The sequence below is a fragment of the Ruegeria sp. THAF33 genome, assembly GCF_009363615.1.
Taxonomy (GTDB): domain Bacteria; phylum Pseudomonadota; class Alphaproteobacteria; order Rhodobacterales; family Rhodobacteraceae; genus Ruegeria.
Map to the genome: position 1 here is coordinate 402,688 of NZ_CP045385.1, position 115,343 is coordinate 518,030.

General features: G+C 58.1%; 102 protein-coding genes and 1 pseudogene (2 of these 103 only partly in view). 67 read left to right on the forward strand and 36 right to left on the reverse strand.

Annotated features, from left to right (window positions below; translation table 11 throughout):
- Positions 1 to 292: the end of a response regulator transcription factor gene (locus FIU92_RS19050; protein ID WP_152460292.1), read on the forward strand. 356 nt of this gene lie to the left of the window's left edge; 292 of the gene's 648 nt are visible here — the last part of the coding sequence; the start codon falls outside the window, past its left edge; its stop codon occupies positions 290 to 292.
- Between the two features lie 237 nt (positions 293 to 529).
- Here FIU92_RS19050 and FIU92_RS19055 read toward each other — a convergent pair whose 3' ends face one another.
- Positions 530 to 1,453: a LysR family transcriptional regulator gene (locus FIU92_RS19055; RefSeq protein WP_152460293.1), complete on the reverse strand. Its 924-nt coding sequence runs from the start codon at positions 1,451 to 1,453 to the stop codon at positions 530 to 532.
- A 117-nt stretch (positions 1,454 to 1,570) separates the two neighbouring features.
- Between FIU92_RS19055 and FIU92_RS19060 the strand changes: the two genes are divergently transcribed.
- From FIU92_RS19060 to FIU92_RS19070, 3 genes are read left to right on the forward strand one after another with little or no spacing between them, the layout of a single operon-like run.
- On the forward strand, positions 1,571 to 2,197 hold the full coding sequence (locus tag FIU92_RS19060) for a pyridoxamine 5'-phosphate oxidase family protein (protein WP_152460294.1): 627 nt from the start codon (positions 1,571 to 1,573) through the stop codon (positions 2,195 to 2,197).
- A 58-nt stretch (positions 2,198 to 2,255) separates the two neighbouring features.
- Positions 2,256 to 3,236, forward strand: coding sequence for an alpha/beta fold hydrolase (locus FIU92_RS19065; RefSeq protein WP_152460295.1), 981 nt, complete (start codon positions 2,256 to 2,258; stop codon positions 3,234 to 3,236).
- Between the two features lie 55 nt (positions 3,237 to 3,291).
- Complete coding sequence (locus FIU92_RS19070) at positions 3,292 to 4,200, forward strand: PhzF family phenazine biosynthesis protein (protein WP_152460296.1); 909 nt, start codon at positions 3,292 to 3,294, stop codon at positions 4,198 to 4,200.
- A gap of 177 nt (positions 4,201 to 4,377) precedes the next feature.
- On the opposite strand, the gene FIU92_RS19075 is transcribed toward FIU92_RS19070, so the two are convergent.
- Positions 4,378 to 5,598 carry an adenylate/guanylate cyclase domain-containing protein gene (locus FIU92_RS19075; RefSeq protein WP_152460297.1) on the reverse strand — a complete coding sequence of 407 codons (1,221 nt, stop codon included), beginning with the start codon at positions 5,596 to 5,598 and terminating at the stop codon, positions 4,378 to 4,380.
- A gap of 349 nt (positions 5,599 to 5,947) precedes the next feature.
- Here FIU92_RS19075 and FIU92_RS19080 point away from each other — a divergent pair, with 349 nt between their 5' ends.
- The 10 genes from FIU92_RS19080 to FIU92_RS19125 all read left to right on the forward strand — a co-directional run bounded on the left by FIU92_RS19080 (position 5,948) and on the right by FIU92_RS19125 (position 20,677).
- Positions 5,948 to 6,973, forward strand: a complete 1,026-nt coding sequence (locus FIU92_RS19080) for a LacI family DNA-binding transcriptional regulator (protein WP_152460298.1) — start codon at positions 5,948 to 5,950, stop codon at positions 6,971 to 6,973.
- Positions 6,974 to 7,068: 95 nt separating this feature from the next.
- Positions 7,069 to 8,373, forward strand: a complete 1,305-nt coding sequence (locus FIU92_RS19085; protein ID WP_152460299.1) for a sugar ABC transporter substrate-binding protein — start codon at positions 7,069 to 7,071, stop codon at positions 8,371 to 8,373.
- 109 nt (positions 8,374 to 8,482) lie between these two features.
- Entirely contained in the window at positions 8,483 to 9,349 is an 867-nt protein-coding gene (locus FIU92_RS19090) for a carbohydrate ABC transporter permease (protein WP_152460300.1), read from the forward strand.
- Between the two features lie 12 nt (positions 9,350 to 9,361).
- The gene (locus FIU92_RS19095) at positions 9,362 to 10,192 is read left to right on the forward strand and encodes a carbohydrate ABC transporter permease (RefSeq protein WP_152460301.1); all 831 of its coding nucleotides are present in this window, start codon (positions 9,362 to 9,364) and stop codon (positions 10,190 to 10,192) included.
- 12 nt (positions 10,193 to 10,204) lie between these two features.
- The gene (locus tag FIU92_RS19100; protein WP_152460302.1) at positions 10,205 to 11,209 is read left to right on the forward strand and encodes an ABC transporter ATP-binding protein; all 1,005 of its coding nucleotides are present in this window, start codon (positions 10,205 to 10,207) and stop codon (positions 11,207 to 11,209) included.
- A complete protein-coding gene (locus FIU92_RS19105) occupies positions 11,206 to 11,979 on the forward strand; it encodes an L-iditol 2-dehydrogenase (protein WP_152460303.1) in 774 nt (257 codons plus the stop codon). Before FIU92_RS19100 ends, FIU92_RS19105 begins: the two co-directional genes overlap by 4 nt.
- Complete coding sequence (locus FIU92_RS19110; RefSeq protein ID WP_152460304.1) at positions 11,979 to 13,484, forward strand: mannitol dehydrogenase family protein; 1,506 nt, start codon at positions 11,979 to 11,981, stop codon at positions 13,482 to 13,484. The genes FIU92_RS19105 and FIU92_RS19110 overlap by 1 nt, the downstream gene beginning before the upstream one ends.
- 473 nt (positions 13,485 to 13,957) lie before the next feature.
- Positions 13,958 to 16,876 (forward strand): M10 family metallopeptidase C-terminal domain-containing protein, encoded by a 2,919-nt coding sequence (locus FIU92_RS19115; RefSeq protein WP_152460305.1) that lies wholly within the window; start codon positions 13,958 to 13,960, stop codon positions 16,874 to 16,876.
- A gap of 745 nt (positions 16,877 to 17,621) precedes the next feature.
- Complete coding sequence (locus FIU92_RS19120; RefSeq protein ID WP_371419755.1) at positions 17,622 to 19,361, forward strand: type I secretion system permease/ATPase; 1,740 nt, start codon at positions 17,622 to 17,624, stop codon at positions 19,359 to 19,361.
- Complete coding sequence (locus FIU92_RS19125; RefSeq protein WP_152460306.1) at positions 19,361 to 20,677, forward strand: HlyD family type I secretion periplasmic adaptor subunit; 1,317 nt, start codon at positions 19,361 to 19,363, stop codon at positions 20,675 to 20,677. Before FIU92_RS19120 ends, FIU92_RS19125 begins: the two co-directional genes overlap by 1 nt.
- Before the next feature lie 11 nt (positions 20,678 to 20,688).
- Here FIU92_RS19125 and FIU92_RS19130 read toward each other — a convergent pair whose 3' ends face one another.
- Genes FIU92_RS19130 through FIU92_RS19140 form a run of 3 tightly spaced genes read right to left on the reverse strand, consistent with a single transcriptional unit; the run spans position 20,689 to position 23,712 of the window.
- Positions 20,689 to 21,696 carry an ABC transporter substrate-binding protein gene (locus FIU92_RS19130; protein ID WP_152460307.1) on the reverse strand — a complete coding sequence of 336 codons (1,008 nt, stop codon included), beginning with the start codon at positions 21,694 to 21,696 and terminating at the stop codon, positions 20,689 to 20,691.
- A complete protein-coding gene (locus tag FIU92_RS19135; protein WP_152460308.1) occupies positions 21,675 to 23,054 on the reverse strand; it encodes a sensor histidine kinase in 1,380 nt (459 codons plus the stop codon). The genes FIU92_RS19130 and FIU92_RS19135 overlap by 22 nt, the downstream gene beginning before the upstream one ends.
- Positions 23,044 to 23,712: a response regulator transcription factor gene (locus FIU92_RS19140; protein ID WP_152460309.1), complete on the reverse strand. Its 669-nt coding sequence runs from the start codon at positions 23,710 to 23,712 to the stop codon at positions 23,044 to 23,046. The genes FIU92_RS19135 and FIU92_RS19140 overlap by 11 nt, the downstream gene beginning before the upstream one ends.
- A 107-nt stretch (positions 23,713 to 23,819) precedes the next feature.
- Between FIU92_RS19140 and FIU92_RS19145 the strand changes: the two genes are divergently transcribed.
- The 5 genes from FIU92_RS19145 (at position 23,820) to FIU92_RS19165 (ending at position 28,806) form a co-directional block, all read left to right on the forward strand.
- Positions 23,820 to 24,803 (forward strand): tripartite tricarboxylate transporter substrate binding protein, encoded by a 984-nt coding sequence (locus FIU92_RS19145; RefSeq protein ID WP_152460310.1) that lies wholly within the window; start codon positions 23,820 to 23,822, stop codon positions 24,801 to 24,803.
- A 66-nt stretch (positions 24,804 to 24,869) separates the two neighbouring features.
- Complete coding sequence (locus FIU92_RS19150; RefSeq protein ID WP_152460311.1) at positions 24,870 to 25,352, forward strand: tripartite tricarboxylate transporter TctB family protein; 483 nt, start codon at positions 24,870 to 24,872, stop codon at positions 25,350 to 25,352.
- A gap of 1 nt (position 25,353) precedes the next feature.
- Positions 25,354 to 26,865, forward strand: coding sequence for a tripartite tricarboxylate transporter permease (locus FIU92_RS19155; protein ID WP_152460312.1), 1,512 nt, complete (start codon positions 25,354 to 25,356; stop codon positions 26,863 to 26,865).
- A complete protein-coding gene (locus FIU92_RS19160; RefSeq protein WP_152460313.1) occupies positions 26,858 to 28,042 on the forward strand; it encodes a CaiB/BaiF CoA-transferase family protein in 1,185 nt (394 codons plus the stop codon). The genes FIU92_RS19155 and FIU92_RS19160 overlap by 8 nt, the downstream gene beginning before the upstream one ends.
- A complete protein-coding gene (locus FIU92_RS19165; RefSeq protein ID WP_152460314.1) occupies positions 28,039 to 28,806 on the forward strand; it encodes a citryl-CoA lyase in 768 nt (255 codons plus the stop codon). Before FIU92_RS19160 ends, FIU92_RS19165 begins: the two co-directional genes overlap by 4 nt.
- A gap of 4 nt (positions 28,807 to 28,810) precedes the next feature.
- Here the strand turns inward: FIU92_RS19165 and FIU92_RS19170 are convergent, their stop codons facing one another.
- The 7 genes from FIU92_RS19170 to FIU92_RS19200 all read right to left on the reverse strand — a co-directional run bounded on the left by FIU92_RS19170 (position 28,811) and on the right by FIU92_RS19200 (position 39,235).
- Entirely contained in the window at positions 28,811 to 30,007 is a 1,197-nt protein-coding gene (locus tag FIU92_RS19170; RefSeq protein ID WP_152460315.1) for an acetate/propionate family kinase, read from the reverse strand.
- Positions 30,004 to 31,401 carry a bifunctional enoyl-CoA hydratase/phosphate acetyltransferase gene (locus FIU92_RS19175; protein ID WP_152460316.1) on the reverse strand — a complete coding sequence of 466 codons (1,398 nt, stop codon included), beginning with the start codon at positions 31,399 to 31,401 and terminating at the stop codon, positions 30,004 to 30,006. The genes FIU92_RS19170 and FIU92_RS19175 overlap by 4 nt, the downstream gene beginning before the upstream one ends.
- Positions 31,402 to 31,573: 172 nt before the next feature.
- Positions 31,574 to 33,751, reverse strand: coding sequence for a Tex family protein (locus tag FIU92_RS19180; RefSeq protein WP_152460317.1), 2,178 nt, complete (start codon positions 33,749 to 33,751; stop codon positions 31,574 to 31,576).
- 163 nt (positions 33,752 to 33,914) lie between these two features.
- Positions 33,915 to 34,655 (reverse strand): aspartate/glutamate racemase family protein, encoded by a 741-nt coding sequence (locus FIU92_RS19185; protein ID WP_152460318.1) that lies wholly within the window; start codon positions 34,653 to 34,655, stop codon positions 33,915 to 33,917.
- A 39-nt stretch (positions 34,656 to 34,694) separates the two neighbouring features.
- Complete coding sequence (locus tag FIU92_RS19190; RefSeq protein WP_152460319.1) at positions 34,695 to 35,933, reverse strand: FAD-binding oxidoreductase; 1,239 nt, start codon at positions 35,931 to 35,933, stop codon at positions 34,695 to 34,697.
- Between the two features lies 1 nt (position 35,934).
- Positions 35,935 to 38,148, reverse strand: coding sequence for a TRAP transporter fused permease subunit (locus FIU92_RS19195; RefSeq protein ID WP_152460320.1), 2,214 nt, complete (start codon positions 38,146 to 38,148; stop codon positions 35,935 to 35,937).
- Between the two features lie 79 nt (positions 38,149 to 38,227).
- Positions 38,228 to 39,235 carry a TAXI family TRAP transporter solute-binding subunit gene (locus tag FIU92_RS19200; RefSeq protein ID WP_152460321.1) on the reverse strand — a complete coding sequence of 336 codons (1,008 nt, stop codon included), beginning with the start codon at positions 39,233 to 39,235 and terminating at the stop codon, positions 38,228 to 38,230.
- A 129-nt stretch (positions 39,236 to 39,364) separates the two neighbouring features.
- Between FIU92_RS19200 and FIU92_RS19205 the strand changes: the two genes are divergently transcribed.
- Positions 39,365 to 40,309 carry a LysR family transcriptional regulator gene (locus FIU92_RS19205; RefSeq protein WP_152460322.1) on the forward strand — a complete coding sequence of 315 codons (945 nt, stop codon included), beginning with the start codon at positions 39,365 to 39,367 and terminating at the stop codon, positions 40,307 to 40,309.
- Positions 40,310 to 40,353: 44 nt separating this feature from the next.
- Here FIU92_RS19205 and FIU92_RS19210 read toward each other — a convergent pair whose 3' ends face one another.
- From FIU92_RS19210 to FIU92_RS19220, 3 genes are read right to left on the reverse strand one after another with little or no spacing between them, the layout of a single operon-like run.
- A complete protein-coding gene (locus FIU92_RS19210; RefSeq protein WP_152460323.1) occupies positions 40,354 to 42,567 on the reverse strand; it encodes a PAS-domain containing protein in 2,214 nt (737 codons plus the stop codon).
- A gap of 3 nt (positions 42,568 to 42,570) precedes the next feature.
- Positions 42,571 to 43,740: an FIST N-terminal domain-containing protein gene (locus tag FIU92_RS19215; protein WP_152460324.1), complete on the reverse strand. Its 1,170-nt coding sequence runs from the start codon at positions 43,738 to 43,740 to the stop codon at positions 42,571 to 42,573.
- A 46-nt stretch (positions 43,741 to 43,786) separates the two neighbouring features.
- Positions 43,787 to 44,470, reverse strand: coding sequence for a response regulator transcription factor (locus tag FIU92_RS19220; protein ID WP_152460325.1), 684 nt, complete (start codon positions 44,468 to 44,470; stop codon positions 43,787 to 43,789).
- Positions 44,471 to 44,670: 200 nt separating this feature from the next.
- Between FIU92_RS19220 and FIU92_RS19225 the strand changes: the two genes are divergently transcribed.
- The 5 genes from FIU92_RS19225 (at position 44,671) to FIU92_RS19245 (ending at position 49,380) form a co-directional block, all read left to right on the forward strand.
- A complete protein-coding gene (locus FIU92_RS19225; protein WP_152460326.1) occupies positions 44,671 to 44,907 on the forward strand; it encodes a hypothetical protein in 237 nt (78 codons plus the stop codon).
- Between the two features lie 72 nt (positions 44,908 to 44,979).
- The gene (locus FIU92_RS19230; protein ID WP_152460327.1) at positions 44,980 to 45,504 is read left to right on the forward strand and encodes a CoxG family protein; all 525 of its coding nucleotides are present in this window, start codon (positions 44,980 to 44,982) and stop codon (positions 45,502 to 45,504) included.
- Between the two features lie 28 nt (positions 45,505 to 45,532).
- Positions 45,533 to 46,015: a (2Fe-2S)-binding protein gene (locus FIU92_RS19235; protein WP_152460328.1), complete on the forward strand. Its 483-nt coding sequence runs from the start codon at positions 45,533 to 45,535 to the stop codon at positions 46,013 to 46,015.
- 80 nt (positions 46,016 to 46,095) lie between these two features.
- Positions 46,096 to 48,456: a xanthine dehydrogenase family protein molybdopterin-binding subunit gene (locus FIU92_RS19240; protein WP_152460329.1), complete on the forward strand. Its 2,361-nt coding sequence runs from the start codon at positions 46,096 to 46,098 to the stop codon at positions 48,454 to 48,456.
- A gap of 132 nt (positions 48,457 to 48,588) precedes the next feature.
- A complete protein-coding gene (locus FIU92_RS19245; RefSeq protein ID WP_152460330.1) occupies positions 48,589 to 49,380 on the forward strand; it encodes a xanthine dehydrogenase family protein subunit M in 792 nt (263 codons plus the stop codon).
- A 237-nt stretch (positions 49,381 to 49,617) separates the two neighbouring features.
- Here the strand turns inward: FIU92_RS19245 and FIU92_RS19250 are convergent.
- From FIU92_RS19250 to FIU92_RS19260, 3 genes and pseudogenes are all read right to left on the reverse strand, one after another.
- Positions 49,618 to 49,776, reverse strand: a pseudogene (locus FIU92_RS19250) (FAD:protein FMN transferase); the annotation flags it as partial.
- Positions 49,777 to 50,102: 326 nt separating this feature from the next.
- Positions 50,103 to 51,929, reverse strand: coding sequence for a BCCT family transporter (locus FIU92_RS19255; RefSeq protein ID WP_152460331.1), 1,827 nt, complete (start codon positions 51,927 to 51,929; stop codon positions 50,103 to 50,105).
- A gap of 423 nt (positions 51,930 to 52,352) precedes the next feature.
- On the reverse strand, positions 52,353 to 53,297 hold the full coding sequence (locus tag FIU92_RS19260) for a PDR/VanB family oxidoreductase (protein WP_152460332.1): 945 nt from the start codon (positions 53,295 to 53,297) through the stop codon (positions 52,353 to 52,355).
- A gap of 98 nt (positions 53,298 to 53,395) precedes the next feature.
- On the opposite strand from FIU92_RS19260, the gene FIU92_RS19265 reads away from it, so the two are divergent.
- From FIU92_RS19265 to FIU92_RS19280, 4 genes are all read left to right on the forward strand, one after another.
- Entirely contained in the window at positions 53,396 to 54,343 is a 948-nt protein-coding gene (locus FIU92_RS19265; protein WP_371419756.1) for a LysR substrate-binding domain-containing protein, read from the forward strand.
- Positions 54,344 to 54,446: 103 nt separating this feature from the next.
- Positions 54,447 to 55,604 (forward strand): aromatic ring-hydroxylating dioxygenase subunit alpha, encoded by a 1,158-nt coding sequence (locus FIU92_RS19270; protein WP_152460334.1) that lies wholly within the window; start codon positions 54,447 to 54,449, stop codon positions 55,602 to 55,604.
- A 256-nt stretch (positions 55,605 to 55,860) separates the two neighbouring features.
- Positions 55,861 to 56,100 carry a hypothetical protein gene (locus FIU92_RS19275; RefSeq protein WP_152460335.1) on the forward strand — a complete coding sequence of 80 codons (240 nt, stop codon included), beginning with the start codon at positions 55,861 to 55,863 and terminating at the stop codon, positions 56,098 to 56,100.
- 45 nt (positions 56,101 to 56,145) lie between these two features.
- Entirely contained in the window at positions 56,146 to 57,177 is a 1,032-nt protein-coding gene (locus FIU92_RS19280; protein WP_152460336.1) for a GlxA family transcriptional regulator, read from the forward strand.
- Here the strand turns inward: FIU92_RS19280 and FIU92_RS19285 are convergent.
- The 9 genes from FIU92_RS19285 to FIU92_RS19325 all read right to left on the reverse strand — a co-directional run bounded on the left by FIU92_RS19285 (position 57,136) and on the right by FIU92_RS19325 (position 67,576).
- Positions 57,136 to 57,699, reverse strand: a complete 564-nt coding sequence (locus tag FIU92_RS19285) for a sarcosine oxidase subunit gamma (protein ID WP_171232103.1) — start codon at positions 57,697 to 57,699, stop codon at positions 57,136 to 57,138. The two genes, FIU92_RS19280 and FIU92_RS19285, sit on opposite strands and share 42 nt — an antisense overlap.
- On the reverse strand, positions 57,692 to 60,646 hold the full coding sequence (locus FIU92_RS19290; protein WP_152460338.1) for a sarcosine oxidase subunit alpha family protein: 2,955 nt from the start codon (positions 60,644 to 60,646) through the stop codon (positions 57,692 to 57,694). The genes FIU92_RS19285 and FIU92_RS19290 overlap by 8 nt, the downstream gene beginning before the upstream one ends.
- Positions 60,643 to 60,930 (reverse strand): sarcosine oxidase subunit delta, encoded by a 288-nt coding sequence (locus tag FIU92_RS19295; RefSeq protein ID WP_152460339.1) that lies wholly within the window; start codon positions 60,928 to 60,930, stop codon positions 60,643 to 60,645. Before FIU92_RS19295 ends, FIU92_RS19290 begins: the two co-directional genes overlap by 4 nt.
- Before the next feature lie 12 nt (positions 60,931 to 60,942).
- On the reverse strand, positions 60,943 to 62,193 hold the full coding sequence (locus FIU92_RS19300; protein ID WP_152460340.1) for a sarcosine oxidase subunit beta family protein: 1,251 nt from the start codon (positions 62,191 to 62,193) through the stop codon (positions 60,943 to 60,945).
- A gap of 213 nt (positions 62,194 to 62,406) precedes the next feature.
- Positions 62,407 to 63,651 carry a gephyrin-like molybdotransferase Glp gene (gene glp, locus FIU92_RS19305; protein ID WP_152460341.1) on the reverse strand — a complete coding sequence of 415 codons (1,245 nt, stop codon included), beginning with the start codon at positions 63,649 to 63,651 and terminating at the stop codon, positions 62,407 to 62,409.
- On the reverse strand, positions 63,644 to 63,991 hold the full coding sequence (locus tag FIU92_RS19310) for a hypothetical protein (protein WP_152460342.1): 348 nt from the start codon (positions 63,989 to 63,991) through the stop codon (positions 63,644 to 63,646). The genes glp and FIU92_RS19310 overlap by 8 nt, the downstream gene beginning before the upstream one ends.
- Before the next feature lie 331 nt (positions 63,992 to 64,322).
- Positions 64,323 to 65,753: an NAD-dependent succinate-semialdehyde dehydrogenase gene (locus tag FIU92_RS19315; RefSeq protein ID WP_152460343.1), complete on the reverse strand. Its 1,431-nt coding sequence runs from the start codon at positions 65,751 to 65,753 to the stop codon at positions 64,323 to 64,325.
- 81 nt (positions 65,754 to 65,834) lie between these two features.
- Positions 65,835 to 66,800, reverse strand: coding sequence for a LysR substrate-binding domain-containing protein (locus FIU92_RS19320; RefSeq protein WP_152460344.1), 966 nt, complete (start codon positions 66,798 to 66,800; stop codon positions 65,835 to 65,837).
- A 2-nt stretch (positions 66,801 to 66,802) separates the two neighbouring features.
- Positions 66,803 to 67,576 carry an aspartate dehydrogenase gene (locus FIU92_RS19325; RefSeq protein ID WP_152460345.1) on the reverse strand — a complete coding sequence of 258 codons (774 nt, stop codon included), beginning with the start codon at positions 67,574 to 67,576 and terminating at the stop codon, positions 66,803 to 66,805.
- Between the two features lie 146 nt (positions 67,577 to 67,722).
- Here FIU92_RS19325 and FIU92_RS19330 point away from each other — a divergent pair, with 146 nt between their 5' ends.
- The 8 genes from FIU92_RS19330 (at position 67,723) to FIU92_RS19365 (ending at position 76,738) form a co-directional block, all read left to right on the forward strand.
- Positions 67,723 to 68,676, forward strand: a complete 954-nt coding sequence (locus FIU92_RS19330) for a dihydrodipicolinate synthase family protein (RefSeq protein ID WP_152460346.1) — start codon at positions 67,723 to 67,725, stop codon at positions 68,674 to 68,676.
- A 105-nt stretch (positions 68,677 to 68,781) separates the two neighbouring features.
- Positions 68,782 to 69,324: a 3-hydroxyanthranilate 3,4-dioxygenase gene (locus FIU92_RS19335; RefSeq protein WP_152460347.1), complete on the forward strand. Its 543-nt coding sequence runs from the start codon at positions 68,782 to 68,784 to the stop codon at positions 69,322 to 69,324.
- Between the two features lie 23 nt (positions 69,325 to 69,347).
- The gene (locus FIU92_RS19340; RefSeq protein ID WP_152460348.1) at positions 69,348 to 70,322 is read left to right on the forward strand and encodes a TRAP transporter substrate-binding protein; all 975 of its coding nucleotides are present in this window, start codon (positions 69,348 to 69,350) and stop codon (positions 70,320 to 70,322) included.
- Between the two features lie 63 nt (positions 70,323 to 70,385).
- Entirely contained in the window at positions 70,386 to 70,919 is a 534-nt protein-coding gene (locus FIU92_RS19345; RefSeq protein WP_152460349.1) for a TRAP transporter small permease, read from the forward strand.
- Positions 70,916 to 72,175: a TRAP transporter large permease gene (locus FIU92_RS19350; RefSeq protein ID WP_152460350.1), complete on the forward strand. Its 1,260-nt coding sequence runs from the start codon at positions 70,916 to 70,918 to the stop codon at positions 72,173 to 72,175. The genes FIU92_RS19345 and FIU92_RS19350 overlap by 4 nt, the downstream gene beginning before the upstream one ends.
- Positions 72,176 to 72,296: 121 nt before the next feature.
- Positions 72,297 to 72,845, forward strand: a complete 549-nt coding sequence (locus tag FIU92_RS19355; RefSeq protein ID WP_152460351.1) for a thioredoxin family protein — start codon at positions 72,297 to 72,299, stop codon at positions 72,843 to 72,845.
- Positions 72,846 to 72,848: 3 nt separating this feature from the next.
- Positions 72,849 to 73,226 carry a VOC family protein gene (locus FIU92_RS19360; protein WP_152460352.1) on the forward strand — a complete coding sequence of 126 codons (378 nt, stop codon included), beginning with the start codon at positions 72,849 to 72,851 and terminating at the stop codon, positions 73,224 to 73,226.
- A 143-nt stretch (positions 73,227 to 73,369) separates the two neighbouring features.
- Positions 73,370 to 76,738 (forward strand): AAA family ATPase, encoded by a 3,369-nt coding sequence (locus FIU92_RS19365; RefSeq protein WP_152460353.1) that lies wholly within the window; start codon positions 73,370 to 73,372, stop codon positions 76,736 to 76,738.
- Between the two features lie 85 nt (positions 76,739 to 76,823).
- Here the strand turns inward: FIU92_RS19365 and FIU92_RS19370 are convergent, their stop codons facing one another.
- Both FIU92_RS19370 and FIU92_RS19375 read right to left on the reverse strand, forming a co-directional pair.
- Positions 76,824 to 77,831, reverse strand: a complete 1,008-nt coding sequence (locus tag FIU92_RS19370; protein ID WP_152460354.1) for a D-cysteine desulfhydrase family protein — start codon at positions 77,829 to 77,831, stop codon at positions 76,824 to 76,826.
- Positions 77,832 to 78,036: 205 nt separating this feature from the next.
- Positions 78,037 to 78,729 (reverse strand): Crp/Fnr family transcriptional regulator, encoded by a 693-nt coding sequence (locus tag FIU92_RS19375; protein ID WP_152460355.1) that lies wholly within the window; start codon positions 78,727 to 78,729, stop codon positions 78,037 to 78,039.
- A gap of 187 nt (positions 78,730 to 78,916) precedes the next feature.
- Here FIU92_RS19375 and hemA point away from each other — a divergent pair, with 187 nt between their 5' ends.
- Positions 78,917 to 80,140: a 5-aminolevulinate synthase gene (gene hemA / locus FIU92_RS19380; protein ID WP_152460356.1), complete on the forward strand. Its 1,224-nt coding sequence runs from the start codon at positions 78,917 to 78,919 to the stop codon at positions 80,138 to 80,140.
- Positions 80,141 to 80,194: 54 nt separating this feature from the next.
- Here hemA and FIU92_RS19385 read toward each other — a convergent pair whose 3' ends face one another.
- Genes FIU92_RS19385 through FIU92_RS19410 form a run of 6 tightly spaced genes read right to left on the reverse strand, consistent with a single transcriptional unit; the run spans position 80,195 to position 85,614 of the window.
- Positions 80,195 to 80,485 (reverse strand): cytochrome C oxidase subunit IV family protein, encoded by a 291-nt coding sequence (locus FIU92_RS19385; RefSeq protein WP_152460357.1) that lies wholly within the window; start codon positions 80,483 to 80,485, stop codon positions 80,195 to 80,197.
- Positions 80,486 to 80,489: 4 nt separating this feature from the next.
- Positions 80,490 to 81,038 carry a cytochrome c oxidase subunit 3 gene (locus FIU92_RS19390; protein WP_152460358.1) on the reverse strand — a complete coding sequence of 183 codons (549 nt, stop codon included), beginning with the start codon at positions 81,036 to 81,038 and terminating at the stop codon, positions 80,490 to 80,492.
- Positions 81,035 to 82,957 (reverse strand): nitric oxide reductase activation protein NorD, encoded by a 1,923-nt coding sequence (locus tag FIU92_RS19395; RefSeq protein WP_152460359.1) that lies wholly within the window; start codon positions 82,955 to 82,957, stop codon positions 81,035 to 81,037. Before FIU92_RS19395 ends, FIU92_RS19390 begins: the two co-directional genes overlap by 4 nt.
- Positions 82,958 to 82,965: 8 nt before the next feature.
- Positions 82,966 to 83,775 carry a CbbQ/NirQ/NorQ/GpvN family protein gene (locus FIU92_RS19400; protein WP_371419757.1) on the reverse strand — a complete coding sequence of 270 codons (810 nt, stop codon included), beginning with the start codon at positions 83,773 to 83,775 and terminating at the stop codon, positions 82,966 to 82,968.
- A gap of 5 nt (positions 83,776 to 83,780) precedes the next feature.
- Positions 83,781 to 85,148 (reverse strand): cbb3-type cytochrome c oxidase subunit I, encoded by a 1,368-nt coding sequence (locus FIU92_RS19405; RefSeq protein WP_152460361.1) that lies wholly within the window; start codon positions 85,146 to 85,148, stop codon positions 83,781 to 83,783.
- A gap of 16 nt (positions 85,149 to 85,164) precedes the next feature.
- The gene (locus FIU92_RS19410; protein WP_152460362.1) at positions 85,165 to 85,614 is read right to left on the reverse strand and encodes a cytochrome c; all 450 of its coding nucleotides are present in this window, start codon (positions 85,612 to 85,614) and stop codon (positions 85,165 to 85,167) included.
- A 267-nt stretch (positions 85,615 to 85,881) separates the two neighbouring features.
- On the opposite strand from FIU92_RS19410, the gene FIU92_RS23055 reads away from it, so the two are divergent.
- On the forward strand, positions 85,882 to 86,994 hold the full coding sequence (locus tag FIU92_RS23055; protein ID WP_254705384.1) for a Hint domain-containing protein: 1,113 nt from the start codon (positions 85,882 to 85,884) through the stop codon (positions 86,992 to 86,994).
- 18 nt (positions 86,995 to 87,012) lie between these two features.
- On the opposite strand, the gene FIU92_RS19420 is transcribed toward FIU92_RS23055, so the two are convergent.
- Positions 87,013 to 88,209, reverse strand: coding sequence for an NnrS family protein (locus tag FIU92_RS19420; RefSeq protein ID WP_152460363.1), 1,197 nt, complete (start codon positions 88,207 to 88,209; stop codon positions 87,013 to 87,015).
- 245 nt (positions 88,210 to 88,454) lie between these two features.
- On the opposite strand from FIU92_RS19420, the gene FIU92_RS19425 reads away from it, so the two are divergent.
- From FIU92_RS19425 to FIU92_RS19560, 28 genes are all read left to right on the forward strand, one after another.
- A complete protein-coding gene (locus tag FIU92_RS19425; RefSeq protein ID WP_152460364.1) occupies positions 88,455 to 90,131 on the forward strand; it encodes a cytochrome D1 domain-containing protein in 1,677 nt (558 codons plus the stop codon).
- Positions 90,132 to 90,255: 124 nt separating this feature from the next.
- Positions 90,256 to 92,040 (forward strand): NapC/NirT family cytochrome c, encoded by a 1,785-nt coding sequence (locus tag FIU92_RS19430; protein WP_152460365.1) that lies wholly within the window; start codon positions 90,256 to 90,258, stop codon positions 92,038 to 92,040.
- 55 nt (positions 92,041 to 92,095) lie between these two features.
- Positions 92,096 to 92,497, forward strand: a complete 402-nt coding sequence (locus FIU92_RS19435; RefSeq protein ID WP_152460366.1) for a plastocyanin/azurin family copper-binding protein — start codon at positions 92,096 to 92,098, stop codon at positions 92,495 to 92,497.
- A 198-nt stretch (positions 92,498 to 92,695) separates the two neighbouring features.
- Positions 92,696 to 93,457: a uroporphyrinogen-III C-methyltransferase gene (gene cobA, locus FIU92_RS19440; protein WP_152460367.1), complete on the forward strand. Its 762-nt coding sequence runs from the start codon at positions 92,696 to 92,698 to the stop codon at positions 93,455 to 93,457.
- Positions 93,450 to 93,833: a cytochrome c gene (locus FIU92_RS19445; RefSeq protein WP_152460368.1), complete on the forward strand. Its 384-nt coding sequence runs from the start codon at positions 93,450 to 93,452 to the stop codon at positions 93,831 to 93,833. Before cobA ends, FIU92_RS19445 begins: the two co-directional genes overlap by 8 nt.
- Positions 93,830 to 94,975, forward strand: a complete 1,146-nt coding sequence (locus FIU92_RS19450; protein WP_152460369.1) for a cytochrome D1 domain-containing protein — start codon at positions 93,830 to 93,832, stop codon at positions 94,973 to 94,975. The genes FIU92_RS19445 and FIU92_RS19450 overlap by 4 nt, the downstream gene beginning before the upstream one ends.
- Before the next feature lie 3 nt (positions 94,976 to 94,978).
- Complete coding sequence (locus FIU92_RS19455) at positions 94,979 to 95,968, forward strand: AsnC family transcriptional regulator (protein WP_152460370.1); 990 nt, start codon at positions 94,979 to 94,981, stop codon at positions 95,966 to 95,968.
- Complete coding sequence (locus FIU92_RS19460; protein ID WP_152460371.1) at positions 95,965 to 96,414, forward strand: Lrp/AsnC family transcriptional regulator; 450 nt, start codon at positions 95,965 to 95,967, stop codon at positions 96,412 to 96,414. Before FIU92_RS19455 ends, FIU92_RS19460 begins: the two co-directional genes overlap by 4 nt.
- Positions 96,411 to 96,893 carry an AsnC family transcriptional regulator gene (locus FIU92_RS19465; RefSeq protein WP_152460372.1) on the forward strand — a complete coding sequence of 161 codons (483 nt, stop codon included), beginning with the start codon at positions 96,411 to 96,413 and terminating at the stop codon, positions 96,891 to 96,893. Before FIU92_RS19460 ends, FIU92_RS19465 begins: the two co-directional genes overlap by 4 nt.
- Positions 96,894 to 96,896: 3 nt before the next feature.
- Entirely contained in the window at positions 96,897 to 98,111 is a 1,215-nt protein-coding gene (gene nirJ, locus FIU92_RS19470) for a heme d1 biosynthesis radical SAM protein NirJ (protein WP_152460373.1), read from the forward strand.
- Positions 98,086 to 99,639, forward strand: a complete 1,554-nt coding sequence (locus tag FIU92_RS19475) for a nitrite reductase (protein WP_152460374.1) — start codon at positions 98,086 to 98,088, stop codon at positions 99,637 to 99,639. The genes nirJ and FIU92_RS19475 overlap by 26 nt, the downstream gene beginning before the upstream one ends.
- Positions 99,596 to 99,859 (forward strand): hypothetical protein, encoded by a 264-nt coding sequence (locus FIU92_RS19480; RefSeq protein WP_152460375.1) that lies wholly within the window; start codon positions 99,596 to 99,598, stop codon positions 99,857 to 99,859. The genes FIU92_RS19475 and FIU92_RS19480 overlap by 44 nt, the downstream gene beginning before the upstream one ends.
- A gap of 89 nt (positions 99,860 to 99,948) precedes the next feature.
- Positions 99,949 to 100,413, forward strand: coding sequence for a DUF2946 family protein (locus FIU92_RS19485; RefSeq protein ID WP_254705385.1), 465 nt, complete (start codon positions 99,949 to 99,951; stop codon positions 100,411 to 100,413).
- Positions 100,414 to 100,457: 44 nt separating this feature from the next.
- Positions 100,458 to 102,581 (forward strand): NosR/NirI family protein, encoded by a 2,124-nt coding sequence (locus FIU92_RS19490; RefSeq protein ID WP_254705413.1) that lies wholly within the window; start codon positions 100,458 to 100,460, stop codon positions 102,579 to 102,581.
- A 14-nt stretch (positions 102,582 to 102,595) separates the two neighbouring features.
- The gene (gene nosZ / locus FIU92_RS19495; protein ID WP_152460377.1) at positions 102,596 to 104,503 is read left to right on the forward strand and encodes a TAT-dependent nitrous-oxide reductase; all 1,908 of its coding nucleotides are present in this window, start codon (positions 102,596 to 102,598) and stop codon (positions 104,501 to 104,503) included.
- Positions 104,504 to 104,506: 3 nt separating this feature from the next.
- Positions 104,507 to 105,763: a nitrous oxide reductase family maturation protein NosD gene (locus tag FIU92_RS19500; protein WP_152460378.1), complete on the forward strand. Its 1,257-nt coding sequence runs from the start codon at positions 104,507 to 104,509 to the stop codon at positions 105,761 to 105,763.
- On the forward strand, positions 105,753 to 106,646 hold the full coding sequence (locus FIU92_RS19505; protein ID WP_152460379.1) for an ABC transporter ATP-binding protein: 894 nt from the start codon (positions 105,753 to 105,755) through the stop codon (positions 106,644 to 106,646). The genes FIU92_RS19500 and FIU92_RS19505 overlap by 11 nt, the downstream gene beginning before the upstream one ends.
- Positions 106,643 to 107,464, forward strand: coding sequence for an ABC transporter permease (locus tag FIU92_RS19510; protein ID WP_152460380.1), 822 nt, complete (start codon positions 106,643 to 106,645; stop codon positions 107,462 to 107,464). The genes FIU92_RS19505 and FIU92_RS19510 overlap by 4 nt, the downstream gene beginning before the upstream one ends.
- A complete protein-coding gene (locus tag FIU92_RS19515; protein ID WP_152460381.1) occupies positions 107,461 to 107,976 on the forward strand; it encodes a nitrous oxide reductase accessory protein NosL in 516 nt (171 codons plus the stop codon). Before FIU92_RS19510 ends, FIU92_RS19515 begins: the two co-directional genes overlap by 4 nt.
- Positions 107,973 to 108,869, forward strand: a complete 897-nt coding sequence (locus FIU92_RS19520; RefSeq protein ID WP_152460382.1) for an FAD:protein FMN transferase — start codon at positions 107,973 to 107,975, stop codon at positions 108,867 to 108,869. The genes FIU92_RS19515 and FIU92_RS19520 overlap by 4 nt, the downstream gene beginning before the upstream one ends.
- A 130-nt stretch (positions 108,870 to 108,999) precedes the next feature.
- The gene (gene napF, locus FIU92_RS19525; RefSeq protein WP_152460383.1) at positions 109,000 to 109,515 is read left to right on the forward strand and encodes a ferredoxin-type protein NapF; all 516 of its coding nucleotides are present in this window, start codon (positions 109,000 to 109,002) and stop codon (positions 109,513 to 109,515) included.
- Positions 109,512 to 109,805, forward strand: coding sequence for a chaperone NapD (locus FIU92_RS19530; protein WP_152460384.1), 294 nt, complete (start codon positions 109,512 to 109,514; stop codon positions 109,803 to 109,805). Before napF ends, FIU92_RS19530 begins: the two co-directional genes overlap by 4 nt.
- Positions 109,802 to 112,294, forward strand: a complete 2,493-nt coding sequence (gene napA, locus FIU92_RS19535; protein ID WP_152460385.1) for a nitrate reductase catalytic subunit NapA — start codon at positions 109,802 to 109,804, stop codon at positions 112,292 to 112,294. The genes FIU92_RS19530 and napA overlap by 4 nt, the downstream gene beginning before the upstream one ends.
- A 27-nt stretch (positions 112,295 to 112,321) precedes the next feature.
- Positions 112,322 to 113,140 (forward strand): ferredoxin-type protein NapG, encoded by an 819-nt coding sequence (gene napG, locus FIU92_RS19540; RefSeq protein ID WP_152460386.1) that lies wholly within the window; start codon positions 112,322 to 112,324, stop codon positions 113,138 to 113,140.
- Positions 113,137 to 114,054, forward strand: a complete 918-nt coding sequence (gene napH / locus FIU92_RS19545) for a quinol dehydrogenase ferredoxin subunit NapH (protein ID WP_152460387.1) — start codon at positions 113,137 to 113,139, stop codon at positions 114,052 to 114,054. The genes napG and napH overlap by 4 nt, the downstream gene beginning before the upstream one ends.
- An 11-nt stretch (positions 114,055 to 114,065) precedes the next feature.
- Complete coding sequence (locus FIU92_RS19550) at positions 114,066 to 114,503, forward strand: nitrate reductase cytochrome c-type subunit (protein WP_152460388.1); 438 nt, start codon at positions 114,066 to 114,068, stop codon at positions 114,501 to 114,503.
- A 29-nt stretch (positions 114,504 to 114,532) separates the two neighbouring features.
- Entirely contained in the window at positions 114,533 to 115,222 is a 690-nt protein-coding gene (locus FIU92_RS19555; protein ID WP_152460389.1) for a NapC/NirT family cytochrome c, read from the forward strand.
- Between the two features lie 13 nt (positions 115,223 to 115,235).
- A protein-coding gene (locus tag FIU92_RS19560) for a hypothetical protein (protein ID WP_152460390.1) crosses the window boundary here: on the forward strand, positions 115,236 to 115,343 show its 5' end (the start). The gene runs 150 nt beyond the window's last position; the window shows 108 of its 258 coding nt (coding positions 1-108); it begins with the start codon at positions 115,236 to 115,238; its stop codon lies beyond the right edge, outside the window.

Sequence of the window (115,343 nt, forward strand, 5' to 3'; positions counted from 1 at the left end):
CGCAGGTGAAGGATTCGTGTCACCCGGGTTGGCCTCGCGCGTGCTGCTTCAGATCAACAGAGAGGCAGAAGCTTCCAAAGACGGTGATGTTCTGGATGATCTCACGCATCGCGAGGAAGAAATACTTCGACGTGTGGCGAAGGGGATGAGCAATCGGGAGATCGCAGATCAACTGGATCTTCAGGAAAAAACCGTAAAGCACTATATGACGGCAATCCTGTCCAAGCTCCACGCCCGAAACCGGGTCGAGGCCGCGCTGATCGCGCACGATGCTTGGGGCAAGACCGACTAAACCATGGGTCAAACGTGATTGCATGCTCAATGCGGGCCCTATCACTTCGAAAAACGCGTGCACCCGGGATCTAAGATTTCAGTTTCGTGCCGGCAGATCCAGTTGGTGGCAAGCTTTGTTGCACATGTTCGCCCTTGCGCTGTACCACCTCAAAGCGCATGCCCAAAGTGATCTGTCGGTCAGGGCCCTGGCGACACTGGCCGCGACCGGATGGCGTGGTTCGGCGGATCTTTTGGCCTAACTCTCAGGCCTGTGTTGGAATCCATCCAAATAGGGGTCGGATTTGAGACGCTTGGCCGCAAAATCGACAAAGGCGCGCACTTTTGCAGACACGGTGCGGCCCTCTTGATGCACGAGATGGATGGGGATCTCGGGTGGTTCATACGAATTCAGAACGGTTCTGAGCCGCCCCTCCGCAACGTAGGGTGCAACCTGATAGGATAAAAGCCGCCCGATGCCATGCCCTTGCAGCGCCAGCTCGATCACCGCGTCATTGGTGTTCATGCTGATGCGCGGGTTCACGCGCTTTGTCACGACCGTTTCGCTTTTTTGAAAATGCCATTGGGCCGAGGCGTGCAGGGCAGTTGAGTTTATGATCGCATGATTGGCCAAGTCGTCGGGTGTGTCTGGTTCGCCGCGCGCATCGAGATATGCCGGAGCGGCAAACACGACCTGCCTCACCGCGCCGCATCTCACCGCCATCAGGCTTGAATCTGCAAGGTTTCCGATCCTGATGCCGACGTCGAGGCCCTCATCCACCAGATTGACCACGCGGTCCACATAGAGAGTGCGCGCGGAGAGCTTTGGATGCAGTTCCAGAAATTCACCCAGAATCGGAGTGACGAACATACGGCCGAACAACACCGATGCGGTCACGCTGAGTTCCCCGGTCGGTTCGGCATAGGATCCGACGGCGGCACGCTCTGCCTCCTCGAGATCCATCAAAATGCGTCTGGCATCTTCAAAAAACCTTCGCCCGCTGTCCGTCAGCATGACTGATCGCGTGGTGCGCACAAAAAGACGAAGCCCCAGGCTGTCCTCCAGCATGGAGACCAGTCGGGTTACCGTTGGTGGCGACATATTGAGGTGGCGCGCTGCGGCAGCAAAGCCATTCAGCTCGGCCACCTTCACAAAAACGCTCAGTGCGTGAAATCTATCCAAACAACTATTCCATATTTTGGAATAATATATTGCCAAATAGGGATATTCTGCAACACCAAGGCTTTGACTAGCTTCACCTCAACCCCAGGGCTCTGCCCGGTTGAGACGGAGAATTCAATGACACGCCCATTTGCAGAAATCAGTTTTACGCCTTCCGTACGTGCAACACAGGCCAAGAACGGATCGGCTGAAGGCTACGCAAAGTTTCTGGCCGGCGCCGTTCAGGAAGACCTCATCAGCCCGGTCGAAGCCAGCTTCATCGCACAAAGGGACGGCTTCTATCAGGCGACCGCCTCTGAAACCGGCTGGCCTTATGTTCAATTCCGCGGCGGACCGGCAGGCTTTCTGAAAGTGCTGGATGAACGGACGCTGGCCTACGCAGATTTTCGCGGCAACCGGCAATATCTGAGCGCAGGTAACCTGCTGAACAACGACCGCATTTCTCTGATCCTGATGGACTATCCCAACCGGAGACGCCTCAAGATCTGGGGCCGGGCGAAACTTGTTGATGGCGCGGATGATCCGGCCCTGATGCAACGTTTGCATGACCCGAATTACAGGGGCCACCCAGAGCGGGCCATTGTGATCAAGCTTGAAGCGATGGACTGGAACTGCCCGCAGCACATCCCCCAACGCCTGACCCTGGAAGAGTTTGAAGAGCACATGGCGCCGCTTCGCGATGAACTGGCGGAACTGAAAGCTCAAAACGCAGAGCGCAACGAAAAGCCCGGCCATAAACGCTGACCGATGCTGAACCCCGCGCGTTCAGACGCGCCCCAAAACCCCAAGAAAGGAAATACCCATGTCGCGCAATTTGAAATCCATCCTCAGCGCCAGTCTTCTCGCGCTTACCATCGCGGTGCCATTAACTCCGGCCCCTGCAATCGCAAGTGAGACCGGCATTGAAGCCACCCAAGCGGTCAGTTTCCGCGCAGAAAAAATCGGCGAGGTCAATATCGCCTATCGTGAGGCCGGAGACCCGAGCAGGCCAACCGTTCTGTTGCTTCATGGGTTTCCGACCTCGTCACATATGTTCCGCAACCTTATCCCCGAGCTGGCCAAGCACTATCACGTGATTGCGCCCGATTTCCCCGGATTTGGGGCGTCGGACATGCCGCAAGCCGAAGATTTCGAGTATTCCTTTGCGAATATCGCCGAAATCATGACCTCCCTGCTGGATCGGAAGGGTGTCGATCAATACGCGGTCTATCTGATGGACTATGGTGCCCCGGTTGGATTCCGGATGTTTGCCGAACAGCCCGAACGGGTCACCGGCTTCGTCATTCAGAACGGCAATGCGTATGAGGAAGGGCTGCGTGAATTCTGGGACCCGATCAAAGCCTATTGGGCCGACCCCTCGAAAGAGAATGGCGACCAGCTTCGTGGGTTTCTTACTCTGGATGCGACCAAGTGGCAGTTCACCCACGGTGTACAGAGGCCGGAACTGATCAGCCCGGACAACTATTGGCACGTCCAATACCTGCTTGATCGCGAAGGCAATCAGGAGGTGCAACTTGAACTGTTCCTGGACTACGGCACCAACGTTGCCGAGTACCCGAAATGGCAGGCGTTGTTTCGTGAACATCAACCACCTGCGCTGCTGATGTGGGGTAAGAACGATCACATCTTTCCGGCCGAAGGCGCCCTACCCTATCAACGCGACCTGAAGGATCTTAAGTTTCACCTGCTCGATACCGGACACTTCGCGCTGGAGGAATATGGGCCTGAAATTGCGGAACGGATGACCGCATTCCTGAATCGCATCACCGCCACCGGCAACTGATGCGCAACTGGCCGCGCCTCGATCAAGGGCGCGGCCTCATGTTTGGAGACGATCAATGAACACGCAAGCAAACACTGCCAAGGAAGTCACGGTTGAAATCGTGCACGGGTTTGTCGGCGGTGGCACCGGAGGAAATCCCGCAGGCGTCGTTCTGGACGCTGATGATCTGAGCGCGCAAGATATGCAAACCGTGGCGGCAAGAGTTGGATTGTCCGAGACGGCGTTTGTCTCGCGATCCGAGACGGAAGGCTTCAAGCTGGATTTCTTCACACCGAACCGGCGCATCGCTCGTTGCGGTCATGCACAATCGCCGCCTTCTCTCACCTTGATGCGCTTGGCCGGATCCCCAGCCGATACGTCAAAGGAAACTATTGATGGCCCCAGGTGCATACTCACGAAAGACGGCGCCGCCTATATGGAACAATTGGCCCCACGCTACTCGGGTGCTCAGGAATGGATCGAAAAGGGCGTGAAACTCGACGATGTGCTGAGCTCTCTCGGGGTCGACAAAACTGACCTGGATCAGAGGTTTGCTCCGGTTTTGGTCAACACCGGCAACAGCTTCATCCTCGTCGGTCTTTCGGATGCGGCGAGCCTTGCCAAAATCAGACCAGATTTGGCCAAAATCAAGCAAATCAGCGAGCAACTGGATCTGATTGGCTATTATGTATTAACGAAAGACCCTTCAATCACCAGCCGGAACGCCACAACCCGTATGTTCGCACCCAGATACGCGATAGATGAAGAAGCCGCCACGTGGATGGCAGCCGGGCCACTTGCATGCGTGTTGCATGATTTCGGCGGCACGTCTCAGCGATCATTTGAAATCGAACAAGGGGTGTTTATGAACCCGGCAAGCCCGAGCCTGATAAAGGTCGAACTTGACATCGAGAATGGTGCGATCACGGGCCTCATGGCGGGTGGTTACGGAAAAGCCATGACCTCGGCCCGGATTGCTTTGTGACGCGAAAAGGCCAGGTGTGTCCGCAGCACCAGCTTTGGATGCGCCCAGGTCCTTGAGCGCGAATACGTCTCGTCGAAGGGTCCAGCGACGGGACCTTAGTCAGCGCGGTGCGAGGCCCGGTCGCCCGCAGCCCAAATTGAAACCGGCCATTGCGGACAATGTAGAAGCTTGCGATTCTCAATCCATGTTGTCCGGATCAATGTGGCGATCCGGCATGGGGCTGGCTTGATGCTCCTTTTCGACGAGAGAATACAGCTCGATGGATCCGGCAAGCCCTCGAACTTCGTGAAACCCGCAAGCAGAGAACAGTTCAGGCGAAGCCGCGGCAACAGCTGACGTCGCCAGAACTCTGTGGCCCAGGGATTTCGTCAATACCTCAATACGGCTTGCGAGGTTGACTGCCTTACCCAGAACAGTGAAATCCAGCCTGCCAGGGCTGCCGATATTGCCATAGCTGACCTGCCCGACATTGATCCCGATGCCTATGTCCAACGGCGGCTTCCGAGCCTCTTCGCGGCGATGGTTGAGTGCGGCCAAACCGGTCAATACGCTTTGAGCGGACCGTGCTGCCCTTTTGCATTGGTCGTTCAAATCTTGCTGTGTCGCGACGGTGAATATCGACAGAATGCCGTCTCCCATAAACTTGAGAATGTCGCCGCTATTCTCTTCGACAGACTGCACGACTAGATCAAAATATCCACTCAGCATGTCGAAAACGTCCTCTTCGGATGCCCTGTCCGAAAGAGCGGTGAAACCGCGCAGGTCAGAGAACATGACAACTGCGTCAAGGGTCGTGCGTTCCCCTCGCTTGATCCGCCCGTTCCACACAGCATCAGAGGGCCCATCGCCAAGATAGGTTCTCAGAAGACCTTTGGACGACTTGCGCATTGTGACCGGTTCCAGAGCAGAGGACAAAGCGGGCAATGCATCCTCAATCATTTTCAGATGCCGGGGTGAGAACCCTTCTGGCGACCGGGTGACAAAAGTGCAGCCGTGCAGCGATCCGTCTCCGTAATATAGCAGCGTAGCATAGTAATCGGTGCCACCCAGCTCGGCGAAATCAAGATATGATGAGTGCTCGGTCTTGGGATCCAATTGCCGTAGACTTTTGTGAAGTGGCTTCCGGTGTTCTAGAATGTATTCGAATGAGCTGCCGACATACCCATCCGTCAGCATGGTCTCATGTGTTACGTCATAGCTTTCGGTGCCATCCGGTGTCCAAACGATCCCCCATGCAATCAGCAGCGGATTGGCGAAACGCTGACCGATATTGACCCGCCAGAGCGGCACACCCGCCTCGATCAGAGACGAACAGAAATATGACACCACTTTTTCCGGGTCATCCGAACGACGCCCCTCGGCAATCATCCAATTGGTCAGTTGGGCAATAGCATCCATTGTTTAAAACCAATCGCTTAGATAAGATCGTCAAGAATTTGGGTTCAGCGTTCGATCATATTATTCTAGACTTTTTCTTACCCCGTCCAAGCCTGCTGTTCGGTCCACAGTTATCGGCCGTAAGCGCCGGCCAAGCCACACGCAGACCTTCCTGGATACGTTTTGCCAGCCTTGTCATCAATTTGAATGAATCTTGGAAAAAGTCCGGCGTCACTTTCGAAATCCCTTTGAACGCCTTGTCGCGCGCTGGTTGCACGAGGCCGCTCTGGCTATTGATTTATTAGCGCGCGCAAAGAATATGTAAATCTATGATAAGTTCACGACGAACAAAACCAGCAGGCAGACTGGCATGACCAAGATAAAGAATATGGAAGAGTTTGCAGCGCTCAGCGGCATCTCGCGCCCGACGGTATCCAAATACTTTCACGATCCCGACAGCGTTCGCCCCACGACGCGGGCCCGAATCGAAGAGGCGCTGGAACGGTTCGACTATCGCCCCAACATTTACGCGGTGAACCAGAACCGGAAGCTTACCAAGAATATCGGTATCGTCGTACCGTATCTGGCCGATCCGTTCTTTGCTGAAATCGCACGCTATCTGGAACAAAGCTGTATCGCGGCCGGATACCGTCCGTTCCTGTTCAGCTCTCATGGTGAACAAAAGCTGGAAAACGAAATTCTGGACGGGTTGCAATCCATGAAGCCGGCAGGTGTACTTTTGGCGCCTCTCGGACGCGTTTCGGACAGATCAGCAATAGAGAAATTCTGCGCCAATGTTCCGACGATCTTATTTGACAGTAATCTCGATGGTTTGGGGGCTGCATTCGTTGGTTCTGATAACTTCAGTTTTGTTTCGCAAACCGTCGAATACATGACCCGCACTGGTGAACCGCCCTCGTTTTTTGAAATGCGCACACCTGCGAACCCAAACGCCAACAAGCGGAGGAAAGCCTATATCAAAGTGATGGAACGTCTTGGGCTCGAGCCGCATATAATCAAAGTTGAAGGCAAAGGCTGGGCGTTTGAAGAAATCGGCCAAAGAGGGGCGCTGAAAGTTCTGGAAGAACGCGGTTTGCGAACCGACTCGGTACTATGCAGCAATGATCGACTGGCCATTGGCTTTCTTGCAGCTTGCTACAAACAGGGGATTCGCGTCGGTCGTGATGACAGTTGCGCGCTGCGCGTGGCCTCAAATGATGACCATCCCTTCGCGCAGTTCACTTGCCCATCCCTTACAACGGCGGCTCATGACTATGACAATGTTGCCGGTCGCAGCGTCGAAACCCTGTTTCAACTCATTGAAAGTGGAGGGAAATTCAAGACGCGATCAGAAACGTTGTTTCCCGCAAGACTGGTTTTGAGGGATTCCGCGTAACCTACAACTTTTAACGCGCGTAAAGTTTTTATTGACGCCGCGACAATTTACACACTACTTTCTGTGTACGGCATCCAAGCTCAGGGAGGACAAGGATGTATTTGAAGAACGCACTTCGTGCGGCGACGGCATTAACCTTTGTCGCAACGGCCGCGGCCCATGCAGAAACGATCACGATCGCAACCGTCAATAATGGCGACATGATTCGGATGCAGGGCTATACCGACAACTTTACCGAGGCGACTGGTATCGACGTGGAATGGGTGACGCTGGAGGAGAACGTCTTGCGTCAGCGTGTTACCACCGACATCACCACCAAGGGCGGTCAGTTCGATATCATGACCATCGGCATGTACGAAACGCCGATCTGGGGCGCGAATGGCTGGTTGGTTCCTTTGGATGGACTGTCAGAGGAATATGATGTCGGCGATCTGCTTCCTGCGATGGCGGGTGGCCTGAGCCATGAAGGCACGCTGTATGCCGCTCCGTTCTATGGCGAAAGCTCGATGATCATGTATCGCACCGATCTGATGGAAAAGGCCGGGATGGAGATGCCTGAGGCGCCGACATGGCAGTTTATCCGCGAGGCGGCGGCTGCGATGACGGACCGTGACAACGACATCAACGGCATCTGCCTGCGTGGCAAGGCGGGTTGGGGTGAAGGCGGTGCCTTTATCACCGTGACTGCGAATTCCTTTGGTGCGCGATGGTTTGATGAAGACTGGAAACCTCAGTTTGATCAGCCCGAATGGAAAGAGGCGCTGACCTTTTTTGTCGACATGATGAATGAATCCGGCCCTGCCGGTTACGCGACCAACGGCTTCAACGAAAACCTGTCGCTGTTCCAGCAGGGCAAGTGCGGAATGTGGATCGACGCCACTGTTGCGGCGTCCTTCGTGACAAATCCGGATGATTCAACTGTCGCGGACAAGGTCGGGTTTGCTCTGGCACCAAATTCGGAAGGCGTCGACAAGCGCGCCAACTGGCTGTGGGCCTGGGCACTGGCCATTCCGGCGGGAACCCAGAAAGAGGATGCAGCCAAGCAGTTCATCGAATGGGCTACTTCGAAGGACTACATCGAACTGGTGGCGGAAAACGAAGGTTGGGCCAATGTCCCTCCGGGCGCGCGTACCTCGCTTTATGAGAACGCGAACTACAAGGACATTCCGTTCGCCAAGATGACGCTCGAGTCGATCCTGTTGGCCGACCCGCAGAACTGTTGCGCCAAGCCAACACCCTATACTGGCATCCAGTTCGTTGCGATCCCGGAATTCGCAGGCATTGCCACACAGGTCAGTCAGGAATTCTCGGCGGTTTATGCCGGACAGCAGACTGTAGATGAAGCGCTTGAAAAGGCGCAGGCCTTTACGGCTGAAGAAATGGAAGCCGCAGGGTACTGAGGCATCCCTCCCAGTAGGGGACAGGTGATCTGTCCCCTGCTCTCTCCACTTCCACAACTCGCGTTTTTCTCGCAGGCTGAGTTACGCCTGAACAGAGAGGGTTTGCGTAATGGCTACTCAACACTCCCGATCCGTTGCTCGCCTGATGATGGCACCCGCAGTTGTCCTGCTGCTTGGCTGGATGCTCGTGCCATTGACGATGACGCTGTACTTTTCTTTCAAGAAATATCTGCCTCTGCGCGGGGGTGATCTGGGTTGGGTCGGGTTCGACAACTATGTCCGCTTTGTCTCGTCCAGCACATTCTGGCCCGCAGTGCAGGCAACACTGGTCATTGTTGGCGGTGTTCTGATCATAACCGTCATTCTCGGAATTCTGCTTGCCATGCTGCTGGATCAGCCGATGTGGGGGCAAGGCATTGTCCGAATCCTTGTCATCGCGCCGTTCTTCGTCATGCCCACCGTGTCTGCGCTGGTGTGGAAGAACATGTTTATGGACCCGGTCAATGGTTTGCTGGCCCATCTGTGGCGTTTTTTCGGGGCCGAGCCGATCTCGTGGTTGTCCGAGGCGTCGATGACCTCGATCATCATGATCGTTTCGTGGCAATGGCTGCCCTTTGCAACGCTGATCCTGTTGACCGCCATTCAGTCGCTGGACAGCGAGCAACTGGAAGCAGCCGAGATGGATGGTGCACCGCCGTTGAAGCGCTTTTATCACATCATTCTGCCGCATCTGGGCCGTGCGATCACCATTGTGATCCTGATCCAAACAATCTTTCTCTTGTCGATTTTCGCCGAGATCTTCGTGACCACAGGCGGCGCTTTCGGCACCCGTACACTCACCTACCTGATCTTCCAGCGCGTGTTGGAAAGCCAGAATGTCGGCCTTGGATCAGCCGGAGGTGTCTACGCAATCATCCTTGCCAATATAGTTGCGATCTTCCTGATGCGCATCGTCGGCAAGAACCTGGACGCGTGAGGAGGAAAACCCATGGCCCGCGCTGTCACATCCCGACGCAAATCGCTGAACACCGCCCTTGCCTGGGCTGTTGGACTGCTGATTTTCTTCCCGATCCTCTGGACGATCCTGACCAGCTTCAAAACCGAAGCGCAGGCCATTGCCAGCCCGCCCCTGTTTTTGAACTTTGACTGGACGCTGGAAAACTACGCCATCGTGCAGGAACGCTCGGACTATATGCGCTTCCTGTGGAATTCGGTGATCATCGCCGGTGGATCGACCATGCTGGGTGTGATCATCGCCGTGCCCGCCGCCTGGGCGATGGCGTTTGTTCCGTCCAAACGAACCAAGGACATCCTGTTGTGGATGCTGTCCACCAAGATGCTGCCAGCCGTAGGTGTGTTGTACCCGATCTACTTGCTGTTCATCCAACTGGGCCTTCTGGATACGCGCGGAGGGTTGGTCGTGGTGCTGATGCTGATCAACCTGCCGATCATCGTCTGGATGCTTTACACTTATTTCCGCGAAATTCCGGGTGAAATTCTGGAAGCTGCACGGATGGATGGGGCGACGCTGAAAGAGGAAATTCTCTATGTCCTAACCCCTATGGCCATTCCCGGCATCGCTTCGACCGTGTTGCTGAACTTTATCCTTGCGTGGAACGAGGCGTTCTGGACCCTCAATCTGACGGCTGTTGATGCGGCGCCACTGACCGCCTTCATCGCCAGTTATTCCAGCCCCGAGGGCCTGTTCTTTGCCAAGCTCAGCGCGGCCTCGACCATGGCAATTGCACCCATCCTGATCCTTGGCTGGTTCAGCCAGAAACAACTTGTCCGCGGCCTGACCTTCGGCGCTGTGAAATAAGGAGCATTCCTCATGGGACGCATACAACTCAAGTCCGTGACCAAAAGCTTCGGCGACGTTCAGGTCATCCCTCCGCTGGATTTGACCATTGAAGATGGCGAGTTCACCGTTTTCGTCGGCCCTTCGGGCTGCGGAAAATCCACGCTGCTGCGCCTGATCGCAGGGCTGGAAGACATCACCAGTGGCCACATAGAAATCGATGGAGCAGACGCAACAGACGTGCCGCCCGCCAAACGGGGGCTGGCAATGGTGTTCCAATCTTATGCGCTTTACCCGCATATGACCGTTCGCAAGAACATCGCCTTTCCGCTGCGCATGGCGAAACTGGATCAGGCTGAAATCGATAAGCGGGTTGAGGGCGCGGCCAGTGTCCTGAACCTGACTGATTACCTGGATCGCCGCCCAGGCCAGTTGTCCGGTGGTCAACGCCAGCGCGTCGCCATTGGTCGGGCTATCGTTCGTGAACCGGCCGCGTTCCTGTTCGATGAACCGCTTTCAAACCTCGACGCAGCTTTGCGGGTGGGCATGCGGTTGGAGATCAGCGAGCTACATGAACGCCTCGCGACAACGATGATCTACGTCACCCACGATCAGGTCGAAGCCATGACAATGGCGGACAAGATCGTTGTGCTCCAAGCTGGCGTGATCGAACAGGTTGGCAGCCCGTTGGAACTGTACCGAACGCCACGCAACCTGTTTGTTGCGGGGTTTATTGGCTCGCCCAAGATGAATTTTATCGAAGGGCCCGAAGCGGCAAAGCATGGCGCACAAACGATCGGCATTCGACCGGAACACATCGCGGTGTCGGACTCCGAAGGAGAATGGTCCGGGCGCGTCAGCGTCTCTGAACATCTTGGTTCGGACACGTTTTTCCACGTCCACGACACCGGACTGGCCGAGACAATCACTGTTCGTGCCGATGGCGAGGTTGGTTTCCGCCATGGGGATCGCATTCATCTGACTCCACGCGCCGATGTGATCCACAGATTTGACGCAGACGGTCTGCGGATCGAATGAAACGTCTGACGGGCAAAACCGCCCTGATTACAGGGGCTGCGCGGGGAATTGGATTGGCATTTGCCAAGGCCTACGTGGCAGAGGGCGCGCGGGTCGCCGTCGCCGACATCGACATCCAGCGCGCGCAGGACGCGGCCGCTGGAATCGGCGCGGCAGCTTTCGCTGTCGAAATGGACGTGACCGACCAGCAGAGCATCGATCAGGCCATAGCCAAAACCGCGGCGCAATTCGGCCCAATCGACATTCTGATCAACAACGCGGCCATCTTCAGCGCCGCACCATTCGTCGAGATCGAGCGCGCCGACTACAATCGGGTGTTTGACATCAACGTCGCGGGCGCGCTGTTTACGATGCAGGCCGTCGCCAAACATATGATCGAGCACGGAACCAAAGGCCGAATTATCAATATGGCCTCGCAGGCCGGGCGAAGGGGTGAACCTTTGGTCGCTGTCTACTGCGCCAGCAAGGCGGCGATCATATCACTGACCCAATCGGCGGGGCTGAACCTGATTTCTCATGGGATCAATGTAAACGCGATTGCCCCCGGTGTCGTCGATGGCGAACACTGGGATGGCGTGGACGCCTTTTTTGCAAAACACGAAGGCAAACCCCTTGGCCAGAAGAAGCGCGAAGTGGCGGCAGCTGTTCCATATGGCCGCATGGGGCGCGCGGAAGACCTGACGGGCATGGCGGTTTTTCTAGCCTCTGACGAAGCCAGGTATGTCGTCGCGCAGACTTACAATGTCGACGGCGGAAATTGGATGAGCTGATGGACCCTGTGGCGAACGCAAAAACCCCTGCACGGCTGCGGCAAGAGAGCCTTTCCAAGCTGCCAACCACCGTGAAGACTCCGAAGTATGAACGTACGGATCTGACGCCGGGCATCGTTCATATAGGATTGGGTAACTTCCATCGCGCGCATCAGGCCTGGTATATCCATCGGCTCATGCAGCAGGGGTTGGCCTATGACTGGGCAATCGTCGGAGCGGGTGTGCGAAGCTATGACGCCGTCATGCGAGAACGATTGCTGGCGCAGGATTGCCTCACAACGCTGATCGAGTTGGGGCCAAACGGAATGTCCGCCGAGGTGATTGGCCCGATGATCGACTACCTGCCGATCGAAGAAAACAACGCTGCCCTCATCCACGCGATGGCCGACCCGGCCACCCGGATCGTTTCGCTGACTGTTACCGAAGGAGGGTATTTTCTGGAGGCCAACAGCGGCGCATTCGATTTCGATCACGCAGATATCCGTCATGACGCAGAAAACCCCAATCAGCCCCGTACGGCCTTTGGCGCAATGGTTGCGGCACTCAGACGACGGCGCGCCGAGGGGTTGACCCCGTTCACGGCGCTCAGCTGCGACAACCTTCAGGGTAACGGAACGATTTTGCGAAACTGTGTTGTGGGATTGGCGCGCATGTTCGACCCGGAACTGGCCGACTGGATCGACAGGCATGGCGCATTTCCGAACTCGATGGTGGATTGCATCGTACCTGCAACCACCGACCAATTGGTATCGCAATGCCGCGCCCTTGGCGTCGATGACAGAGCGCCCGTCTCGCATGAGAACTTTCGTCAATGGGTCATCGAGGATGCCTTCTGCGCCGGGCGCCCGCCCCTCGAAAACGTCGGCGCAATACTGACTAACAACGTCCATGGTTACGAGACCATGAAGTTGCGCATTTTGAACGGAGGTCATCAACTGTTGGCGAATGTCGGAGAAATACTGAGTGTTCCGACGATTGCCGACTGCATGAAGGACCCGGACATCGTGGCGTTTTTTCGAAAAGTGCAGGTCGAAGAAATCCTTCCGCATGTCGAAGCGGTTCCCGAAACCACTGCAAATGAGTACCTTGAGTTGATCGAAAGCCGATTTGCAAACACGGCGATTCACGACACCACACGCAGGGTTGCATTCGACGGATCGGCAAGACATCCCGGATTTTTGCTGCCGTCGCTGCGTGATGCACTTGCATTAGGGTCTTCTGCAAACGGGCTCGCTCTCGCCGAAGCATTCTGGTGCCGGATGTGCGCGGGTATTCGTGAGGATGGCTCCGAGATCACCCCCAATGATCCCCAATGGGAAAGCCTGAACAGCACTGCAAAGGCGTCCAAAGCTGATCCTGAGCTTTGGCTGGAACAGGGTTTCTACAGTGGTGATTTTGGAATCAGCACACAGTTTTCCAACGCCTTTGCCCGCTGGCTGACCCTGATATGGCAGCGTGGCAGCCGGGCCGCCATTGCTGAGTATGTCGCCAACGGTTCAACGTAGCAATTCAATCTCGGCGCTCGGTTCAATCGGGACCCATGCGGTGCGGTATCTGACCCTTGGAGCTTTGTCTGACATTGACGCAAATAGGGCTTGCAATCTGCCGAAAGTGGCTTGGATGTTAGCCTCGGCGGGCCTGACCGGTTCACCGCCTTGGGCAAATCCTCACTACAGAGTCCATGGAATAAGCGAAAGTTTGCCACCGGATCAAAAGCTCCGAGAACGGGTCCAAAAAAAATGAAAAAATACTTGGCTGAATGCCTAAACCCTAAACGGCCGCAGATGCCTGGTTCAGCCAAGGAACACGGGTTTCTGTTGCACTTATGAGACGGTTCTGCTGTTGAAAGAAAGTGTCATTTGAAACATGGTGTCACCTGCTGTTTCAAAAGGGTTGGTGCATAGTAGTTTGTCATAAAAAGAACAATTTAAGCGTGCATCCGAGTGCAATCTAATCTTCCGAGGTACAGGGCTGAGCAATGGCTACTACGACTATAATACCAAGACCTTCCGCTTCTTCTCCGCTCAGTCCAATACAAGGTTATGTTGCCTACGGTGACGGCAATCCTGCGACCACCACCGTAATTTCTTATCACTTCGAACAATACGCGGGTACACAAGCGTGGACTGCGGAATACAAAGCAGAATTCCGAGCGGCTCTCTCTGCAATTGAAGCAGTCGCAAATGTGACTTTTGTCGAATCCGGCAGTGCTTCTGCCGACTTGGTAGAGGTCATTGCGCCCACAAGCTTTTTTTCAAATCCCAGAACGCTTGGCTACCACTACACGCCATCGCGCAACCCCTCCGAAGGCGCCTTCAACACCGCTTACTGGACTGCCGGAACAAATGGAAACGGCGATCCGGGCGGGTTTTTCTTTACTACGTTGCTCCACGAACTGGGTCACGCGCTAGGGTTGGGTCATCCCCACGACACCGGTTTGGGTACAACCGTGATGAATGGCGTTACATCGCCATTTGACTCTTTCGGGACCGGCAGCCTGAATCAGGGTGTCTACACGGTGATGTCGTATAATGATGGCTGGACCGAAAAGAACGGAATTCTCTCTGTCAACGCGACTTATGGTGGTTCAACGGGTCTTGGCGCTTTGGACATTGCTGCGTTGCAGGCGATGTATGGCGCCAATACCAACCACAACTCTGCTAACAATACCTACACGCTTCCTTGGGCAAACGTTGCGGGTACCGGCTATCAGTCTATTTGGGATACTGGTGGAAACGATACCATCCAGCATGTCGGCAGTTCGAAGGCGCGGATCGACCTGCGGGCCGCAACACTGGATTATTCCGAGACCGGCGGCGGCGTAGTGTCTTACGCAGAGGGCATAAAGGGCGGCTTTACAATCGCGCATGGCGTTGTGATTGAAAACGCGATCGGCGGGACCGGTGACGACGTGATCGTCGGGAATACCGCTCAGAACGTTCTGAATGGCAACCATGGTCACGATAAGATCTATTCAGTGTCCGACGGAACCAACAACAACACCGTTTATGGCGGCTTGGGGAACGACACCATTTATCTGGCGAACGGTTCCGGCGCAGACCAGGTATTCGGCGGCCAGGGCGACGATTGGGCCATTGTGACCAACAATGCCGGCTCGTTTTCCGGAGGAAGCGGTACTGACACAGTCCGATTTGTCAGCGCCATCAGCAGCTATCTGTTCATTAAAAACGGCACGAAATACGAATTTATCGATGCCGTTTCACGTATCACTTTCACGGTGGAAGATGATGTCGAGGCCATACAGTTCCTGAATGGATCACAGGCGTATACTCGTTCGAATATCGAAGCTGCCATGCAGCTTTCGGATATCGAGACGACCGGCACCACACTGAAACATGCAAGTCAGGGCATTTACGTTCTGGATGCAGGCAGCTCGAACGTGACGCTGGTATTTAATGGTCAGGCTGTTGGTCAAAACACGATCGCCGGCTGGCAGGCCATTCAGGCCGAGGCTTCGGGCGGCGGTTACAAAGTGCTGTGGAAAAACGTGGATGGGACGTACGGGGAATGGACGGTAAATGCCAATGGTCAGTTCCTCAGCAGCAGTAGCATCGGCAACGTGGCTGATGTTGAGGCCTTCTATGGTGCTGATTTGAACAATGACGGGCTGACGGGTCATGGTACGGTCACGGTTGAAACCACTGGCTCCACGACACTCGTTTCGTCAAGCTTGGGTTCATACTTGATTAATGGCACCATTGAACTGACCCTAAACGGTGCCAAAGCCGGCTCGGGCAGTTTCCCTGGCTGGCAGGCCATTCACGCCGAGGCTTCGGGCGGCGGCTACAGGGTGCTTTGGAAGAATGCGAATGGCACGTTTGGGGAATGGGTGACGGATGCTAATGGTCGTTTTGTCAGCAGCAGCACCATAGACGACGTCAGGGATGTCGAGGTCTTTTATGGCGCAAATCTGAACAATGATGGGCAAATCGGCCATATCACGACCAGCATCGAATCCAACGGTTCCACGACGCTGGGATCGTCAACCAATGGCGCATATGTAATCGGCGGCAGCATCGACTTGAAGCTCAACCAGGCTAATGCCGGTCCTGGCAGCTTCCCGGGTTGGCAGGCCGTTCAGGCCGAGGCTTCAGGTGGCGGCTATCGGGTGTTGTGGAAGAACTCGGATGGGTCCTACGGTGAATGGACGACGAATGCGGCTGGTGAATTCCAAAGCAGTACAACAATCACCAATGTTGCGGATGTAGAGGTCTTCTATGGTGTAGACCTGAACAATGACGGGCTGACGGGGCATGGAACGATCAGTATTGAATCCAACGGCGCGACAACGCTGGGGGCGACAACCCAAGGTGAATATCTGATTGGCGGCACCACCAAGATGACATTCAACAACGCTACTGTCGGACCGAACAGTTTCCCCGGCTGGCAGGCCATTCACGCCGAGGCTTCAGGTGGCGGCTACCGGGTATTGTGGAAGAATTCGGACGGAACTTACGGTGAATGGGTCACGGATTCCAATGGTGTATATGTCAGTTCCAACACCGTCCCTGACGTGGTCGCGGTCGAAACTTTCTATGGCTTTGATATCGATGGCAGTGGGACAGTGGGATACGGATTGCCCAAACTCGCTCGGTTTACTGAAGGCGATCAGAAAATGCCGACGGGCGAAGAAGTTTTGGGTGTGTCCGATTGGGATGAAACGGTCGATATTCTAAAGTTCGTCCCTGACCTTGAGGCTCCTGAAGACGTAGAAGACGACTACATACTGGTGAACTTGCATCAGGCTCAGGACGGGGCGCTTAACGTTTCCGAAGACTCATTGGCCGCCGTATTGAGTGGGAACTTGGACGTCGAGGATGGCGAGGCCAGTCCGGCACTTACACCCCATTTGGACGAAGACAGCTTGTGGATTTAAAGATCCTTTGGCGCTGGAGGCGGCCCGTTCGGTTAAACTGACGGTGCCGTTTCTGGCGTAGTTCTCTGAGTACGTTTGTGATTTCAATCAGTGTCCCGGCCCTGCAGGCCCGCCTTGTCAGCTCTGTCAAACCTAACAGCAGGGTGAAAGCAAATCGCCAAGGTTTAAGCGGAGCCGTAGCAACATACCCTGCCACCAGCCAGCCACCACCGGTGTTTCAAGGCAGTTCTGGCAACATCTAAAACCCATAGTGTACCGCGCGAAGTACCGCGATCGATCACGGTGATACTCCAAACATCTTTGCGAGGAGGTATTATTCGTTTGTCCTATTGGCCCTGATAGTTTGTACGGTCGCGCTGCTGAAATGCGCGAACACGCATCTTCTGTGCAGCTTGAGTAGGCGCTCTTATTTTGATCTCGGGCGCTGACCCAGGCTTTGCAATCAGTCATCACCTGATGCGCATCGTGTGGGCCATCATTGGCGTATCCGTCGCCGACAACCTGACCTTGCGTTGGCCCAGACCTCGGAACTGGTCAGGTGCTTTTGGCCGCGACCGCATAGTTTCCGTGCGTCGGAACCACCGAGTTCAAACGTTGAGACAGTCTTTGCGACGTTGGCCAAAAAGTGCTTCTTCCAGCCTGCTGTCTGCGGTTTCTTGCTCAAAAAAACATGTGCAAACTTGGCAATGCTGAACTAACTTTCTAAATGCGGCGATGCCTGTCCGAATGATGTGGATTTTAAACTGTGAAACCTCAACACCGCCTGTCAGCGGCCCCTCGCCATGAATTGCGCAACGTGCGCAATCAGGGCATTGCCTTTCTGGCCTTGGCGTTTTTGTTCAGCATCTTCGTCAACCTGCTCATGCTGACAGGTCCGCTGTTCATGCTGCAAGTATATGATCGGGTTCTTGGTTCACGGGCAGTTGAAACTCTGACAGCACTGTTTTTGCTTGTTGCGTTGCTTTATGCGCTGATGGCTATGCTGGACTATGCACGCGGTCGCATCGTTGCCCGCTTTGGTGCACGGTTCCAGTCACAGCTGGATGAACGTGTGTTCGAAGCGACAATGCGTCGGTCTCTGGTGCCCCAGGTGCGATCGGCTCCGGCAACTGCACTGCGGGATCTCGAGGCCATTCGCACCTTGTGCTCTTCGCCCGTGTTGCTTGCAGTAATGGATATTCCGTGGACACCTGTCTTCCTGGGGGCGATATTCATTTTTCATCCACTTCTTGGCTGGTTGGCCGTTGCAAGTGGCGTGCTGCTTGTGGTGATCGCATTACTCAACCAGGCCCTGACCAGCCGTAAGGTGGCCGAGGCACAATCCGCGGCGGCTCGGGCGAATGCCTTTTCCGAACACGCAAGGCAAGCAGCTGAGGTTGTGCGCTCTCAGGGAATGCAGGCGGACGTGACCAGGCGGTGGTTGAACCAGCGTTCCGAAGCTTTGCGTCAAAGCATTTCCGCCAGTGACTGGACTGGTAGCTTCACGTCGCTGACGAAATCGCTTCGGCTTTTCCTGCAATCTGCCATGCTGGCTTTGGGCGCGTGGTTGGTACTGCAAAACGAAATGACGCCCGGGGCGATGATTGCGGGCTCGATTCTCTTGGGACGGGCCTTGGCCCCGGTGGAACAGGCTGTCGGCCAATGGAGTTTGGTCGAACGGGCACGCACGGCCTGGAGTTCGTTGAACCGGTTTCTGGACCAGACACCGCCAGAGGAACAGCGGATTCGTTTGCCGATCCCAAAATCCCAATTGGAAGCCAAATCCCTGACGGTAATCCCTCCGGGTGCCACTGCGCCAACATTGCGGAACGTTAACCTGAAACTGGAACCGGGAAAGGCGCTTGGTGTGATCGGGAAAAGTGGGTCGGGCAAGACGACCCTGGCCAAGGCTCTGCTTGGGCTTTGGAGACCGGCGGCTGGCGAGATCCGGTTGGGCGGGGCCACGTTGGACCAATATGATCCCAACGATCTGGGCAGCCATATCGGATACTTGCCGCAGCAGGTGACCCTGTTCAACGGAACCGTTGCTGAAAATATTGCACGGATGTCGGAAAACCCGGATTCAGAAGCGGTGGTTGCGGCGGCCAAGAAGGCCAAGGCACACGAACTGATTCTGTCATTGGAAAAGGGTTACGGCACCTTTCTTGAAGGCAATGACAGTCAGTTGTCGGGCGGTCAGAAACAGCGCATTGCGCTGGCCCGTGCGCTGTATGGCGACCCGGTCCTTCTTATTTTGGACGAACCGAACTCGGCCCTCGACGCAGATGGCACCGAAGCTTTGAATGCAGCCGTGCGCGGCCTCAAGGAAGCGGGAAAGGCCGCCATCATCATGACGCACCGCCCGCAGGCCATTTCGGAATGTGACGATCTTGCTGTTGTGGAAAAAGGCCAGGTGGTGAGGTTTGGCAGCCGCGACGAGGTTCTGAACGCAATGGTCCAGAATGCGGGCGCGATTAAGCGCAAGCTTAGCCCCGTAGGTGAATAATGGCGAAAAAATCAACCAAGACACCCGTCCCCGTCTGGGGCATCAAAATACCTGCGCTGGTGGGATTTCTTGCCCTTGGCATTCTGGTCGGCGGGTTGGGCCTTTGGGCCGTGAAAACGCGGCTGGCCGGGGCGATTGTATCTTCGGGCGTCATTGAAGTTCAAAGCAACCGTCAGGTCGTTGAACATCCTGACGGCGGCGTGGTCGGCGAGATTTTCGTGCGCGACGGTGATACGGTTGCCTCGGGCGATTTGCTTTTGCGGTTGGATGACACATTTCTGTCTTCAGAACAGACGATTGTAGAATCTCAACTCTTTGATCTGCTGGCCCGCCGCGCCCGGCTGGAGGCCGAGCGGGATGGCCTGACATCCGAAGAATTGGCCACGCGCCTGGCTGAGGTTCAAAAAGAATACGATATCGATCCGGACCTGATTGCAGGGCAACAGAACCTGTTCGATGCCCGGCTGGAAACGCTGTCCAAGCAGGACGAACAACTGCGCAAACAGTTGGTTCAGATAGAAAGCGAGATCGCAGGCACGCAGGCTCAGTTGGTCTCGTTGCGCCGCCAGACAGAGTTGATCGAGGCGGAGTTGAAGGATCAGCAAAGCCTGTTGAGCAGGGGTCTGACACAAAACAGCCGCGTGCTGGCGCTGCAACGCGAAGAAGCCAGCCTGACAGGCGAAATCGGCAAACTGGAAGCGTCCGTTGCGCGCCTCAAGGGACAGATTGCATCAACCGAGATCAAGATTGTCGAACTGACCGCGACCCGGCGGGAAGAAGCGATCACTACTTTGCGGGACGTTCAGGCGCAGGTGGCAGAGCTGTGGGAACGACGTTTGTCCCTGGCGGAACGTCTGGCCAGGCTTGAAATTCGCGCACCTGTCAGCGGTACGGTTTACGGCAGTCAAGTCTTTGCCCTGCAATCGGTCATTCAGCCGGGCGAACCCATGATGTATGTGGTTCCGCAGGACACGCCGCTGTTGGTGGCAGCGCGGGTGGATGCGATCCATGTGGATCAGTTGCATGTCGGGCAATCCGTTGCCCTGCGCTTTCCGGCGTTCAATCAACGCGAAACGCCCGAACTCGAAGGACAGGTCAACAACGTCTCGGCGGACACCTTCACGGATGAACAGTCCGGTTTCACCTTTTACCGCGCCGAAGTGGTGCTGAACGACGGTGAGATCGACCGGCTCAATGGTCAGGAACTTTTGCCGGGTATGCCGGTTGAGACACTGATCAAGACCGACGAACGCACGCCGTTGTCCTATCTTGTGAAACCGATGGCAGACTACTTCAACCGCGCGTTTCGCGAATGATGCGGACGCGGTTATCGCTGGATGACCGCGTTTTCCCATTCTGCCAGAAAACGGCGGCGTTTCAGCCTGTCCAGAAATGTCATGAGCCCCGGGTCCAGCCCTATCGTTTCGCGATCGGTGCCAGTTTCGTGTGGGGCCAAGGGCGGCAAGGTAACAGGGTCGCCTACCCGCTTGGTTTGGTTGGAAATCAGGTGTTTGAGAAAAGACGTGGCCGCGTCCGGTTGCGGGGTGCCATTCAACACCATGGCCGTGCGCATCATGGTCGTCTGAAAATCCGACGGCAGAATGATTTCCACCGTGTCCTTGCTTCCGGCGCGGGCTTCGGCGTAGCTGCCCAGAACGTTGTAAGCCACTGCAATCTCACCTTTGACGAGGTCATCGATCATATCCGCCGAACAACAGTACAGGCGTACGTCCAATCCACCCATCACCTCCATAAGCCGCCAATACGTCTCGGACGCGCGGGCATCCTGCGTTGCGAACAGATAACCCAGACCGGATTGACGGATGTCATAGGTGCCCACACGGCCCCTGAAATCATCGGGACGCAAACGAAGGATTTCGATTAGTTGTTGCCGGGTCTCGGGGATGGGGCCGCCGGCAAAGGCCGCGCGGTTAATCACGATTGTCGCCGGTTCCGATGTGAACGCGAACAGGCTTTGATGCCATTGGGCCCAGGATGGCAGCGGTATGTCGTCGATGATACGCCCGAAACCGTCGTTTGCCAGCTTCAGTTGCAGATCCATCGCGCTGGATATGACAACATCGAAGTCTTCCGGCGCGGCGCGGACTATTCGGTCGATATCTGCGGTGCCGGTCACCAGGTATTCGACAGAGATACCGGGGTTTTCTTCGATGAAACCCGCAATCAAGGGTTCGAACAGAAAGGTGTCCGTGCTTGAGATCACGCGTAGATGCGCCTCATTTGCCGAGGCGTTGAAAACCTGCCTGTCCTCCCAGGTTTGGGCGGCAACAACGACAGGAAGGCTGAAGAAAATCAAAGCGATAAGATAACGCACGCGCCGCCCCCCTGCCGATTGGTCAATTCCAGTGTGCCACCATGTGCAGATGCAACGTCCTGAACGATTGTAAGGCCCAATCCGGATCCGATGGTTCCGCTTGCGTTCTTCCCGCGCTCAAAACGGCGCGTCAAAGTGCCGATCTCGTCAGGAGGAAACCCCGGCCCACGGTCTTTGACAATTATCTGAATGCGTGGCTCCGAAACAACCTCGATGCGTACAAAACTGTCCGCAGGGGCATATTTCAGAGCGTTGTCGATCATGTTGCGCACAGCGTTTTGAATAAGAATCGGATCACCCGAGTAGGAAACCTTTGGATCGCCACTCAGGGAAAGCGACAAGTCCTTCATCTCGGCGATTGGCGTGAGACGCTGCACCAGATCACGGACCAAAGCATTGAGATCAATGTCTTCGCGCTCCAGATGATCGGCGCGGAACGTGATCATCGCATGATCCAGCAATTGCCCCGCCGCGCGCGAGCTTTCATCAATCGCCCGCACCATTGAGCGCAATGCTTCGCGATTTTCTTCCTTTTCAACCCTCTGCAATGTGGCATCGGCATAAGATCGAACGGTTGCCAAAGGGGTGCGCACCCGGTGGGCCGCCTCGGCGATGAAATCCTCCGATTGGCTCAATGACTGATCCAGTCGCCCCATCAAAGAGTTCAACGACGCCACCAAAGGCGCCATTTCGCGGGGTACGGGCTTTTTGAACGGGCTCAGGTCCTGCGGGCCGCGCCGGGTGACAGAGGTCGTAAGCCTGTTCAATTGGCCAATCGTGGACGAGGTGGCCCAGAACGACAGCGCAGCGGCAAGGGCAAAGAACCCGACGCCCAAAATCGCCGCGTTGCGTGAAATCTGGTCCAGAGTTTCCGCAAGCGCGTCCTGCGTTTGGCCCAACGCGACCTCGATGACGGTTTGTTTGTTCAGGCCCACCAGGGTTCGCCGAGCACTGACCTGACGTATGGTTTCACCCCTTATCCGACTGGTTTGAAAGCTCCACTTGCCGTCGAATTGCCCTGTGGCCTGCTGCAGATCTTCATATCCTGAAAGAAACGCGCCATCCTGAAAAATTGCGTAAAAAACCCGGTCGTCGGACGGTGTGCTGAGCATGGCGAAGGCTGCATAGGGAATATCAACCTCCAACTGACCGTCGCGCAAGGCAGCCGCGTCCAGAATTGAGGTGACCGACGCCCCAAGGATGTTGTCCTGCCCTTGTTGCGCGACCTGTGCGGCATAGTTGCGAACCGCGACAAACAGAAGAAACGCCAATATCGCGGCGCCACCGATCAAAGTCAGGACCAGCCTGTTCCGAAGCGATCCTGACACATAGGGATCAGGAGGGGGATCAGGAGGCATGATCCAGCCTGTATCCCAGTCCGCGAAGCGTGGTGATCTTCAAGTCCGACGGTTCAAGATGTTTGCGAAGGCGGCCAACGTAAACCTCGATTGCATTGTCCGAGACATCGTCATCATATGAAAAAAGCCGGTCGGTCAGTTTCTGTTTCGAAAAAACCTGACCAGGCGCGCTGATGAACAGTTCCAGAAGGCGCAGTTCCCGGTTGCGCAACGAAACAGTCTCATCCCCTACGGTCAGATGACCTGCCAATGGATCAAAGACTATTCCGCCCACTTCAATCGTTGTCCGTGAATTCCCGGATTTGCGACGCAGAACGGCGCGGCAGCGGGCCTCGAGTTCGGCGTGGTCGAACGGTTTGGTGACATAGTCGTCGGCCCCCAGATCCAGCGAACCGATTCGATCCGAAACCTGGCTGCGTGCGGTCAAAACGATCACGGGGGTGTCCAGGCGACCTGCGCGATGCCGTTTGAGAAAGTCGCGCCCATCCCCATCCGGCAACATGATATCCAACAGAATAAGGTCATATTCCTGAGTTTCGGTAAAGGCGGTCGCCTCGTCCAATTTAGACGCATGATCAACCACATGGCCGTCTAACCTCATGCGCGAACAGATGGCGTTCGCCAGATCAAGATTGTCTTCCACAAGGAGGAATTTCATGGGATTTTTGCTATTTTTCGTGCGTGACAGGTTGATGTCAGGTTGATGTGTTTTTGTTCCACCCAATCTGAGCCGCCATGCGGCTGGTTGTCAAATGGGAGGACATCATGACGACATTCACACTGGGCCGTCGCGCCCTGATCGCGGCTGTGGCCGCAATTGGCCTGGCAGGGCCGGCTTTGGCTGATGGCCATCAGGTCGTGGACAGCATTCACTTTCTGATCCCCGGTGGCGCCGGTGGCGGCTGGGACGGAACCGCGCGCGGCACAGGCGAAGCGCTGACAAAAGCTGGCCTTGTTGGCACGGCGTCATACGAAAACATGTCGGGCGGCGGTGGTGGCAAAGCCATTGGATATCTGATTGAAAATGCCGACAGCAACCATGGCACTCTGATGGTGAATTCGACGCCGATCGTGATCCGCTCATTGACCGGTGTATTTCCTCACAACTTCCGCGACCTGACGCTGGTTTCGGGCACTATCGGCGACTATGCCGCGATCGTTGTAGGCAAAGACAGCCCGATCAACTCGATGGCGGATCTGCTTGCCGCTTTTGATGCGGACCCAGGCGGCACAGCGATCGGTGGCGGCTCGGTTCCCGGCGGCATGGACCATCTGGTGGCGGCGATGGTGATGGAAGCAGCGGGCAAGGATGCGCTTGGCGTGAAATACATCCCCTATGATGCGGGCGGCAAAGCCATGGCGGCCCTGCTGTCGGGTGAAATCGCCGCCTTGTCCACCGGTTTCTCGGAAGCGGTCGATCTGGCGAATGCGGGTGAAGTCAAGATTATCGGCGTGACATCCGAAGAGCGCGTTGATGCGGCTCCTGACGCGATGACGATGAAGGAACAGGGTATTGACACCACTTTCGTGAACTGGCGCGGCTTCTTCGCGGCCCCCGGCCTGCCCGAAGAAAAACTGGCCGCCTACCAGGAAGCGATTGCCAAGATGTACGACACCCAGGAATGGGAAGAGGTTCGTGCACGCAACGGTTGGGTCAACATCCACAACTCGGGCGCAGATTTCCAGACCTTCCTGGAGCAGCAGGAACAGCAGATCGGCGATCTTATGAAAAAGCTGGGCTTCCTCTAAGTCCGTTTTCGGCAGAGCGGATCCGCCGCTCTGCCTTCCCACGAACAGGAACAGGGAGAGGCTCTCATGGCGCTGGATCGCTGGATCGCGCTCATTCTTCTGGGTGTGTGTTTGACATATGGCTACGCCGCCTGGTTCACGATGGACGGCAGCCTGCCCCCTTTCATGCAGCGAAATCCGATCTGGCCCAGCACCTTCCCCAAAGTGCTGTCGGTTCTGGGTGTCGTTACCACCACGATCATTTTGCTGGGTTTTGAAAAGGCGGAACCAAAGGAAGCCGATATCGATTACCGGCGACTGGGGGAATACCATCTTGATCAAGCGCTTATGTTGCTGGCCTTGATGGTGATTTACGCGCTTTGCCTGCGCCCTGTTGGGTTTCTGATCTCGACCTCGGCCTTTCTGATCCTCGGGTCTTTCATTCTGGGTGAGCGCAAATGGCACGTCATGCTACCCGTCGCGCTGATCGCCACAGGCGCGGTCTGGTATCTGGTTCAGGAAGTTCTTGGCATCTACATGCGCCCATTGCCGGGCATTTTCGGAGGCTGACATGCTCGAAGGACTTCTGATCGGTCTGCAAACGGCGTTTTCAATTCAAAACCTGCTGATGGTGATCGCAGGGTGCCTGATCGGCACGTTCATCGGCATGCTTCCGGGTCTTGGGCCGATGTCGATCATCGCCATCATGATCCCGGTCGCGATTTCCATGGGCGACCCGTCCGCAGCGCTGATCCTGCTGGCCGGAGTGTATTACGGCGCCATCTTTGGCGGTTCGACATCTTCGATCCTTCTCAACGCGCCGGGGGTCGCGGGCACTGTTGCGTCCAGTTTCGACGGCTATCCGATGGCCCGCCAGGGCAAAGCGGGCAAAGCATTGACTGTTGCAGCTATTGCAAGTTTTGCCGGCGGTACGATCGGGGCCATTTTGTTGATGGTCTTTGCCCCTGCTCTGTCTTCGGTGGCATTGCTGTTCCACTCGGCCGAGTATTTCGCGCTTATGGTCGTGGGCCTGTCCGCTATCGCTGCCTTCGCAGGCACCGGTCAAGTGGCCAAAGCCGTCATCATGACGCTACTTGGGTTGATCATGGCAACGGTCGGTGAAGGTGCATTGTTCAACCTGCCGCGTTTCACCATGGGTATCATGGACCTGCAATCGGGCTTTGGCTTCATCACGCTTGCCATGGCCATGTTCGCCCTGCCCGAAGCGCTGTTTCTGGTGCTCAAACCAAAGAACCTTCAGGGGGATGACGGCGAGATCAAGGACCTGCGCATCACAGGCAGTGAAGCCAAGGCCATCGCGCCGGTGATCGGCCGCCAATCTGTACAGGGCTTCTTCATCGGGGTTTTGCCCGGTGCAGGGGCAACGATTGCCAGCTTCCTGGGCTACGCGGTCGAACGCAACATTGCCCCGAAAGAGGAACAGGACGAATTCGGCAAAGGGTCAATAAAAGGTCTGGCTGCGCCCGAAACGGCGAACAACGCGGCATGCACCGGTTCTTTCGTGCCGCTGCTGACACTGGGCATTCCCGGGTCCGGCACCACCGCGATCCTGCTTGGCGCACTGATTGCCCTGAACGTGACACCCGGCCCACGGCTGATGCTGGACGAGCCGCAGATATTCTGGGCCGTCATCATGTCAATGTTCATTGGCAACCTTGTTCTGCTGATCCTGAACCTGCCGCTGATCCCATATATCGCAAAGGTACTCTCGGTTCCGCGCAATTACCTGATCCCCTTCATTTTGTTCTTCACTCTGATGGGGGCCTATATCGGGCAGAACAACGCGACCGAGCTTTTGATACTTGTTGGCTTCGGTGTTTGCGCCACGGCGTTGAAATTTGCCGACTACCCGCTTGCGCCGCTGCTGATCGGTTTCATCCTCGGGGGGATGATGGAGGACAACTTTGCCCGCTCGATGCAGCTCTATGACGGTATTGCTTTCATCTGGGAACGTCCAATGACGCTGGGTCTGCTTGTTGTCGCGGTGCTGCTGGTGCTGTTGCCCAGCTATCGCGCACGCCGCGCGCGTGCCCGGGCCGCAGGGGTTGCGGACGGTGACTGAGCCACTGGCAGGAATACGGGTTCTCGATCTGACGAATGTCCTCGCGGGTCCGTATTGCTGCTATCAACTGGCGCTCATGGGTGCCGAAGTGATCAAGGTCGAACGCCCTGACGGTGGCGACCTTGCCCGCGTTCTGGGTGCTGATCCTGCCAGAAACAAGGCCGGTATGGGCGTCAGCTTTCTGGCGCAGAATGCTGAAAAAAAGTCCATCACGCTCAACATGAAATCAGAACGGGGCAAGGCGCTTCTGAAACGCCTTGTACAGACGGCCGACGTACTGGTAGAGAACTTTCGCCCCGGTGTGATGGATCGGCTTGGACTTGGGTATGGCGTCTTGCGCGATGTGAACCCCAGCCTGATTTACTGTGCCATAAGCGGGTTCGGTCAGGACGGTCCGCGCCAGGGCGATCCGGCCTATGACCAGATCGTGCAGGGTATCAGTGGCGTGATGTCTGTCACCGGCGGTCCAGACACCGCACCCTATCGCGTTGGCTATCCTTTGGCGGACACGATCGGTGGAATGACAGCTGCTTTTGCAGTGTCCGCCGCCCTGAACGCGGATCCTCGCGGGGCCTATCTGGATGTGGCAATGTCCGAAGCCGTGATCTCGACAATGGGTTGGGTCGTGTCGAACTATCTGATCGCCGGCGCCATTCCCGGGGCCCATGGCAACGAAAACACGACGTCAGCGCCGTCAGGAACATTTGCAACTGCTGACGCGCCCATCAACATTGCCGCAAACCGCGACGAACAATGGCAGGCACTGGCCCGGCATCTGGGCCGGCAAGACCTGCTGGCCCACCCGGATTTTGACACGCGCGAAGACCGCAAGCGCAATCGCCATGCCCTGCGCGCGGCGCTGGAGGAGACCTTGCGGACCAGAGCGGCATCAGACTGGGTCAGCGAACTCAACGCAATCGGAGTGCCGACAGGGCAGGTATTGACCGTGCCCGAGGCGCTTGATGACGAACAGCTTGCCGGTCGTGGCCTGATCGGGTCTTTGCGGGTGCAGGGCGAAGACATGAAACTTGCAGGCAGCCCCATTGTCATGGACGGCGAACGGCAAATGCCCCAAACCGCGCCGCCTGAACTTGGGGCAGACAATAACGCGATCTGGTCTGAAATTGGGTTGTCCGGCGCGGAAATGGACGCTTTGAGCAAGGAAGGCATCATATGAGCGATGTGTCCGATTGGTGGACGACTTCCATCATCGATATGGAACCGGGCCGGATCGACCTGCGCGGAGAGCCGATCCAGAATCTGATCGGGCATCTCAGTTTCAGCGAGATGATCTGGTTCATGGTTCGTGGCGACCGACCATCCAGGGCGCAGGCCCGGTTGTTCGAGGCCGCGCTGGTCGCCGCCGTGGACCACGGACCTCAGGCCCCTTCCATCGCAACGGCGCGCATGGCCGTGACCTGCGGGCTGCCCCTGAACAACGCGATGGCGAGCGCTGTGAACATGTTAGGGGATATTCACGGCGGGGCTGGCGAGCAAGCGGTTATGCTGTACCATTTCGTGGCGCAACATCCTCGCCGGTTGGATCAAACGCTGGACGAGTGGATTGAGCGTGAAGGAAAGATATTGCCGGGTTTCGGCCATCGTTTCCACACGCCAACGGATCCGCGCGCACCACGTCTGATGGCGTTGGTCCGTGATGCTGTGACGGACGGGGCTTGTGATGGTCAGTTCCTACAGATCGGACAGGCGATCGAGGCAGAGTTGGCCCGGCGCAAGGGGAAACCCGTTCCAATGAACATAGATGGAGCCACCGCAGTGATCTATGCCGAGTTGGGCTTTGCGCCCCCACTGGCACGCGGTCTGTTTTGCCTATCCAGATCTGTTGGCATTCTGGCCCATGCGTGGGAACAGATGCAGCAAGGCGGCCGGAACAAGGGCCCGACCCCGCCTGCCTATCGCTGGACCTATGTCGAGACGTAGATCGCTAGGCAGTTCTGAGCCGAGGACGTTTGGCCAGCAGGTCGGCCGCCGCACGGGCAATGACCAGTTCTTCATTGGTCGGGATTGCCATCACCACGACGCGGGACAGATCGGTTGAAATGATCCGGTCATTGTCAGCATTTGCGTCAGGATTGAGCTCGATGCCCAGCCATCCCATCCCAGAGCATACCCGCTCACGCACCAGACGTGAGTTTTCTCCGATCCCACCGGTAAACACCAAGGCGTCGATACCGCCGAGAATGGCCGCCATCGCGCCAAGCTCGCGCCGGATACGGAAGGTGAAATAGCTGATCGCCTGTCGGCTTTCGCGTGTGTCCGCCTTTTCCAGGGTACGCATATCGTTGGACAGCCCGGACAGGCCCAACAGCCCAGATTTCCGGAACAACAGGTCTGAGATTTCGTCAGCGCTCAGCCCTTCCTGATCCATCAGGTACAGGACCACGCCGGGATCAAGTTGACCACAGCGCGACCCCATCGGCAGCCCGTCAAGGGCCGAAAACCCCATGGTCGATCCGACGGAACGCCCTCCGATCATCGCACACATCGATGCACCATTGCCCAGATGGGCCACCACCACGCGCCCTTCGTGCAAAAGCGGCGCTGTCTTAGCCATGTGATCCGAAATGAATTCATAGCTGAGCCCGTGAAAGCCATAACGCCGAACACCTTTGTCGTAATACTCTCGCGGCAAGGCAAAAACGTCATTCTCCCACGGATGATTGCGGTGAAAGGCGGTGTCGAAACAGGCGATCTGAACCGCATTCGGAAAACGTTCCATCGCGGCCCTCGCTCCGGCCAGATTGTGCGGCTGATGCAAAGGCGCAAACGGGGAAAGCTTGTCCAGCTCTTGAATGGACGCCTTGGTCAATGGCACCGGAGCGTCGATGTCAGGACCACCATGGACAACACGATGCCCGACCGCAGTCACGTCGCTGTTTGGAAACGAGCGCGCAAGCAGGTTCAAAACCCAGTCCAGCGCTGCGGCGTGATCGCGTATTTCTCCGGCGGTGCCGCTGGCAAGGACACTTCCGTCGGAAGACTTTGCCTTGACAAGCGGCTCTGGCTCTCCAATCCGCTCCACCGCGCCGGTGCACACCATGATCGGATCGTCATCGGTCAGCTCGAACAGACCAAATTTCATGGAAGACGATCCAGCGTTCAGTGTCACGATATGTGTCATGCGGGTGCTCCGGTGCGCGGTAAGGAAAAGGCTTCGTGCAGTGCCGCCACGGCACAGGACGCCAGCCGGGCTTTGTCGTCATCGGCGCGGCTGGTCAAAATGATCGGAGCTTTGGCCCCCATGACCAGACCGGCCCCTTCTGCATTGGCGATATAGGTCAGTTGCTTGGCCATCATGTTGCCGGCATCCAGATTTGGCACCACCAGAATATCGGTTTTGCCCGCGACATCCGACACAATCCCCTTGGAACGCGCAGCCGCAAGGCTAACGGCATTGTCCATGGCAAGCGGGCCGTCAACAAGCCCGCCCTTGATCTGACCGCGTTCCGCCATTTTCGACAGCAAAGCCGCATCAACCGAGGATCGGATCGCCGGATTGACGGTTTCGATGGCAGACAGAACACCCGCCCTGGGGTTTTCGATCCCCAGCGACAGGGCCAGGTCGATTGCGTTCTGGACAATATCAATCTTGGTTTCCAGGTCCGGCTCGATATTGATCGCCGCGTCCGTCACCAACAAAGGTCTGGGTTGTCCGGGCACGTCCATGACAAAGACATGGGTAAAGCGGCGGCCGGTGCGCAGGCCGTTTTCACGCCTGAGCGCAGCCTTCAGCAATTCATCCGTATGCAGATGCCCTTTCATCAGCGCTTTCGCTCGACCTTCTGCAACCAGATCGACCGCCGCATGGGCCGCATTGACGTGATCGCTCTGCGCAATGATTTCAATCCCATCCAACGACGCTCCGATTTCGGCGGCCGCGTGCGCGATTTTGTCCGAGTCACCGATCAGAATGGGTGTGATGATCGTCTCATGCGCGGCCAGCAGCGCCCCACCCAAGGCGTTGGGCTCTTCCGGGGCCACGACAGCGGTCGGCATGGGCGGCAGCGGGCGCACCTTTTCCAGCATGGCATCAAAGTGACGATGACGTTTCACCACCAGCCCGGGCAAATCCAACTCGGCGAACACCATCTCTTTCTCCGGCGCGATCACGACGGCCTGCCCGCTGACGATCACGGCACCGTCCGATGGGCGCGTAACGACCGTGTCAAAGACAACCTCCCGGTTTGGTCGCTTTTCCAGAACGGTGACTTTGGATACCAGCTCATCACCGGCATGCGCCCTTTCCACAAAATCAAATCGCTGCGATTTGTAGAGCGTCCCTGCCCCCGGCAAAACGTTCCCCAAAACGGCCGAGATCAGGGCCCCCACGAACATGGCAGGGGCAACCGCTTCGTTGATGTGGTCCCCGTCGCCGTCTTCGCTGGCCAGATGAAGCGGATTGTGGTTGCCGGAATTGTTGGCGAACACATAGAAATCATCGACCGAGCACGTGCGGGCCAGCTCGGCAGTATCACCGACCTGAAGCTTGTCGTAAGGCGTGTTGTGGTACTGCATGAACTGTCGTATCCATTTCGATCCGATTGGCGACGCTGAGAACTCTCTTGCTGATACCCAGTTCAGCGCGCAATGAAAACAACGCATGCCGGCTGCCCGTATCGGTCTGCACGCTATTTCCGGCGGGTAACGCCTTCATGTCGTTACGCCCGGATAATGTGCAGATTGCAGATCAGGCGCGCCGCTTTCCGCCGCCGCCCTGTTTGCGCATCGAAAGCCCGATCCGTTTTCTGGGTACATCCACCTCGACAACGCGCACTTTCACGACTTGCCCGGCCTTGACGACCTCGTGCGGGTCCTTGACGAAGCGGTCGGCCAACTGGCTGACGTGAACCAGACCGTCCTGATGAACGCCCACATCCACAAAGGCCCCAAAGGCCGCCACGTTTGTCACGGTGCCTTCAAGAACCATTCCGGGCTTCAGATCGGTTATCTCTTCGATGCCATCCGCGAAAGTGGCCGTGACAAAGCTGGGCCGGGGGTCTCGTCCGGGTTTCTCAAGCTCGGCAAAGATATCCAGAACCGTGGGCAGGCCGAAATCTTCGGTTACGAATTGTTGTGCCCGCAACCCTTTCAAGGCCCCCTCATGGCCCATGATGTGCCTGATATCCCGCCCGCAGGCCGACACGACGCGGCGGGCGACTTCATAGGCTTCGGGGTGCACCGACGACGCATCAAGCGGTTCGGCGCCGTCCCTTACGCGAAGAAACCCGGCGCATTGTTCAAAGGCACGCGGCCCCAGCCCGGCAACGGACAACAGGTCCTTGCGTGATTGGAACGGCCCGTTCAGATCGCGATGGGCGACGATGGCTTCGGCTTGCGCGGCGCCCAGCCCCGACACGCGCGCAAGCAAAGGTGCAGAGGCCGTGTTCAGGTCAACCCCGACCGCGTTCACGACATCCTCGATCGCGGAATCCAGGGATTGCGACAGGCGGTGCTGGTCAACGTCATGCTGATATTGCCCGACGCCGATGGATTTCGGTTCGATTTTGACCAGTTCTGCCAAAGGGTCCTGCAATCGCCGGGCGATGGACACCGCCCCACGCAGCGAAACGTCCAGATCGGGAAACTCTCGTGCTGCCAGCTCCGACGCGGAATAGACCGAAGCCCCCGCTTCGGACACTACCACCTTGGTTGGCGCTTTTACCGCCTTGGGGAGCAGAGCCAGCGTATCCGCAACCAACCGTTCGGTTTCGCGGCTCGCTGTTCCGTTTCCGATTGCGATCAGTTCGATCTGATGGGCCGAGATCAGATTCAGGATGGCAGCCTGCGCGCCACGCAAATCGTTTTTGGGTTGAAAGGGATACAGCGTGTTAGTGGCCACGACCTTGCCCGTTGCGTCAACCACCGCCGCTTTCACACCGGTGCGGATGCCGGGATCAAGACCCAAAGTGGCCTTGGCACCCGCCGGAGCAGAAAACAGCAAGTCCTTGAGGTTGCGTGAAAAAACCTGAATTGCATCGTCCTGTGCCCGACTGCGCAGTTCGGCCATCAGTTCGACCATCATGGACAGCGAAAGCTTGACCCGCCATGTCCACCCGGCAACCTTGCGCAACCAGGCATCACCCGGCCCTTGGCCACGGGTCTGCAAATGCGCGGCCACGATGGATTCGGCCCGGGCTGCCCCGAACTCTGGTTCCGGCGCGATATCAAGTGAAACAATGCCCTCTTTTGACGCCCGCAGCATTGCCAATGCCCTATGCGACGGAACATCCGCCCATCGTTCGGAATGGTCAAAATAATCACTGAACTTGGCGCCTTCCTTTTCTTTCCCGTCGACAACCCTTGCACTGAGCAGCGCCTCGCGCTGCATGAAGGCCCGCAACTCACCCAGCAGAGTCGCATTTTCCGTCAATCGTTCAGTCAGAATGTCCCGCGCGCCGTTCAGCGCGTCACGAGGGGTGGCAACGGCCTCGCTCAGGTATGCCCCGGCCAGTGTTTCCGGGTCCGCATCGCGATCGGCCAGAATGGCTTCGACCAGGGGTTCCAGCCCGTTTTCACGCGCGATCATCGCCTTGGTGCGCCGCTTGGGCTTGTAAGGCAGATAGATGTCTTCCAGCTGTGCCTTGGTTTCTGCCCGAGCTATCGATTTACTCAGATCTTCGGTCAGCTTCCCCTGTTCTTTTATCGACTTCAGGATGGTTTCCCGCCGTGCCTCAAGCTCACGCAGATAGGTCAAACGCTCGGACAGAAGGCGCAATTGGGTGTCGTCCAACCCACCGGTTGCTTCTTTCCGATAGCGGGCGACAAAGGGAACCGTCGCTCCGTCGTCCAATAGATTGATCGCAGCACCGACCTGATCGGGACGTGCATTAATCTCGGTGGCTATGGTGCGGGCGATACGGTCCAAGGGGGCCTCCTGAAACGGCAATGGAAGGGCTTCTTAACCAGCCGTTTCAGCAAGGGAAAGTCCCATGTGTCGGTCCGTCGAAAAGCATCGGCAAACAGCGACTGTTTTCGCGGCTATTCGACATGTCTGAGCCATTGAATGAAAACACCAGCCTGCAAAGGCCTCAGCCCCACGGCATCAGCCCGCAATACCCGGTGCGCGCGCCTACATTGTGCGCCATTTGCGCCAGCGTCGTCAGGTCAAAGACCGGCAGTTTCAGGTCTTCTTGAATGCGCTTTGCATAAGGCGGAAGATCTGTGCATTCCAACACCACAGAACGTATTTCGGGCGTTTCGCGCTTCAGCCTGCGTGCAGTGTCCAGCACTTCGGCCTCGATCAGATCTGTGTCCATTCGGTTGCGCGCGTTGCGCAGGATGACTTCGGCAAACTCACTGGTGTGTTCCAGACCCTGTACGGCCACCGGAACGCCCCCCGCTCCAACGCCTTCAAAATGGCGTTGCGTCAGCGCTGACGAATCCGCTGTAATCACCCCGACCGGTGCGCTGGCCCCGGTCATGTGAAAGGCCAACGGCACCTGTATCAGGCTCGAAGCGAAAACAGGCACCGATACGGCTGCGGCCAGTTCTTTTTGGAACAGAGCGAGAAACCCGCAGCTTCCGGTAATCGCGCGCACGCCTTCAGCCTCAAGCCGTTGCGCGCCTTTTATGAATGGGTTCAGCAGATCAGGCGTCGGATTGTTCAGCAGCTTTGGCACCGTGACGCCATCTATCATCTCGTACAGCACCGGGAATGGCAGGCTGGAAGGGTTCTTGATATGACCGGGAGGTTTGGGAAAATAGCTTTCCAGACACAAAACCCCGATAGAGGCTCCGCAGATATTCTGTCCACCCTGATAGATCGGCATGATGGGGTAATCCTTCTTCGAAACGGTGGTTGTTGCGCGTCAAAATCGCGACAAGGCGAATGAATCCAACGGGATGTTGAGGCGCTGCCCTGACACCAGGTCAGCCACCAGCTCACCTGTTTTGGGGGCCATCATCAAACCGTAATGGGAATGACCAAAGGCGGTGAACAGGCCCTTGTGTCCTTCAACCGGACCGATCGCAGGCAAACTGTCGGGAAAAGACGGGCGTCGGCCCATCCAGAACTGTGTATCCGCGGTGTTCAGATCCGGCATCATTGCGCGGGCCTGTGCGGTCAGAAGCGACTGTTTGCGTGGGTCTGGCGGCGCGTCGATGCTGCCGAATTCGGCCGTGCCCGCCACACGCAGACCGTCCTGCATCGAACTGGCCACCACCTTGGCGTCCACGTCCATCACCGAGTTTTCCAGGCTGGCAGAGGGGGTCGGGAATTGGACGTGGTATCCACGCTCGGCCACCAGTGGTACGGGCAAACCCAAAGGTTTCAGCAACCCGGCAGACCAAACCCCGGCCGCCAGCACGACAGTATCGGCGTGAAGCGCGCCGGCCGGTGACGTTAAGTGCCATTGTCCGTCTTCCGTGCGCTTTAATTCTTTGACATCTGTCCGCACGAACTCGGCGCCTTGTTGACGGGCCTTGTCGGCCAAAACCGCACCGACCCGGCCAGGAGACGTGACCCGCGCCTGTCCCTTGATCAGGATCGCAGCCTTGAAATCTCGGGACAACGCAGGTTCGATCCGGCGCAATTCCGGTCCGTCGATCCGTTCTAGATGTCCGCCTTTTTCCTGCCGGATCAGATATCCCAGTTCTTTCAGGTCAGCCTGATCGGGGTTGCGAAACGCGTGGATATAGTTGGAATCAACAATAAGGTCTTCGTGCCCGGTATTTTGCAGATGTCTTCGGTACAGATCTATCGACGGGCGGCACAGCACCTCCATTGCGTCCGAGATATTGCGTACGGATTTCACGCTTGAATTCTTCAGGAACCTCAGGCCCCAGGGTATCATCCTGGGCCAGTACGCAGGTCTGACCGTCAACGCGCTTTTCGGGTCCAACAGCATCCCGGGGATCGTTTTCCAGATACCCGGCGTGGCCTGTGGAATGACCGACCAGGGCGAGACGACACCGGCATTGCCGAACGATGTCTCCTGCCCCGGTTCTCCACGGTCGATCAGACGCACGGCAATACCGCGCTCCTGCAACGAGAGCGCACAGCACAGACCGACGATCCCGGCGCCGATGATGGTCACTTGTTCAGGCATGTCAGACCGTTGCTTGAATTCGGCTGCGGGCGATCACCTGAGTGACGATGACAGGAGACGCCACCACCAATGCGATCAGGTCAGCCGTCAGCGTGGGCGCCACGAAGATAATCCCGGCAATGGCCATCAGGATGCGCGACACGAGGTTGAGTGGCTGCAACCAATACCCCACGACCGCTGCCGAAAGGGCGATGACACCGGCGATACAGCTGGCGGCGGTATAGGTAAATTCCCAAAGATCGAACCCGGTGGAAGACACGAACAGCAAAACCGGCGCATAGACGAACGCCATTGGTGCGATGACCTTGCCCAGTCCCAGCGTAAAGGCGGACAGCCCGGTGCGGAACGGGTTGGAATTCGCAATCGCCGCCGCCGCATAGGCCGACGTACAGACCGGAGGTGTGATCTCGGAGACCACGCCGTAATACAACACGAACAGATGGCTGGCGATGGGTGGAACCCCCAACTGCGCCAGCGCCGGCTGCGCCACCGAGACGAGCATGATGTACAGCGCCGTGGTCGGGATGCCGGCACCCATCAGGATGCAAACGATGGCAATGAAGACCAGCGAGATAAACAATTGCAGGTCTTCCATCGCAAACAATTGCCAGCTGCCGAATGAAATCATGTTGTAAAGGTCCGCGGCGAGGTTTCCTGCGCCCTGAGTAACCATGAACCCGATGCGGAAACCGATACCGGTTGTGTTGATCACACCAACGACGATACCTACTGCAGCGGCTGCAGCGCCCACGGCCAGAGAGTATTTCACACCCAACTCAACCGCTTGCAGCATCTCGGGCACTTCGATCCGCTTCTGCGGGTTCAGCGTGGCGATTACCGACAATCCGCACAGAATCGCGGTCATGGACAGGTCGAACCCACCGTCGGAGAACTTCCAAAGCACGAAGGCCAAGAACGCCGCTGCGTAGATCAGTGTTGGCGGTTGCTTGATCCGCGACATGCCCGCGATCACCGCCAGCGATATGCCGCAGAAGGCCGACATGAAGGGCGTGTATCCAGTGAACAAAACCACCAGCAATCCGATCAAGGGCACGATATTGGCCCAACCCTCGGCCCAGACAGCCTTGAGCTGCGGCAATTGCTCTTTCGCCAGACCTTGCAGGTTCAGCTTGCGTGCCATCAGATGCACCACGGCAAAGACGCCGACATAGTGCAGGATCGCCGGAAAGATCGCTGCGATCACGATTGTGGTATAGGGCACCTCGAGGAACTCGGCCATGATGAAGGCCGCAGCACCCATGATGGGCGGAGTGATCTGACCACCGGCCGAAGACGCGGCCTCGACCCCGCCTGCAAAGTGACCGGGGTATCCAAGGCGCTTCATGTTGGGAATTGTCAGCGCGCCGGTCGAAACGGTGTTAGCCACCGAAGAGCCCGAGATCGTGCCGAAGAAGGCCGAGGATACCACCGACACTTTGGCCGGACCACCCGTATAGCGACCCGCCAAAATGGTTGCGTTATCAATGAACAATTGTCCAAGCCCCGTTCGCTGAGCGATCACACCGAACAGGACAAAGTGGAACACGATGGTCGAAACGACCCAAAGCGTCACGCCATAGATTCCTTCCTGCGGAAAGTACATTGACGATACGAAGGTTTTGAAGTTCACGCCCGGATGTTGCAGCAATCCGGGGAAATAGGGACCCATCAGCGCGTATGAGATGAATACGCAGATGATCAGCGGCAATACCCAACCCAGCGTGCGGCGCGCAATGTCCAATACCAGAAGGATGATGATGACGCCGAGGATCACATCATAGATGTTTGGGTTGCCCATGCGGAAGGTTTGTTCCTCGATACCCAGGAACGGGATGCCGCGCCAGGCGAAACCCACGTAAAGTGCGGCGATGATGCCAAGCGCCATGAACACCAGATCATAAAAAGGGACGTTGCCGATGCGGAAGCGACTGACTTTGAGAGCATAGAGGCTTTTGGCCCCGACAATCGGGATCGTGGCGTAGACCAGAATGAACAGCAGAGCCAGATAGATGCCCATATGCCAGTGGTCGGCAGGCAGACCGAACCCAGCCGTGAAGAATTCGTAGAATGCAAAGATCAGGGCGACGACACGCAACACCTTGCCTGCCGTGGGCGTGACCTGCCGGACAGCGGCGCCTTCGTCGAACTGTTCTTCGATGGCCGCCAGTTCCTCGGCCGTCAGTTCGTGGTCATCAAGTTTCTGGGTCTCGGACATGATGGCCCCCGATTTCGCATAATTCCAGAGTGCGGTGCCCCAAGAAGGGGCACCGACGACAGGTTTCAGTCAGGTGTGGTTATTGAAGAAGACCGGCTTCTTTATAGAATTTCTCGGCACCCGGATGCAGCGGAACACCCAGCGCCTCGACGCCGTCGAGCGCAGTATCAGGCGTGATCTGCTTGCCTTTTGCGTGGCCGTTGTCCAGCAGCTTGCGCGTGTTGTCGTTCCACAGGGCCTTGGTCAGCTGATAGACCAGATCTTCGGACAGATCCGATGACACAACCAGCATCGCGCTTACCGCGGGGGTCTTGGTTTCGGAATCGATGCCCTCATATACACCGCCCGGGATAGCGGACGGGATATAGGCAGGAATGATCTCGTTGATCTTTGCCAAATCTTCATCGCTGAAGGAATGCAGGTTCATGCCCTTGGTCGAAGACAGCTGCACCATTGCGGCAACCGGCCATCCTGCTGCGTAGAAATAGGCGTCCAGTTGGCCATCGGCCAGACGTTCGGCACTCTGACTGTTGTTCAACTCGGCCTCATCCATGTTGTCACGGTTGACGCCCCAAGCTTCCAGCATTTGCAACACAGCGACCTGCGTTCCCGAACCAGCTTGCGCGATACCAACCCGCTTGCCTTTGAGATCACTCAGATCGTTGATGGTCTGACCCGCGGGAAGAACCAGGTGCAGGTCTTCGGGGAACAGGTTTGCGACGATGCGCAGTTTCGGGTGGGGTTTGCCTTCAAACTTGCCCTCACCCAGATACATTGAACGGGTTACATCTGCCGCGGCCAGGCCGGCCTCTAGCTCGCCGTTTTGCACGGCGGCATTGTTGAAGACTGACGCAGTTGTCGATTGTGCAATTGCGATCAACCCGGGCACGCCGCATTGGCCGCCCTCTTCGCAGGGGCGTGAGCCCGGAGGGGCCGAAATTCCGTTGGCGATGGTCCCGCCGATCGGGAAATAAGTGCCGCCTGCACCGCCGGTGCCGATGCGGAAAAAGGTTGGGTCCTGTGCAAGCGCCGGTGCAGCCAATGCACCCGCAAAAGCCAAACCCGTCAGGCATTTCATCAATCTCATCGTAAGCTCCCAGTTGTGGATCATTGGATTCGGTTTGTCCGAATTCTGATCCGTTCAGCCTATGGAGTTTTAGCATAAATACAAATTTGTTATATTTAACTAAACGAAAGTTTCGCTTATATATTAAACATGAACCTTGCTCAATTGACCGTTTTTCGTGAGGTGATGGAAACCGGGTCCATCTCTCAAACCGCAAAGAAGCTGAACAGGACACAACCTGCTATCAGCCTAGCAATCAAGAACCTGGAAAGAAGTCTTGGACTGACCCTGTTCGAACGAAAAGGCCGGCGTCTGATCCCAGTGCCAGAGGCGCACTACCTGCTGGCCGAGACCACCGGAATACTGGACAGATTATCTACGGTTTCCAGCACGATGCACGGGCTTCTTAAAGGAAGTTCGGGCAACCTGAATATTGCAGCAATGCCGGGACCGTCCATTTTTGCCTTCCCGAATTTCATCAGCCGTTCAGTTGGCGGGAATCCGGACATCCGGGTTACGCTGTCGACCCGCAGTTCGCCACAGATAATGGAACTTGCAGGCACTCAGAACATTGATTTCGGGTTTGCAGATTTCGAACACCCGGTCGGAAAGAAACCGCAATTCACGGCAGAGATCATCAGCGGAGACTGCTTTTGCGCAATGGATCGGGACAACCCGTTGGCGCAAGAAAAGGCCGTTACGATTTCAGATCTCGATGATGTGCCAATGGGTGGACTGTATGACACCCACCCTTTTCAGAAGAAAGTGCAACGCGCTTTTCAGATGGTTGCCGCCACTTACAAACCAAGTGTGACGTGCCAGTATTTTCTTCCGCTCATTCCGTTTGTTGGATCGGGGCAGTGCTGCTCGATTGTCGATCCGTTGACTGTTGCGACGGAACGGAAGCTGAATATCTCGCATGGCCGTGTGGTATTCCTGCCTTTCAAGGACCCCCTCAGATACGAATACGCCATCCTGTCGCCGGATCATCGCCCCCCGTCGCAATTGGCGCTGAAAATAAAAGCGGGATGGAAGGCGGAAGTTGTGTCGATGCTGGATCAGACCAACGCCAACCCGCGGACTGAAGACTTCTGAAAGACACCCGGCCGCACTGCGACGCAGACGACAACCGGAAAAACTCAGATGCCGCGCGCAACAGAGGCCTCCAGCGTCGATTTGAGCAGTTGCGGATCTATCGGTTTGTAAAACAGCGGCAGCTTTGCTTGTTTGCATTGCTGGACAAGCTCTTGTGATCGATTGGCTGAGATAATACAGCCGGGCAAATGCCCGAATTCATCCGTCAGGGCGCGCATGGCGTCCGTGCCTGTTTTTCCGTTGTTCAATTGATAGTCGGCGACAACAAAGTCTGGCAGGATGCCTATTTCGCGCAGAAGGCCAATCGCTTCGCTTTCGCTTTCGCATTCCAGAACCTCGACGCCCCAGGATTCGATGGTCATGGTCAACGCGCCGCGCAGGTTTTCATCGTTTTCGATCAACAGGGCGACGGTGTTGCCCAGCACATTCGAGTTTGGTTTTTGCACCACTGAAGAGCAGAGAGAAACCTCTGGTTTCGCCCGGGCCAAAGGTATTTCGACCGAAAACCCCGTGCCCTTTCCAGCTTCGGAAAACAGGTGGATGGGGTGTTGAAGCAACCCGCAGGCCCGCTCGACAATCGCAAGACCCAACCCCATGCCTTCGGCGGCGCTGGCATCTGAATGCAAACGCTGAAATTCCTGAAACACGATATCTCTTTGATCTGATGCTATGCCGATGCCCGTGTCCCAGACTTCCAAAGCAATTGCGTTCTTGCGATGCCTGACACCAACAAGAACTTTCCCGGTCTCGGTATACCGGATCGCGTTTGACAGCAGATTCTGCAATATACGCCGAAGGTAACTGGCATCGCTTGTGACCAGAGCCTTTGTGTCAACAAAACGCAGTTTCAGACCTTTGGCCTGGGCGACGGGATTGAATGCGTCTTCCATCTGCAAGAAAAGCTCGCCCACCGACACCGTGGACAGATGCGCCTTGGCCCGCCCGGAATCCAGCTTTGAGATGTCCAGCAGGGCTTCGAGAATGTGTTCGACACTGTTCAGGGCGCTTTCTGCTTTTGCTGCAACGGTCTGCGCGGTGTCAGTGTCCAAACCGCTGCCCAGTGACGCAACATAGAGCTTTGCAGCAGACAGAGGTTGCAACAGGTCATGGCTGGCGGCGGCCACAAAACGCGATTTTGACGCGTTCGCCCGTTCAGCCTCGTTCAGCGCGTCCGCAAGTTCCATTGTGCGTGACGCCACACGTTGTTCCAAAAGTTCCTTGGCTTCATACAAGGCCTGCGCAGACCTCCGTTCCGCAGTTACATCGGTAAAGGAAATCACAAAGCCCCGATCGGGCATTTCCTGGGCAAAGACCGACAGGATTTTCGATCGCCCCCGATGCATCTGGAACTGAAGAGGGCGGCGATAGGTTGGTCGGCTGACCCAATCCAGCAGATCCGCCTCGGTTATGCCTTTCTGAAAGCTGATGTTGTCGCCCAAGCGATTAGACAGGGTTTCAAACCGCGTGCCCATCTGAAACTGAGTGATCGGTATTGCCAAAAGCTCGCTTGCGCGGGTGTTCCACCCGATCATGCGGTGCTTGTTGTCAAAGATGCAGACGCCCTGATCGATATGTTCAAGCGTAGCGCGGATCAGCCGCGCCTTATCGTCAAGAATGCGATCCCTTTCTTGCCGTTCGATCCGCATGATGTCTGTTACGTCAGTTTGCAGGATCACGGTGCCCCCGTCTGGGGTGCGGTGTTCTGACACTTGCGTCCACCGATTGCCCGAAAGACGAACATTGAACACCACGTGATCATCTGCGTGACGATCCAGGCGGCTTCTGGCCCAATCCTCTGGGGTCATTGTCTCCGGCAAGGACAGGAACCCGGATTGGCTGACCAGTTCCACGTAGTCGGCAAAGCGCAAGCCGGGGTTCAGCTGTTCCTGAATGTCGGGCATATGCATCCCGAACCTGCTGTTGCACAGGACCAGCTCTTCGTCTCGATTGAACAGGGCGAAGCCTTCCTGCACCGTTTCGATCGCATTTGCCAAATCTGCGCGTGCCGCTTCGGTTTCCTTGTTGGCCTGCGCCAACCTGGCGTTGGAGTCATTCAGAAGCTCAAGCGCGCGCTCAAGGTCATCCGTACGGGCGCGGACCTCTTGTTCAAGCACCGCCGCCCGTTGGAACTGAGCATAAGCCGCGCCAGAGGCATTGGTGGATTCTTCGACCCGCCGCATCAGTGCTTCTGCGATTTTCCTAAGCTTCTCGTTCTGACGATCAAGTGAGTCCGAGGGGTCTGTGAGATGCTCGATCATACCTTAATCTTTCTCGGGCGGGTATATCGCCACGCCGGTCAGAGTCTGGTTCACATGAATCGAATTGAATTGCTCTCCATAGGTCGAGAAACCGACCACGTGATGGCGGGACAGGATGTCCGAGATCGCGTGCGTCTTCTGCTTTTGCTGGGCCTCCAGCCGACGAAGGATGCAGTCACAACCCAAAATGGTGTCGGGTTGCTGCTTCTCGGTCAACAGGCTGATTTCTTCCTGTAGATGTTCAACCATGTCCCGAGGTTCTGCCAGCGTCAGGACCAAGCCTTCGTCAATCGCCGAAAAAAAGACGAGATCGCCATTTCCCGCCACCTGCTGGATCGCGCGGACATGGTGTTGCCCGCCTATTTGCACAACGACCGGATGGGCCGCGAATGTGAATGTGGTGAGCTGTTCGGGGTCTTTCCCGAGAATACGGGCGTATTCGCGGGCAGCGGGTTCGGCATTGATTTCCTGAACGATTCGTTTTGCCGGGTCTGCCTTGGTCACGACCATGCGATGGGCGGTGGGCAGAAGGTGATCGGTCTTGAACACCTTGATCGGACACCGCGTGCGAACCTGCGTGAGTACGGCTGCGTTGCTTCTTGCCTGCCCCTGATACAGAACATATGTGCGCCCGAATTTGGTTCCGTCCCCCGCCGAACCGCCGAACAATGGCACCGGTCCCAGCCCCACAGCCAACTCCGACGTCAGTTCATCTTCTTTTGTCGACAGCCCGTCGATCATCAGAAAAGTGAATTCATGGCTCCAGTCGGGTGCGTTCGCCATCATCGCATTTCTGTTGTGGATCATCTCTTTGATGATGCTGTCGGAATCGAATTCGTTCAGATCCGGAACAAGAACCGTGCGTATGTCAAAATGGGATTGCGGCAGGCCGATCGCGACGATCTGATCTTCGCAATACCCACTATCCGCCAGCTCTCCGGCGGTGGTGCAACCAACAATCGGGGTCGGCGCAAAGGCGCGTTCGGCATCCGCGATCACCACGGATGCATCGGCGTTCGGGCTGACAAAAAGAATGACAAGCGCAAGTGGGTCATCACCCAACTGGCGTCTGAGTGTCTCGATCGACTGCCCGGTGTCGTGTCGTGCAAAAGCCGTTTTGACGATGCCTGGCGTACGGGCCCGGGCTGTTGCCCACCCGACTGCTTGGTCCATCGTGCCTCCTCCCTAAAAGCGCGACAATGACGTGAGAGTATGACGCTTAGCCTTGGTCTTGCAAGACACTGGCAAAGGACGCTTTCTTGACGATCAGAACCGCCTGCGTACGGCTTTGGACACCCAGTTTTCGCATTATTGCTGTCACGTGCGCTTTGACCGTCGTTTCCGCAATCGACAAGTCATAGGCGATTTGCTTGTTCAGTTTGCCTTCGCAGATCAGTTGCAGGATGCGCGCCTGCTGATTTGTCAGTGTCGCCAGTCGTTTTACGGCTTCGCCGTGTTCGTCCTCTTCCTCTGCGTCAATCAAAACACAGCCCTCCGGCACGAAAACGTCACCGGCATGCACTGTCTCGAATGCAGTGCGGAACACGTCGCGTTGACTGTGCTTGGGGACATAGCCCGATGCGCCGGCCTGTATCACCTGGCTGACAACGCGGTTATCCGTCAGCGACGACACCACGATCACCGGTGCGTCCGTGGAAGCCTTCAAGCGGATCAGACCTTCCAGACCGTCCACATCCGGCAAATTGAGATCCAGCATGACCGCATCGGGCTTCAGCCCACTTGCCAGCAGATCCAAGGCGTCCTCCAGTCGGTCTGCCGTATGTATTTCCCGGATCTGAGCCACACTTTGCAGGGTCATCGACAAGGCGTCGCAAAACAACGGATGGTCATCAACGATCAGAACGTTATCGAAATCATTGCGCGCGGCGGATTCAGCAAACATCTGGTATAGCCTTTTGCATTCAAATGGTCTCCAGCCTAACCAATCCTAGCAACGAATGAAAACCACGCATACTGGCGGAAGGTCGTATTACAACGCGCACCCCGGATCAGGATCAGAAGCGTGTGACATGTTCTGTAACTGAACCGGATCAGCTCGCCGTTCTCTTGTCCGGGTTGCAGGCTGCCCGGCGATGCCCGAGCATGTCAGGAACGACCAAGTTTTCTACTCCGTCTTGGTCGCCCACCGCAGTGAATGCACTATTCGACGTCCAGGATATCAGAACTGCTGGCGACCTGAGCCAATATCAGTCGCGTTTCAAATTTTGGTTACACAGCTATGATGCTGGTGTTTCCAGATTAGCGATGTCGCAGGAAGGGCGTATCGCCGAAATCTTCAAACGTCACGGCCTTACACATTCGCCGCTCGCGCTGCGGTGACTACACCCAAGGTCTTATAGGCAAGGCTGCGAACACCGCGTAGCGTAACAAAAATATACTTGGAGAAGTGAAATGGAACTCAATGACAGCCGCGTCATCGCCGCGCCGCGATCCAAAGTCTGGGCCTCGCTCTTGTCGGCAGAAGTTCTGAAGGAATGCGTGCCGGGATGTCAGGAGATGACAGGCTCGATCGAAGACGGGTTCGAGGCCACCGTCGTGCAAAAAGTAGGCCCGGTCAAAGCGACGTTCAAAGGCTCTGTAACCCTTTCTGATCTCGTGGAGCTTGAAAGCGTGAAGTTATCGGGTGAAGGTAAGGGAGGAGCCGCCGGATTTGCCAAAGGCGTGGCCGACGTCACCTTGTCGGATGCCCCCGAAGGCACACTGCTGACCTACGCGGTCGATGCACGCGTCGGTGGCAAACTGGCTCAGTTGGGGGGGCGCGTGATCGATGGGGTTGCCAGAAAAATGGCCGACCAGTTCTTTGAGAACTTTCAGAATGCGGTCGAACCTCAGGATGCGCCCGAGCCCGAAACCTCGGAAGAAGGCGAGACCGGGGAAGAAAAGAAAGGTTGGATCAAGCGCGTGTTAGGCGGTTGATCCTTTGGAATTCAGGGAGGAGAAAGTCATGAAAATTTCCATGACCGTGAACGGCAAAGCCGTAAGCGGAGACGTCGAGGGCCGGACATTGCTGTCCGGTTTTCTGCGCGATCATCTGTCTTTGACTGGCACGCATGTGGGGTGCGACACTGCGCAATGCGGCGCTTGCGTGGTGCATGTGAATGGCGAAGCGGTGAAATCGTGCAACATGCTTGCCGCCGAAGCAGATGGGGCTGATGTCGGCACGATCGAAGGCCAGGCAACAGCGGATGGGTCGTTGAACGTGATACAGCAGGCGTTTCAGGATCACCACGGTCTGCAATGCGGATTCTGCACTCCGGGCATGGTGATGAGCGCCGCCGCGCTGCTGAAAGAGAACCCGCGCCCGACTGAGGCCGAAATCCGGAAGTATCTGGAGGGCAACCTGTGCCGCTGTACCGGGTATCACAACATCGTCAAAGCGATCATGGCCGCATCCGGCCAGGACGTGGGCAGCATCGCTGCGGAATGATGCCGCTGCGGGCGTCGGAAGCACGCCCGTGGGATGAGTGAGGGATGCAACAGCATCCGTTTATGGGAGGAGAACAAGCAATGCCCAAAGACAGTGGCATCGGAGCCAGTTCCAAGCGGCGCGAGGACGTGCGCTTTCTGACCGGAGCAGGCAATTATACCGACGACATCAACGTACATGGCCAGGCCTATGTGCATTTTCTGCGGTCCGACATCGCGCATGGTCGGATCAAGTCCGTGGACACTTCGGCGGCCGAAGGCATGCCGGGTGTGGTCAAGGTGTTTACCGGCAAGGATTTCGAAGGCGTGGGCGGCATGCCCTGCGGCTGGGAAGTCACCGACAAGCACGGCGCGCCGATGCAAGAGCCGCCGCACCCCATTCTGGCGCAAGGCAAAGTGCGTCATGTGGGCGACCCGATCGCAGCCGTTGTGGCCGACAGTCTTGAGCAGGCCCGCGACGCGGCTGAGGCCATCGAAGTGGATATCGAGGAACTGCCCGCGGTGATCGAAATGAAGGCAGCCGCGCAGGATGGCGCGACGTTGGTCCATGACGATCTGAAGAACAACATCTGCTATGACTGGCAACTGGGTGAGGCGGACGATGCCAAGGTGAACGAGGTGTTTGCCAACGCCGCGCATGTCACCACGCTGGAGCTTGTGAACAACCGTCTGGTCGCCAACCCGATGGAACCGCGCGTGGCCGTGGCGGAATACAGTCGGGGCACGGATGAATACACGCTCTATACTACGTCGCAGAACCCGCATGTGATCCGGCTGCTGATGTGCGCCTTTGTGCTCGGCCTGCCCGAGCACAAGGTCCGCGTCGTGGCGCCGGATGTGGGCGGCGGTTTCGGCACCAAGATTTTCCACTATGCGGAAGAGGCATTCTGCACCTTCGCCGCCAAGGCCTGCAACCGCCCGGTCAAGTGGACGGCCAGCCGGTCCGAGGCGTTCATGTCGGATGCACAGGGCCGCGACCATGTCAGCAAGATCGAGCTGGCGCTGGATGCCGACAACAATTTCGTCGGCCTGCGTACCAACACTTACGCCAATCTGGGCGCGTATCTATCCACCTTCTCCAGCTCGGTCCCGACCTGGCTGCACGGCACGCTGATGGCGGGCAACTACAAGACGCCGGTCATTCAGGTGAACGTGAAGGCAATGTTCACCAATACGGTGCCGGTGGACGCCTATCGCGGCGCAGGCCGCCCCGAGGCGACGTACCAGCTGGAACGTGTGATCGACAAAGCCGCGCGCGAACTGGGTGCCGATCCGATCGCCCTGCGTCGACAGAACTTCATCACGCAGTTCCCCTACGACACGCCGGTGGCGCTGACCTATGACACCGGGGACTACAACGGAACGATGGACAAGCTTGAGGCCGCCGCCGATCTGGCAGGTTTTGCAGCGCGGCGCGCGCAAAGTGAAGCCAACGGCAAGCTTCGGGGTTTGGGCATTAACTGCTATATTGAGGCCTGCGGCATCGCGCCTTCCAACATTGTCGGCATGCTCGGGGCCCGAGCGGGCCTCTATGATGCAGCAACTGTTCGGGTTAATGCGACAGGCTCCATCAGCGTCATGGTCGGCGCGCACAGCCATGGACAGGGACACGAGACGGCCTTTCCGCAGGTGGTGGCCGACATGATCGGTATCGACGAGTCGATGGTCGAGATCGTACATGGCGATACCTCGAAAATCCCGTTCGGTATGGGCACATACGGTTCGCGTTCGCTGGCGGTCTGTGGCTCGGCCATGGTCAAGGCGACCGAAAAGGTGATCGACAAGGCCAAGAAGATCGCCGCCCACCTGCTGGAGGCATCCGAGGCCGATATCGAGCTCAAGGACGGTCAGTTCAGCGTTGCGGGTACTGATAAGTCAGTGGCCTGGGGCGATGTGACCCTGACGGCCTATGTCCCGCACAACTATCCGCTGGAAGTGGAGCCCGGATTGGAGGAAACCGCTTTCTATGATCCGGCCAACTTTACCTTCCCGGCAGGCGCCTATGCCTGCGAGGTCGAGGTCGATCCGGAAACCGGTCAGGTCAGCATCGAGAAATTCACTGCGGCGGATGATTTCGGCAACATCATCAATCCAATGATCGTGGATGGTCAGGTCCATGGCGGTATCGGTCAGGGCATCGGGCAGGCGCTGCTTGAGAACTGTGCCTATGACGAAAACGGCCAGCTGCTGAGTGCGTCCTTCATGGACTATGCGATGCCGCGTGCGGATGACGTGCCATTCTACGGCGTAGATCATTCCAGCCAGACACCATGTACGCACAATCCCTTGGGCGTAAAGGGCTGTGGCGAAGCCGGTGCGATCGGGTCGCCACCTGCGGTCGTCAACGCGGTTCTTGACGCGCTGAATTCGGGCGGCAAGGCGGTGGACCATATCGACATGCCGGTCAGCCCCTCGCGCGTTTGGGCGGCGATGAACGGTTGAGTGGAGAGAGCGGACCGGGGGCCGGCCCGTCGCCATTGGTTTCTCGGACCAATGACGCAACCAATAACGACCCCCGGGATATTTACAGCCAGATGAAGGGCGGATCCGCGCCTTTCGGAAAGGAAAGACGAAATGTACAGTTTCGAGTTTGAGAAACCCTCGACCATTGCTGATGCGGTTGCTGCACTGGCCGCCGAGGATGCGCAGGCGTTGGGGGGCGGACAGACGCTGATCCCAACATTGAAGCAACGGTTGGCGGCCCCGTCCAAGTTGGTGTCGGTCAGCGGAATTCCCGAGATGCAAGGCGTTTGCATCGAGGATGACGGATCGGTGTCGATCGGTGGCGCGACGCCCCACGCTGTCGTCGCCCGCGAGGCCGCAGGGTCGTATCCAGCGCTTGCAGCGCTGGCCGGTCAGATTGGCGATCCGGCAGTCCGCAACCGCGGGACGATTGGCGGCTCGGTTGCCAACAATGACCCTGCGGCCTGCTATCCGGCAGGCGTATTGGGATCAGGGGCGACTATCGTGACCAATACGCGCCAGATTGCCGCCGATGACTTTTTCCAGGGAATGTTCACGACAGCTCTGGATGAGGGTGAAATCATCACATCAATCCGTTTCCCGGTACCGCAAGCCGCGAGCTACCGGAAATTCCTTCAGCCAGCGTCGCGTTTTGCGCTTGTCGGGGTTTACCTGGCTCGCTTTGCGGATGGCGTACGCGTCGCGGTTACCGGCGCGAGCGAGGACGGCGTTTTCCGGTGGTCCGAGGCTGAACAGGCGCTGAACAAAGAGTTTCGCCCTGATGCCCTTATGGACCTGCGTGTAAACCCGGCAAACATGATTGCGGATCTGCATGGGAGCAAGGAGTATCGGGCGCATCTTGTTTCGGTCATGACCAAACGCGCGGTTGAAGACTGCTTGTAAAGAATTGGTCGGTAAAATCGAAAAGTCCCGGTGTGATCCGGGGCTTTTTATCTTTGCAGTGTCACCACTTTTCCATTGGGGCGGACACAGATCGCGATGCACTCGCCGGTTGCCCGCGCAAGGGTCGCGGCTATTTCTGCCTCGGAAGCATGACAGAATGCCGTTGAAAGCGCGTCTGCCGTCGTAGCGTCCGGTGCCTGGACCAGACGTAGCGATGGCGCGGTCTTTCAAATGCGTGACTTCGACAGGTTCGTGCACTGGATCCGAGACGCCCAGCAGCCTCTGATGGCCGCTTGCATAATACTCTCCGATATTGACCAGAACCTTTTCCCACCCGACCTTGCGCAAGGCGCAAACGACCAGATCGGTGGCGAAACCTTGAGCGATGCCGTTCAGGGTAAGCGCTAGTCCCTGCCCATAGCCCTAAGGCGGCCTTTCATCTATAGTTGCAACCGCAAGGAATTCGAACTTGGCGGGTGTAGCTGGCGGGTGATGCGGCCTTCGCCGGTCCGGTGTGCAAACTGTCACCACGTCAGCCAAGGGCGGCGGACGTACGGGTTATGCGGCCGGTCGACAGGGGGCAGGTTTGGTTCGCCGATCAGTGCGGCTTTGGCCTCGGGGTGATATTGGGGTTTTTCACGTCAAAGGCGACGCTTTGCCAAATAAGAACAGGCCGCCCAGATGGGGCGGCCTGACCAGGTTTTATTTCTTTTGCCTACGCGTTACTCGGCTGCCTGCGTGCTGCTGGCAGAGTGCTTGTCACGCTGACTGTCGCGGAACAGCGCCTTGGCCAGCGATACGCACATCAGGCCCATCACCATGGTGAACGGAAGCGCACCGATGATCATGGCATTGCGCAGCGCGTCCATAGGGTTGTTTTCACCCGCCGCCAGGATCAGCGCACCGATCACTGCCGTCAGGATCACACCCCAGATGATGCGGTGCTTGATACCGGTTTCCTGGCTACCACCTGACATGATGGTGTTCATCACCAGAATACCCGAGTCCGCCGAGGTCACCAGGAAGGTCATGATCAGGATCACGCACATAACGTTCAGCATGGACAGTAGCCCACCGTCGATCATGTAGGACAGTGTGGTGAACAGCTTGTTGGTGTTCGATGCACCGATGATCGCGCCTTCTGCCGCGCCTGCCAGTTCCAGATCGATCGCTGTGCCGCCCAGAACGGTCATCCAGGCAAAACACACCAGCGCAGGTGCGAACACGCAGCCCAAGATGAACTCGCGGACGGTGCGACCTTTGGAGATGCGCGCCAGGAACAGACCCACGAAGGGCGAGAACGCGATCCACCATGCCCAGTAGAAGGTCGTCCAGCCTGCCTGCCAGCCGAATTGACGACCTTGCTCACCCGCAGCATAAGCCGCGGCCAAGGTTGCTTCGTCCAACTCGGCTGCTGCACCTTCCAGACCGCTTTTGAAGCCGTCGAAGCTGCCCCAGGCGTTGGTCGCCCCACCCATCAGGTCTGCGGCATGTGCTTGCGCCTCGGCCGGCAGGGCCGCTGCGAATGCTTCGGCCGACAGCGGACCATAGGCGTTGAAGCTGAGTGACAGGAAGTGCAGGATGTAATCGACCATGGCAGTACCATAAGTGGTCATGGCAAAGACAAACGAGCCGAAGACCACGAAAGTGCCCAACAAGATGATCGACAGCACCAGATTCAGGTTGGACAGGTACTTAACACCCCGGCCAACACCGGATACCGCCGAAATGATCGACAGGCCCATGATGACGACCAAGCCTGAAATCAGACCAACCTTGCTGGGGGTCGGCACCTCGCCACCCAAATCCATGATCCACTGCATGCCGGTGATCGCATAAAGTCCGTCGATGAACTGGCTGACGCCATAACCGATGGTTACGGACACACCGAGGATCGTCGCGACAACGCCCAAAACGTCGACCACGTGGCCGAAAAAGCCGTTGACGAAACGGCCAAACAGCGGAGTCAGCGCCGAGCGGATCGTCAGAGGCATGTCGCGTGTGTAAGCGTAGTACGCCAGCGACAGGCCGGTCACCACGTAGATCGCCCAGGCGTGGAAGCCATAGTGCAGGAAAGTAAAGCGGTAAGCCGATTGCAGGGCCTCAGGCGTGTTACCTTCGACCGCACCGGAAACAACAACCGGGTTCGATCCCCAAAGACCCAGCGGTTCCGCCGTGGCGAAAACCATGAGCCCCACACCAAGACCGGCACCGAACATCATGGAAAACCATGAGAAGTTCGAAAACTCGGGCTTTTCCCCCGGCGTTCCCATGATCCGGCGACCCGTGGACGGAATGATCGCAACAACGGCCAGGAAGAAGAAGAAAAAACCGACAATGACGATGTAGAAGCTGTTGAAGACCTCCAGCAACTGGCTGTTCAGGCTGCCCAATGTGCTGTTTGCATTCGCTGGGAAAACCAGGGCCCACAGGACCAGCCCGACCATGATGGCCTTGCTGATCAGGGCAATTGGGACGCTGTAGTTTTCATAGAATCCGGAATCAGCCGTTTCTATTTCAACGTCCGTGAAAGGTTCGGGTATCGACATATCGCGCGTTCCTCCTCGAGTGTGTCGTTTTTGTTCTTCTGAAAAAGTGCTGGAAAACATCGCGTTGCACGACGTGGACAATCATGCACGTTGTACAAACCGATGCTGAGTTGTGTTCAGCCCAAACTTGGGCTTGCAGTAATAACGCGTGCTCCCATTACGTCTCTTACTGCAAATATCCTCCGATTACTTGCTGCCTGCTGTCATCACCGGTCCTGGTGGTAAGACAGCCTGAGGTTGAATATCGTCGCAGCATCCAAAGTGGTTGTTGGGTTTCCAGTTTCGAAAAACCTATAGCAAGGGTGAGATGTTCTAACTTGAGAATCCGACACTTCGATCACATGAAGCGACCACCGAATTCACTCGATTGCGATGTTAGCGAGAACACTACGGCGACATGATTTGTTGTGACCACTGCGTCCTTCACAGCTTCAGGACCAGTTTATCGGACTTGGCCCGCGAAACGCAGGTGCACAGGAATTCGTGGCTTTCCTGCTCTTGCGGTGTGAGTATTCCGTCGCGATGATCGACCTGCCCTGACACTACGTCAACAATGCATGACCCGCACAACCCTTCAGAGCAGCCGAAATCGACCTGCACGCCGTTGCTTTGCAATACTTCGAGAATGGTTTCCTCCTTTTCAACCGGGTAGACCGCGCCGGTTGACTGGATTTCGATCTGAAATTCCGCGTTTGGGTCGTGGTCGATGTCAGAGGCGGGTGCAAATCGTTCAAAATGGATTGCCCCGCCACGCAAGGATGCACCTGCTTCCAGAACAGCATTCAGCATCGGTTCAGGTCCGCAGGTATACACATCCGCACCGACGGGCATCGATTGCATGACCGATGCCAGATCAAACCTGCCGTCTGCGTCATCGCAATGCAAATGATACCATTCATCCAGCCCAAGGGCCCTGAACTGCGCGTCCATCGCTGCAAATTCTTTCGATCTTACAAGGTAGTAGACCCGAAAATCCTGCCCGCGGTTCATCAGTTCCCGCGCCATTGCAACCAGCGGAGTCGCCCCGATGCCGCCTGCGATCAACGTGACATGCCGATCGTGGTTTTCGAGTTTGAAGTGATTCCGCGGCCCGCCGATTTCGACCATCGCCCCTTCTTGAAGCGCGTGCATGGCCACCGAGCCGCCACGCCCTTCATCTTCGCGTTTGACGGCGACATTGATTACACGGCCGTCCTGACTCCAGCTCCACAGTGAATACTGCCGCACCAGATCGTCGGCCAGATGGATATCGACATGTGCGCCGGGTTGAAGGCTTGTGAAGCGGCCGTTTTCGATTTCAAAGCAAAAATCGGACGTGTCCGGGCTCAGCCGTGTTTTGCGCACGAGGCGGGCAACTTGTGTATCCATCACACATCCTGTTCGTTCTCGGTCGACCTTGGTTCTGTACCCGATCGCAAACAGCAGGAAAAAACATAGATTTCAATTGCAAAATTTCTCACATTCGGATGAATGTAATTCACCTCTACCTTTTGAGCCACGCAGCAACCATGTCACGACGCCACTATAATCTTCCACCTCTCACGACTTTGTCGGCCTTCGAGGCCGCCGCGCGGCATCTCAGCTTCAAAGAAGCGGCCGGCGAACTGTCGGTTACGCCGGGCGCTGTCAGCCACCAAATAAAAGCGCTGGAAAGTGAACTGGGTTCGGCACTGTTCGTCAGAAAGCACAGGGGCGTGGAACTGACCGAGGATGGCCAGGACCTGTTTGAAGTGCTCGGTTCGTCGTTCCGGCAGATTTCGAAGGTACTTGAAAAGATTCGCAGCGGCGATTCAGAAAATCCGGTGACGGTCGGGTCCACTACCGCTGTGGCGGCGTTGTGGCTTTCTCCGTCGGTCATCCGGTTCTGGCAGGACTACCCGCACGTGAAAGTGAACCAGATGGCACAGGACAAGCCATTCTCGGACAGACCGGATATCGACTTTTTCATCCGCTACGGTCGTGACGTGAATTCGCAGCTGAACCATACTAAACTGTACCGTGATACTCTGACGCCGGTCTGTAGCCCCGAAATGGCCATGGAACTGAAGGGGGCAAGCCTGGAAGACCTGGTCGAACGTCGCCTGATCCACCTTGAAACGCAGGACAACACCTGGACCACCTGGCCATCTTGGTTTCACGACCTCGGATACACCGGAGTTGTACCGGTGCAGTCGCGCGTAAACAGCTATGCGTTGGCGTTGCAGTTGGCCCGTAAAGGGGCCGGGCTTGCATTGGGGTGGAAACGCTTGATCCAACCCATGCTGGCATCCGGAAAACTTGTTGCGCTGGAAGAATTCAGCCTCCCTGCCCCGAACAATTTTTACCTCGTCGGTCGCCCGGACGACCAACTGACAGAAGGTGCCCTGGCGCTGAAAAACTGGTTGCTGGATGAATTGTCCGGGGGTTCGGTTTAGTCTGCCTCAATCGGCCATGAGGTTTTTTGATATTGAATGAAGCCGGCTCGACCGGCCAATGGGGGTAACGTTCAACACATTCCGAATTACTCAGGAGCAACCGATGAACAAGCATTCAGCGCTTTCGTCTGTTCTGACCCCGGTAAACACCGCCAAGGGCCTGCCGAACGAGCATTATATCGATCCCGATGTCTTCGCCGAAGAACGGGAGGCGGTCCTGTTCGCGAACTGGTCGGGCATAGGTTTTGGCAAAGACATTCCCGAAGCGGGAGATGCCTTTCCGATCGACTTCCTCGGTGTGCCGCTTCTGATGGTGCGCGACCGTGACGGGCAGATCGGCGTTTTCCAGAACACCTGCCGCCATCGCGGAATGATTTTGGTTGACAAGCCGCAGAAAATCCGCGGCGCGATCCGATGCCCCTATCACAGCTGGTGTTACGGCCTGAATGGCGAACTGCGCACTGCGCCGCATGTAGGTGGCCCCGGACAGAACACGCATGAAGATCTGGACTTTGCTGAACTGGGCCTGATCCGCATACGTTCCTATGTCTGGCGCGACGTTGTCTTCGTGAATGTGGATGGCAACGCCCCGGAGTTCGAAGAGGTCCATCGCGAATTGATGGAACGCTGGAAAGATTTCGAACAGCCCATGTATCATGGAGGTGCCGGCGCGTCTGTCCGGCTCGAGCTGGAGTCGAACTGGAAACTGGCGGTCGAAAATTTCTGCGAAAGCTATCACCTGCCCTGGGTTCACCCGGGTCTCAACAGCTATTCGCGTCTGGAAGACCACTACAACATCAATGAACTGGGCAAGTATTCGGGTCAGGGCACCTACGTCTATCGCCAGTTTGAAGGTCAGAACGGCGAAAAACTGGATGACTTCCAGAATCTGAGCGAAAAGTGGAACGAAGGGGCGGAATACATCGTCGTGTACCCGAACACCTTGCTGGGTGTTCAACGCGACCATGGATTTGCCTTCATCATCGATCCGATCACGCATGAACGGTCAAACGAAAGGATTGAGCTGTACTACGCCAAAAAACCGGAAGACGCACCCGAGCACGAAGCGTTGCGCGCAAAGAACGCGCAGCTTTGGAAAACCGTTTTCGAAGAGGATGTGTTCGTGGTCGAGGGCATGCAGAAAGGCCGTCATGGCGTCAAATTCGACGGCGGCCGTTTCTCGCCCGCGATGGATGGCCCAACGCATTGTTTCCACCACTGGGTGGCCACTCAGATCGAAAAAGCCCGTGCCGAGGCATAAACGGCTTTCCGGCCGGATCATGGGCTGAGGGCGCCACGGATGTATCCTGCTCGGTCATTTGCAATCAGGAACATCGCAGGTGCAGGCGATGTTCCACGATTGCGCAAAGACGCGTGCGGATGCGTGTGATGGGTTCATCAAGGGCCGGTCCGCATCGCTAACGGCGCTGGGAAATCAGAACTCAGGCGCAAAAAGGTAGAAAGCGTATGATTGCGTACAGGCCAACACACTTCGCGTTTCCGGTAAGAGGCTGACTTTGGATCTGCAAGAACTCGACAAGCAACTGTTACAGGCTCATGCGGATAATGATGTGCCTGCGCTGATCCGGCTGTACCACGAGGCAGCCGACCGGGCCGAGCAAAATCAGGATCTCGACGCCGCTTGTTTTTATCTTACACATGCGTTTGTGTTCGCGCTGGAATACGGCGCGCCCGAAGCGGATGAGTTGAACCGAAAACTATACGAACGCGGTCGCGCCCATCGTTTGGTGTTCTGACGAAATCGGTGTAGTTGGGGTATCGTGCTGGCAAAGAGACAAAGCATGACCCATTTCACCTTTCTGTGCCTCGAAGATTTCCCGCTTGCTGCCCTGTCCATGGCCATCGACCCGCTGCGCGTGGCTAATGAGATCAGCCGCAGCGATGGTCTTGGCTGGACTGTCGTTTCGGAAGATGGGCAACAGATCATGTCCAGTTCACGCCTCAGCATCAACCCTGACAAGGCATTGTCCGAGGTGGAGGAAACCGACGTCGTGCTGGTCTTTGCCGGGGCATCAGCCCGGTTGAAGGATCGCAAGGCTTCGGGCGGAGCGCTGCGACGGCTTTTGTCCCGTGGCGCGCGGATCGGTTCGGTCAGCGGCTCACTTTTTGCGCTGGCGGAAGAAAAGTTCTTCGATGGTTACAGCTGTAGCGCGCATTTCTGCTATACCGCTGCTTTGAAAGAACAATTCGACAGGGTGAACCTGTGCGACACGCTCTATACGATAGATCGCAACCGAATGTCCTTTGCCGGGACTTCAGCGGTTTTTGAATTCATGCTGGGCGTGATTTCGGATGAGGTGTCCGATGCAGTTGCCGTCGAAACGGCCTGCTGGTTCCAATACGCGACTTTGCGTGATGCCGATACGTTGCAGGTTTTGCCGGGCTACAGCAAAAATCAGACCCGCAATGCCCTGCCGCGCCCGGTTCGGCGGGCCATCGAGTTGTTTGCAAACAACATCGAAAACAAGATCTCGATCGAGCAGGTTTCGCAACGCGTTGGCATGTCCATCCGGCAATTGGAGCGGCATTTCAAGAAGGAAACGGGGATCAGCCCCGGAGGTTACTATCGCAGGCTGCGACTGGATGCGGCGCGGCAAAAACTGCTTTATACCGACCAGCCTTTGCAGGAAATCGCGCTTTCGGTCGGGTATGACAGCGCCAGTTCGTTTTCAAGCAACTATCGGCGCGAATTCGGTCTGCCACCGACTCAGGAGCGCAAGGACCGAAGCCGCGGCGCCAGACACGCGGCTTTGTCCTTTGGGCACCGTCCTTCACAGAGCCCTGGCCACCTCGATCAGCATGTGGTGAACTGAAATCGCATAGCTGCGTGGCGCGTAGACCGAGAAATCCGTTCTCGCCTCATTGCAGCGCAGCAGGCATCCCACATGGTGGATTGCGGTACGGTTGAAGGCTCCGGCCTGCATCTGTTCGACATCCAGAACGGTCAGGCGTTGCAGCAAGCCTGTGGCACCCTGCCCGGTCATGTCGATGCGTGTGAACGCGTCCGACTGATCGGTCACCGACGCTATGCCGGCCAGTTCGGTTTCCATACGCCTGGCCAGCTCCAACGGGCCTGCAAAAGCTTCTTCGCACAGGTACTGATCCGAGCCCAGCCAGTGCAAGCTGCTGGTTTCGCCCTTTTCCCACCGCCCCGCGTCAGGCGCCGGGATTCCGCAAACGGTTTGAAGTTTGGCTTTGACGGTTTCCTCCTGCCCCAACCGGGCCGAGACGGATGCCAGCGCCACATCCTCCCGTTCCTGAAAGGTCAGAGTTCCGACCACGTCCCGTTTGGGTTCACTGCCGCCAATGGCGGTCTTGGCAACAAAATCACGCACGGAGCCGTTCTCCTTCGGGGTCAACGAAATGCGCGCTGACAAGCGTCGCTTTGATGTTGGTGTCATCCACCGGGCTGACAATCTGCACGGTGTCGCCCAATCGCTGCGTCCCGCGTTTTACAAAGGCCAGGCCGATGCTGCTGGACAGGTGCGGCGAATAGGCAGCCGATGTGACATAGCCCAGATCGTTTTCCGGCAGGTGTGGCGCATCCTCGTCGAACACATGGCCACCGGCCAGTACGGTATCGGCGTTGTTGACCGGCTGAATGCCGACCAAAGCCAGGCCATCCGGATCGGTCAGTGCTTCGCGGGCGCTGAGCGTCGCACCGATACTGTCTTTCTTGTTTGAGACCATGCGCCCCATGCCCAGATTGTGGACGCTGGTGGTTCCGTTCAGTTCGTTTCCGGTGGCATGGCCCTTTTCAATCCGCAGAACGCCAAGCGCTTCGGTGCCATACGGCGTTACGCCAGAGGGCTCTCCAAGCGCCATCAAATGTCGGATCAGCGCGTCACCGTACCGGGTAGGCACAGCCAGCTCGTAGGCCAACTCGCCCGAGAACGAGATACGGAACAGCCGCGCCGGGATCCCCCCGGCAATGGTCACCTCGCCACACGCCATAAAGGGAAAACCTTCGTTGCTGATGTCATGGCCGTCATCAACGACCTTTTGCAGCAACTCGCGGGATTTCGGGCCCGCTATGGCATATTGTGCCCAAGCGTCGGTGGTCGAGATCATCTGCACATCCATGTCCGGAAACAGGCATTGATGCACGAACTCCATGTGGCGATAGACTCCAACCGCGTTTGCGGTTGTGGTGGTGACCACATAGTGATCCTCGGCCAGGCGGGCGGCGGTGCCGTCATCCATGGCTATGCCGTCTTCGCGCAGCATCAGGCCATAGCGGGTTCTGCCCACCGGCAATTTGGCAAAGCCGTTGCAATAGATCTTGTTGAGGAATTCCGCGGCATCCGCGCCCTGCACGTCGATTTTGCCCAGCGTGGTCACGTCGCAGACGCCGACACCGCTGCGTACGGCCAGAACCTCGCGATCCACGGATTCGCGCAAATGGGTCTCACCAGCCTTGGGGAACCATTGCGCACGCAGCCAGGGGCCCACCTCGACGAATACCGCGCCCTGTTCTTGGGCCCATTGGTGGCTGGGCGTCAGTCGCGTAGGTTTGAATTCTTTTCCGACCGAGCGCCCGGCCCAGGCCCCCATCGCCACGGGCGTGTACGGTGGCCGGAAGATGGTCGTGCCGGTTTCGGGAATGCTCTTGCCGGTGATCTCGGCCATCACGGCCAGCGCGCCGACATTCGCGGTTTTGCCCTGATCCGTCGCCATGCCAAGGGTGGTATAGCGTTTCAGATGCTCGACACTGCGAAAGCCTTCCTGTTCGGCCAGTTTGACATCCTTGACGGTCACGTCATTCTGGAAATCCAGCCAGGCGCGGCCTTTGCCGGGCACATGCCACAACGGGGTGATACGGATCTCATCATCCTCGGCTTTCGGCAGGTCGACCGGACAGGCCCTGATCCCCAGCCCGTCAAGCGCCGCAAGTGCCGCATTGGTGCCCGAGGCGATCGCCCCGTGGCTGGTCAGGTTGCCCGCGGCGGCACCGGCGACACTCATACCCTTGGGCAGTTCGACAGGTGGGATGAAGGCTGCGAGCGGTTCGAACCATTGCGGCCGGCCGCGCTGATGGCATGTCAATTGCACATTCGGATTCCACCCACCCGAAACGCCCAGACCGCTTACTTCGATGGGGCGGGTTTGACCATCGGTCATCTGCACGGTGATCGATTTCAGCCCCAAACGGCCCTGCGTGTTCGTGACCTGCGCCCCGGCCAGCAATTCACATTCTGCAATGCGCGGTGCATCGTGGCGCGGGTCGATCACGGCAACAACTTTGATCCCGGCTTTGATCAGATCCTGTGCGGCGCGGTGTCCTTCGTCATTGTTGGTGAAGATCGCCACACGCTGGCCCGGTGTCGCAGCCCAGCGGTTTGCATAGGCCCGCATCGCGCCCGCCAGCATTATGCCCGGTCGGTCGTTGTTTTCGAAAGCAATCTGACGTTCGGTAGAGCCGGCACAAAGCACCGTGTGCTTCGCGTAGATGCGCCACAGAATCTGGCGTGGTTTCCCCGCCTCGGGCACCGCAAGGTGATCCGAGACCCGCTCAAGCGCGCCGTGAATGCCGTGATCATAGGTGCCGAACACGGTGGTGCGCGTCAGAAGGCGCACATTGTCCATCGACGCCAGTTCTCCCAGTGTCTGCGCGACCCAATCGGCATTCGAAATGCCCTCGAACCGGTCACAGTCAGACAACAGACGCCCACCCATCCGGCTGTCTTCGTCCGCCAGAATGACCCGCGCGCCAGACCGCGCCGCCGTCAACGCCGCGATCAGGCCGGAAGGACCGGCACCGATAACCAGGACATCGCAATGCAAATAGCCCTTGTCGTAGATATCCGGGTCGGCCTCCTGCGTCAGGCTGCCCAGACCGGCCGCCTTGCGGATCATCGGTTCATAGAGCTTTTCCCAGAACGCCTTGGGCCACATGAAGGTCTTGTAATAGAAACCCGCCGTCAAAAAGGGCGAAAGCCGATCATTGATCGACAGCGCATCGAAGGCGAGCGAGGGCCAGCGGTTCTGCGATGTCGCCTCGAGCCCGTCGAACAGTTCGACCGTGGTCGCGCGTGTGTTGGGCTCCTGCCGGTTGCCTGTGCGCAGCTCGACCAGCGCGTTGGGCTCTTCCGAGCCCGAGGCCAGCACACCGCGTGGACGGTGGTATTTGAACGAACGGCCAACCAACCGCACGTCATTGGCCAGCAGCGCCGAGGCCAGCGTATCACCCTTATAGCCTTCGTAGGATTTGCCATCGAAGGTAAAGCGCAGCTTTTTGGACCGGTCGATCAGACCGCCCTGCAAACGATTGTTCTGGGTCATTTTCCCCGTCCCGTCTTGCGGGCTACATCCCGCGCCAGTTCTGTAGCCAGAATTTCATGGGTCAGCGTGTCGCGTGTCACAACAAGCCACGATCTGTCGCCCTGCTCGTGAAACCACAGCTCTCGGTGGGTTCCTGCCGGGTTGTCGCGCAGGTAGACATAGTCGTGAAACTCAGCGGCGGCCGTGTCGGATTGCCAGTCGGGCCGATTGATCAGGCTCGCGTCGCCCAGATAGGTGAATTCGGACGCGTCTCGCGGGCCAAGCAGTGGATGATTGATGATCATGTGCGGGCCTCCTCAGTGCAGGTTGGGCTGTGCGCCCACACCTTTTTCGTCAATCATCCGGCCGGTTCTGAACCGGTCCAGCCGATAGGCCGTTGCAACGTCATGCGGTCGGTCGGTGGCCATCAGATGCGCGAAACAAAAACCAGATGCTGGGGTTGCCTTGAAACCGCCGTAGCACCAGCCACCATTGAAATAGAGCCCTTCAATTCCGGTGTGATCTATGAACGGCGAACCATCCATCGACATATCCATCACGCCGCCCCACATCCGCAGCAGGCGCGCGCGGCCGATCATCGGCATCAGGGACATGCCGCCTTCGGCCACGTCCTCGACCACGGGCAGGTTGCCGCGTTGTGCATAGGTATTGTAGCCATCGATATCGCCGCCAAAGACCAGACCGCCCTTGTCCGATTGGCTGACATAGAAATGTCCGGCGCCATAAGTGATCACCCCGTCAAGCACCGGTTTCAGCCCTTCCGTCACAAAGGCCTGGAGCACGTGGCTTTCGATCGGCAGGCGCATCCCCGCCTGTGCCATCACGCGCCCGGAAGACCCGGCAACCGCCACGCCTACCTTCTTGGCGCCGATGTAACCCCGTGTGGTTTCAACACCCAGCAGTTTTCCGTTTTCGATGCGGAACCCGGTGACTTCGCAATTCTGGATGATGTCGACCCCCCGTTGATCCGCGGCACGGGCATAGCCCCAAGCGACACCGTCATGACGCGCCGTACCACCGCGGCGATGCAACAGACCGCCCTTGATCGGAAAGCGCGCATCGTCAAAGTTCAGGAACGGGTACATCGCACGAACGCCCTCTGCATCCAGCAGTTCCGCCCCAGAGCCGGTGAACATCATCGCGTTGCCACGACGACGATACGCGTCACGCTGCGCGTCCGTATGACAGAGGTTCAGAATACCGCGCTGACTGACCATCGCATTGTAGTTCAGGTCCTGTTCAAGATTTTCCCACAGTTTCAGCGACAGCTCATAGAATGGCTGGTTGCCATCCAACAGGTAATTGGCACGAATGATCGTTGTGTTCCGCCCCACGTTGCCGCCACCGATCCAGCCTTTTTCCAGAACCGCCACCCTGGCGGCGTTGTGTTCCTTGGCCAGATAGTATGCCGTCGCAAGGCCGTGACCGCCGCCGCCGATCACGATGAAATCATAGCTTGATTGAGGCTCGGGATCGCGCCAAGCCGGTGTCCAGCCCCGGTGCCCTTTCAAAACCTGCCGCATGATCGCGAGTGCCGAATACCGCATGAATATGTGTCCTTAACCCTCAGTGCGCCGAAGCATCATGTGCCGCCGGGAAAGCCCCAGTCACGACGTAATCCGTCACGGAGTTTATCGGTTGCGACAATTTTCAGGCCGGTATTCGGATTGATTGGCGCGCGATCGGGCAGTTTTCCGGGTGCCCACCATGACCGCGGCGTTGCAGTTGCAAGATAAAACGCATCGCACCTGTTGCAGGGATCAGAACCTCAACAATTCTATCGAATGCCCAGCGGGCAGGTCTTCGATCTCGGCCGGTATGATCGCCAACCCGTCTGCCTGCGCCAGCAAGGCGACACGGCCACTGTAGGCGGGCGCCATCAGACGTACATTGGGAAGGCCACGCGGCGAAGTGCCGTCAATCTGGACCGGACGATACTCCTGACGACCCGCGCGACGCTGCACGGGTTCAGCCAGCACGGCCTGAACAGGTATCTGAGGTCTGTGGCACAAGCCTGCGCGCCGCGCCATCATCTGCGACCCGATTATCTGCCATGTCACATAAGCTGACACCGGGTTGCCGGGCAGACCAACGTAAAGAGCGCGCCCGCGCCGCCCGAACATGACCGGTTTACCCGGCTTCATCGCCACTTTCATGACATCGGTTTCGCCGCCAATCGCGCTGAAAAGCCGGGGCATGTGATCTTCATCCCCGACCGACACGCCCCCGGTCGTGACGATGAGGTCCGAGGCATCGCATGCCTCGCGCAGAACCTGTTCCAGACGGGTCGGGTCATCCTCGACCGGTCCCCGGTCGGTCAGTTCGATCCAGGGTTTTTGCAACAGCGCCAGCAGCATATAACGGTTCGAGTTGTAGATTTGGCCGGGGTCGAGGGGTTCGCCCAGGTGACGCAGTTCGCTGCCTGTCGAAAAGATCGTGACCCTCAGTTTTCGAAATACCAGGACTTCACCATACCCGGCGGATGCCAGCGCGGCCATCTCGCGCGGTCCAATTTCACAGCCGCGTCGCAAGATCGGACCCCCAGCACAAAGATCTTCCCCCGCACGCCGGATATGCTGGCCGGGTTTCGGGCGGCGGGTGAATCGAATCCTGTCGATCAGAAGATCGCAATCTTCCTGCATCAGCACGGCATCGAATTCAGGCGGCACCGGAGCGCCCGTGAAAATGCGCAAAGCGCTGCCTTCGGGGGCATCATGGTCGCCGCAGTCACCCGCAGCCACGCGCCCGGCGATGGGCAGCGCGAACACCGGCCCATCACCCAGATCACCAGTGCGGACGGCATAGCCATCCATGGCCGAGTTGTCGAAGGCAGGCATATCGACCTTGCTGGCGCAATCCTCGGCCAGAACCCGGCCTATTGCTTGTTCCAGCGGCAAAATCTCGGTTTCAGTGACAGGATCGGCGACGGAAAGACCGCGCTCAAGGGCGTCCTCGACAGTCAGATACATGTGGGCGTGGCGGTCACAGGCACATCCATCAGCCATTTTGAGTCTCCGAAAATATTAAGCGTCCTGCAAATCCCGGCTGTTCGGCCGGATCGGGATTGGGCAGGCCGGCCTTGAATTCTTCCAAATCCGAGCTGGGATCAGCAACGAACGGCAGCGTATCCATGCCATACCGACCATGCGCGGCGCGACCTATGCCGTCATCGCCTTCTTGCTCGGACGACAAATCCGGCTCGGGTTGGCCGCAAAGCTCAAACACGCGCGCGCAGTCAGAGTTCATGCCAAGGGTGGGCGTTACGGAGGGCAGCCCCGCCAACCTCTTGAAGCCCACGGGATCCCCGGCAGGGGTTGGTGCAGATAGCGTCAGCCAAGTGTTCATCCGTCCCTCCGGAGCTCAGGCCGCCCGGCGGGACCCCCCCGCAGGTCAGCCGAAACGCTGATCATCACCGGCAAAAGGACGCGATGGTTTTGTCGCACAGTCCGGCCAGAAATTCCCGGCCAATGGACAGCAAGGCGGGTTTACTGTCATTGACATAGGTCATGATCCGCGTTCGGGCGCCCCATCAGAAAGGGCGCATTGCCGCCTCTGTCGGTTCCGCAGGTATTGAAATCGCAACCGCAGCGCTGCACTGGCCCTTTGGTCGGTTTCGAAAGGAAAAAGGCCAGCTTGGTCGTGAAAAAGTCGACAAGTGCAGGTGTCGGGGTCTTTTTCAGCAGATCTCGGCCGAATGCCAGACGTTTTTGACCGTCATGTAATTCTCAAGGCCTTCGGTTCCGCCTTCCCGACCATAGCCACTGGATTTCACGCCCCCAAAGGGCGTTTCCGGCATCGATGCTTCAAGCGTGTTGATCGACAAATTACCGACCTCGACCTCGTCAATCAGACGGTCGATGTAATCCGCCCGATTGGTGAAAGCGTACCCCGCCAGCCCGTATGGAACTGAATTCGCTAGATCGACCGCCTCATCCAGCGAAGCAACCGGGTTGATCACCGCAACCGGTCCAAACGGCTCTTCGCGCATGATCCGCGCCCCTTTAGGAACGTTCAATAACACCGTGGGTTCAAAGAAATATCCCCGCTCACCAAGCCGCGATCCCCCTGTGGCAAGCGTTGCCCCTTGTGCCACTGCGTCTTCAACCAGCTCTGACAAGGCGGGCACGCGCCGGTCGTTGGCCGTTGGGCCCATTTCAACGGTTGCGTCAAGCCCATTGCCGACAACCGTGGCTTTGGCCCTAGCAACAAACCCGGCCGCATAGGCGTCAAAAATACTCTCATGCGCGAAGAAACGGGTTGGCGAAGTGCAGACCTGACCGGCATTGCGCATTTTGCGGACCGCGCCTGAAACGGCCGCCGATTGCACATCCGTATCTTCGCAAACGATGACCGGCGCGTGGCCGCCCAGCTCCATGAGCACTCGGGTGTCGTGCCGGGCCGCCAAAATGGTCAAATGACGCCCGACGGTTGTCGATCCGGTGAAGGCCACCAGGCGAACGGGGTCCTGCGGGATCAGATGGCCGGATATCTCGGATGGTTCACCGAAAACCAAATTCAGAACCCCTGCTGGCAGACCGGCATCTTCGAACGCTTTTGCTATGTGCAAAGCGCCGGCAGGCGTTTCTTCTGCCGCTTTCAGGATCACCGAACAGCCCGAGGCCAAAGCACCGGCGATTTTCCGGGCAGGTTGGCTCATGGGGAAGTTCCATGGCGAAAATGCCGCGACAACGCCGACAGGCTGGTGATGAACTGCAAATTTGTGACCCTGCGCCGCCGGAATGATCCGCCCATAGGTCCGCATCGCCTCGCCCGCATCCCATTCAAAGAACTCGGCGCCGCGAATGACCTCCAGCCGGGCCTGCTTCAGAGGCTTGCCATGTTCCAGAGTAATGGAATGCGCGATTTCTTCCTGCCGCTGACGCATGAGGGCTGCCGCCCGCAGGATCGTATCCGCGCGTTCCCGCGGCGATGTGCGGCGCCACAGTCGAAAGCCTTCGACGGCCGCTTGCAGCGCGTCGTCCAGGTCTTTCACCGATGCGCAAGGCAATCGACCGAGTTCTTCCTCGGTTGCCGGGTTGACAACCGGGATATCGCGCCCGGTTTTTCGCCACGTGCCGCCAATGAACAGCCTGAGCTCTGGATACATGAAACCGGCGCCTCCATTTGCCTTGATTTTTGATCGCGCGATGCCTCGCATGAGTTCAAGCGCATTGCGCGAATACGGATATCAAATTGGCGAATATCTGGTCTGTCTGCTCTGCGCCGCCCGATGCAGAGCCGTTTTGAAAGCGCGCCCCGCGGGCGACAGATCGTCGTCGGCACGGAAGGACACTCCAATCGGCCCCTGCCCAAAAGGAACCTCCCAGGCGAGCTGGGCAAGATGGTTGTTTTCGATATCCTGGACGACGACCTCGGCAGGCATAAGGCCTATCAGGTCGCGGGATTGCAGCAGCGCTCGGTTCGTCAGGTAGGACACGGATTCTATGGCGACCGGTGGCACATATTGCTGCTGGCCGACGAAAAAATGATCCGCCTGACGTCGCAACGTGGTCTCTTGCGGGGGAAGAATCCAGCCAAACGGCTTGGTTTGCGCAAAGGTCACGGCGTCCCGCCCCGCAAGCGGGTGTTTAGGGCCGACAATGGCCAATATCCGATCCCCGAACAGTTTTTCCTGTCGAATCTTGTCGCGATGCCGGTGCGACGGCAGGCGTCCTACAACCATGTCGATCTCACCCGACAGCAACCGGGGCATGAGCACCTCGTTGGTCCCTTCGCTGATCTTGACTGCAACGTTCGGGCGGTCTTTCAGCAGCAGTTCGATGGCGGCGGGTAGCAGGCTGGTTGACGCCGCAAGCAGTGTTCCCACCACGACACGGCCGGAATTTCCTTCGTTCAGATCGTCCAGTTCCTGCGCGGCATTCGACACCTGCGCAAATATCAGCTTCCCGTGACGTATGAGAGTTTCGCCAAAAACCGTTGGCACGACGCCTCGGTTGGTGCGCGTGAACAGCTTGACTTCGAAGTCCAGTTCAAGATCTTGAATCATCTTGGTTGCCGCTGGCTGAGATATTCCCAACTCACGCGCGGCATTCTGAATGTTTCCATGCGCACCCACGGCAACCAGCAAACGCAGCTGTCGCAGTTTCAGGCGGGTCAAGGCGCGGTCCACGATGCGAGAATGACGCCCCACCATGGCTACAGCACAATCGGCTTGCTAAGCTGATCCAGCTTGGACAGCACGCTCATGGCCGCAAGCGCCGAGCTTCGCGGGTTGTCGGGCAGCGCGGTGCCGCTGATCCGGAACTGAAACGTGCCGAAATCGCCTTCGGCCTCGACCTCGTGAATGTTCTTGTGGATCGTCGGATCGGCGATCAGACGAACCTGTGTGCTATCGAACCCCACACCCGCCAAGGCGACGGCGGCGGCGACATTTGCGTTCTTGGGGTAAGCCAGCGCCGCCTCGCGCGCGGAACCCTGAAAATGGGTTTCAGCCGCGGTGATATTGCCGAGGTCAAGACTGTGTTCGGCAAGGGATCCCTTCCATCCCGCCGGCGGCTTGCGCCCCACATATGTGACGGATTTGAGCGGCCCGACCGCTGCGGCGCCGAGACAGTCCAGCCCGCCTATGGCACCGCTTGCCAGATGCAGCCGCGCCCCACCCTTTCGCGCGGCCCTGTCCAGCCGGTCACTGACCTGCTGATCCGCAAGCGCACCGGCAGAGACACTGATGATATCCAGCCCTCGCGCCAGAATGTCCGGACCCAACCCGGCCAATGCCTCGTGCCCCGCGCAATCCAGAACCAATTCGATTCCGGCCGGCAGGTCATCAACCGAACCAACTGACTTGGGCGATTTTGGATCAACGCGGTGCGGTCTGACCAGAATGGCTGCCAACTCATGCCCATGTTCTGGCAACATGCGCTGCACAAACTGCGCGATTGCGCCGGTTCCGATGACTGCGATCTTCATGTCTGGACCCTAGACCAGCATTGAAAAAATCTGAATTGGTAAGTTGGTGGTATATTTTTTTCTGATATCCATTTCCCTGAAATGGCACTGGACCGAACCGCCTGGTGTGTTTTGTTCCTGTTGAAGCCACGGGGACCACGTTGGAAATGAAATACTCAAAACACGACGCAAAGGCCTATGCCCGCGAACATATGACTGGGATATGGGCAGCGGCACTGAACCCGTTCAATGATGACCTGTCTCTTGATGAATCGGGTCTGCGCGCCAACATCCGCCATTGGATCGATGATCTGGACATCCAGGGCCTTTTCGTCGCCGGCAAACAGGGCGAGTTCTTTTCGATGAGCATCGAAGAGCGCAAGCGCAATTTCGAAATTGCCGTTGACGAATGCGCAGGCAAAGCCGGTGTAATCGTCTCGGTCTCGGACCAGAACATGAATACGGCCTTGGACCTGGCGCATCACGCCCAGAATTGCGGTGCGGATTACATCGTACTGCACGCGCCGGTTCTGAGCTTTGTGCAGGATCGCGGAGAGGTTTTGTACCAGTACTACAAGCGTTTTTGTGACGAACTGGATATCGGCATCGCCATGTGGAGCCATCCTGACAGCGGCTATTTGATGCAACCTGAAGAATGCGCCCGCATTGCGGATTTGCCGAATATCGTAGCCATTAAGTATTCGGTTCCGCGTGAGATGTACGTGAAGCTGACCCATATGGTGGGCGACAGGATCCATGTCTCGACCTCGGCTGAACATGAGTGGCTGGACAACATATTGGAACTGGACTGGAAGCTCTATCTCTGCTCGTCCCCGCCCTATCAGCTGCAAAGCAAGGTCGATCAGCGGATGAACGAATACACGCGTCTGGCCTTTGTGGGAAAGGCCGATGAAGCGCGACGTGTCTTTGACAGTCTGAACCCTGTCCGCGACGCGATGAAACGCGCGCGTCCTGCGGGCAAACCCACTGCATTCGGAAAGTACTGGCAAGAGTTGCTGGGTCAGGTCGGTGGCCGTGTACGTCCGCCGATGCTGGAACTGACCGATGCGGAAAAAGCGATCATTCGCAAAGCATTTGATGAAAGCGGGCTGCGCGTCTGAGCTGAGTAAGGCCCGGCAGTATAAGGAAATCGGATAGCGAGATGCTGATAATTTCTTTGCGGTCATGAAAAAACGCGTCAAACTTTCCGGGATAGGGAGTGGGACATGTCAAAACTGAAAGCGTTCAACTTTAAGGCCTGGATCGACGAACACCGCCATCTGCTCAAGCCGCCCGTAGGGAATCGTCAGGTTTGGGAAGACGCCGATCTGATGGTCACCGTTGTGGGCGGCCCGAACAAGCGAACCGATTACCACGACGACCCGGTGGAAGAATTCTTCTACCAGCTCGAAGGCGACATGGTGTTGAAAATCTATGACGGAGAGGAGTTCTATGATGTTCCGATCCGTGAGGGCGAGGTTTTTCTGCTGCCTCCGCATGTACGCCATTCGCCACAGCGCCCTCAGGAAGGCTCGATCGGGCTTGTGATTGAACCCAAGCGCCAGACCGGAGAGCTGGACGCCATCGAATGGTATTGCTTTGAATGCGGATCACTGGTGCATCGAGCGGAAATGCAGCTAAAGTCCATCGTTGATGACCTGCCTCCGGTTTATCAGAAGTTCTATGCCTCGGAACAAGACCGCACCTGCCCCAATTGTCAGGCTGTGCACCCGGGAAAGGAACCGCCCGAGGGCTGGGTCACGTTGTAAAACAAGATCAAACAGGGGAAGTAATGAGACATTTTGCAAAAATCGCCGCCTCTGCGGCTGCGTTGGCACTGTCGTCCGTGGCCGCTCACGCCGAAGAGTTTCGGTTGGGTCTGATCACGCCTCCACCGCATATCTGGACCAAAGCCGCCGAAGCGTTTGGGGCCGAGTTGAATGAGGCCAGTGGTGGCGCTCATTCGGTATCTGTTTTCCCGGCTCGCCAGTTGGGGAACGAGGCCGAAATGCTGCAACAATTGCAGACCGGCGCGTTGGACATGGCCTTCATGACGGTGGCCGAGGTTTCCAACCGCGCGCCCGAGTTGGGGGCGTTCTATGCGCCCTATCTGGCAGATGACATCGGGCACGCGGGGCGCATCCTGCGATCTGATACGGCCAAATCCATGCTGGAACCCTTGCCGGGGCAGGTTGGTGTCGTTGGGCTGGGATATGGGATGGCCGGATTGCGCCAGATCGTCAGCCGGGGCGAGGTTTCCTCCGCCGAAGATCTGTCGGGCCTGAAACTTCGGATCACGCCCTTCACACCGATTCTGGATTTCTACAACGCGGTGGGTGCGGCACCCACGCCCATGCCCTTGCCTGCCGTCTATGATGCGCTGGCCAATGGTCAGGTCGACGCCATCGACATGGACGCCGAGCTGATCTGGGTTCTGAAATATTACGAACACGCCGACACGATCGTGCAGTCGGATCACATGATGTTCCCGATGGTCGGGCTGGTATCGGCCAAGGTCTGGGCTGGTTTGTCCGAAGAAGACCGCGCGATGATCGCGGAACTCATGGCCAAGCATGTCGACAGCACCATTGATGCCTACGTTGAAAACGATGCCAAATGGCTGGAGCAGATCGAGGGCACTGGCAAAGCCTACAAAAAGGTTGATGCCTCGTTCTTTGGCGACGCGATCGAAGAGTGGAACGGGATCTGGTCCCAGAAAACCTCTTCCCTTGACGCTTTGCGGCAGACTGCGGCAGAAACAAAATAACGAAAACGGCATGACGAAAGGGGCGCAGCTCGATCCTGCGCCCTTTTTCACGGGAGAACAGCGATGTTGTATCGGCTGTCGGCAGGCTTGGCGCGGGTCGAGTTGTGGTGCGCTGCCTTTCTGGCAGTCTGCATTACGGTTCTGATTTTGTTGAATGTCGTGACGCGAACGGCGGGCAACGCCCTGTTCTGGGTTGATGAGCTGGCGATCTACGCGATGGTGTGGATGACCTTTCTGGGCGCGTCTTCCGCATTGCACCATCGCAGCTCGGTGTCGATCTCCATCGTTTCCGACAACGTGCCCGAACGCGCGAAACGATTGATCCGCAAGGGTGTGGACGTGGTCGTGTTTGCTTTTTCCCTTGCGATGCTGTGGTTCTGCTGGCGCTGGTTCCTTCCGCTGGACATCGCCAGCAGCGGATTTGACGTGGCGGCGTTTCAAGGTCAGACATTCAATTTCATCTACGCCGAGCCAACGCTGACCCTGGGCCTGCCAAAGTACCTGTTCTGGTTGGTGATGTGGCTTTTCGCACTGGGCGCGACGCTGCATTCCACCATGCATCTGCTGAGCCCCCCGGGCAAAGGGGCACAGCCATGAGCCCCATCGTCTTTCTGGCCACTCTACTTCTGTCCGTGCCCGTGGCGATCGTGCTGGCGATCACGGCCATCTGGTACATCTGGGAAAGCGGCAACACGGTTCTTTATGACAGCTTCGCGCAGAAAATGTTCGGCGGTCTTGAGAATTACGGCCTGCTGGCAATCCCTCTGTTCATGTTGACCGGAGAATTGATGAACGAAGGCGGCATGACCCGGCGCCTTGTCGCGCTGGCCCGGGTATTTGTCGGCGGGTTTCGTGGCGGGCTGGCCTATATCAACTTGCTGGCAAACATGTTCATGGCGGCCATCATCGGGTCTGCGACGGCGCAGATCGCGGTGATGTCGCGCGCCATGGTCCCCGCGATGGAGGAGGAGGGCTATGACAAGGGTTTCGCCGCTGCCACGACGGCCGCGGGCGGGCTGCTGGCTCCGGTCATCCCGCCGTCGATGATGTTTGTCATCTTCGGTGTTCTGGCTCAGATCCCGATTGGTGACATGTTCATTGCAGGAATCCTGCCCGGTTTGATCCTTGCCGGGGCTTTTGCATCGGTCATCACACTGATCGGGTGGTGGCAGAACTTTCCGAAAGGGCATTGGATGACGCGTGCCGAAGCCGTCCAGGCCTTGATCAGCGCGGCCCCTGCCCTGCTGATCCCGATGTCGATCATAGGCGGCATTCTGTTCGGGATCGCCACACCGACCGAATCCGCCGCAATCGCGTCCCTGATCGCGTTTCTGGTGGGCTGGTTGGTCTACGGGGACCTGAAGCCGAGCAACCTGGCACAGATGTTCAAACGCACGGCGGCCAACGCGTCGATGATCCTGTTCATGATCGCGGCCGCCAGTGTGTTCGGCTGGGTCATCATCTATGAGGAAATACCTCAGCAACTGGCTGGGTTGATCACCTCGGTCACCTCGGACCCGTTCGTGTTCCTGCTGATCGTGAACCTTGCGCTTTTGCTGGTTGGAATGGTGATCGATGGCATCGCCGCGATCATCCTGATCACTCCGATCCTGCTGCCGATTGCAACCGGTTCATATGATATCAGCCCTTATCAGTTCGGCATTGTTGCCTGCCTGAACCTTGTGCTTGGGCTGCTGACGCCCCCGGTCGGGATCGGATTGTACATCGCCTCATCCATGAGCGGCACATCGCCCGGTTCAATCCTGAAATCGCTTTGGCCTTTCCTGATCGCAGTAACTTTGGTGTTGCTTCTGCTCAGCTATTACCCAAGCCTGTCAACGCTGCTGATCTGAACCAGATACGTTTGCAGGCGCATTCCGTCGCAGACATGACGCCGGGAATCTCGCTCTACTTAACGGCGCCCGTCAGCTAAGCTGGTCTGAACATGCCAATTGGTCACAAAAAAGGACAATCATGCTGCTCGACACTCCGATCTGCGATTTCGGTTGGAACGCCCCGGACTTCACGCTCAAAGACCCGAACGGTCGGGCCTTCAAGATGTCCGATCACCTGCAAAACGGGTTGCTGATCGCCTTCATCTGCAATCATTGCCCCTATGTCAAAACGATAACGGACCGGCTTGCCCAAGACACGGACCTGCTGATGTCCAAGGGGATCGGCGTGTTGGCGGTCATGTCGAACGACTATCGCGATTACGCCGAAGATTCGCCGCAGAACATGTTGGAATTTGCACGGCAGAACGGCTTCAACTTTCCATATCTCGTGGACGAGGATCAATCCGTAGGAAAGGCTTATGGTGCTGTCTGCACTCCGGATTTCTTCGGTTTGAATGCGGATGGAAAGTTGCAGTACCGGGGCCGTCTGGACAATCTGGGCCGCGGCCAGACTGGCAAGCGCGAACCAGAATTGGTCAATGCGATGCTGCAAATTGCCGAGACCGGGCAAGGCCCCCAAGATCAGACACCCTCAATGGGATGTTCGATCAAATGGACCCGAGGCTAGGCCATGGGGATCACGTCACTGGATCATGTCAATCTGCGCACCACGCGTTTGGACGAGATGATCGAATGGTACTGCAACGTGCTGGGGATGCGGGTCGGGCCACGCCCACCCTTCCCCTTTCCCGGAGCCTGGCTTTATGTCGAAGAAAACGCCTTCGTGCATCTGGTCGGTGTCGAAGCCGAGGCCACGGGTTCGGACGCAGACCTGAAGCTTGAGCATTTCGCTTTTTCGGCGACAGGGTTAGATCGGTTCGAAGCGCATCTCAAAACAAATGGCGTCTCCTATCGCCGTGTGGAACTGACGGCAATCGACACCGTTCAGTTGAACGTCTGGGATCCGGACGGCAATCACATTCACATCGATTTTCGGACCGGCGAATAGAGATGGCAGGATCCAATACCGTTTCGTGCATGGAAATTTCCTCACCCTCAAATTGAACACTTGACCGGAATTCGCGGGTCGTCCTTGATAGAGGGGTGTTTTCCCGGACTGTGCCCGGGGCTGGTCCTTTCAACCAGAGGGAAATGGGGAATGCTTGGATCGGCCTGGTCGCGGCCATGCATGGTGGTCAAATGGCTGACATAGATGAATGGCTGATCCGAAACGGCTTGTCCAAATATGTCGATGCCTTTTCCCGGCACGAGGTCGAACTGGGTGATCTGCCGGAACTGAGCGACGATGACCTTGTCACGATCGGCCTGCCCCTTGGACCCAGGCGCCGCTTTCTGAAAGCCATACGGGATGAAATCGGGCGGCCTGCGGGATCACATCGCGCGCATCAGGAACCCAACATCATTGCAGAGCGCAGACAGCTGACGGTCATGTTCATCGATCTTGTTGGATCGACGGCGATATCGCAAAAGCTGGATCCTGAAGATCTGGCCGAGGTTCTGAGGCTGTTCAAAGAGACCTGCGCCGCTGCGGTCGCCGCTTTTGACGGGCATATCGCCAGTTACTATGGCGACGGCATCATGGTGTTTTTTGGCTTTCCGCATGCGCATGAAGACGACCCGGAACGCGCCATTCATGCAGGTCTTAGGATCGTTCGCGAAATTCCGGAAATCCGCACACATGCACATCTTGAAGTCCGCATAGGGATCGCGACCGGCCTGGTTGTCGTCGGTGACCTGCGGGGAGAGAAGATGTTCGAGGATGGCACCGCCATGGGCGAGACCCCGAACCTTGCCGCACGGCTTCAATCGATGGCTGATCCTGGGACAATGATCGTCGCGCCGACGACACGGGAGTTGGCGGGTGATGCGTTCGAATATGTGCGCCGTGGCACGTTTCAATTGAAAGGCTTTGCCAAAGAGGTCGAAGCCTGGCAGGTCACCGGCACGCGCCAGACTCTCAGCCGTTTTCTTGCGGCAGACGACGCCCGGATGAGTTCATTGGTCGGGCGCGCGCAGGAGCATGAAACCCTTCAAAGCAAGTGGAAGCTGGTCCGTCAGGGTCAAGGTCAGGTGGTGCTGGTCTCGGGCGAGGCGGGCATAGGAAAATCCAGGCTGATCGAAGAGCTTCGCCGCACGATCCCGGACGCAAAACACCGACAGCTTCGATTTCAGTGTTCGCCCTTTCATGACGCAAGCGCGTTGTACCCGATCATTCGCCAGCTTGAAAACGCGGCCGAACTGCGGGCCGGTGACAGTGCGGACGAAAAATTGAACAAGATCCACGGCGTTCTGGGCGTTCCTTCTGAAGGGTCACTGAAACTGGCTGCGGCACTGTTGTCGGTCCCGTTTGAAGACAGGCTTGGCCCGCTGGACTTGACCCCTGAGCAGATCATGAAGCAGACGCTGGACATGCTGGTCAATCATGTGATCGGCCTCGCGCAGGAAACCCCCACCCTGTTGCTGTTTGAAGATGCACATTGGATCGATCCAACGACAAAGACTCTGCTTGATCAGCTTGTAACCCGGATAGAGGACGCGCGCCTGCTGATGGTCATGAGCTATCGGACAGGCTTTGATCCGGACTGGCCACAATCGCACAACCTGATGCACGTCGCGCTTCAACAACTGGATTTCGCGCAAGTCAAAGAGATCGTGAACGATGTTGCCAAGGGCAAGACCGTCCCGGGCGAAGTTCACCGTCTGATTGCCGCCAGATCCAACGGTGTCCCGCTGTTCGTAGAAGAGGTGACGAAGGATCTGCTGGAATCCGATCTTCTGACCGAACGCGCCGACGCCTATACGATCGACCGGTCCACGCCATCACCCACGGTGCCGAAAACACTGCATGACGCGTTGATGGCTCGTCTTGATCGACTGAGCTCGGCCAAGGAAGTGGCACAGATCGGCGCTGTCATTGGCCCGCAATTCTCTTATCCGATGATTGCAAGCGTGTCCCGCTTTGATGAACGGGCGTTACGTTCCGGTCTGGATTTGCTGGTGGATGCCGGGATCGTGATTGTTTCAGAGTCAGAGCCCGAGGAAACGTTCAGTTACCGTCACGCTCTCATTCGCGACACCGCTTACAACAGCCTGCTGAAACGCGAGAGGCGAACGCTGCATGCGCGTGTGGTCCAAGCACTGAACTCTGCCTCGTTGCACGAAAACTCTGCCGGTCCGGAAATTCTGGCTCATCACTACACGATGGCAGATATGCCGGACCAAGCGATAGAACACTGGTATCTGGCCGGACAACGTGCCGTGGAACGCTCGGCCGGGATTGAAGCAGCCACTCAGCTGGGGCGTGCGTTGGCGTTGCTTGAACAGCAGGAAGACTCGGTTGACCGCGACCGCATGGAAACCAAGATCCAGACATTGCGGGCCGGCGTTCTACGCTCGACCGCTGGCATCGCGGCCGATGAAACGGGGGCAGTGTATGCCCGGATCCGCGACCTGTGCAATCGGCTGGGTGAAACCGAACAATTGTTCCCAGTGCTCAATGGTCTCTATGCGTATCATCTGGTCCGCGGCGAATACGACCTTGCCAAGGACGTCGCGGCGCAGTTGCTGGACCTGTCCAAGCTGACCGACGAAACGCATCACATAATGATTGCCCACCGGGCCATGGGTGCCGTCTTGTTGCATATCGGACAGCAGGACGCCGCCTATGCACATCTGCGACAAGCGTTGCGCTTGTATGATCCTCAGCAGCACAGCCGTCTTGCCTATGTCTACGGCACGGATCATGCCGCCATTACATCCTGCTTCCTGAGCATGACGGTCTGGTTGCGCGGAGAACCCGACCGCGCGCTCAAGATCCAGCATCAGGCGATCTCGGCGGCGCAGAAACTCAATCACGCTCATAGCCTGGCACAGACCCTGACATATCTGTGTATGCTGCACCTGTTGCGGCGTGAACCTGAACAGGTTTACGACGTTGCCGCGCGCCTGGAGGAACTGGCGACCAAACACACCTTCCCCTTCATGACACTGACGGCGAATGTCTGGCGGTGTTGGGCGGACGCGCAGATCAAGCCAGGCCCGGAAACGATCCGAGCAATGCGCGAGGCGTCCGAAGCCTGGTGGGCCAGCGGGGCCGGAAACTACAAGCCGGTGTTCCTGACGGCCCTTGCCGAAGCGTCATTGAAGGCGAACGACCCGAAGGCGGCTCAGCGCCTGCTGGACGAAGCCCGCGCGCAGCAGGTTCTGACCAATGAAGCCTGGGCTCAGCCCGAGACGGATCGGATACAGGCGTTGGTGCGGTCCATGGACACTGCCGCAGATGATCTGTTCACGGAGGCTCTGGAAACCGCACGCGAACAGCAGGCAAGAATGTTCGAACTGCGCACAGCGGTGGATTACGTGCAAACTTGCGACCGCTTTGGCTGCTCGCCGGCCTCGCCGCCTGATCTTGGAAAGATTCTGGCTATGATCGTTGGCGGCGCGCAGACCCGCGATGTCGCGCGGGCCATGTCTTTGCTCAATCAGTCGAAAGTGTCGTAGGGTACTTACCCGGCCAGTTCGGCGGGCAACACCTTTCCGTTCATCCTGTCGCCCCGCAGGACCACAGGCGCAAAGCTTCGCTGCGTCAACTTGGTTGCAACTCGTCCTGGTATCCGAACAACGCAGGTTGACCACCCGTGTGCAGCAGAACAACTTTCTGACCTTTTTTGATGATGCCTTGTTCAACCAGTCCAAGAAGCCCTGCAAAGGTTTTGGCGGAATAAACTGGGTCAAGAAAGATGCCCTCGGAGCGCGCCATCAGGGTCAACGCCTCGCGGGTTGATCGCCCAATCCGTCCATATCCAGGTGCCAGGGCGCCGTCCCAGGTACAGATGTCTTCCATGACCAAAGCAGGGTCGAAACCCATCATGGTTGCCAATCGCCCCAGGACGTTTTGCAGTCGCGCGTGCTGCTGGTTTTGATCGCGACGCACGCATATGCCGTAGACAGGCGCAGTCTGTCCGACCAAACGCAATCCGGCCAGGAACCCACCATGGGTTGCCCCGCTTCCCGACGGCACCACTGCGGCGTCGAAATCGCTGATCTGAGTATGCAACTCGGCCGCCCCCGCCACATAGCCCAATGCCCCCAGCGGAGGGTGATCTATGCCCAGATGGATTACGTATGGCTTCCGACCCATAGCAACCAATTCGTCGGCGCGTTCGTGAAGAGCGCCGTCCGCGCCCGCCTCGTCCTCACCCGTGGGATAGCCAATATGTTCCGCCCCCAGAAGCTGTGCCAGAAGAACATTCCCGGATCGATGGTAGTACTCTCCCATATTCGCCACGCGGTCTTCCAATTGAAGAACGGATGACATTCCCAGCTTTGCCGCCGCAGCTGCCGCAGTGCGCACGAAATTGGATTGCACGGCACCTGTGATCAGGATGGTGTCCGCCAGCTGCCTCAGCGCCTCGCCCATATAAAATTCCAGCTGGCGGGTCTTGTTTCCGCCGAAGCTGAGCCCGGTCAGGTCGTCGCGCTTGATCCACAGATCCAGCCCCAATTGGTCAGAAAGACGCTCAAGCCGTTCGACCGGGGTGACCGATGTCATCAACCTTGCGCGGGGATAGTTTGAAAGCGCTGCGTCTATCATGGACCAGGTGCCCCTTCATTTTCATGCAAAAGACTCGTGCCGATGGATGGCACTGCTGATCAGGATAGTGAGGTTTAGGAAAGCGTGGAAGACAGCCGGTCACGCGCAAAAGCGCCCGACTGAAGCCCCCATTGGAGCTGCCAGTTTCGGATAACGGGTTTTCCGTGAAATTGCAGCGCCGAAGGGTCCGGCCGCCGGTGATCAATCACCTCTCGCTGGTGTCGCTTTCGGCGTAGTTGCGCAAATCGTCCATGTCAGCGATATCCGCGTGGTTCCTGTTGATCTTGACGCCAACGGGTTTCAACCGCGAAAACGCGCGGCTCAGGCTTTCGGGCTTCATCCCAAGACGTCCGGCGATCAGCATCTTGTCGTAAGGCAGTTCCACCTCGCAGCGACCGGAATCGCGATCGCACAGGTTCAACAGAAACTCTGCAACGCGTTGCGCCCCGGTTTGCGCCTTCAGTTGCTCCAGCTGCGCCACCAGAGCATGCAGATGCGTGAACGTCGCAGCCAGAATTGAAACGCCGATTTCCGGGTCTTCCTTCATCAGGGACAGCAGCACCGGGCTGGGAATATGCATCACTTCACAGGCTGAGACGGCTTCGGCGGACACGGGATACGGCACGTTGCGCAGCGCAACGGCCTCACCAAAGCTTTCTCCGCGGGTGAAAACGCTCACCACCGCTTCCGCCCCGGTCGGAGAGATCCGGAACAGCTTGACCCAACCCGCCAGCACGACGTGCACGGCCTTGGCTTCTTCCTCTTGCAGAAAGATCGTCTCGCCACGGTCATATTGCCGCCAAATCGCTTGCCGCAGCAAAGTATCCACATGCTGATCCGGCAGGCTGCGCAGAAGCAGAGACTGCCGCGCAATCGCCTTTTGTGCCTCGTGTGACATGAAGGCACTCCCTTCTTCATCCAGTCCGGGCGATGGCCCGGGATATCATCCCCAATGCCCTGCTATGCCAAAGCCGGCGTGGCAGTGCCAGTCTTTTTCTTGCCGATCAACTTGACAATTGTCATGTCACGGGGCCCGTCGCTGCCCTAGGGTCGGTTCACAGCCAGTTATCCGGGGAGCATGTCAGATGGATTTCGAGCGATTTTTCAGCCAGAGCCTCGACGCTTTGAAAGATGAAGGGAACTATCGGGTTTTCATCGACTTGCAGCGACGTTGCGGAGCCTTCCCGAACGCACGTCAGACCGATGGTTCGATCCGGCGGGATGTGCGTATCTGGTGCTCGAATGACTACCTTGGTATGGGGCAACACCCTGCGGTCATCAACGCCATGCACGATGCGCTGGAGCGTTGTGGCGCCGGTGCGGGCGGAACGCGCAACATCTCGGGCACTACGCATGACCACGTGCTGCTTGAGGCAGAGTTGGCAGATCTCCATGGCAAAGAGGCCGCTTTGCTGTTCACCTCGGGCTATGTATCAAACTGGGCCGCTCTGGGAACGCTGGCTGCGAAGATCCCCGGTCTGATCGTTTTCTCTGACGCGCTGAACCATGCCTCGATGATCGAAGGCATCCGCCACTCACGGGCGCAGAAGGTGATATGGAAACATAATGACCTTGTGGATCTGGAGGCCAAACTGGCCGCCGCCGACCCTGACGCGCCCAAGATGATCGCCTTTGAATCCGTCTATTCCATGGATGGTGATATCGCGCCGATCAAGGAAATCTGCGACCTGGCCGATAGATACGGCGCGATGACCTATCTGGACGAAGTTCACGCCGTCGGCCTCTATGGCCCGCGCGGCGGTGGCATTGCCGAGCGTGAGGGCCTGATGGATCGCCTGACCGTGATCGAAGGCACGCTGGGCAAGGCCTTCGGCGTGGTCGGCGGCTACATCGCAGCCTCGGCCGCGCTGTGCGATTTCGTTCGCAGCTTTGCCAGCGGCTTCATCTTCACCACGGCCCTGCCACCTTCGATCGCGGCCGGTGCTGCCGCATCTATCCGGCATCTGAAGCAGTCAAGCGCCGAGCGTGATCTGCAAAAGGCCCGTGTGGATCAGGTGCGCGCCCGTCTGGATGCGGAAGGGATACCGCATCTGCCGAACCCCAGCCATATCATCCCGGTGATGGTGGGCGACCCGGTGAAGTGCAAGTTCATCTCGGATACGCTTCTTGAAGAATTCGGCATCTACATTCAGCCGATCAACTATCCCACTGTCCCCAAGGGCACCGAACGTTTGCGGATCACGCCGTCCCCGGTCCACACAGATGAGGATATCAATCATCTGGTTGGTGCCTTGTCGGCGCTCTGGCAGCGTTGTCAGATCGCGCGGATCCCACAGGCCGCTCAGTAATCAAGGCCCCCTTTGATTGATCTATGCCGCCTCTCGGGGCGGCATTTTTTTGCCTCAGACCAGATAGAGCGCAAAAATCACAACGGAAAATCCCGTCAACACCATGGTGAACCCACGCAGCCAGCTTTGGCTGCTCTCCAAATCCAGGTAGTGTTTCAGGATCACGCGGGCCTTGATCAGCGCCAACAACAGGATACCGCCAGCAATGATCGCGGTTGGTGCCCCAATCAAGGTCAGCAGCGCGGATCCCACGCTGAGGGCCAAGAGCGCAAGCCAAGCCTGGGTCAGAGGGTTCGGCGGCCCTTGGCGAGGTTCTTCTTTGGTCAAAGATGAAGGTTGGGCCATCTGACTATCCCAACAGATAGATCATTGGAAACAGCATGATCCAGACCAGGTCCACCATGTGCCAAAACTGTGCGCCCGCTTCGACGCTAGTGGGGTCGTCGCGCCAGGCCACCAGCAACAGAATTCCAACCCCGGCGAGGACATGCGCGGCATGAAAGCCGGTCAACATATAGTAGAACAGAAAGAATGGATGCGTTTCGTATCCTATCCCCTGAGACGCCTTGTCGGCATATTCCGCACCCTTGATGATCAGGAACACGACACCCAGAAGCGCCGCAAGGATCAACGCCAATCGGGCCCGCAAACGTTGCATATTCCGCCGCCAATGCAGCGCCTGTGCGGCCAGATAGCCGGATGTCACCAATACCGCGGTGTTCAAGGCCGCACCCGTGCGATGCAGATGCGACTGCGCCTCGGCAAAACCTGCTGGATCGGTCAGACGTACCCCCATGAAAGCGATCATCCCCGCGCCAAAAACCAGCAGTTCCGAAATGATCAGAACCCACATCAGGAACTCGCCCGGCAATTCGTCGATCAGAGAAGCATCACTCATGCGCCGACCAACTGGCGATAGATCTGCGGCAGGGCCATGGTCAGGCGATGCGGATCTGGGATGACGGCGAAACCGCCCTGCCCGAACATGCGCGGAAACCAGCTTTTGCCGGTTTTATCGATGGTAACACCGAACACCGACTGTCCGGCCCGGCGCGCCTCGCGTATGGCCATGCAGGTATCTTCGATGCCGTGGCGCCCCTCGTAATGGTCCAGGTCGTTTGGCTTGCCGTCGGTGATAACCAGCAGCAATCGGCGCTTGCGGGACTGGCTGGCCAGATCTGAGGAACAGTGCCGGATTGCCGCGCCCAACCTTGTATAATGTCCGGGGCGCAGCGACGCGATGCGCTGTTCAACTTTGGTTCCCATCGGTTCGTCAAACCGTTTGCAACGCTGCATATAGACGCGCTGACGCTTGAGGGAGCTGAACGCATGAATGGCGAAATCGTCACCGCAAGCGTTCAGGCCCCAGGCCAAGGCCGCCAGCGCCTCGCGTTCGATATCGATCACGGCGCGGCCTGTGACCGCGCTTTCGGTGGATCGGCTGACATCCAGCAGGATCGACACCGCCAGATCGCGGGCCTCGGGGCGGGATTGCATCCAGACGCGTTCCGTCCCTTCACCATTTGCGCAGCGGTCAACCTGCGCCCGAACGGCGGCTTCCATGTCCAGCTGGTCACCGTCCAGATGGCCCCGGGTCATCACGCGCCCCGGCCGCAGCGCCTCGAATTGGCGCTTGACGGCGCGAATGCGGCGCGCAGTGGCCGGATCCTTGCCGAACTCGGCAGCATCGCCGCGGATATCGGCATCCGAAAGCAGAACGTTCACATGATCCGGCAGGTATTGACCTGTCCGCACGTCCCATTCGGGATATAGAATACGGCCTGACAGGCGTTCGCGGTTGACGTCTTCGGGCGCCAGATCAAGGTGAAGCTTCAACTTGGTAGGCGGCGCCTTGGAAATCTGGCCAAGACCGATCTCTTCCTGATCGTCAGCCGCCTTCTTGGCGTTGTCGGGATCGTCGTCATCGATGCGACGGTTGATATTCAGAAACTCGGCCCAACTGAGGATGGCTTCGAACTTGTGCAGAATGAAACTGTCGCTGCGCTCGGCCTGATCCGATTTGCGGCGCCGGGCACGGTGTGTCTTTTCGCCGGATTCCTCTGGCGGGCCTTCGGTATCGGGGTTTTCAACCTCGTTGTGTTCCGAGAACCCAACTGCCCGCAACTCCGGCCACAGGGGAACCGGACGCATCGGCTGATAGCCGCGCGGGGCGATCAGGTCGTCGTCAAGTGCCAGAAGGTGCTCGGCCTGATCCGACAGGGGCTTGGGATCGCCCAGCATATGACGGATCAGTTCTTCAACCGCGGCCTCGGCAGGCGGCAGGCTGGGGATGTCGCGCTGAAACAGCACGCCCTTGCACAGCTCGGTATACAGCGGACGCAAGCCAGGCGCATCGTCCAGAGTCGCCTCGACCATATGCCGGGCGGCGATCAAGGCACGCAGGTCGGCACGCAGTGGATCATCTTCGTCAATTCGGGTTCCGGCATGGGCGGCGGCGGCGGCCAACCAGACATAGAGCGCGCCGTTTGCCTCGCGTGCGGGGAATACGGCCAGACGGTCGGGCAGACGCAAAACCTCTCCGTCGAACGAGGCGCGCGGCATCAATTCCACTTCGGTTGCAAGTTTGCGGCGCCAACTCAGGCGGTGACGCGAAACCTCGGGTGAGACCGGGCGCAATTCAACGCCCGGACTACCCCCAAGCCCCCGAAAGAGGACTGCCAGCCGCCCCGCGACCTCGGAAAGGTCGACCGCGGCTCCAACATGCACCTGGGGTGCATCGAGGCGGCTGGCAAGGGTGTGCCACAGTTTCCCGATGGTTTCTTCGGGTTCCCATGGCTCAAAGTCGATCCTGACCATCGCCGGCCTCACCCAAAGACGGCGGTGACAAGATCGAGGAGCCCGCGTTTGATATCCTCATCATCGGTCAGAGGTTCGATCATGGCGGCAAGGATGGCGCGGTCAGTGGACATGCCCTGCGCGATCAGCGTCGCGGCATAGACGACCAGCCGGGTGGACACGCCTTCCTCGAGGTCCTGACCCTTGAGCCCGCGCAGCTTGCCCGCCAGCCGTACCAGCGGCTTGCAGCGTTCCAGCGGCAGGCCGCTTTCCTGCGCGACCACTTCGGCTTCCATCTGAGGTGAGGGAAAGTCGAATTCCAGCGAGATGAACCGCTGCCGGGTCGAGGGTTTGAGGGTCTTCAGGATATTCTGATAGCCGGGGTTGTAGGACGCCACCAGCATGAAACCGGGCGCGGCCTCAAGCTCTTCGCCGGTGCGGTCGATCGGCAGGATGCGCCGGTCGTCGGTCAGCGGGTGCAGTACGACAGTCACGTCCTTGCGGGCCTCGACCACCTCATCCAGATAGCAGATCGCGCCTTCGCGCACCGCGCGGGTCAGGGGGCCATCGACCCAGACGGTTTCTCCGCCTTTCAACAGGTAGCGGCCAATCAGGTCGGCGGCGGCCAGATCGTCGTGGCAAGCCACGGTATAAAGCGGGCGGCCAAGTTTCGCGGCCATATGGGCCACAAAGCGGGTCTTGCCGCAGCCCGTCGGGCCTTTCAGCAGAACCGGCAGGTCGTTTTTGTAAGCGGCGGTGAAGACATCGCATTCATCGCCCTGGGGCAGGTAGAAGGGGGCGTTTGCCGCCCCCTCTTTCAGGTTCATGGAGCCATCCATATCCATCACTCCGCAGGGGTTTCAGCTGCGCCGGGTTCGATGACCTCTTTGCGGGGAACCCAGATCGAATAGATGAACAGCAGCGCCCCAAGGACAACGACCAGACCAGAGCCAAGACGCATCCAGTAGAAGATCGCGATCTGGTCCTGTACGTCCATGAAGTAGTCTCCGACCACGCGCTGCATATGTGTCTGCACGGTGCCGCCGAAGGTCAACACGAAGGTCATGAAGACCATGCCGCTGGTCATCAGCCAGAACGAGCCCATGTTCAGAACCTGATTATAGGGATCACGGTTCTTCAGGATCGGCATCGCATAGCTAAAGATCGCAAGGTTGAGGCAGACATAGGCGCCGTAGAAGGCCAGGTGACCGTGGGCTGCGGTGATCTGCGTGCCGTGGGTATAGTAGTTCACCCCGTGCAGCGTGTGCAGAAAGCCCCAGACACCAGCACCGAAGAACGCCAGAGTGGCACAGCCCAGCGACCACAGCAACGCGGCCTTGTTGGGGTGGTCACGACGGCCCTTCCAGACCATGACGAAGGCAAAGGCCATCATCGCAAAGAACGGGATCACCTCGAGGCTCGAGAAGATCGAACCGATCCACTGCCAGTATGCAGGCGTACCGATCCAGTAATAGTGGTGACCCGTGCCAAGGATGCCCGAGAACAGCGCGGCGGCGACGATGACGTATAGCCATTTTTCGACCACCTCACGGTCCACACCGGTCAGCTTGAGCATCAGATAGGCCAGGATCGAGGCCATGATCAGTTCCCACACACCTTCGACCCACAGGTGGACGACATACCACCAGTATTGCTTGTCCAGCGACAGGTTGCCCGGGTTGTAGAAGGCGAACAGGAACAGCAGCGCCAGACCCCAAAGGCCCAGAAGCAGGATGTTGGTAATGGCTGTCTTCTTGCCTTTCAGAACGGTCATCGACACGTTGTAAAGGAAGATCAATGCAGCCACGACGATACCGGCCTTGACCCATTTGGGCTGTTCCAGGAACTCGCGCCCCTCTTTGCCCAGCAGCCAGTTGCCTTCGAACAGGTTGAAGACATAGGTGACGACCACGCCCAACGTGCCGACAACAAGGATGATCAGTTGTAGATAGGCAAGCTTGGGCGAGTGGATCTCGCGCTCGGCTTCTTCCGGGATCAGGAAGTAGGCCGCACCAAAGAAACCCAGGATCAGCCAGACGATCAGAGAGTTGGTGTGCAGCATCCGCACGATGTTGAACGGCAGAAGCTCACTCAGGAAATTGGGGAATACATAGATGAAACCGGCCAGAAGGCCGCCGATCACCTGTATCGCGAACAACGCCATGGCTACCGCAAAGTAGGCATAGGCGATTTTTTGGGATTCGTATTTCATTGTTTCGTTCCCTTTCTCAGCCTGCCTCGTTGGGCGGCCAGCCCTGCGCGTCGATGTTGTCCGTCCAGATCAGGAAGTTGGTCAGGTCACGGAGTTCTTCGTCGCTGAGGTTGAAATTGGGCATTTGCCGACGACCGGGAATGCCGGTCGGTTGTGCTTCCATCCAGCCCTTGAGGGATTCAAAGGCTGATTCCGGGTCGTCCAGCACGCCCCAGCGGGTCATCACGTTGCCGACTTCCGGAGCAAAGTAAGCCCCTTCACCCAGAATCGAATGACAGTTCACACACGCGTGTTTTTCCCAGACATGCTTGCCCCGGACCACACTGTCATCCAGCTTTGCGGCATTTTCGGAATTGACGATATACCAGTGGGAATGGGCCGAAAGGGCCAGAAAGATGAGAATGAAGAACAGTGACCCGCCATAAAAAATATTGCGGGCCATGCTCTTTGTCATGACGTCTCGCATTGCGCTCTCCTTTGCGCAGATTAGCTAGTGTCTGCAACATGACTGGCGGGACGCGGGAGTGCCTTAACGAAAGTCAAGACTTCTCAAGTATGCTCTGGAACGAGGTCAGATGCCTGACAAACAGCAAGAACCACGAAAAAGCCTGGGGTTCGCCTTGATATCTGAACCAATCGTGAGGAATGTCGCGTCGACATTTTAGTATAGCGGAGTTATCCAAGCGCTTGAGAGAACAAGTGTAAATTCTGTGTCAAAGAGTGATGGGTGAAAATGGCAAACTATTCCTATATCGGTTATACGCCCGGCGTAATCACGGTGAATACGATTGGGCCGGATACGGTTACATTGGATGTCAATTTTGATCCTGACACGGATCGTCGTTTGTTCAGCGTGACAGACGCAGCCGGTGGATTTATTCAAAACGGCGGCGGACCACCCATTGTCGATACTGGCGATGTTTTCAACGGTGACCGCTTCGACAACGAAGACGGCGATGATCTGACGCAGACCGGCACCATCACCACCCTTGATGGCTCGACCACCTTTCTTAGTGGCCCAATTTACCTGGAAGAATCCTATATTCTGTCCAAACCAGGCGGGGGTACGATAACTGTTTATCGTGTGGAAGTTGACGGAACTTTGGGTGGTTACATAACCTCTGAACCCCTTGTGCCCGGCACGACATACTCGATGAACATCGTGAATGTTACGCCGACCAATGCTCCTGACACAACTGATCCGACCACTATCATTGACGTGCCGTGCTTCGTAGCCGGAACGTTGATAATGACTCCAGAAGGTCCGAGGCCCATCGAGGATTTGAAGGTGGGTGACGCGGTCGTCACCGCCGACAACGGACCGCAACACATACGCTGGATCGGCACGCGACATCTGGACCAAGCGGCGCTTCGCGCCCGTCCCAGGCTGAAGCCCATCCGGATCGAGGCCGGTTCACTGGGCGATCACTTGCCCCAGCGTGATCTTTTCGTGTCACCGCAACACCGTATGCTGGTCCGGTCGCCGATTGCCGTCAGAATGTTCGACGCCGAAGAGGTTCTTGTTCCTGCTCACATTCTTGTCGGCGTGCCCGGCATTTCAATCGCTGATGACACCCGTGCTGTGACCTATGTCCATCTTTTGTTCGACCGTCACGAGATCATCTATGCGGAAGGCGCACCTTCCGAAAGCCTGCTCACCGGTGCGCAGGCCTTGTCCAGTGTTCACCCGGACGCACGGGCCGAAATTCTTGAACTGTTCCCTGAATTGGATCAGCGCAATTACGTTCCGCTGGCCGCACGACGGATACCGGAAAAAGGGAAACGCGCTCGTGCCTTGGTCCATCGGCATATCAAGAATGAGCGGCCTCTGATCGCTGAACGATAAGCGCCGCCCGAACAGGCGTCAGGTCTGTTGCACGGCGCGGGGGCCGGTCAGGGCAGGCCACATGGCAAACAGATACAGCCCCATTGCCGCGATCCAAAATCCATCCGCTGTCAGCATCGCCGTCATGTACCCTCCTGTCATGTCGGATCCCAGCCAACGCACAAGCGCTGCAACCGCCATCAAACCATAGGCAATCGCCATGGGCTTTGGCGCGACAAGGGGGCGACCGCTGTGGCCCAAGGCGGCGCGGCTCATTACGGCAAGGGTCATGCCACCAACGCAACCAATGCCCAGAACGTGGAGCGCGCCGATCTCATTTCCCATCCCGATGGCCGCCAACCCCCAGAGAATCAGACCCAGCGCCAGCATCCCGAGACCCAGATGCAGCGCGACCAGGATCGGTTGACGCAAGGCCCAGCCTGTTCTCCAACGCGCCATGCGCATCAGTTGAACACTGCCCATCACCAAGGCAACGGCCCCCGCAAAAGGCCCGACATCAAGTGCAAGCACAAGCAGGGGCAGCAACAGCGCCAGAATCATCGTCGCCCTGTCCAGCCTGGCCACGGATACCGGCCACGATGCTTCGGGTTGACCCGCTCTTTTCATGGCATTGCGTGTAAAAGCCGGCGTAATCCGGCCACCCAGGATCGCGATCATCGAACACAAGGTCAAAAGCCCGGCCCGGATACCGGTGTTCAGCGTATCCACCGTGACCCCCATCCATTCCAAATGAACCATAACGTTCGAGGCCAACATTAGAACCAGAAGATACAGAAACACCATATTCTGGGGCTTGGGCCGACGAACCAGTTGACTGGCAATCTTCAGCGCCAGAATGGGAACAAAGCTCAGGTCCACGAGTGCGACGAACAGGGGTGGCAACACTCCGGAAAACCAGACCGCCAGACGCCCGGCCATCCAGATCAATGCGACAAGCGTGATAAAGCGGGCCCGCGCCTCGGGCGCACCGGTCCAGTTCGGAACGGCGGTCAGAAAAAACCCCCCCAAGGCGGCCGTTGCATACCCGAAAATCATCTCATGCGCGTGCCACATCACCGGGGGCATCGCGTAACTCTGTTCCATGTAGGGCATCAGCCCGTCGAGCGACGCCAACCATACGCCCCACGCGACTCCTGCAAACATACCGTAAAGACCCGCCGAAAGAAAAAAGACCCGAAACCCTTCACTGAAAACACGCGCGATTACAGCTGTCATGCCTGCTCTCCATAGCTTTTCCCGCCGTTGAACAATGTGTAGTGCCCGCATGACCCGGCGCCCTTAACCAAAATCAAGACTGGGCTTAAACATGTGTGAGAAACACAAGATTTATTGGGGGTTTTGATCTGTGTTTTCTTTCCAAAGTGCTTTGTCTGCACCCTTGCCGTTGACTTTGGTCAAGGATGACATCCACGTGATGTTTCACTCTCGACACCGCCTCACCACGCATATGGAGAGTGATCATGTCACTTGGAATCAGCTACAACAAACCCGGCCGCGCCTTAGGGGTCGGATTGGCAATGTTGTTGGGCAGCGTCGCTGCTCCGACCTTCGCCGAAGAGCCAACTTTGAGCGAAGAAGCCTTTGAATCGTCTAAACAGCTCTATTTCGAACAATGCGCAGGCTGCCACGGCGTATTGCGCAAAGGGGCCACGGGTAAAAACCTGGAACCGCATTGGAAGAAGACCGCAGCCGACGGCACTGTAACCGAAGGCGGCACCTTGCAACTGGGGCAGGAACGCCTTGAAAAGATTATCGCCTGGGGAACCGAAGGCGGCATGAACAACTTCTCGGACATCATGACCGAGCAGGAAATCAAGGATATGGCGACCTACATCATGATGGAGCCGCCAAAACCACCTGAAATGTCGCTGGAACAGATGATGGCGACGCGTAAGGTCTATGTCGAAGAAGAGGACTATCCGACCGAGCCGCTGCACGGCCGCAACTGGGAAAACTTCTTTGTCGTCATCGAACGTGACGTAGGCAAGGTGGCCGTGATCGACGGCGACACCAAAGAGGTGCTGACCCACATCCCCACTGGCTACGCAGTGCACGTTCTGAAAGCGTCCGAACACCACAGCCTGACCGAGCCGGAACACCCCGGCCGCTTCTGGTACACAATGGGTCGCGACGGCAAGATGACCAAGATCGACCTTTGGCAGACGCCGGACAAAATGTTGGTATCCGAAGTCAAGATTGCATATGACGCCCGTGACGTCGCCGTTTCCGGCGATGGTAAATACGTCATCGGTGGTGGCTACTGGCCGCCGCACTTTGCTATCGTTGACGCGAAGACCATGGAACCGGTTAAGGTCGTATCGACACGCGGCGTGAACGTCGACGGTGAGTATGTGGAAGAAGCCCGTGTGGCAGCCATCTACACCACTCCGAATGAACCCACCTGGATCGTTGCAGTGAAAGAGCTGGGACAGTTGTGGCAAGTCGATTACACCGATCTGGACAACCTTCGGATCGACAAGATCGACAGCGCCAAGTTCCTGCATGACGGGTTCTTCGATCCGACAGGCCGGTATTTCCAGATCGCCGCAAACGCGTCGAACAAGATGGTGGTTGTCGATACCGAAACCCACAAGCTTGAGGCGATGATCGACACAGCCGCGCTGCCGCACCCTGGTCCGGGCGCCAACTGGGTCGACCCGAACTGTGGACCTGTGGCGGGCACAACCCACCTTGGTGTCGGCACCGTGACCGTTTGGGGCAACGATCCTGAAAACCGTCCAGATGACGCCTGGAAAGTCTGCTACGAAGTGGAAACCGACGGCCCCGGCCTGTTCGTCCGCACCCACCCGAACTCGGATTACATCTGGGCTGACCAGACCAAGCATCCGGAACCGGAAGTGCAGCAATCCGTGCAGGTCATTTCGAAAGAAACCGGCGAAATCGTGAAGACGATCCAGATCACTGAAGACGAAGGCAGCGCCGCAGTTCACTTCGAATTCAACGCTGACGGTACCGAGGTATGGGTTTCCAAGTGGAACCTGTCAGACTCGAAGGAACCCAATGGTCAGATCGTGATCTTCGACGCGAAGACGCTGGAAGAAATCGGCCGCATCGATGGGCTTTATGCCCCGACCGGCAAGTTCAACGTCTACAACCGGTCGAACCACGTCACCTGACGAGGTCAGGACGACCACAGGAAAGGGCGGGCCCCTCGCCCGCCCTTTCCCTGTTTGAGTCATCAGCCAAACTCACCGGCCTGCCACCAAGGGCCAGACAATACAGCCAAAACGGAGCCCGGATATGACCTCCGAACCGGAAAAGAAAAAACCGATCTGGCGCCGGTATTTCCTATGGGGAATGCCTGTGGCCGGTATCGCCGCGGCCTTTGCCGCCGGCATCATCTTCTGGGGCGGGTTCAACACCGCAATGGAAGCCACAAACACCAAGGAATTCTGCATCTCATGTCACGAGATGCGAGATTTTGTTTACGAAGAATATACCGGCACGATCCATGACGTGAACCGTTCGGGTGTGGGGGCTGTCTGTTCCGACTGCCACGTTCCCAAAGACTGGACACATAAGATGATCCGTAAGATCAAGGCGTCCAAAGAGCTGTATGGCAAGATGGTCGGTACCATCAACACCCGTGAAAAGTTCGAGGCCAAACGTGTACATCTGGCCATGAACGAATGGGAGCGGATGAAGGCCACAGACTCGCGCGAATGCCGCAACTGTCACGATTTCGAATCGATGATGCCCGAATTCCAGAAACCACGCGCCCGTCAGCAGCACCTCAATGCGATGACTGTCGGACAGACCTGTATCGACTGCCACAAGGGGATTGCACACTCGGATGCACGCGACCGGGCGGACGAAGAGTATCTGGAAAAGCTTGAAGCACCGAACCCGGACTTCATCCGGCCCATCCCCCCGGAATATCTGGCCAGTCTCGAAAAGATTGAAGCCAAAGAGGCCGCTGAAGCAGAAGCAGAAAAAGCCGCCAAAAAGGCTCAGCAAGAGGCCGTTCAAGCCCAGATCGCAGCGGCTGTTGACGCTGCTTTGGATGAAGAACGCGCGAAAACCTCCGGTGAAGACGCCGCGGCGCCCTCTGGCGGAGCAAGCGACGTTGCGCCCAACATCGACTGGAACGCAGTGGCCGCGGCGGATCTGAAACTCTTCTACCCCGGACAGGCCTCGTTTGAATGGGTCCAGAACGGCAAGTTCCATGGTGGCGCGCGCCCCCTGACCAAAGGCGGGGATCAGTGCACCACCTGTCACGCCAAGGAACTGGACACCATCGGCAACAAGATCGTTGCGGGTGGAGATCTGGAACCGACCCCGATTCCGGGCAAACGCGGTGTCATCGACGCAACCGTTCAGGCGGCGCATGACGACGAAAACCTGTACATTCGCCTGCAATGGCCGGACGCGGGTCACAACCCTGTCCCGTTCGTCGATGGCGGCAAGATGGACCCGGACAACCAGATCAAGGTTGCCATGATGATTACCGGCACTGGTATCGAGCTGGGCGATCAGGTGGGATGCTGGGCTTCGTGCCACGCCGACAACACCTATATGCCTTTTGCGCCCGAAGCAGATGCGATCGCCGCCAATGCGGATGTTGCCGGTCGCCTCAATGCCACGGACACCATTACCAAATACATCAGCGAAAGCCGCACGGATGTTGAGATCAAAGGTCGCCGCGGCAAGGCCCTGGGGGGCTGGGACAAGCTGAAGGCCGAGGAACAGATCGAGCAGTACCTGGCCGACGGCACCTATCTTGACCTGATGCGTGTCTACGCCGACGGAAGCGCCACCAATGGCTATCTGTTGGAACAGCGCGTGGTCAATGATGGTGAAATCGCCGCATCGGCCGAACTGTCCGGTGGCATGTGGACCGTGGTGTTTACGCGCCCCCTGAATTCGGGCGCGCCCGGTGATGTACCATTGGAGGCAGGCAAGACCTATACCGTTGGATTTGCCATCCACGACGATTTTGCTGCCGCAAGGTTCCACCACGTGACGCTGAATACCAGCCTGGCGCTGGATGATGACAGCGCGTTCATCAACGTGGTCAAACAATGACGGATCGGGGCCGGGTCAACCGGCCCCGGCCATTTTTGGAAAGGAGACATGGACCATGAAACCCCAACGCCTTCTTCCCGCGCTGCTGCTTCTGGCCGCGCCCGCCTGGGCGGACGAAACCGCCGAAATCTGTGCCGAGGCCGAAGAGCGCTATGTCGAGTTGTTCGGTCAGCCTTCGTCGGCCGTCGAAGACGCCGAAGTGGTGCTGATGTACAAATACAATTTTTGCCCATCCGAATTGACCGTGAAGGCAGGCACAACTGTCCGATGGGTGAATGTCGACAAACGCACCAGCCATTCCGTTCTTTTGAAGGATGGCAGCCAACCTGAAAGTGATCGCCTGTTCCCCGAGGAATCTGTTGAACTGACCTTTCTCACGCCCGGCCCACAGAACTATCTGTGCGGCCCGCATTGGGAGACACAGAACATGATCGGAATGATCACCGTCGAACCCTGAAACAAGGCACAATACAGGCAGGATGAAGGAGCGCGGGCGCAAATCCCGCGCTCCTTAACTTATGTCAAGGAGGTTGGTTTTCGATTGGGCCAATCTTCCCCCATGACACGCCCGGCTCACCCAGCAACGTCTTGCAAACGCAGCGGATCTGCATGGGATACCGGGTCTCGAAGACTTTCAGACCAAGCGAGTTTGCACATGAGCGGTAAGGTTTTTCTGATTGGCGCAGGCCCCGGCGACCCCGAGCTGATGACCCTGCGCGCACTGCGGATGCTGCAAGAAGCGGATGTCGTGGTTTATGACCGGCTGGTGTCCGCCGACATTCTGAACTTGCACGCGGAAAGCGCCAGGCTGATCCCTGTCGGCAAGGCCCCCAAATGCCACACCGTTCCGCAGGACCGCATCAACGAAATACTGCTTGAAGAAGCCAGCGCAGGTCACACGGTCGCCCGGCTGAAAGGCGGCGACCCCATGATCTTTGGTCGCGGTTCGGAAGAGGCTGCCTATCTGATGGCCCGCGGTGTCGCTGTCGAATACGCACCGGGCATCACGGCGGCCCAGGGGGCGTCTTGTTCGACGGGTGTGCCGCTGACCCATCGCGGGCTGGCGACCTCGGTTCAATATGTCACCGGACATCGGCAGGCCGACAAAGTGCTGGATCTGGACTGGAAACGTCTTGCCGATCCGGACTCGACACTGGTGGTCTATATGGGCGTCGCCAATATCGGTCAGATCGCCATGGGGTTGATGACCGAAAACCTGCCGGGCTCGACGCCGGTTCTGGCGGTGGGCAAGGCCACGACACCTGATGAGCGTCGTCTTGTGTCACGGCTTGACCAGCTGGCCACGGATGTGCGCGCAGCCGACCTGAAGGCGCCGACGCTGTTTATCATTGGCAAGGTGGTTTCGCTTTATGCCGAACGGCCTGTGGCCGAGCTTCTGGAACAGGCCCATGGCTAAGCTGGGAAGACGAGATCAAGGTATTGACCCAACATGCACCGACAGGTCGCCGGGGCGCTCGGGGTGGGCGGCGCGAACCTGTTTGACCATTGCGGTTCTGGCCGCGACCTCTGCTTTCGCGGCGGATGTCATCGATCCCGATACCCTGAAAAGACTTGTGCATCAGGATTGCGGTTCCTGTCACGGCCTGTCCCTGAAGGGCGGTCTTGGTCCCGATCTGCGCAGTGAGACACTTGAACACTACGACGCGGATGTTTTGACCAGCGTCATCCTTGACGGCATCCCCGACACCGCGATGCCCCCATGGCGGCCCTTGATCAGTGAAGAAGAGGCCGAATGGATCGCCCGTTACCTGCTGGAACAGGAGGCACAATGAAACACTTCATTCTTGGCCTTGCAGCCACATTGATGATGACTACAGCGCAGGCTGAACCGACCGCGACAGGCGACCTTGGCCTGGTCATCGAACGCGCCAAGGGCTCGGTGCTTCTTGTGGATCAGTCCGACCGTGCAGCTCTGGCCCGGATCGAGGGATTGGGTGATCTGTCGCATGCGTCTTTGGTCTATTCGCCCGATGAACGGTTTGCCTATGTGTTTGGCCGCGACGGCGGGCTGACCAAGATCGACATCGTGACCCGCCAGATCGTGAACCGCGTCGTGCAGGCCGGCAACGCCATCGGCGGGGCGATTTCGGACGATGGCAAGCTTGTGGCCGTGTCGAATTACGAACCCGGTGGCGTGCGCGTATTCGATGCGGACACGCTTGAGATGGTCGCCGACATCCCGACCGACAGCAAAACCATCGGCCTGGTCGATGCGCCGGGTCGGCGGTTCGTTTTCACGATGTGGGACACTGGGGAGACCTGGATTGCCGATTTCGCAAAAGGCGCACTAGAAATCACCAAGATCCCGGACATGGGCAAGAACCCATATGACGCGCTGATCACTGCCAATGGCCGCACCTATATCACCGGTCTGTTTGGCGAGGACGGCCTGACCGCACTGGATCTGTGGGCCGAAACACCCGAACCGATCCGGGTTCTGCCCGATTACGGGCGCGGGCAGGAAGAAATGCCGGTCTACAAGATGCCTCATCTGGAAGGCTGGGCGCTGACGGGCCGCGAATTCGTTTTGCCCGCTGTCGGCCATCACGAGGTTCTGTGGATCGACGCCGACACTCTGACCGAAACGGGACGGACCAAAACCCACGGGCAACCGGTCTTTGCCATGGCCCGCCCCGATGGGCGGCAGGTCTGGGTGAATTTCGCCCACCCGCTGAATGACACGATTCAGGTGATCGACAGTGTCAGCAAACAGATCATCCACGAATTCAAACCCGGCCCGGCGGTATTGCACATGGAGTTCACGCCACGCGGGCATGAAGTCTGGATCAGCGTGCGCGATGCCAACAAGGTCATGGTCTACGACACGCACAGTTTTGAAAAACTGCGCGAGATCGACGCGGACAGCCCGTCCGGCATCTTCTTCACCGCCCGTGCGCACAGAACGGGGCTGTAACCGATGCGACATATCACGGACCCGATTGACCGCCGCCTGCTGGACGAATTTCAGCGCGACTTCCCGATCACCGAGAGACCGTTCCAGATGCTGGGCAACGCACTCGGGCTGGACGAAGCCGAAGTCATTCATCGCTTGTCCCGGATGCGCGCCACAGGCCGTATTACACGGGTTGGCGCCACCATCACGCCCGGCGCGGTGACGGCCAGCACCCTGGCTGCCGTGGCGGCTCCGGAAGATCGGTTGGAGGAGGTCGCCGCCCTGATCGATGCCGAACCCGGGGTGAACCACAATTATCAACGCGAAGACGCTTGGAACCTGTGGTTTGTCGCGACCGGGCCGGACCGCGCGCATGTCAACGATACCCTGGCGCGGATCAGTCGATCCACCGGATTGCAGGTGCTGGACCTGCAGCTGGTACGCCCTTTCAACGTGGATCTTGGTTTTCGCATGACTAGCGGAGCCAAAAACGTACCCAAGGCACGAAAGGTCGATGCATCCGTCATGCGCGAGGGCGATCGTTGCCTGCTACAGTCTCTGAGTTCCGGGCTATCTTTGGTCTCAGAACCCTATGCTGCGCTGGCTCGTTCGCTGAAACGGGATGTCACCGGCGTAATGGAGCGGATCGAAGCCCTGCATGCCGCCGGAATAATCTCGCGGCTCGGCGTCATTGTGCGTCACCGGGCGCTTGGCTGGTCGGCCAATGCGATGGTGGTCTGGGACCTGCCGGCAGAACAGATTGAAACTGCTGGGCCAGCTTTGGCCGCCTTCCCGGGGGTGACCCTGTGCTATGAGCGTAATCCGGTTCCCGATGTCTGGCCATATCGCCTGTATTCCATGATCCACGCCCGCACACGCAAAGAAGCTTTGGATGTTCTGGCCGGTGCGATTGCATTGCCCGAATTGGCCGGAGCACGGAACAAGGTCCTGTTCTCAACCCGCTGTTTCAAACAGACCGGCGCGCTGATTCAAGCAAAGGAGGTCGCCGCATGACGCTGGACCAAACGGATCGCGCGATCCTGAATCGTATGCAAGAGGATCTGCCGCTTACTTCGCACCCTTACGCAACCGTCGCCGCAGAGCTTGGCCTGTCCGAGGCGGAATTGCTGTCGCGTCTGAGACGTATGAAAGATGACCGCGTCATTACGCGCTTCGGTCCATTTTTCGACGCCGCGGCCATGGGTGGGGCTTTCTGCCTTTGCGCAATGGCCGTTCCAGACGAAGAATTCGAAACCGTCCTGACCAAAGTCAATGCACATCCCGAAGTGGCACATAACTATGAACGCACGCATCGGCTGAACATGTGGTTCGTGCTGGCCACCGAAACACCCGAGGGGATCGAGGCCACCGCCGATGCCATCGAACGGGAAACGGGAGTCAATGTTCTCCGTTTCCCCAAACTTCAGGAATTTTTCATCGGCTTCCGGGTGGCGGCATGATCGACGCAACAGACAGACAGATTATCGAGTCCCTCCAGGGGGGACTGCCGCTGGTGGCCGCACCCTATGCGCAGGTCGCTGCCGATCTGGGCCTGACCGAGGCCACCCTGCTGGACCGGCTGGCCGCGCTGAAGGCGCGCGGGGTGATCCGACGGATCGCAGCAGCCCCCAACCATTACAAGCTGGGCATGACATCGAACGGCATGACCGTCTGGGACGTGCAGGATGACCTGATCACCGAACTGGGTGCTCATATCGGGGCACTGCCTTTCGTCACCCATTGCTATGAACGGCCCCGCGCCCTGCCCGACTGGCCCTACAACCTGTTCGCCATGGTCCACGGCAGCTCGCGCGACGAGGTCGAAGACAAACGCGGCCAGATCGCCGCGATTCTGGGATCGGCCTGCCGCGGCAGCGATATCCTCTATTCCACGCGCATCCTGAAAAAGACCGGACTGCGCCTGAAACAGAAAGGCTGAAACATGTTCCGCCTGACCGAATACATGCATCAGCTGGTCAAGCCGACACCGGTGCGCAAACGGCGCCCCGGCCCGGTAAAGCCGGTTGTGATCTGGAATCTGACGCGTCGCTGCAACCTGAAGTGCCGCCATTGCTACACCGTCTCGGCGGATGTGGCGTTCCCGGGTGAGCTCAGCCATGAGCAAGCCATGGTAACCCTTGAGGATCTGGGCCAGTTTCGCGTCCCGGCCCTGATCCTCTCGGGTGGGGAACCGCTGGATCGGTTCGATTTCTTCGACATTGCAAAACGCGCCCGTGATCTGGTGCCAATGCTGGCCTTGTCGACCAACGGGACCCGGATCTATGACGAAACCGCCGATATGATAGCGGATGTGGGCTTCAACTATGTCGGCATCTCGCTGGACGGGATCGGAGCGACGAATGACTGGTTTCGCGGCGTCGAGGGCGCTTTTGCGGACGCACTGCGCGGCGTGCGAGAGTGTAAAAAGCGCGGCATCAAGGTTGGCCTGCGGTTCTGCCTGACCGAAGGAACGCAACATCACTTGCCTGACTTGCTGAGCCTTTGTGATGATGAAGGTGTCGACAAGTTCTACCTGTCGCATCTTGTCTATGCGGGGCGCGGCGACAAGAACCGGGGCGAAGATGCCGCGCATCAGCGCACGCGCAAAGGCCTGGATCTGTTGCTGGAACGCGCCTGGGAAGCCGCATCGGGCGGTCGTCCGCTGGATATCGTGACCGGGAACAATGACGCTGATGCCGGATATTTCCTGAACTGGATTCGCACGCATTTCGACGCCGACAAGGCTGCACATGTGCGTGCGCACCTGGCCGCGTGGGGTGGAAACTCAAGTGGCTTGGGCGTTGCCAATATCGACAATCTCGGCCGGGTCCACCCGGACACTTACTGGTCTGACTACACGGTGGGCAACGTAAAGACCAAATCGTTTTCTGAACTCTGGACCGGCGATGATCCGATGCTTGCGATGCTCCGCACCCGCCCACGCCCGCTGAAGGGGCGCTGCGGAGCCTGCGAACTCAAAGACGTGTGCGGCGGCAATACCCGCATCCGCGCCCTGCAATTGACCGGTGATCCCTGGGCCGAGGATCCGGCCTGTTACCTGTCCAACCAGGAAATCGGTGTGGATGATGCAGGGGAACGCCTTCAGGTCACACCGTTTCGGGGGAAAAGCCATGATCCGGCGCATCAGTTCTTTTAAGACACTCACATTCGGTACGTTGTGCTCGGTGTTGCTGGCGGGCACCGCCTGGGCAGATGCCCATTCGGATTACGCCGAACATTGCGCCTCATGCCACGGCGAGAACCGTCTGGGCGGGGTTGGCCCCGCGCTGATCCCTGAAACGCTCAAACGCATGCGGGGTCCCCGGGTTGCTGCGGTAATCGCGGAAGGGCGCGCGGCGACACAAATGCCGGCCTTCTCGCACGAGCTGGATGCTCTGCAAATCGAAGAGCTGGCCGGTTGGTTGAAATCGCCGTTGGAATCCGACCCCGAATGGGGCGAGGCCCAGATATTGGCCAGCCGGACGCTGGACGAGGAATATGTACCGGTGGATGCGCCTGTCTGGGACAGCGACCCGATGAACATTACGCTGGTGGTGGAAACCGGAGATCACCATGTCAGCGTTCTGGACGGTGACACGTTCGAGGTTCTGGACCGGTTCGAAACCCCCTTCGCCGTGCATGGCGGCCCCAAGTTCAGCCCGGATGGGCGGTATGTCTTCATCATGTCGCGCGATGGCTGGGTCCAGAAGTACGACATCTGGGCGCTGAAACAGGTGGGCCGTGTGCGTGCCGGCCTGAACAGCCGCAACATCGCCATGTCGGGCGATGGCAAATGGGTGGCCGTGGCGAATTACCTGCCCAACAGCCTGACGGTGTTGTCCACCGAAGACCTTTCCGTCGCAAAGGTCATCGAGGTCAAAAGCAAGAAGGGCCTGCCCAGCCGCGTTTCTGCCGTCTACCAGGCCCCGCCGCGGGAAAGCTTTGTTTTGGCGCTGAAGGATGTACCCGAGATTTGGGAAGTGTTCTACGGCGCCAATCCCCCGCAATCCGGGCTTGGTCATGATTTCCGCATCGAAGGTCAGTTCAAGAACCCTGATCCTTTCCCTGTGCGCAAGATCACCACGGCTGACTATCTGGACGATTTCTTTTTCGACCAGAGTTATGAATATGTCATGGGGGCGTCCCGCGATGGCAAGGGCGGGCAAGTGATTGATCTGGTGATCGGGCACAAGGTGGCCGATCTGGATTTGCCCGGAATGCCGCATCTGGGCTCGGGGATCACATGGAAACACGGCGATACGACCGTGATGGCCACGCCGCACCTGACAGACGGCGCCGTGTCGGTGATCGACATGCAAAGCTGGGAAACCGTCAAACGGATCAAGACCGAAGGCCCCGGTTTCTTCATGCGCAGCCATGAGAATTCGCCTTATGTCTGGGCAGACGTTTTCTTCGGCCCCAACAAGGACGCGATGCACGTCATCGACAAGCAAAGCCTTGAAATCGTGAAAACACTGCGCCCTGCGCCGGGCAAGACCGTGGCCCATGTCGAGTTCACCAGAGATGGCAGCCACGCGCTGGTTTCGATCTGGGAAGATGACGGCGCGGTGATCGTCTACGACGCGCAGACGCTGGAAGAAACCCGCCGCCTGCCGATGCGCAAACCTTCGGGGAAATACAATGTCTGGAACAAGATTACCTTCTCGGAAGGAACCAGCCACTGAGGGGAAATGGCCAGTTTGGAAACTGGCCATTCTGCTGTATCCGGCCACGGCGTTGACCGTGGCCATCAACCTGTTTTTGCTCGGGCTTATCCTGCACAGCGTCGGGTTCGGCGCAATTGAACCGGTGCCGGCGATCCTCTGGTCGATTCCGCTGGGCATTCCTGCGGCATGGCTGGCCGGTCGGTGGCTGCGCGGATTGATGGACGAGGCCGACGGGTAGGTGCAAATTTTCAGACACCTGACCTAAGTCAAGTCTTCGCCTGGAAGAATTCCCTAAGTTTTTGAAAAGAACGCCGAGCTGGATTCTCAATGCCTACCGTCCGCCCCCCGCATAGCCTGTTTGATCGCGTGTCCCGCGCGGTGTGCGGTTTGGTGGGTATTTTCCTGTTGCTTTTGCAGATGCTTGGCCCGGTGCTGGCGAGTCCCGGGGACAGCATGTGGATCGAGATCTGCTCGGAGGCAGGGGCGGTCTGGGTTGAAGTGGACCTTGAGGAAGGCACTGATGACCCGACCGCGCCTTGCCCGAAATGCGCCGATTGCGCGCTGTGCGCGGTGACAACGGCAGCCCCGCTGCCGGATCTGCCGCTGCTGATGCAGTCCGAGAATGCAGGGATAGTACCCGCTGCAATCGGGGATCTGTGCATTTTGTACAACTCAAGGCGACTGTGGCCCGAAACCCGAGGGCCCCCGTTCGCGACCCAAGAAGAATTTGAACGCGCCCTGCGCGCGTCCGTGGCGTCCACCCTAGCAATCGGAGGTGCGCCGTGGTCGTAAGTCGCGCAATCCATTTCCTGCTGGCTTTCACTCTGTCCTGCCTGATGGCGATCAGCGCCCATGCCGACAGCCTGGCCAGTTTCCTGCCCGACATCGAACCTGCCGATCTGGCCCCCGGCGCCGATGCCTTTGGCCCGGTGCGCGATGACGTCAAGGTCGCCCCCGTCCTGAAGGGCGGCGAGATCATTGCCTGGGCATTCCTGACCTCGGACTTTGTTGGCACGACAGGTTATTCCGGCAAACCGATCCACGTCGTTGCCGCCATCGACAACGACGCTGTGTTGACCGGAGTGCAACTGGTCAAGCACTCGGAACCCATCGTGCTGATCGGCATCCCCAATTCCCGCATGGTTGAATTGACCGAAGGCTATGCGGGCCTTGACCTGAAGGTTGAAGCCGAAACCGGGGGTGAGGGGCACGACCTCGACATCATCTCGGGCGCGACGGTCACGATCATGGTGATCGACGACAGCCTTGTGCGTGGCGGTATCAAGGTGGCGCGCGCATTGGGTCTGGGCGGCCTGTCACCGTTGCAGGCCGACGGGCCAAGGCGCGAAGTCGATATGGCGCAGAATGCGGTCCATGACTGGTCGACCCTTTCGGGTGACGGCTCGATCCGTCGGCTGACGCTGGATGTCGGGCAGGTCAATGCCGCCTTCGAGGCCACCGGAGACCAGCGCGCGATCAAGCGCCCGGAACCGGGCGAACCGGATCACACTTTCATCGACATGCATATGGCGCTTGTCTCGGTTCCGTCGATCGGCAAGTCACTGCTGGGCGACGCCGAGTACCAGAACCTCGTGAACTGGTTGGACGAGGGCGAACAGGCCATTCTGGTGCTGGGGCGCGGTGCCTACAGCTTCAAGGGGTCAGGCTATGTGCGCGGCGGGATTTTCGATCGGATCCAGTTGATCCAGGGCGACAACTCGGTCCGTTTTTTCGACAAACAGCAAGTACGCCTTGGCAAGGTTGCAGCCCCGGATGCACCCAGTTTCACGGAGCTGGACATCTTCAAGATCCCCGCCGATGCCGAGTTCGAACCGACCGAGCCGTTCCGCCTGCAACTGCTGGTACAGCGTGCCGTGGGTGCTGTTGAGAAAACCTTTCTGACATTCGATCTGGGCTACAAACTGCCCGACCGTTACCTGCTGCCGGTTGCAACCCCAAAGGTTGTTGAGGATGCGACCGGCGAAGCCGCCGCCAAGGCTGCCCTGTGGCAGCGCATCTGGAAGGATCGCACCGTCGAAATCGCCGTTCTTGGCGTCATGCTGCTGGTCCTGACCGCGACGTTCTTCTTCCAGTTCCACGCGACGATGAATGCGCGGGTCTTCTACTGGTTCCGCATCGGCTACCTGACAATGACCCTGTTTTTCATCGGCTGGTACGCCAACGCGCAGCTGAGCGTGGTGAACCTGATGGCACTGGCGGGCAGCCTGCGCACAGGATTCTCGTGGGATGCGTTCCTGCTGGACCCGCTGGTGTTCATCCAATGGTTCGCCGTCGCCGCCGCGCTGTTGTTCTGGGGTCGCGGGGCCTATTGCGGATGGCTGTGCCCGTTCGGCGCGTTGCAGGAATTGACCAACAAGGTCGCGCGCGCCCTGAAAGTGCCGCAATGGACGCTGCCCTGGGGTCTGAACGAACGCCTGTGGCCCGCGAAATACATGATCTTTCTGGGTCTTTTCGGGCTCAGCTTCATCTCGATCCCGTTGGCCGAGAAATATGCCGAGGTCGAGCCGTTCAAAACGGCGATCATTCTGAAATTCATGCGCGACTGGCCTTTCGTGGTCTTTGCGCTGGCCCTGCTGGGGATCGGGCTGTTCATCGAACGGTTCTATTGCCGCTATCTCTGTCCGCTGGGCGGAGCACTGGCGATCCCTGCCCGTATTCGCATGTTCGACTGGCTGCGCCGCTACAAGGATTGCGGCACGCCCTGTCAGACCTGTGCCAATGAATGCCCCGTTCAGGCGATCCACCCCACCGGTGAGATCAATCCGAACGAGTGCGTCACCTGCCTGCATTGTCAGGTGCTCTACCAGTCCGAGGACAAATGTCCCGTCGTTATCCGCCAGCTGAAACGGCGGGCCAAGACAGGATCGGTCCAGATGAAGACCCCGCTCGGACAACCACCGGCGAACCATCCGAACGCCAAACCGCAATCCGTTTCCTAAAAGGAGGAACGAACATGTCGGAACATGACAACAAACTAACCGTCACACGCCGTGGGATGCTGGGTGCAACAGCAACCGGTGCCGTGCTGGCCGGGACCGGTCTGGGCTCGACCCTGATGACCGCGAAACAGGCGAGCGCCGCGGCCAATGCCAATCTCGAACCGGGCGAACTGGACGAGTATTACGGTTTCTGGTCCTCGGGTCAGACCGGCGAGCTGCGCATTCTGGGCTTTCCGTCCATGCGCGAGCTGATGCGGGTGCCGGTGTTCAACCGCTGCTCGGCCACGGGCTGGGGTCAGACCAACGAGTCACTGAAGATCATGACCGAAGGGTTGCTGCCTGAAACCAAGGAGTTTCTCGCCAAGCGTGGCATGAAGACCTATGACAACGGCGACCTTCACCACCCGCACATGTCGTTCACCGACGGCACCTATGACGGCCGCTATCTGTTCATGAACGACAAGGCCAACACCCGCGTCGCGCGTGTCCGCTGTGACGTGATGAAATGCGACAAGATCACCGAGATCCCAAACGCCAAGGCGATCCACGGTCTGCGTCCGCAGAAATTCCCGCGCACCGGCTATGTCTTTGCCAATGGTGAAGATGAAACACCGCTGGTCAACGATGGCAGCGTGCTGGACGATCCGTCGCAATACGTGAACATCTTCACCGCGCTGGACGGCGACACCATGGAAGTGGCGTGGCAGGTGATCGTGTCGGGCAACCTCGACAACACCGACTGCGACTATCAGGGCAAATACGCCTTCTCGACCTCGTACAACTCGGAAATGGGCATGAACCTGGCCGAGATGACCGAGAACGAGCTGGACCACGTCGTCGTCTTCAACATCGCCGAGATCGAAAAAGGCATCGAAGCCGGCGATTATCAGGAGTTGAAAGGCGTCAAGGTTCTGGACGGGCGCAAGGGTCAAAACAAGAAATACACCCGTTACATTCCGATCCCGAACTCTCCGCACGGCATCAACACCGCGCCAGACGGCAAGCACGTCTGCATCAACGGCAAGCTGTCGCCGACCGTCTCGATCATGGACGTCACCAAGCTGGACGCCCTGTTCGAAAGCGACGCCGACCCGCGGTCCTGCATCGTAGGTGAACCGCAGTTGGGTCTTGGCCCGCTTCACACCGCCTATGATGGTCAGGGCAACGCCTTCACCACGCTGTTCCTGGACAGCCAGATCGTGAAGTGGAACATCGACAAGGCCATCCGCGCCTACAACGGCGAGGACGTGGACCCGATCATCTCGAAGGTCGACGTGCATTATCAGCCGGGTCACAACTCCACCTCCATGGGTGAAACCAAGGAAGCCGACGGCAAATGGCTGATTTCGATGAACAAGTTCTCGAAAGACCGCTTCCTGAACGTTGGTCCTCTGAAACCCGAGAACGAACAGCTGATCGACATTTCGTCGGATGAGATGAAAGTGGTGCATGACGGCCCGACCTTTGCCGAGCCGCACGACTCGATCATCGTTCGCAGCGACATCGTGAACCCGGTCAACGTCTGGGATCGCAACGATGTTACCTGGGAAGACGCCCGCAAACAGGCCGAAGCCGATGGCATCGATCTGGAAGAAGGCGCGGAAGAACCGATCCGGGACGGCAACAAGGTGCGGGTCTACATGACCTCGCAGGCGCCGACCTTCAGCCTTGAGAAGTTCACCGTCAAACAGGGCGACGAGGTCACGGTTTACATCACCAACCTCGATGACGTGGACGACGTGACCCACGGCTTCTGCCTCGGCAACTACGGCATCGCGATGGAAGTCGCACCGATGGCAACCGCTTCGGTCACCTTCACCGCCGACCGTCCGGGCGTGCACTGGTTCTATTGCCAGTGGTTCTGCCATGCGCTGCACATGGAAATGCGCGGCCGGATGCTGGTCGAACCGCAAGGAGCCTGACCCATGCGCTGGCCCCTGCTCATACCGCTCCTGCTCGGCTCGCCTCTTTGGGCGGCGGATTGGGATGTGCCCAACCGGGCGGGGGCCATCAATGAAATACTGGCTCAGGCGGCGGACGGAGATACCCTCCGCCTGAGCCCCGGTGTTTATGCAGAACATCTGATTCTGGACCGGCCCGTCACGATCGACGGGCTGGGACAGGCCACCATTGACGGGCAAGGCACCGGCAGCGTCATCACCGTAACCGGCCCGGGCGTGACCCTGCGCGGCCTGACAGTGATCGGCTCGGGTTCAAGCCATGACGGGATCGACAGTGGCATCCAGCTGACCAAGACGGCCCGCGCGCCGGTGGTCGAAGACAATGTGCTGCTGGGCAATCTTTACGGCATCGACATTCATGGTGCCAAGGACAGCATCGTGCGTGGCAACCGGATCGAAGGACGTCAGGACCAGCGGATGAATGACCGCGGCAATGGTGTCTATGTCTGGAACGCGCCAGGCGCGCGGGTTGAAGACAACGATATCCGCTATGGCCGTGACGGGATCTTTGTGAACTCGTCCAAGAAGAATACCTTTACCGGCAACTTGTTCCGCGATCTGCGCTTTGCCGTGCATTACATGTATGCCGATAATTCGGTGGTCAGCGACAATGTCTCGATCGGCAACGATCTGGGCTATGCGGTGATGTTCACGACCAATGTGAAGGTCGCAGACAACGTCTCGATCGGTGACCGTGAACATGGCGTGATGCTGAACTATGCCAACAAGAGTCAGATCACCGGTAACGTGGTGATCGGTGCCAAGGAAAAGTGCACCTTCCTTTATAACTCCAACAAGAACGAATTCACCGACAACTGGTTCCAGGGATGCGGCATCGGCATCCACTTCACCGCCGGCAGCGAACGCAACCGCATCGTTGGCAATTCCTTCATCGGGAACCGGACACAGGTGAAATACGTCTCGACCAAATGGGTCGAGTGGTCCGAAGACGGGCGCGGCAACTACTGGTCCGATTTTGCCGCCTATGATGTGGATGGCAACGGTATCGCCGATGCCCCTTATCGCCCGAATGACTCGATGGACCATGTGCTGTGGACCCAACCCGCAGCCAAACTGCTGCTCGGCTCTCCTGCCGTGCAGCTGGTGCGCTGGTCACAATCCGCCTTTCCGGCACTGTTGCCCGGTGGCGTGATGGACAGCAATCCATTGATGCAACCCCTTGAACCCCCAGCTATGGAAAAGGTGCCTCATGACGGATAAGGCCCTGATTATTGACCATGTCAGCAAGGACCGGGGCAAAACCCGCGTTCTTGACGATATCACCCTGTCACTTGCCCCCGGTCAGCGCGTTGCGCTGCTGGGCCATAACGGCGCTGGCAAGTCGACCCTGATCAAATCCATCCTTGGCCTGACGCCGATCCAAGGCGGAGCCATCCGGATCGGAGACGCCACCCCAGGCAGTGCCCAGGCGCGGCGGGAAACGGCCTATCTGCCCGAGGCGGTATCCTTCCACCCGGCCCTGACCGGGCGCGAGCAACTGACCCTGTTTGCAAAATTGTCCGGCGCCAGGGCGGATGTAGCCGGTCTGCTGGAGCGCGTAGGTCTGAGCGATGCCCTGGACCGCCGGATCGGCACCTATTCCAAAGGCATGCGGCAACGTCTGGGCCTGGCACAGGTTCTGCTGGGTCAGCCGAAAGTGGCTTTGCTGGATGAACCCACCAGTGGATTGGACCCGATCTCGCGTCAGGATCTCTATGCCATCATCGACGAGCTGGCCGCGCAGGGCACCGCCGTGCTGATCGCCAGCCATGCCTTGACCGAGGTCGAGGCCCGCACCGACCGCATCGCCATCATGCGCAAGGGCCGGATGGTCGCGGATGACACGCTGGCCAACCTGTCGGCCCTTGCAGGCCTACCGATCCGTCTGAAAGTACGTGCAAGCGCCAACGCCGACGTGCTGGCCGCCAAATTGGGCGGCAGCCGGATCAACGGCGCTTCGGTCGAGCTGCTGTGTTCCCCCGCCGACAAGATGGAGGCCCTGCGCCGGATCGCCGGATTGGGCGATGCCGTGGCGGATGTGGAAATGACCCCGCCCAAGCTGGAAGACCTCTATCGCCACTATGCACAGGAGGAGAGGCCATGACCCGCTTCCTCGCCATCACCCGTACCGAAATGCTGATCCTGCGCCGCAATCGCTGGCTGCTGGTGGCGACGCTGATCATGGTGCTGTTCGCGCTGGCGCTGACCTTTGCGGGCAGTGCGCCAACCGGAACGCTGGGCGTTGACATGCTGACCGTTTCGGTTGCGTCGATGACCACCCTGTCGGTCTACCTCGCGCCCCTTCTGGCGCTGATGATCTCGTTCGACGCCATCGCCGGAGACGTGGACCGGGGCAGCCTGTCGCTGCTGTTGTCCTACCCTGCGGGGCGCGGGGAAATTCTGCTGGGCAAATTCGCCGCCCACCTGGCGGCACTGGCCTTTGCCATGACGGTCGGTTTCGGTACCGCCGGCGCGGTGGCGGCCTTCTTTGGCGGTGCCGGACCGGAAAGCCTGATGGCGTTGGTCCGCCTCATCCTCACATCCATCCTTCTGGGCGCCGTGTTTCTGGCGCTGGGATACCTGCTGTCTGCCCTGGCTAAGGGGGCTACGGCGGCGGCAGGTCTGTCGGCCGGGCTCTGGCTGGTTTTTGTCGTCCTCTATGATCTGGGCCTGTTGGGGGCTGTCGTCATGGACAAGGGCGGCACCTTTACCCAATCCGTCTTTCCATGGGTGATGGTGGCCAACCCGGCCGACGCATTCCGTCTGTGGAACATCGCTGCGACGGAAGGCGTGGCCATGGCATCCGGCATGACCGGGGCGGCACAGGCCCTGCCCGTCTGGGCCGCGCCTGCATCGCTGCTGATCTGGCCGGTGATCGGCTTTGCCCTGGCGCGGCTGGCATTCCGGAGGGTCGAGCCATGAAACCCTTCGTCCTGATTGCCTTGATCGTGTTGGCGGCCTGCAAGGAAGAGGTCGCCGAGGCCCCCGATCCGGTGGATCTGACCCCGGACGCGCTGAGCTATTTCTGCCAGATGAACATCGCCGAACATGGCGGCCCCAAGGGGCAGATCCATCTGAAAGGATATCCCGCACCGCTGTTCTTTGCGCAGGTGCGCGACATGGTGGCATACCTCAAAAGCCCTGAACGTGATGCCGACATCACAGCCATCTATGTCAGCGACATGGGTATTGCGCCAAGCTGGCGGCAGCCGGGTATCTCGAACTGGATCGCCGCGGATGGCGCGACCTTTGTCGTCGGCGCCAATGTGGCAGGTGGCATGGGTGCGCGCGAAGTGGTGCCTTTTGCCGATCCTGCCGATGCCCAGGCATTCATTGAGATTTACGGTGGAACGGCACTGAGCCTGCCGGACATTCCGGACACCGAAGTGCTTGGCCCTGTCGATCTTGAACTGTCGTTGGAGACCCCCGTATGACCGCCTTGTCGCGCCGCCGATTTCTGATCATCTCAGCCGCCTGTGCTGCGGCCACACCGCTTGCGGCCTCGGACGCGCGCTGGCACGGGACCGCGTTGGGTGCGACCGCCAGCCTGCGCCTGGTGGGCCTGACGGACGCCGAAGCTGCACCCATAATGGCCGCCATGGAGACCGAGATTGCCCGGCTGGAAGACATCTTCAGCCTGTATCGTCCGCAATCGCAGCTCAGCCGGTTGAATCGCGATGGTGTGCTGACGGCGCCCGCTCCTGATTTGTTGAACGTGCTAAGCCTCAGCACAGCGCTGCATCAGGCATCGGGTGGCGCATTTGATCCGAGCATTCAACCCGTGTGGACGGCATTGGCTGCGGGCGCGCGCGCGGATGATCTGGTCTTAGTTCAACAGGCAATAGGCTGGGAAAAGGTAGTTTTCGACGCCTCGGCCATTCGCCTTCCGGTGCCCGGAAAATCGGCGCTGACGTTGAACGGTATAGCGCAGGGCGCGATCACCGACCGGATTGCCGACCTGCTGCGTGCTCATGGTCTGCGTGATGTTCTGGTCAATATGGGAGAGGTTGCCGCCCTGGGTGCGCGTAGTGACGGTGCGCCCTGGAAAGTTGGATTGGCGGCGCCGGACCAAACGGTTCTGAAGCGGATTGAATTGAGCGATCGGGCAGTGGCGACATCTTCGACGCTGGCGACCCAGCTCAGCCCGGGAGTTGGACACATCATTACCTTGGATGGGCCTTCAAGCCGCGACAGGACCGTTTCGGTTTCTGCCCCGAAAGCGGCAATTGCGGATGGGTTGTCCACTGCACTTTGCGCGGCATCCGCCGGCAGAGCCAATGAGATTCTGGAGTTCTTCCCCAACGCCCGTATCGAATTGAACGTTTAATGAAGAATTACAAATCTCAGACCGAACAAAAAAAATCCAAAAAAGTATGATATAGGTCAATTCGTGCGCTGCTTTAGGCAGCTAGGAAGTAAGGACGCGAACCTATCAATCCAATTTCGAGTCGCCAGCTATGAGCCAGATGACCAGCAGACGCGCTTTTCTAAGCGCGCGTGTCCTGCGGGAGGACCCAGATGCGATCCGTCCGCCGGGGGCAGTTGCAACTGGCTTCAGCGATCTATGCACGCGTTGCGAAGACTGCGCCGCGGCTTGTCCTGAAGACATCATCACATTCGACGATGCCGGTTTCCCCGTTCTGGACCTGTCCGCAGGCGGTTGCACTTTGTGTGGTGACTGCGCTGACATTTGTCCGACCCCGGCGTTGCTGTCGGAACGTGTTGCCGAATGGCCATGGCGCGCACGAATCGACGACGCAAGCTGCCTGTCGACGAACGGCGTAAGCTGCCGCCTGTGTCAGGACAATTGCGAACAGGATGCCATCCGCTTTCGCCTGCAACTGGGCGGGCGCGCGGAACCGGCGCTTGAAACAGAAACCTGCATCGGCTGCGGCAGCTGTTCCGCCGCCTGCCCCGCCGGGGCGATCGTGATGCACCGCCCCGCCCCACAACACCCGGAGGTGACCCAATGAACATCTGTGGCTGTCTGGTCCACATCGCCCCCGATTACACCGATGCCGCACGCGCGGCGATGGCCGAAACCCAGGGCGTCGAGCTTCATGCCGAAGCCGAGGACGGCCGTTTCGTAGTTGTTGTCGAGGATACGGCCGACAGGCTGGCCTCGGACACCATCATGGATCTGCACCAGATCCCCGGAGTGATCTCACTGTCACTGACTTATCACCATTTCGAAGATCTCGCGGAGACGGCTCCGCGTCCTGATGCTCCAAGCCAACCGTCCAGCAGGAGGCCCATGCAATGACCATCTCTGAATCCCGTCGTACATTTCTGAAAGCGTCCGCAGCGGCAGCCACTGCCTCGGCTGCGGGCATTCCCATGGCCGCAGGTCAGGCCAACGCTCAGGTCGGCGCGCCCGATATTCGCTGGGACAAGGCTGCTTGCCGGTTCTGCGGTACAGGCTGTTCGGTTCTGGTGGGCACCAAAGAGGGTCGAGTGGTGGCCACGCAAGGTGACCCCGACGCACCGGTGAACAGGGGCTTGAACTGTATCAAGGGCTATTTCCTGTCCAAGATCATGTACGGCAAAGACCGCCTGACCACACCGCTTTTGCGCAAGACCAACGGCCAGTATGACAAGAATGGCGAGTTCGAACCGGTCAGCTGGGATGAAGCCTTTGATGTGATGGCCGCCAAATGGAAAGAGGCCCTTGCCAAGAAAGGCCCGACCAGCGTGGGGATGTTCGGTTCGGGGCAGTGGACGGTCTGGGAAGGCTATGCCGCCGCCAAGATGATGAAGGCCGGGTTCCGGTCGAACAACATTGATCCCAATGCGCGTCACTGCATGGCCTCGGCCGTGGTTGGTTTCATGCGCACTTTCGGCATTGATGAGCCGATGGGGTGCTATGACGACCTTGAGCACGCCGATACCTTCGTGCTGTGGGGATCGAACATGGCCGAGATGCACCCGATTCTGTGGTCGCGCCTGACCGACACCCGCCTGACGAAGCCGGGTTGCGAAGTGCATGTGCTTTCGACTTTCGAGCACCGCTCGTTCGAGCTGGCCGATAATGGCATGGTCTTTGCACCGCAAACCGATCTGGCGATCCTGAACTATATCGCGAACTACATCATCCAGAATGGCGCGGTGAACGAAGAGTTCGTCAAGAACCACGTCAACATCACCAAAACCGCCACCGATATCGGTTACGGCCTGCGGGACAACAACCCCCTGCAACAAGAAGCTGAAAACCCGAACTCGGGCAAGTTGGAGCCGATCAGCTTCGAGGAATATGCCGAAGCCGTTTCGAAATACACGCTGGAATACACCTCGGAACTGTCCGGTGTTCCGGCTGACAAGCTGGAGCGTCTGGCCAAGCAATATGCCGACCCCAACCGCAAGGTGATGAGCCTGTGGACCATGGGCTTCAACCAACATACCCGCGGGTCCTGGGTGAACTCGCTGATGTACAACGTGCACCTGCTGGTGGGCAAGATTTCGGAACCTGGCAACTCACCCTTCTCGCTGACCGGTCAGCCGTCGGCCTGCGGTACGGCGCGCGAGGTAGGCACCTTTGCGCACCGCCTGCCCGCCGACATGGTGGTGATGAACGAAAAGCACCGCGAGATCTGCGAAACCGCATGGAACGTGCCCGCCGGCACCATTCCTGACAAGCCGGGTTTCCACGCCGTGCTGCAACATCGCAAGCTGAAGGATGGCGACCTGAACGCTTATTGGGTTCAGTGCACCAACAACATGCAGGCTGCACCGAACATCAACGAGGAAGGCTATCCCGGCTATCGCAACCCGGAAAACTTCATCACTGTTTCAGACCCCTACCCGACGGTCACTGCGGTTTCCGCTGACCTGATCCTGCCCACCGCCATGTGGGTCGAGAAGGAAGGCGCCTATGGCAACGCCGAGCGCCGCACCCAGTTCTGGCGGCAACAGGTCAAGGCCCCGGGCGAGGCCAAATCGGACCTGTGGCAGGTGATGGAGTTCTCGAAACGCTTCACCGTCGAAGAGGTTTGGGGCGAAGAATTGCTGGCCACCATGCCCGAGCATCGTGGCAAGACCATGTATGACGTCCTGTTTGCAAATGGCAGCGTCGACAAGTTCCCGCTGTCGGAAACCGCCGAAGGCTTTGACAACGACGAATCCGAGCATTTCGGCTTTTACGTGCAGAAAGGTCTGTTCGAAGAGTACGCCAACTTCGGGCGCGGCCATGCGCATGATCTGGCACCATTCGAAACCTACCACCAGGCCCGCGGTCTGCGCTGGCCGGTCGTGGATGGCAAGGAAACGCTCTATCGTTTCCGCGAAGGCTATGACCCCTACGTGTCCGAGGGTGCCGGCGTGGAATTCTATGGCCACAAGGATGGCAAGGCCAAGATCATCTTCGCGCCCTATGAACCTGCCGCAGAAGAGCCGGATGCGGAATTCGATCTGTGGCTGTGCACCGGTCGCGTGCTGGAACACTGGCATTCAGGGTCGATGACACGCCGGGTGCCGGAACTGCACCGCGCCTATCCCGCTGCCGTGGTCTACATGCATCCGCAGGACGCAAAGGATCGGGGTTTGCGTCGGGGCCAGGAGATTGTTCTGTCGACCCGCCGCGGCGAGGTTACCAGCCGTGTCGAAACACGGGGTCGGAACAAGGTGCCGCGCGGTCTGGTCTTTATGCCGTGGTTCGATGAGCACCAGCTGACCAACAAGCTGACGCTGGACGCAACCTGCCCGCTGTCGAAAGAGACCGACTTCAAGAAGTGCGCCTGCAAGGTTGAGCGCGCGTAACCAGCAAGAATCATACGGGTCGTTCCCATGTCTCTTGTCGATAAACCCCTTTCGCCGCAGCGGCGCCGGTTCCTGCAGGACTCGGCGCGGGCGGCGGGCGGCTGCGTGGTCGCCGGATCGTTGCTGGCCTATCTGGCCCGCGACGCCCGCGCCCTGCCCGCCGATGCATTGCGCCCGCCCGGCGCATTGCCCGAGAAGGAGTTCCTGTCGGCCTGCATCCGTTGCGGTTTATGCGTGCGGGACTGCCCGTACGATACCCTGAAACTGGCCGAGCTCGGCTCGGATGCGGTGGCGACGGGAACACCGTTCTTCACCGCCCGGGATGTTCCCTGCGAAATGTGCGACGACATTCCGTGTGTCGCCGCATGTCCAACAGGGGCGCTGGACCCCGGGCTGGAGAATATCGACGATGCCGAGATGGGTGTAGCCGTTCTGGTCGATCAGGAAAACTGCCTGAACTTCCTCGGTCTGCGCTGCGACGTCTGCTATCGCGTCTGCCCTGTCATTGACGAGGCGATCACTTTGGAGACGGCGCACAATACCCGATCGGGTCATCATGCCTTGTTCATTCCAACCGTTCATGCCGAACGCTGTACCGGCTGCGGCATGTGCGAGAAAAGCTGTGTTCTGCCCGAGGCCGCGATCAAGGTTCTGCCGGCCCGGCTGGCGCGCGGCAGTTCGGCCGAGCATTACCGCAAGGGTTGGGAGGAAAAGGCCGCCAAAGGCGCGCCGGTGGTCGAGGGGATCATCGATCTGCCGGATCGTTTGCCCGGACCGGGAACCGACAATCTTGCCGCGCCCGGCGGTTTTGCCCCTGAATATGATCTGCCGGGGGTGGGGCAATGAGTACTCGCACGCACATGCCCGTCGGTCAGGAGGCCGTTGAAGGCAAAGGGTGGATCGGGGCGCATCGCTTTTTGCTGGTGCGCCGCGCAAGCCAGCTGTTCTTTCTGGTTCTGTTTCTGCTGGGCCCGTGGTTCGGCATCTGGATTGTCGAGGGCAATTTGGCAGGGTCACTGACGCTGGGTGTGCTGCCGTTGACCGATCCGTTCATCCTGTTGCAAAGCTTCGTTGCAGGTCATTGGCCCGAAATGACCGCGCTGATCGGTGGGCTGATCGTTCTGGTGGTCTATGCCCTGATTGGTGGCCGTGTCTATTGTTCCTGGGTCTGCCCCATAAACCCGGTGACAGACGCGGCCAACTGGGTGCACCGCAAACTGGACCTGCCGAAAGGCTGGCAACCCAAGCGCGGCACCCGGCTGTGGATTCTGGCAACCTTGCTGCTGGTCTCGGGCCTGAGTGGTGTGATCGCGTGGGAGCTGGTCAACCCGATCACCATGCTGCATCGCGGGCTGGTATTCGGCATGGGCTTTGTCTGGGCCATGATTGCGGCCATCTTCGTGTTTGACGTTTTCGTCTCACGCCATGGCTGGTGCGGCCATCTGTGCCCCGTGGGCGCGTTCTACGGGCTGATCGGGTCGAAAAGCCTGCTGCGTGTCAGTGCAGCCAATCGCACGGCCTGTGATGACTGTATGGATTGTTATGCGGTCTGTCCTGAAAATCAGGTGATCTCACCCGCGCTGAAAGGCAAGCCGGGAAGCTCGCCCCTGATCCTGTCACCCGACTGCACAAACTGCGGACGCTGCATCGATGTCTGCGCAGTCGATGTCTTCAACTTTACTCACCGGTTCGACGACCATGTCGTTCAACCTTCCGATCCAGTTGCCGCGCCTGAGCCGCGCGCTGCCAGACCTATCTAGGGAGTGCCAAGATGAAAAGATCAATCGTTACAGGCGGAATTGCCCTTCTACCCGTAGTTTTGCTGAGCGGATGGGCCTTTGCCCAGTCCGCTCAAGTCGAAACCCTGCGGGGCGCGGACGTAGACGAGCCGATCCCTTTGGATCAGATTCACAAAAATGTGGAAGGACGGATGCAACGTAATTATCGCCAGCAGCCACCGCTGATTCCGCATTCGATCGAGCAATATCAGATTGATGTGCGCACCAATCAGTGCCTGTCCTGCCATGACTGGTCCAAGGCAGGTGAGCGTAACGCACCGACCCTTTCAATGACACACTATCTGGATCGCGAAGGCCGCGAATTGGACCGCGTCGCCGGGACCCGTTATTTCTGCAACCAATGTCACGTTCCGCAGGCGGACGCGCCGCCGCTTGTTGAAAACGTGTTCCAGCCCTCGACCGGCAACTGATCCAACACAAGATTGAAAGGAGCACCGACATGGCAGACTCCCCCGAAAAACGCGGCTTTCTGGGTCGCCTTTGGAACGCGATCTGGACGCCGGCGGTAATGTTCAGTTCGGGCTTTCTGATCCTTGCCGGATTTCTGGCCGGTATCCTGTTCTGGGGCGGATTTCACTGGACCCTGGAACTGACCAACACCGAAGAGTTCTGCGTCTCGTGTCACACGATGGAAACGAACCTGGGTGAGTATCGCGAGACGATCCACTACAACAACCACTCCGGCGTGCGTGCGATCTGCTCAGACTGCCACGTTCCGGATGAGTGGAACCACAAGATCAAAGCCAAGATCATGGCCGTGAAGGACGTCTATCATGAACTGGTGGGCACCATCAGCACACCCGAGAAATACGAGGATCACCGCCTGGCGATGGCCTCGGCCGTCTGGAAGAAAATGAAGGCGTCTGACAGCCGCGAGTGCCGCAACTGTCACAACTTTGACTACATGGACTTCACCATTCAGGAAACCCGCGCTGCCTCGGAACACCAACGCGCCATCGACAATGGTATGACCTGTATCGATTGCCACCAGGGCATCGCCCACAGCCTTCCACCCAACTATTTGGAAACATACGAAAAGGTGACTGCTGCATTGGAAGATGAAGTTGTGCAGGAGCACGCTGCCGCGGGTGACGACATCCGCGATTTCCTGAACAACAGTTCGAATTGATGTGGGGGCAGAGATGTTAGAGTTACTTGGAACCATCGGTGGCAACGTCCTGAGCTTGCCCGGCATACTCGGTCTGGCGTTGGGCATGATGACCCGCAAGCTGTGGCTGGGCGCGGCATTG

Excerpts from the sequence above, each read along its gene's own strand:
- FIU92_RS19335 (WP_152460347.1), top strand. The coding sequence starts at position 68,782 with ATGTCAAAACTGAAAGCGTTCAACTTTAAGGCCTGGATCGACGAACAC.
- napH (WP_152460387.1), top strand. The coding sequence starts at position 113,137 with ATGAGTACTCGCACGCACATGCCCGTCGGTCAGGAGGCCGTTGAAGGC.
- FIU92_RS19175 (WP_152460316.1), bottom strand. The coding sequence starts at position 31,401 with ATGCAGTACCACAACACGCCTTACGACAAGCTTCAGGTCGGTGATACT.
- FIU92_RS19490 (WP_254705413.1), top strand. The coding sequence starts at position 100,458 with ATGGCGATCAGCGCCCATGCCGACAGCCTGGCCAGTTTCCTGCCCGAC.
- FIU92_RS19225 (WP_152460326.1), top strand. The coding sequence starts at position 44,671 with ATGTCAGGAACGACCAAGTTTTCTACTCCGTCTTGGTCGCCCACCGCA.
- FIU92_RS19395 (WP_152460359.1), bottom strand. The coding sequence starts at position 82,957 with ATGGTCAGGATCGACTTTGAGCCATGGGAACCCGAAGAAACCATCGGG.
- FIU92_RS19105 (WP_152460303.1), top strand. The coding sequence starts at position 11,206 with ATGAAACGTCTGACGGGCAAAACCGCCCTGATTACAGGGGCTGCGCGG.
- FIU92_RS19410 (WP_152460362.1), bottom strand. The coding sequence starts at position 85,614 with ATGCGAGACGTCATGACAAAGAGCATGGCCCGCAATATTTTTTATGGC.
- FIU92_RS19325 (WP_152460345.1), bottom strand. The coding sequence starts at position 67,576 with ATGAAGATCGCAGTCATCGGAACCGGCGCAATCGCGCAGTTTGTGCAG.
- FIU92_RS19345 (WP_152460349.1), top strand. The coding sequence starts at position 70,386 with ATGTTGTATCGGCTGTCGGCAGGCTTGGCGCGGGTCGAGTTGTGGTGC.
- FIU92_RS19070 (WP_152460296.1), top strand. The coding sequence starts at position 3,292 with ATGAACACGCAAGCAAACACTGCCAAGGAAGTCACGGTTGAAATCGTG.
- FIU92_RS19520 (WP_152460382.1), top strand. The coding sequence starts at position 107,973 with ATGACCGCCTTGTCGCGCCGCCGATTTCTGATCATCTCAGCCGCCTGT.
- FIU92_RS19190 (WP_152460319.1), bottom strand. The coding sequence starts at position 35,933 with ATGCCTGAACAAGTGACCATCATCGGCGCCGGGATCGTCGGTCTGTGC.
- FIU92_RS19500 (WP_152460378.1), top strand. The coding sequence starts at position 104,507 with ATGCGCTGGCCCCTGCTCATACCGCTCCTGCTCGGCTCGCCTCTTTGG.
- FIU92_RS19450 (WP_152460369.1), top strand. The coding sequence starts at position 93,830 with ATGAAACACTTCATTCTTGGCCTTGCAGCCACATTGATGATGACTACA.
- FIU92_RS19185 (WP_152460318.1), bottom strand. The coding sequence starts at position 34,655 with ATGCCGATCTATCAGGGTGGACAGAATATCTGCGGAGCCTCTATCGGG.
- FIU92_RS19215 (WP_152460324.1), bottom strand. The coding sequence starts at position 43,740 with ATGGACCAAGCAGTCGGGTGGGCAACAGCCCGGGCCCGTACGCCAGGC.
- FIU92_RS19465 (WP_152460372.1), top strand. The coding sequence starts at position 96,411 with ATGATCGACGCAACAGACAGACAGATTATCGAGTCCCTCCAGGGGGGA.
- FIU92_RS19255 (WP_152460331.1), bottom strand. The coding sequence starts at position 51,929 with ATGTCGATACCCGAACCTTTCACGGACGTTGAAATAGAAACGGCTGAT.
- FIU92_RS19125 (WP_152460306.1), top strand. The coding sequence starts at position 19,361 with ATGGCGAAAAAATCAACCAAGACACCCGTCCCCGTCTGGGGCATCAAA.
- FIU92_RS19390 (WP_152460358.1), bottom strand. The coding sequence starts at position 81,038 with ATGAGTGATGCTTCTCTGATCGACGAATTGCCGGGCGAGTTCCTGATG.
- FIU92_RS19295 (WP_152460339.1), bottom strand. The coding sequence starts at position 60,930 with ATGATCATCAATCATCCACTGCTTGGCCCGCGAGACGCGTCCGAATTC.
- FIU92_RS19195 (WP_152460320.1), bottom strand. The coding sequence starts at position 38,148 with ATGTCCGAGACCCAGAAACTTGATGACCACGAACTGACGGCCGAGGAA.
- FIU92_RS19330 (WP_152460346.1), top strand. The coding sequence starts at position 67,723 with ATGAAATACTCAAAACACGACGCAAAGGCCTATGCCCGCGAACATATG.
- FIU92_RS19240 (WP_152460329.1), top strand. The coding sequence starts at position 46,096 with ATGCCCAAAGACAGTGGCATCGGAGCCAGTTCCAAGCGGCGCGAGGAC.
- FIU92_RS19060 (WP_152460294.1), top strand. The coding sequence starts at position 1,571 with ATGACACGCCCATTTGCAGAAATCAGTTTTACGCCTTCCGTACGTGCA.
- FIU92_RS19530 (WP_152460384.1), top strand. The coding sequence starts at position 109,512 with ATGAACATCTGTGGCTGTCTGGTCCACATCGCCCCCGATTACACCGAT.
- FIU92_RS19485 (WP_254705385.1), top strand. The coding sequence starts at position 99,949 with ATGCCTACCGTCCGCCCCCCGCATAGCCTGTTTGATCGCGTGTCCCGC.
- napG (WP_152460386.1), top strand. The coding sequence starts at position 112,322 with ATGTCTCTTGTCGATAAACCCCTTTCGCCGCAGCGGCGCCGGTTCCTG.
- FIU92_RS19320 (WP_152460344.1), bottom strand. The coding sequence starts at position 66,800 with ATGGTGGGGCGTCATTCTCGCATCGTGGACCGCGCCTTGACCCGCCTG.
- FIU92_RS19310 (WP_152460342.1), bottom strand. The coding sequence starts at position 63,991 with ATGAACACTTGGCTGACGCTATCTGCACCAACCCCTGCCGGGGATCCC.
- FIU92_RS19280 (WP_152460336.1), top strand. The coding sequence starts at position 56,146 with ATGACCCATTTCACCTTTCTGTGCCTCGAAGATTTCCCGCTTGCTGCC.
- glp (WP_152460341.1), bottom strand. The coding sequence starts at position 63,651 with ATGGCTGATGGATGTGCCTGTGACCGCCACGCCCACATGTATCTGACT.
- FIU92_RS19300 (WP_152460340.1), bottom strand. The coding sequence starts at position 62,193 with ATGCGGTATTCGGCACTCGCGATCATGCGGCAGGTTTTGAAAGGGCAC.
- FIU92_RS19375 (WP_152460355.1), bottom strand. The coding sequence starts at position 78,729 with ATGTCACACGAGGCACAAAAGGCGATTGCGCGGCAGTCTCTGCTTCTG.
- FIU92_RS19080 (WP_152460298.1), top strand. The coding sequence starts at position 5,948 with ATGACCAAGATAAAGAATATGGAAGAGTTTGCAGCGCTCAGCGGCATC.
- FIU92_RS19480 (WP_152460375.1), top strand. The coding sequence starts at position 99,596 with ATGTCTGGAACAAGATTACCTTCTCGGAAGGAACCAGCCACTGAGGGG.
- nirJ (WP_152460373.1), top strand. The coding sequence starts at position 96,897 with ATGTTCCGCCTGACCGAATACATGCATCAGCTGGTCAAGCCGACACCG.
- FIU92_RS19550 (WP_152460388.1), top strand. The coding sequence starts at position 114,066 with ATGAAAAGATCAATCGTTACAGGCGGAATTGCCCTTCTACCCGTAGTT.
- FIU92_RS19315 (WP_152460343.1), bottom strand. The coding sequence starts at position 65,753 with ATGTATCCAGAGCTCAGGCTGTTCATTGGCGGCACGTGGCGAAAAACC.
- FIU92_RS19140 (WP_152460309.1), bottom strand. The coding sequence starts at position 23,712 with ATGAAATTCCTCCTTGTGGAAGACAATCTTGATCTGGCGAACGCCATC.
- napF (WP_152460383.1), top strand. The coding sequence starts at position 109,000 with ATGAGCCAGATGACCAGCAGACGCGCTTTTCTAAGCGCGCGTGTCCTG.
- FIU92_RS19170 (WP_152460315.1), bottom strand. The coding sequence starts at position 30,007 with ATGACACATATCGTGACACTGAACGCTGGATCGTCTTCCATGAAATTT.
- FIU92_RS19360 (WP_152460352.1), top strand. The coding sequence starts at position 72,849 with ATGGGGATCACGTCACTGGATCATGTCAATCTGCGCACCACGCGTTTG.
- FIU92_RS19350 (WP_152460350.1), top strand. The coding sequence starts at position 70,916 with ATGAGCCCCATCGTCTTTCTGGCCACTCTACTTCTGTCCGTGCCCGTG.
- FIU92_RS19365 (WP_152460353.1), top strand. The coding sequence starts at position 73,370 with ATGGGGAATGCTTGGATCGGCCTGGTCGCGGCCATGCATGGTGGTCAA.
- FIU92_RS19165 (WP_152460314.1), top strand. The coding sequence starts at position 28,039 with ATGAGCGATGTGTCCGATTGGTGGACGACTTCCATCATCGATATGGAA.
- FIU92_RS19355 (WP_152460351.1), top strand. The coding sequence starts at position 72,297 with ATGCTGCTCGACACTCCGATCTGCGATTTCGGTTGGAACGCCCCGGAC.
- hemA (WP_152460356.1), top strand. The coding sequence starts at position 78,917 with ATGGATTTCGAGCGATTTTTCAGCCAGAGCCTCGACGCTTTGAAAGAT.
- FIU92_RS19460 (WP_152460371.1), top strand. The coding sequence starts at position 95,965 with ATGACGCTGGACCAAACGGATCGCGCGATCCTGAATCGTATGCAAGAG.
- FIU92_RS19135 (WP_152460308.1), bottom strand. The coding sequence starts at position 23,054 with ATGCCTCCTGATCCCCCTCCTGATCCCTATGTGTCAGGATCGCTTCGG.
- FIU92_RS19430 (WP_152460365.1), top strand. The coding sequence starts at position 90,256 with ATGACCTCCGAACCGGAAAAGAAAAAACCGATCTGGCGCCGGTATTTC.
- FIU92_RS19420 (WP_152460363.1), bottom strand. The coding sequence starts at position 88,209 with ATGACAGCTGTAATCGCGCGTGTTTTCAGTGAAGGGTTTCGGGTCTTT.
- FIU92_RS19425 (WP_152460364.1), top strand. The coding sequence starts at position 88,455 with ATGTCACTTGGAATCAGCTACAACAAACCCGGCCGCGCCTTAGGGGTC.
- FIU92_RS19100 (WP_152460302.1), top strand. The coding sequence starts at position 10,205 with ATGGGACGCATACAACTCAAGTCCGTGACCAAAAGCTTCGGCGACGTT.
- FIU92_RS19515 (WP_152460381.1), top strand. The coding sequence starts at position 107,461 with ATGAAACCCTTCGTCCTGATTGCCTTGATCGTGTTGGCGGCCTGCAAG.
- FIU92_RS19245 (WP_152460330.1), top strand. The coding sequence starts at position 48,589 with ATGTACAGTTTCGAGTTTGAGAAACCCTCGACCATTGCTGATGCGGTT.
- FIU92_RS19260 (WP_152460332.1), bottom strand. The coding sequence starts at position 53,297 with ATGGATACACAAGTTGCCCGCCTCGTGCGCAAAACACGGCTGAGCCCG.
- FIU92_RS19505 (WP_152460379.1), top strand. The coding sequence starts at position 105,753 with ATGACGGATAAGGCCCTGATTATTGACCATGTCAGCAAGGACCGGGGC.
- FIU92_RS19220 (WP_152460325.1), bottom strand. The coding sequence starts at position 44,470 with ATGTTTGCTGAATCCGCCGCGCGCAATGATTTCGATAACGTTCTGATC.
- FIU92_RS19265 (WP_371419756.1), top strand. The coding sequence starts at position 53,396 with ATGAATGTAATTCACCTCTACCTTTTGAGCCACGCAGCAACCATGTCA.
- FIU92_RS19455 (WP_152460370.1), top strand. The coding sequence starts at position 94,979 with ATGCGACATATCACGGACCCGATTGACCGCCGCCTGCTGGACGAATTT.
- FIU92_RS19145 (WP_152460310.1), top strand. The coding sequence starts at position 23,820 with ATGACGACATTCACACTGGGCCGTCGCGCCCTGATCGCGGCTGTGGCC.
- FIU92_RS19370 (WP_152460354.1), bottom strand. The coding sequence starts at position 77,831 with ATGATAGACGCAGCGCTTTCAAACTATCCCCGCGCAAGGTTGATGACA.
- napA (WP_152460385.1), top strand. The coding sequence starts at position 109,802 with ATGACCATCTCTGAATCCCGTCGTACATTTCTGAAAGCGTCCGCAGCG.
- nosZ (WP_152460377.1), top strand. The coding sequence starts at position 102,596 with ATGTCGGAACATGACAACAAACTAACCGTCACACGCCGTGGGATGCTG.
- FIU92_RS19510 (WP_152460380.1), top strand. The coding sequence starts at position 106,643 with ATGACCCGCTTCCTCGCCATCACCCGTACCGAAATGCTGATCCTGCGC.
- FIU92_RS19210 (WP_152460323.1), bottom strand. The coding sequence starts at position 42,567 with ATGATCGAGCATCTCACAGACCCCTCGGACTCACTTGATCGTCAGAAC.
- FIU92_RS19200 (WP_152460321.1), bottom strand. The coding sequence starts at position 39,235 with ATGAGATTGATGAAATGCCTGACGGGTTTGGCTTTTGCGGGTGCATTG.
- FIU92_RS19340 (WP_152460348.1), top strand. The coding sequence starts at position 69,348 with ATGAGACATTTTGCAAAAATCGCCGCCTCTGCGGCTGCGTTGGCACTG.
- FIU92_RS19110 (WP_152460304.1), top strand. The coding sequence starts at position 11,979 with ATGGACCCTGTGGCGAACGCAAAAACCCCTGCACGGCTGCGGCAAGAG.
- FIU92_RS19095 (WP_152460301.1), top strand. The coding sequence starts at position 9,362 with ATGGCCCGCGCTGTCACATCCCGACGCAAATCGCTGAACACCGCCCTT.
- FIU92_RS19230 (WP_152460327.1), top strand. The coding sequence starts at position 44,980 with ATGGAACTCAATGACAGCCGCGTCATCGCCGCGCCGCGATCCAAAGTC.
- FIU92_RS19475 (WP_152460374.1), top strand. The coding sequence starts at position 98,086 with ATGATCCGGCGCATCAGTTCTTTTAAGACACTCACATTCGGTACGTTG.
- FIU92_RS19115 (WP_152460305.1), top strand. The coding sequence starts at position 13,958 with ATGGCTACTACGACTATAATACCAAGACCTTCCGCTTCTTCTCCGCTC.
- FIU92_RS19085 (WP_152460299.1), top strand. The coding sequence starts at position 7,069 with ATGTATTTGAAGAACGCACTTCGTGCGGCGACGGCATTAACCTTTGTC.
- FIU92_RS19205 (WP_152460322.1), top strand. The coding sequence starts at position 39,365 with ATGAACCTTGCTCAATTGACCGTTTTTCGTGAGGTGATGGAAACCGGG.
- FIU92_RS19445 (WP_152460368.1), top strand. The coding sequence starts at position 93,450 with ATGGCTAAGCTGGGAAGACGAGATCAAGGTATTGACCCAACATGCACC.
- FIU92_RS19090 (WP_152460300.1), top strand. The coding sequence starts at position 8,483 with ATGGCTACTCAACACTCCCGATCCGTTGCTCGCCTGATGATGGCACCC.
- FIU92_RS19400 (WP_371419757.1), bottom strand. The coding sequence starts at position 83,775 with ATGGATGGCTCCATGAACCTGAAAGAGGGGGCGGCAAACGCCCCCTTC.
- FIU92_RS19065 (WP_152460295.1), top strand. The coding sequence starts at position 2,256 with ATGTCGCGCAATTTGAAATCCATCCTCAGCGCCAGTCTTCTCGCGCTT.
- FIU92_RS19405 (WP_152460361.1), bottom strand. The coding sequence starts at position 85,148 with ATGAAATACGAATCCCAAAAAATCGCCTATGCCTACTTTGCGGTAGCC.
- FIU92_RS19150 (WP_152460311.1), top strand. The coding sequence starts at position 24,870 with ATGGCGCTGGATCGCTGGATCGCGCTCATTCTTCTGGGTGTGTGTTTG.
- FIU92_RS19290 (WP_152460338.1), bottom strand. The coding sequence starts at position 60,646 with ATGACCCAGAACAATCGTTTGCAGGGCGGTCTGATCGACCGGTCCAAA.
- FIU92_RS19155 (WP_152460312.1), top strand. The coding sequence starts at position 25,354 with ATGCTCGAAGGACTTCTGATCGGTCTGCAAACGGCGTTTTCAATTCAA.
- cobA (WP_152460367.1), top strand. The coding sequence starts at position 92,696 with ATGAGCGGTAAGGTTTTTCTGATTGGCGCAGGCCCCGGCGACCCCGAG.
- FIU92_RS19385 (WP_152460357.1), bottom strand. The coding sequence starts at position 80,485 with ATGGCCCAACCTTCATCTTTGACCAAAGAAGAACCTCGCCAAGGGCCG.
- FIU92_RS19075 (WP_152460297.1), bottom strand. The coding sequence starts at position 5,598 with ATGGATGCTATTGCCCAACTGACCAATTGGATGATTGCCGAGGGGCGT.
- FIU92_RS23055 (WP_254705384.1), top strand. The coding sequence starts at position 85,882 with ATGGCAAACTATTCCTATATCGGTTATACGCCCGGCGTAATCACGGTG.
- FIU92_RS19555 (WP_152460389.1), top strand. The coding sequence starts at position 114,533 with ATGGCAGACTCCCCCGAAAAACGCGGCTTTCTGGGTCGCCTTTGGAAC.
- FIU92_RS19270 (WP_152460334.1), top strand. The coding sequence starts at position 54,447 with ATGAACAAGCATTCAGCGCTTTCGTCTGTTCTGACCCCGGTAAACACC.
- FIU92_RS19435 (WP_152460366.1), top strand. The coding sequence starts at position 92,096 with ATGAAACCCCAACGCCTTCTTCCCGCGCTGCTGCTTCTGGCCGCGCCC.
- FIU92_RS19235 (WP_152460328.1), top strand. The coding sequence starts at position 45,533 with ATGAAAATTTCCATGACCGTGAACGGCAAAGCCGTAAGCGGAGACGTC.